Raw genomic sequence first — 115343 nt, 5'->3', positions numbered from 1 at the left:
GCTGTACATGGCGGCTGGGGAATACCTGGTAAACCACGAGCCCATCATAAATATCTCTCTCTAGGGATACTTGCCCTTACCGCTGGAATGATGCTACTGAATAAATCTAAACGTTAAACAATGCCTGTAATGTTATTTTTTGGCGATAGCTTAACTGCTGGATATGGCTTAAAAGATCCGCTACGGGAATCTTTACCTGCACGGATCAGCGAGAAAATTGCAGCAGAGAACTGGAACTTTCAGGTCATCAATGCCGGAATAAGTGGCGATACTTCCACCACCGGTTTAAACCGTATTGACGCCGTAGTGAATCAAGAAATAGACATTTTTGTATTAGAGCTTGGTGCCAACGATTTGCTCAGAGGCCACCAAGCCCATATACTGAAAGCCAATATGCAGCAAATCCTAACTAAAGTAAATACTAAATATCCCAAAGCAGACATTTTAATTTTAGGCATGAGGCTTCCAGCATGGATTCCGGAGAACCGGGCGCCGGGTTACCGCACCATCTATCAGGAACTTGCACAGGAAAATAATTGCGAACTGGTCCCATTTTTATTGGAAGGCGTAGAAGGGAAAAAACACCTCAATATGTTTGACGGGGTTCATCCCCTGGCAGCAGGTTATCAAATCATAGCCGATAACATTTGGCCAAAACTAAAATCAATGATCGCCAGACACAGTGCGGTTAAAACATTATAGTTTTATTCCAGCTTTCTCCGTAATTGCGGGTTCAAATCACATTTTGAATTAAGTGTTACTCCAAGTTTTACCGATCGATGCTACCGACATTGATCTCCTCAAAAAAATCCGATAAAACTTTTTTTTATTTGACCATGTTGAATTAATATCAACAATCGAGACATGGAAAACACAAAACTTTTCACACTAATTACCGGAGCCAGTAGCGGCATCGGTTTAGAATTGGCAAAACTATTTGCTCAGAATGGCCACAACTTGATTATCGTAGCAAGAGAGGAGGAAAAATTAGCCGAAGCCGAAAGCCTACTAAAACAAAATGGTATCGAAGTCTGCAGCATCAGTAAAGACCTTTTTCAGCCAGATGGAGCAACTGATCTATACGAAGAAATTAAACAAAAAGGATATGAGGTAGATGTATTGGTCAATGATGCCGGCCAGGGAGTTTATGGAAAGTTCATTGAGAATGATCTGCAACGCGAATTGGACATTGTACAGCTCAACATTTCATCGCTGGTTACCCTTACCAAATATTATGCAAAAGACATGGTTGCTCGTGGAACTGGCAAAATCTTGAACGTAGCCTCCATTGCCAGTAAAGCGCCGGGGCCATATCAAGCGGTTTATCACGGTACAAAAGCTTTTGTGCACTCTTTTAGTGAATCCATAAGAAGAGAATTGAAAGATACCGGAGTAACTGTTACTTCACTGCTGCCTGGCCCAACTGATACAGATTTCTTCAACAAAGCTGACATGCTTGAATCCAAAATTGTGCAAGAAGGTAATCTAGATGATGCTGCAAAAGTAGCAAAAGATGGTTACGAAGCCCTGCTCGCTGGCCAGGATATGGTGGTTTCAGGTTTCAAAAACAAAATGACGGTAGCCATGGGTAACATCACTCCTGACAGTATGCAGGCAGCGCAAATGGAAAAAATGCAGGAACCTGTAAATGAAAAGAAGAACGAATAAATGTGGCAGGGCGAAGTAAAGCTGCGGAAGAAAGAAAGGATTTAGGCGGTTTATTTGATGCGAAAGTGCATTAAATTGATAAACGGGTAATATTCTATAAAATCAGAATAATAAATAATGCATCTTTTTAATGTATTATTCACAATAGGAAACGCTACACCTGCTGATATTATAATTTTGTGTAGCATCAAGCATCATCTCCACAATACCGTCAAAATTTCGATCAAATGGACTTAAGCCACCTATCCCAATTCCTAATCTTCATGCAATAGAAGATCTCACTTGGTCATGGTCTAGCTTTTCCCCTTCAATCTCACTAGTTTTGACTACATCCTTGGTTAATGTTTGCAACACGGCTTAATTTTGCAGATCGAAACCTAACTGTTCCATTTCACCCAATAACTTACCTTACTTAAGGTGTACTTCGCTAAGCAACAGTGCTAAAGTCGACATATCCCAAGTAAAGTTAGGCCACTGATTAAGCTATTCTCCGCATAAAACAATTTATTCTCCGCATAATTTGCGGAGAATATAGAATGAATCTCCGCAAAATAATTTAACTAGAGAATAAGAAGAAATAAACGTAGGCTTGAAAAGGAAGGCAGTAATTTTAAGGGTTACTTTCCGATACAAAACTTCGTAAAAATATTCTCCAGCAAATCGTCCGTAGTAACCGTACCCGTAATTTCTCCTAAATAATGTAAAGCCTGTTTAATATCCATGGCTAAGAAGTCAGAGGTAACAGGATTATCTACATTATTTAGCACACGTTGCAAAGCATTTTCGGTTTGTTTTAAAGCTTCTACATGGCGGATATTAGTCACTAAAGTTTCACTCGTGTTGATATGATGAAGATTAACCTGTTCCAGCAAAGTATCTTTCAACTCTTCTATCCCTTGCTTCTCTTTAGCTGAAAGGAAAACGACATTCATATTTCCATAGGCTTTTCGCTGATCGTCGCTGATTAAATCGGCCTTATTAACCAGAACCAGATAGGGAATTTCCAATTGGGTAAGTCCCCGCACCTGCTCTTCAATTTCAGGGAAGGTTTGGGCAGCATCGGCCATATAAATAATGAGCTTGGCCTGCTTCATTTTCTCCAGCGTCCTTTCTACGCCTAAAGCCTCAATAATGTCAGCTGTATCCCGGATGCCGGCAGTATCAATAAAGCGGAAAACAATCCCACCTATCGTCAGTTCATCTTCAATAGTATCTCGGGTAGTACCTGCAATGTCTGAAACAATGGCCCGCTCTTCATTCAATAAGGCATTCAAAAGGGTCGATTTGCCCACATTAGGCTTGCCGGCAATAACAATTGGAACACCATTTTTGATTACATTCCCCATCTCGAACGAAGAAATCAAACGCCTCAAAACATGGTTGATTTTATTGACCAACGTGGTGAGCTGTTCCCGGTTGGCAAATTCTACATCCTCTTCAGCAAAATCCAGCTCAAGCTCAATCATCGAAGCAAAATGAATCAATTGTTCCCGCAAGGCTTTCAACTCATTGGCAAAACCTCCACGCATCTGTTGCATGGCCACATCATGAGAAGCTTTCGAGTTCGAGGCGATCAAATCGGCTACGGCCTCTGCCTGACTGAGATCAAAAGCGCCGTTTAAAAAGGCCCGCAAAGTGAATTCGCCAGGTTTGGCTGCTCTTGCGCCTTTGGCAATCAACAGGTTGATAATTTGCTGAATAATATAATTGGAACCATGGCAGGATATTTCCACCACATTTTCCTTCGTATACGATTTCGGCGCAACAAATAACCCAGCTACCACCTCATCAACAATATGATCCCCATCCTTAATTAAACCAAAATGCAAAGTATGCGAAGGCTGTTCCGCAAGGTTTTTACCAGCAAAAACAGCATTAGTAAGGTTAATTGCATCCGGTCCTGATAAGCGGATCACGCCAATGGCGCCCGATCCTGATGGGGTAGATAAAGCAATAATGGTATCTTGATTGTTCATGTTTCCTTTTCGAACCGCAAAAATAAGGCTATTTAAACAGGATAAAGTGGGTAGAGGGTAATTTTTTCGCTTTTCTCCTGCGCTTTCGCTCAACCAACCTATTGCATTCTTCAGATGAGATTAAACAGATCCAGGTTTGCAAAACCAGATCAGAAGCATAAATACATGCTGCATTAAATTGGGATTGATCTTCACATCACATTTTTTTTTAGTTAAGAAGCATTTATTTTTAGCCCTTTCGTTAAATTTGAAGATGAAAAACATTGGTGATGCACCGGATGAGGCGCAAAAATTCCCCGAAAACTTCAATCCAAATGGGGACGACCTCACCTCACTGCTGCTCCTGAATGCGCTTCCGCAACAGGTTTGGACGGCAGACGCCAAGGGTATCATCAATTATGTAAATGATACCATTTGCCGGGATTTTGGTCATGCACAATCCACCATCATCGAAAGCGGTTGGGAATCATTTTTACATCCCGAAGATCTTCCCGAAAGCTTACACATCTGGCACGAATCGCTCAATACAGAAAAAGAATACACCACAGAGTTCCGTTTGCGATTTGCCGATGGCCACTATTATTGGCACCTGGCCAGGGCCGTACTGGTAAAACGCGAAGGTAAACCCAACATTTGGGTGGGTACGAACACCAATATACAAGACCATAAAAACATCGAATTCCGTAAGGATGAATTTATTTCTATTGCTAGCCACGAAGTCAAAACGCCGCTCACTTCCATAAAAGGTTATAACCAGATGTTGCTTCGCAAAGTGGAAGACGAAGCCATTAAACCCTATCTTTTGCGTACCGAAGGCCAGCTGAGCAGGCTCGAAAAATTGATTAAAGATCTGCTGGATGTGAGTAAAATCAATGCAGGAAAAATGCTCTTGAACATCGAAAGTTTCAATTTTTCGCTCATGTTGCAGGAAGCTATCACCGCCATGCAGCAACTCTCGCCAAATCACGAGATTATTCTGGATAACCAGCTCGAGCTTCAATTTGAGGGCGATCATTACCGCTTAGAACAAGTGGTGCAGAATTTCTTATCCAACGCGGTAAAATATTCGCCTAATGCAGATCGCGTACTGGTCACCACAGCTTTAAGAGACGGAAATGTGATCGTTTCCGTAACCGATTTCGGGATAGGCATCGAAACAGCGCACCTGGGAAAATTATTCGATCGCTATTATCGGGCCGACAATTCTTCTGCCCGTTTCGATGGTTTGGGTTTAGGCCTTTTTATTTCTGCAGAAATCATCAAACGCCATGGTGGAAGTTTTTGGATAGAAAGCGAGCTAGGAAAAGGTTCCGTTTTCTCCTTTAAATTACCTTTAGACCCTGGCCGACCGATTGTGCCCGAAATCAAAACTACAAATCATTATAAAGACCGATACCTGACCATCTCCTGCCCCGAAAATGATGACATCATGTACGTCGAATGGGTGGGCCATCAAGACATGCGTTCGGTTAAACACGGAGGCGCATTGATGATTGAATACTTAAAAGCGAATCCCCGTTCAAAAGTATTTAACGACAATCGCCTGGTTTTAGGAACCTGGTCTGAAGCATCTGATTGGGCCGCAGAAACCTGGTTGCCACTAATGGAACTTGCAGGCTTAAAATTCTTCGCCTGGATCTTCTCAGCGAGTGTGTTTAGTCAACTATCAGCACAAAAAAGTGTTGATAACGAAGAAAAAACCGCAGACATTAATTTTTTTCATTCCGCAGATCAAGCAATGATTTGGTTAAGGAAATGTGAGCCAATTTAAAATATTAGAGACACGTGAAACTTAGTTTTATACAAAAAGCACAGAGAAACTGATTATAATAATCAGCATTCGCTGTGCTTTTAATCGTTATTGCTAATTTAAAAAATGGAGTGCTTACGTTTCTTAAGGGATTATAAGTAACATCAACTTAAAATCCAGTCAGCTCACTGTTCTAAATCATGCTATTCTTCTCCTTTCAGGGAGAAGGTGCCCGCAGGGCGGATGGGGACTAATTCCAACCCCCGCCTAAACTTCTGTACAAACCAACTACGGCATTTAACTGCTCTGTTTTAATGGTGGTTAGCTCTAGTTCACTTTGCAACAAATTTCCCTGTGCGGTAATCACCTCCAGGTAGTTGGCCATACCGCTTTTAAACAATAAGCTTGCATTTTTCGAAGCTTGTTGAAGCGTTTGTGCTCTTTTCGCTGCAATGCTGTATTGTGCTTTCAGCTTTTCTACTTTTGTTAACTCATCAGAAACCTCACCTACCGCATTAATTACCGACTGGCGGAACTGAATAACCGTTTTTTCGCGGTCAATCTTTGCCAGTGCCAGATTAGATTTCAGCTGTCCCCGTTGGAAAATCGGCTGTGTAATTCCTCCGGAAACCAAACCGAACAACGATGCCGGCATACTAAACCAGTTGCTTGCTTTGAAAGAATTCACCCCACCACTTGCGCTGATCACTAAAGAAGGATATAAACTCGCAGTAGCCACCCCAACCTTGGCATTGGCCAAATTTAGGGCCAGCTCAGCAGATTTAATATCTGGCCTGCGACTTAACAAAGAAGAAGGAAAGCCTGCATTTAAATCCTGTGGAATAGCCATTTTATCCAAACGGCTTGTACGGTCTATCGCCTTTGGCAAGGTGCCGATTAAAACGCTCAAAGCATTTTCCTGTAAAGTAACATTTTGCTCCAATCTTGGAATCAGCTGCGCTGCATTTAACTGCTGCGCCTCTGCTTGCTGAATCGCCAGTGAAGTCACTTGCCCGGCATCAAACTGTAAATTAATAATCCGCAAAGTGCTATCATTTAGCTTTAAATTTTTCTTGGCGATTTCCAGTTGCGCATCCAACATCAACAAATTATAATAGCCTTGTGCAACATTGGCTACCAATCTAGTTTGAACTGCTTTACGGGCTTCTTCGGTTTGCAAAAAACTGGCTAAAGCACCAGCTTTTTGATTGCGGATTTTACCCCAGATATCGGCTTCCCAAAGTACGGCAAGGTTGGCCGTGTAGTCTTCAATATGGGTTGAGCCGGTAAACTGATTCAAACTTAATCCATTCAAACTATTATCAGATGGGCGGCTGGAACTCGCCGCAACCTGCAACTTCAATTCAGGTAAATAACCCAGCTTCGACTGTTTGAACAAAACTTCAGCAGCATCGATGTTTTTCAAAGCAAGTTGCATATCAACATTTTTAACCAAAGCAGTATCAATTAAGTTTTGAACCGTAAGATCGTTGATGAAGCTTTTTAAAGGCAAATCTCCAACACTGGAAGAGTCTTTTTGTATGGCGTTTCTAAATAACCCCGGCACAACATTTGGCAAGGATACATCTTTGGAAACTGAACACCCGCTCCAGATTAAAGCAAGGAGCAGGATGGTAAGAATATTAAACCGTTTCATATAATTCATGATTTATAGGAGCTTCTTCATAATAATGTGGAACCTCCTCTTGTGATTTTTTTGAAAATTTTTCCTGGATGGCCTGGAAGATGACAAAGAGTACAGGAATGATGAACAAACCTAAGATTACGCCCGAAACCATACCTCCGGCAGCGCCGATACTAATCGAATGGTTACCTTGCGCCGATGGGCCAGTTGCCCCCATCATCGGTATTAAACCAACAATAAAAGCCAGTGAAGTCATAATAATCGGACGTAGCCGCGATTTTGCAGCCTCTAAAGCCGCAGCCACTAATGGCTGTCCTGCCCTCCTTCGTTGCACACCAAACTCCACAATTAAAATGGCATTTTTGGCGAGCAATCCGATTAGCATAATCAATGCTACCTGTACATAAATGTTATTTTGGATTCCTGTTAAACCAATGGCAACAAATACCCCGAATATTCCGGCAGGAATAGATAAAATTACCGCCAATGGTAAGATATAACTCTCATACTGTGCCGAAAGTAAGAAGTAAATAAACACCAGACACAACAGGAATATCACGGTAGATTGTCCGCCTGAAGAAATCTCTTCACGTGTTTGTCCTGAAAATTCATAGCTGTAACCGGCAGGCAATTGTTTCTCTGCAACTTCTTCAATGGCTTTAATCGCTTGTCCTGAACTAAAGCCTGGTTTTGGAATGGCGTTGATAGAGATAGAGTTAAACAAATTATATCTCGAAGCAGTTTCAGAACCATAAATGCGGCTCAATTTCACCAGCGTGTTAATCGGTACCATTTCGCCTCGGTTACTTTTCACAAATACCCTGTCAATAGTGGATGGGTCTGCCCTATCCTGAACATCAGCCTGAACCACTACACGATAATATTTACCAAAGCGGTTAAAGTCTGAAGCCTGTGCACTCCCGAAATAGGTTTGCATCGTTTGCAGAATATCTTTCACATTCACGCCCAACTGATCAGCTTTTTCATCATTAATATCCAGTTGTAATTGTGGATAATCTGCTTTAAAACTGGTAAAAGCTACCGCAATCTCCGGACGTTTCATCAACTCGCCAATAAACTCTTGCGAAATGCCACTAAACTTATCCAGTTTACCACCTGTTTTATCCTGAAGCACCATATCCAGCGCTTCCACATTACTAAATCCTGGTACCGTTGGGAAACTGAATACAAAGAAACTTCCTCCAGAGATGGCACCTAACTGACCACGCACCTGGTTCATAATCTCTTCAATATTTTTTACAGCACCCCGTTCTTCATTTGGTTTCAAGAGTACAAACACTACAGCCGATGATGGACTGGTAGAATTGGTTAAAAGGTTGAAGCCGGAAATCGCGGTAACATCTCTTGATGCATCAAGTTTGCTCAACAAATCCTCGGCTTGTGTCATTACTTTCTGCGTTCCATCCAACGATGTTCCCGAAGGCGTGTTTACTGCAATGGCAATGAAGCCTTGATCTTCTGTTGGAATAAAGCCTGCAGGAGTAGTTTTAACCATGAGAACCGTTGCAAGTGTTATTAACGCTAAACCGCCCATGCTCAACCATTTGTGTCGAACCAAAAACTTCAATCCGCCAACATAACGGTTAGTTAAGGAGTTAAAACTGTGGTTAAACCCATTGAAAAACCTTTGCTTAAAGTTTGGTTTAACAGCTGGCTTGTCACTAGGTGTAGAATGATTATCTTTTAGAAACAGAGCCGCTAATGCCGGACTTAAAGTCAACGCATTTACCGCCGAAATTACAATGGCAATGGCCATGGTAAAGGCAAATTGCCTGTAAAATACACCTGTTGAGCCCTCCATAAAACCGACCGGCAAAAATACCGCTGCCATAACCAAAGTAATGGAAATGATGGCGCCAGTAATTTCATGCATCGCTTCATGGGTTGCCGCTTTCGGACCCAAAGGCTTATGTTCCATCTTCGCATGCACCGCTTCCACCACCACAATCGCATCATCAACCACAATACCAATAGCCAGAATGAGAGCGAAAAGTGTTAACAGATTGATGGAGAATCCAAACAACTGCATAAAAAAGAAAGTACCTAAAATGGCCACCGGAACGGCAATAGCTGGGATCAGGGTTGAGCGGAAATCTTGCAGAAACAGGAATACCACGATAAATACCAATATAAAGGCTTCAACAAGGGTGTGCTCTACCTGCTCAATAGATTGATCTAAAGAAACTTTTGTACTGTAGAAAATATTCTTTTTAATTCCGGCTGGAAAACTTTTTTCCTGTTTATCCATCAGCTTGTTAATCGCAACCTGAATATCGTTCGAGTTGGACCCCGCCAACTGGATAATGCCCATTACGATCGCTTTTTTACCGTTGATGCGGGTAATACTATTGTAAGAATAAGCCCCAAGTTCTATCCTCGCTACATCTTTCAGATGTAAAATAGAACCATCGGCATTGGCACGTATAGCTATATTTTCATATTCTTCGGGTTTGGTTAGTTTACCTTTATACTTGATTACATATTCGAAAACTTCTTTACTTTTTTCGCCGAATTTCCCTGGAGCTGCCTCTAAACTTTTATCCTGAATGGCTTTCATGATTTCGTTTGGCGTAACTTGATAAGTAGCCATTTGGGTTGGGTTTAACCAAACTCGCATCGAATAATCTTTTACTCCACCAAAAATAGCGGCCGAACCTACGCCAGGGATACGTTTGATCTCCGGAATGATGTTGATTTGGGCATAGTTGGCAATGAAAGTCTGATCATATTTCTTCTCGTCATCGGTGTATAAACCAATGGCCATGATAAAACTGTTTTGCTGTTTTGCCGTGGTTACCCCTTGTTGTACCACTTCGGAAGGCAACTGGCTGGTAGCCTGGGCCACACGGTTTTGAACATTTACCGCAGCCTGATCTGCATTAGTACCTAATTTAAAGAAAACGGTAATGGCTAACGAACCATCGTTACTTGCAGTAGAACTCATATAAGTCATGTTTTCTACCCCATTGATGGATTCTTCTAACGATGGTGCAACCGAACGTAAAACCGTTTCGGCATTCGCACCTGGATATACAGCCGTAACCAAAACCGATGGCGGCGCAATATCAGGGAATTGTTGCAAAGGCAACTTCGTAAGACCAAGTACACCTAATATCACCAATAAAATGGAGATTACGGTTGCCAGTACCGGCCTTTGTATAAATATCTTGAACATTGTTTTTTTTTTATTTTTTTGTTCTTATGGTATGCTTTAAGTTTTTTAGTTCGAAATCAAGGAATTTTAATCCAAACTCCCGACTCAAGACTTTCGACTTAAGACTATTTTTTTAAGCTCGCTGCTTTGTCAGTAGCTTTTTCAGGGCTAATCACCTGTCCTTCCTGCAAACGATCTAAGCCACTTAATACGATCTGGTCGCCAGATTTTACGCCGTCTTTGATCAGGTAGTTATTTCCACTTTTACCGATAACAGTAATAGGCATTTTGCTCACCTTGTTGCCTTTGTTCAAAGCGAACACGAAAACTTTATCCTGCATTTCTACAGTAGCCGACTGAGGGATTAAAATGGCATCATCGTGTTTCAAACCAAGGCGAAGTTTGCCTGTATTGCCCGAACGTAAAGTTCCGCTGGCATTTGGAAAACTTGCTCTTAATGTAATTGCACCAGTATTTTTATCAAATTGACCATCAATCATATCAATCTTTCCTTTGATTGGATAGATAGAATTATCAGCAAGAACCAACTCAACTGCTGGCAGATGTTTAATTCTGTCCGCAGGAGATTTACCCGGATAATTCGTATTGAAACTGTTGAAATCATTTTCTGCAAGGGCGAAGTAAACATGTACTTCATGGATATCAGATAATTGAGTTAAAGCAGTTTGATCAGTTGGCGATACCAAACTTCCTTGCTTTTTAGGTATGCGGCCGATGTAGCCACTAACCGTTGCCTTAACATTGGTATAGCCCAGGTTAATTTTGGCTGAAGCGACACTTGCTCTAGCTTGCTCGGCATTTGCCTGGGCAATTTTATAGGCTGTTTTAGCCGTTTTCAACTGAAATTCAGAAACAACCTTATTCTGAACAAGTGGCGTTAGCTTATCAACTTCCAATTGGGCGTTGAGAATCGCAGCTTCAGCAGCATGCAAGCTTGCTTTTGCATTGTTCAGTGCTTCACGGTAAGGGTTTTCATTGATTTTGAAAAGCGTTTGCCCAGCTGAAACAAAGGCTCCTTCGTTAACCAACACATTTTGTAAATAACCGCTAACTTGTGGTCTGACATCAATATCAACAGCTCCCTGAATAGATGCTGGGTATTCAATGAAAGTAGTTTCTGTGCTTTCATTAACCATACTAACAGGCAAAACAGGCGGTGGTGGTGCAGCTGCAGCTTGGTCAGGCGATGACTTGCAACTTACTAAAGCTACAGAGAGTGTAAATAAAATTAACACTGACTTAACATTATTAAACTGTTTAACAGTGTTAAGTAAAATAAATAGGCGATGGATAGCATTCATATGAAATATAATTTATTATGGATTTAAAGTGTATAAATAATCTAACAGTGTTAAATGATAGATTAAAAAATTTTTAACTGTTAATGGATAGCGTAATGCCTTTAATGGCGTCTTTTAAAATTTGTTGATTAAGTTCGTCTGTGGTTCTACCATTTGGGCGCACAAGGTTAATAGAGATCAGCCCGTGAATGATTGACCAATAGGTGTAGTACTTCATGCAAATATCATCTTCAGATACCGGCTTTTTTGTAAATAAAGATTCAATCACATCGCCTAGCATGGCAGAAACTTGTTCAGCTTCTTGCATAGAATTTTTTACCGTACAACAAACCATATCAACACCGTACATTAACTGATAAAATTCCTTGTGAGAAAAAGCGAAGTTCCAATAGGCTACCCACATGGCTTCCATTTTATCTTCAGGCTTTTCGTGAACATCACGGGCTTCGCGGATTGCTTTACCCAAGATCTGATAACCTCTTCTAGTTAATTCAAGTAAGATACCTTCCTTGTTGGGAAAATATTCATAAATGATCGGCGCTGTATATTCAATCTGGTCGGCAATTTTACGCATACTCAAAGCCTGCCACCCTTCCGTTTGAACGATATTCAAGGCTGCATCCAGAATACTGGTTCTGGTTTCTTCTTTTAAACGTAGAATTCTTTCTTTGCTTCCCATGACTGGAATTTATTAAGTGTAAATAATCTAACACCGTTAAGCAAATGTAGAACCATTTCAGAAATTGACAATCATTGAATTGTCAAATGAAATTTGGATATGGTAACTATTACCTGCAGATAGTTTAAACAAGGATTTTAACAGTAATTAATTTTATAGACAGATTTTGGCCGCTCACAAAAATCGTGACAAGCAGACGTTTTTCTTTTTTGGAAAGCAACTTGTAGTCATTTCGAATGAAGCGCAACTCAATTGAGAAATCTTTGAATCATGCCAAACTCGCTTTAGAGTTCCTTTTTTCTATCGGTTGGTGTCTCACCAACCGAAACGATCATTACCACGTGGTTGGGAAGTTACCGATCACTAAGACAAAGATTTCTCCACTGCGGTCGAAATGACGATTTATGAAAAAAAATCAATATTTTAGTTTTTATGATTTACCGCCAGGCAGAAATATCTGATATCCCTCAAATCCAAATCGTTCGACATTCCGTTAAGGAGAACACCTTGTCTAACCCTTTACTAGTTACCGATGCAGATTGTGAGGAATTTTTAACTCAACGTGGCCGAGGATGGGTGTGCGAAATTGATGGAAATATAATAGGCTTCTCTATCGTTGATCTGAAGGAGAACAATATTTGGGCTTTATTTTTAATGCCAGAATTTGAAGAAAAGGGAATCGGCAAAGCGCTACATCGATTGATGATGGATTGGTACTTCAATCAAACAAAAAAAATGGTTTGGCTAGGAACTGTACCGAACACCAGAGCCGAAAAATTTTACGAAAAGCAAGGATGGAAAAATGTAGGGATGGTAAATAAAGGCGAAGTAAAGTTTGAAATGAGTTATGAAGATTGGATAAGATAAAAACCCAAAAAGCTGTCATTTCAAATGAAGCGCAGCACAATGGAGAAATCTTTGAATCTTCCACCAACTCATTGAAAAGATTTCTCCATTGTGGTCGAAATGACTATTTATCAAAATCTGCTTATACAACTTATCCTTCCATCAAGCTAAGCCTTACCACATCATCCCCGTTCTGCTTCAATCCGGCCTAACAAATTTTTCGGGTTAGCATATCCAAGCCAAACCACCAACTTTAAAAGAAAAATTTTCAGCCGGGAGTTTTGTTTCTTTTGCGGTCAAAAGAAAAAAGCCAGTCTGGCCAGGACACAGAAAAACGAGTTCCAGAATTTATCACTCCGTTTAGTCTTTCCACCCAACTAAGCCTTACCACATCATCCCCGTTCTGCTTCAATCCGGCCTAACAAATTTTTCGGGTTAGCTTATCCAAGCCAAACCACTAACGTTGAAAGAAAAATTTTCAGCCGGGAGTTTTGTTTCTTTTGCGGTCAAAAGAAAAAAGCCAGTTCGGTCAGGACAAAAAACAAAAGATCGTAGCGAGACGCTACGACCACAATTGGTCAAAAACGTTAACCTTTAAACTTCTTCATAAACTCACTTACATTCTCTTCGATATCCCCATTCTCGATAGCTTTTACGAAAGCAGTACCAATTATTGCTCCATTTGCATAAGAACAAGCCTTATCAAAAGTTTGTTTATCGCTAATACCAAATCCAATCATGGTTGGGTTTTTTAAATTCATATTCTTAATTCTGCTAAAGTAGTTTTCCGTGGTATCGCCTACTTCAAGGTTTTTACCAGTTGTTGCTGAAGAAGAAAGCAGATAAATAAATCCGTTAGTCAATCCGTCAATTTTATGAATACGCTCGTCAGCGGTTTGTGGAGTAATCAAAAACACATTACTCAGATTGTGTTCTTCGAAACAGCCCTTGTAAAATTCTTCGTATTCTACCATGGGCAAATCGGGTACAATGCAGCCATCTACGCCGACTTCAGCACAAGCCTTACAAAAATTCTCTACACCGAATTGCAAAACAGGATTTACATATCCCATCAGTAAAACAGGAATAGTCAGGTTCTTACGCAAATCCTTAAGTTGCTCAAACAGTAGCTTCAAGTTCATCCCTTGATCTAGCGACTTTTTACTACTGGCCTGAATTACCGGACCATCAGCAACAGGATCTGAATACGGGAATCCAATCTCTAGCATATCAGCACCAGATTTTTCTAAAGCTTCAGCAATTTTAATCGTATCGCCAATATTTGGGAAACCAGCGGTATAATAAATTGACAATATATTTTTTTTCTCTTCGAAGAGTTGTTTGATTCTGTTCATTGTTTTCTACTTTTCGTCATTGCGAGGTACGAAGCAATCCTAAAACGATAGCAAGGTTAATAAAACCAAAGCAATAAGATTGCTTCGTACCTCGCAATGACGACTTATCTTTATAATTTAAAATATTTAATGTAAGTATCTAAATCCTTATCGCCCCGGCCTGATAAGCAAACCACAACATTTTCGCCACCTTTAAATTCCATTTTCTCTAAATAGGCCAATGCGTGTGCGCTTTCAATTGCGGGTATTATTCCCTCTAATTGTGTTAACAACAAGCCGGCATCCAAACTTTCCTCATCGGTAATGGAAACGTATTTCCCGCGACCAGTTTTAAATAAATGAGCGTGTTGAGGGCCTATACCTGGATAATCCAAACCAGCAGAAACTGAATGTGGCTCTACCACCTGTCCATCATCTGTCTGCATTAAAATACTTCTGCTTCCATGTAAAACTCCTTCTTTCCCAAGATAAGTTGTTGCTGCAGAAAAACCACTTGAAACACCTTTACCAGCCGCTTCAACAGCAATAAGCTTCACATTTTCATCATCCATAAAATGATAAAACATCCCCATTGCATTACTTCCACCACCAACACAAGCCAAAACATAATCTGGTTGATCGTTGCCGGTTTGCTCAATTAGCTGTTTTTTAGTTTCCTCAGAGATAATGGACTGGAAAATGGCAACCATATCTGGGTAAGGATGTGGGCCAACCACCGAGCCGATGATGTAATGGGTATCAACCGGATTATTGATCCAGTCTCGCATGGCTTCATTAGTAGCATCTTTAAGTGTCTTACTTCCAGAACTTGCCGGTACTACCTTAGCGCCCAACATTTTCATCCGGGCAACGTTTGGCGCCTGGCGCTCAATGTCTACTTCGCCCATATAAATTACACATTCCAAATTGCGCAGGGCACATACAGTAGCCGTTGCCACACCATGCTGACCAGCACCTGTTTCGGCGATGATTCGCTTCTTTCCAAGCTTTTCTGCCAAAAGAATTTGACCAATAGTGTTGTTGATTTTGTGTGCACCAGTGTGATTCAGGTCCTCTCTTTTTAAGAAAATATTCGCTCCATATCTTTCTGATAAACGATTTGCCAAATACAATGGCGAAGGGCGACCTACATAATCCTTCATAAGTTGATGAAATTCTTTTTGAAAATCGGCATCATCAATAATTTTCAAGTAGTTTTGGCGTAATTCTTCCACGTTCGGATAGAGCATTTCCGGAATGTATGCTCCACCAAAATCTCCGTAATATCCTTTTTCGTTTACTTTGTATTTCATAATATCTTTAATCAATATTGTGTCGCTTAAAACCGACGGCAATGAATCATTTTTCATTTACTCTGTATTCGTTAATAATGGCGAATTATGCCATTTGTCATTCTGAGGAACGAAGAATCTGTTAATATTAGCAATAGCTTTTCACCGCTTGCAGATACTTAGTGCCTCCGTATTACATTTTCCCCTATTCTATTGCTATCATAAACGCTTTAACCTTGTCTACATCCTTAACGCCTGGCTCAATCTCGAATCTACTATTGATGTCCAAAGCATATAATCGCTCATCTTCAATTTTCTTTATTGATGCTGCATGGTCTAAATAAATTCCGCCACTTAAAAAGTAAGGCTTGTTTAATTTATAATCCTCCAAAATCTTCCAGTCGAAAGTTTTACCTGATCCGCCATGTGCTTTTGTTTTTGTATCGAACAAAAAGTAATCGACGTTACTCTGGTATTCAGTTAAAACACTGAAATCAAAATCTTCGTCTACTCCGAATGCTTTAATTACCTCTAAATTTTCAAAGTGTGTTTTCAGAGCCTCACAGTATTCAGCCGATTCTTTGCCATGTAACTGAACAGCTTTTAACTGATAAAGATTTACTTTTTTCTTAACAACCTCCAAATCTTCGTTTACGAAAACGCCAACAGTTTTAATTTGAGGAGGCACATACTTTATCAATTCGGCAGATACATCAGAAATAAATCTCTGCGACTGCTCATAAAATATGAAGCCCAAATAATCTGGTTGTAGTGCAGCGACAGAAGCAATGTTCGCTGCAAACTTCATCCCGCAAACCTTTAGCTTTAAACTTCTCATTAGGCTACTAGTTTTTTAAAACTTTCTAACGCCTTTTTGCTTACTAATGATTCTTCGGCTTCGTAAAAACAATCTGCAAAGCTGGCGGTTGGTTTGATTGTTTTGATGGCTAACGCTGAATTGCAGAGCACCACATTGTTTTGTACATCAGTAGCTTCACCGTTAAGTACATCCATAAATATTTTTGCAGATGATTCTACCGTGTCTCCACCCTTGATATCATTTACTGCAACCTTTTCAAAACCCATATCGTTTAAGGTCAAAATACTTTCACCTTTGTTATTGAAAGTTTTCACATCGCAAGTGAGCGAGATCTCGTCGTACCCCTCAAGCGCATGCACAATGGTGTAATTTTTGGTAGTATCTTGATATAAATAATTATACAAACGGGCAAGTTCTAAACTAAATACCCCAACCATTTGATATTTGGGTTGTGATGGATTAACCATTGGCCCCAGCATATTAAAGAAGGTTTTGATGCCCAAATCTTTCCGTATCGGTGCCACAATTTTCATTGCCGGGTTAAATAAAGGAGCGTGTAAAAAACATATTCCAGCGGCATCAAGGTTCCGTTTCAAAATATCCTGATCGTTGGTAAAATTATAACCCAAATATTCCATTACGTTTGATGAACCACAACCTGAAGAAACGCCATAATTACCATGCTTTGCTACTTTATGTCCTGCACCAGCCACCACGAAAGAGGAAAGCGTGGAAATATTAAAAGTGTCTTTTCCATCTCCACCGGTACCGCAAAGATCAATTAATTCATAATCAGAAAAATCTGTTTTAATACCTAAATCCAGCATGGCATCGCGGAAACCCTGAAGTTCATCAACCGTGATATTACGCATGGCGTAAGCAGTAATAAAAGCCGCAATTTGCGAAGAATTAAATTCGCCCTGTGTAATGGAAATGAGTATATTTTTTGCCTCTTCCCTACTGAAACTTTTATTTTCGAATAAATGATTTAAGATTTTTTTCATTTTTATTGTTTCCCTGATTAGTCATTCTAAACTGGGTTCAAAATTTTTTTTTTACCAGATGCTGAAATAAACTCAGCATGACGACAGCCCATAAAAAAAGGATTGCTTTTTGGGCAATCCTTTTCATCGTTTATAAAATATTTTAAAATATATAACAACAGAATTTGCCTAACGAATTTCGTTATGCCACCACCAATTGTTATTTAAGTTTTTAATTATCATGTTTATATAGAACAAATATTGATATACTTTTTTATATTTCCAAAACCTTTTTAACAATCTATGGCATTTTTTAAGCGAAAAGTACAGTTTAATGATGATTTGGGTTTTGGCTCAAGCCCCGTAATCAAAAATCAACGCGTTCTAAACACCGATGGTACGCCAAATATTGAACGTACTGGTTTGCCCTGGTTTAAATTTGATGATACGTATACTCGATTAGTTACCATGAGTTGGCCACGTTTTTTTCTGGTGATACTCATTGCCTATCTTATTGTAAATACTTTATTCGCTGTTGCTTACAACGTTATTGGAATCGAAAATTTGAATGGAGCAAATGGCAAAACCCTCCGCGATCAATTCTTCGATGCCTTTTTCTTTTCCGCACAAACCATTTCTACGGTTGGTTATGGCCACATTTCACCTCAGGGTTTTATTACCAGTGTTCTCGCTGCTTTCGAAAGTATGTTGGGCTTGTTGGCTTTCGCACTGGCTACCGGATTGCTCTACGGGCGTTTTAGTAGGCCTACTTCGAAAGTAACTTTTAGTAAAAAAATGGTTGTAGCACCTTACCAAGACGGCTTTGGATTAATGTGTAGGCTAGCAAATTTGAGGAAAAATTCTTTAATAGATGTTGAGGTGGAAATGTTTATGACTTTTAACGAAACCGTTAACGGCAAACTCAAACGTAGCTTTTATCCATTAGAATTGGAGCGTAGTAAGATTGGTTTTCTTTCTTTAAACTGGACTTTAGTACACCCCATAAATGAGGATAGCCCGATTTTTGAAAAAAAATTAGATGAACTAAAGTTAGCCGAAGTGGAGATTTTCGTGATTTTAAGAGCATTCGACGATACTTTTGCACAGACAATCCATACCCGTACCAGCTATCAGGATGAGGATATTGAATGGAATGCAAAATTTAAGATTATGCATTACCACAATGAGGCCGGCAAAACGGTTATGGATTACAGCTTATTTGATCACACAGAAAAGGTAATGGCTGATTGATTATTACCACACCGGCGGGGCATAAAAATTTTGCAAGTTTTCGCAATCATAACCAAATTTGGTGAGTAGAGATACCGCATCTCCAATTTTATCAACGCTTGAATCTATTCTAAGTATTTTATCAGCGTCTGAAAGATCAACACTCCACGTTGCTCCGGAGAGTAGGTTGTTTAAATGTTGGGCGATTTTATTGAGTTCAACTCCTGTTTGAATATTCGTTTTAAAAATCGAGATCATAGGGCAATTTCTTAATTACAATGTTAGGTTATCAGCATTTAAGACGGGTAGAAAAGAGAATTACTTTAAAAAAAATGAAAATAATTTCAATTTATTGATTTTCTGATACTTAAAATTATTGTTGAAGAAAATGTAGCATCTCAACGACAGCTGTCGTTTTGATTGTAAACTTAAACCTAAAATCATGAAATTTAAATTTTTCTCATCTACTACATTACCTATTACAGTTGTTATTCTATCGTTATTTCTATTTCTCTACGGCTGCAAAAAGGATCAATTAACAATAAATGAAGAGAAGCAGTTTTCGGAAGTGGGTTTCAAACCTAATCCTTCAAATCCTTATGATGGAGGTTGGAATCTAACATTAAAACCTGATGGTGTAGTTGATATTACGCCAGGTGGGGATGTTATTTACCGGGGAACTTATAAGATTAGCAGCAAAAACTTAAAGGTTAGCACTGATCAGATGAAGTTCAATTTTGAAATTTTATCTGATACTGAAATAAAAGAAAAACAATATGGTACCATTCTCAGACTGAATCCATAACTTTCCCTAGTAAGCTACCTTTGAACGTTAATAGATCTACAAACGGAACGGTGCTAAACCCAATTGAAGTGAACACGAAACCCGATTTTTCATCGGGTAAGTAAAACGAGCGGAAATGACGTTAAAATTGAACCCAGGTTTTGCTTTCCAAATCGAAAAAAGCTTTCTCCCGCAGATTTAAAATAATTATCGCAAAATAAATGACTTAAAATCTGCGTAAATCCACTTGATCTGCGGAAAAATATTAGCTCTTATGAACAATAACCGAACACATTTTTTAAAATCATATTTTAGAAACTCACTCCCGAAATATGGTGTGTAAAACTAAAGCGTTTCTCTACAGTAAAAATATTTTTAATAAGGATTAATTCTCGATTTAAAATTACATTTTTGCAAAAATTATTTAAAAGTAAATGCAGAGTTACTCAGAATTTCTCGATCTAAGCGTTGGCTTTCCACAAGAAGGCTTTGATGTGATAGATGATGAATTATATTTTCAGGATTTGAACCTGATGGAAATGATTGAAACTTACGGTACTCCCCTACGTTTCACCTACTTACCAATGGTAACTAAGAAGATTCAGCAAGCGAAAATTCTTTTCCAAACTGCCATTTTAAAAAACAATTACCGCGGTGATTACAAGTATTGCTACTGTACTAAAAGTTCGCATTTCCGACACATTGTAGAGGAGGCATTGAAGAATAATATTCACCTTGAAACTTCATCTGCATTTGATATGCCAATGGTTGATGCTTTGGAGAAAAAAGGTCATTTAACTAAGGATACTACCATTATTTGCAATGGTTTTAAAACCTACCAGTACAAGCAATATATTATTGATATGTTGCATGACGGTTATACCAATATCATCCCCGTTTTAGATAATAAGGAGGAATTTAACCTTTTTGATGATGAGGTTGACATTGATACGCCATGTAATCTTGGTATCCGGATTGCAGCTGAAGAGCAGCCTGATTCGCAGTTTTATACTTCTCGTTTAGGGGTGCGGATGGAAGATATTATCGACTTTTACAACAACAAAATCGTTCATAATCCTAATTTCCGTGTGAAGTTGTTGCACTTCTTCATTAATTCTGGTATCACGGATTCTCCGTATTATTGGAACGAATTAGAAAAGTATGTAACGCTTTACTGCAAGTTTAAAAAGATTAATCCTGATTTAGATACCCTGGATATTGGTGGCGGTATGCCATTTAAAGATTCATTGGTTTTCGATTTCGATTACGAGTACATGGTAAACGAAATTGTAAAAAGGATTAAAGAAATTTGTGCCATTCATGATGTAATGGAACCAGATATTATTACTGAATTTGGTAAATACACGGTTGCAGAAGCATCAGGAATTTTATACAAAGTTTTAGGCAGAAAACAACAAAATGATCGTGAGCGCTGGTTGATGTTGGATGGTTCTTTCATTACCAATTTACCGGATGTTTGGGCATTGAATCAAAAATACATTTTGCTTCCAATTAATAACTGGGATGCTGAATATGAGCGTGTTAACTTGGGAGGCATCACTTGCGACGGACAGGATTATTATAATCAGGAGGCGCACATGAACAGTGTATTTATGCCGAAAACACGTAAAGTTCAATACCTTGGTTTCTTTCACACCGGAGCTTATCAAGAGGTATTAAGCGGTTACGGCGGTATACATCATTGTTTGTTGCCCAGTCCGAAACATGTGCTTATTCGCAGAAACCGCGATGAAAGCTTCAACTTCGAAGTTTTTGGTGAAGAACAGAATAGCAAGCAGGTTTTGAAGATACTGGGTTATTAAATTAACCGCAAAGAACAAAAGTTTCTGTAAATGGCACCGAGTTTATACTCGGTGCTTTTTTTGTGTCCTAATATTTTGTATATTTATTTATGAAAAGTGAGGAAAGTAAATTATTGGAAAGAATTACATTCATCCCTGGACTAATGGGCGGAAAGCCAACAATTAGAGGTAATCGATTTACAGTTATCGATATTATCGAACTTTTATCGTCAGGAATGACACACGAACAAATTTTAGAGGAGCATCCCATCCTCGAAGTTGATGACATAAAGGCGGCGTTGCTTTTTAGTGCGAAACAACTTAGGGATGAATACATCTGCGAATGATTGGGAATTCTGGCTAGATGAAAATATATCTCCCATAATTTCAAAATGGCTAATGGATGAAATCAAAATCAAATGTATTTCATTTCACTTTCTTAAGCTTGCCAATACATCAGATCTCGAAATCTACCATCTAGCTCAAAATAGAAGTAAGGTAATAATTATTTCAAAGGATATTGATTTTCGTGAACTAGTTGCATGGAAAGGCACTCCACCCAAGTTGATTTTCTTAGCTTTTGGGAATTGTTCCAATAAGGTTCTTTACCAAAAATTAAGAGCTAAAATTTTTGATGCTATCCCTCAACTTATCTATGGAGATTTAGATATATTTGAAATAAATAAAGATTAATATGCAATTCGGTAAAGTAGACGACCCTTCGATTATAGATTTCACCCTCCCCGCAGATGCCCCTGAAACAGCAGGAATCTTGGCAGCAAATAAACCTCAACAAAATTTTCAGGCTTATGTGGGTTGCGCTAAATGGAATAAAGCAGATTTAAAAGGATTTTATCCGAAGGGAACAAAAGATGAGTTAACCTATTATGCTACACAGTTTAACTCGATTGAGCTTAACGCTACATTCTATGGAATGCCAAGCAGTGAACAAGTGATTACCTGGAAGGAAAAAACACCTGCTGACTTTAAATTCTTCCCTAAATTAACCAACACGGTGAGTCATTTTAAAAGGCTAATTAACGTTAAAGAACCTGTTGAGCAATTTGCTGATGCGATCAGTAACTTTGAAGACAAACTTGGCATGGCTTTTCTTCAACTACATGATAATTTCAAGCCGAAAGATTTTGAGCGACTGAAAATTGTGGTGAAAGAGTTTCCGAAAGTGATTCCGTTAGGCGTTGAAGTAAGAAATGCAGAGTGGTTTTCTAACCCGACTATTGCCAGCGAGTTTGCTACACTTTTCGAAGATAATAAAGTAGCCAATATCATTGTTGATACTGCTGGTAGAAGAGACATGCTGCACATGAGGTTGACGACACCAACCGCTTTTGTACGTTTTGTTGGTGCAAATGACGATGTAATCGACAAAAAACGTTTAGACAATTGGATAGACAGAATTGTGGAATGGAAAAAGCAGGGCCTTGAAAATCTTTATTTTTTCGTACACCAAAATGTTGAGCTTTCATCCCCATTATTTTCAGCTTATTTTACAGAAAAGTTGAATGAAGCTGTAGGAACAGTATTAAAAATTCCGGTAATGGCTAATTCAAATCCTCCATCACTGTTTTAAATGAAAAAACCTCGCTGATTTTAAAAACCTGCGAGGTTAAACTCGTTTGTAAACGGCCTCAATTGCTTTCGCCTCTTCTTCTCCTGGCATAATATTATACGCTGAAAAAACAATTTCATCTTTACTAACAATTTCGAGTTCTGTACGCCAGCCAAAAAGTTGGTCACCATATTCCGGGTTTCCCCATGAACCTAAAATAGAAAAACCTTTTTCAGTTGCTTCGCCCGTTGCTTGCATAATCTGCGTACCCATGTGAAAACTATCTATCCAACTGAAGGTAAATTTCTGGTATGGGATATCGAAACCAATAATCATCTTACCCTCCAAAGGCTTTCCGTTTAAACTACTTTGATAGTCGTATGAAATGAAACGCCCATCCAAAATCGAAGTTATTTCAGCTTCGGCAGGAGACTCATCTGCTAATACATCTCTTTCAAACCAAGTTTTGGCTGTTCCTTTCCAACTGCCAACAATGTTTTTTAGTTTCTGGTGAGCACCATCTTCTAGAGATTGCTCAAATTTACCTTTTGCCATACTCAAACTTAAAAAAATATTATCGGATTGTTAGATTGATTAATTGAAGATTGTTCCCATTGAAAATTCGGTATTGCTTTTTGGTTATTCATAAAATTAGTATCTTGTTTCATGCTAAAAAAGCTCGATTTAAGTCAGGTTGTAGTATTAGATATTGAAACAGTACCTCAATATCCATCCTTCAGTGATGTTCCGCCTCATTTACAACAGCTTTGGGAGCAGAAAACGCATTTTCAAAGGACAGCCGATCAAGGTGCAGACGAATTTTACGAGCGAGCCGGCATCTTAGCCGAATTTGGAAAGATCATCTGTATCAGTTTAGGGATTTTCAGCTATCAAAACAAATCGTATTCCTTACGTCTGAAATCATTTTATGGCCACGACGAAAAAGAAATTTTAACAGAATTTTCTAACCTGATTAACAGGCAAGTGCCTACATTGGCATTTTGCGCCCATAACGGAAAAGAATTTGATTATCCTTACATCTGCAGACGGTTGCTGATCAACGGCTTAAAAATTCCAACTCAATTAGATATTTCTGGTAAGAAACCTTGGGAAATCAACCACCTGGATACCATGGAGATGTGGAAGTTTGGCGATCATAAACACTTTACTTCGTTGAATTTATTAGCGGCAATTTTGAATATTCCAACGCCAAAAGACGACATCGATGGAAGCCAGGTTAGGCAGGTTTATTACGAAGAGCAAAATCTGGATAGAATTGTAACCTATTGTCAAAAAGATGTTGTGACTACTGCTCAAGTGTTACTAAAGTTTAAAGGAATGGATATTATTTCAGCAGAAAACATTACCATCGTATCCTGATGCTAAACGTTGAGAATTTAAATATCGACTTCTACAATCAAGAAGAAAAAACCTGGTTTAAAGCAGTTAAAACAATCAGTTTTAATGTTAAAAAAGGAACTGTTTTGGGGATTGTTGGAGAATCTGGATCGGGCAAATCCGTAACTTCTTTTTCCATCATGCGCTTGCACGACGAACGCTCAGCTAAAATTACTGGCGATATTGATTTTGAAGACATCAGTTTGCTCAACTTAAGTTCAAATGAAATCCGTCAGATTAGGGGAAATCAGATTTCGATGATCTTCCAGGAACCAATGACTTCGTTGAATCCTGTTTTTACCTGTGGCGAGCAAGTGGCAGAAGCCATAATACTTCACCAAAAAGTTGATAAACAAACAGCGAAAGAAAAAACCATTGACCTTTTTAATGAGGTTCAATTGCCGCGACCAGAAAAAATATTTGATAGTTACCCGCATCAAATTTCTGGTGGACAAAAACAACGGGTAATGATTGCAATGGCTTTAAGCTGCAACCCGAAACTGTTAATTGCCGATGAACCTACAACTGCCCTCGATGTTACGGTTCAAAAAACCATTCTTCAACTACTTTTAAAACTGAAAGAAGAGCGGCACATGGCCATGATTTTTATCTCGCATGATTTAGGCGTGGTAAATGAAATTGCAGATGAGGTTGCAGTAATGTACAAAGGCGAAATTGTAGAGCAAGGGCCTGCAAAGTCAATATTTGAAAATCCCCAACACCCTTATACCAAAGGCTTGCTGGCTTGTCGCCCCTCTCCTAGTTTACAATTGAAGAAACTGCCGGTTGTAGCCGATTTTTTAACTGGAGAAATTGCTGATGCAAATGCACACCTAAATGCATCTAACCAGATAACAGAAGAAGAAATCGCCTCACGTAGAGCATTGCTTTACGCTAAAAAACCTTTGCTTCAGGTTAAAGAACTTTGCACCTGGTATCCGATCCACAATGGTCTATTTGGAAAAACTACCGATTACGTGAAAGCAGTAGACCAGATTAATTTTGAGGTTTTTCCCGGGGAAACCTTAGGCTTGGTCGGCGAATCTGGTTGTGGTAAAACAACTCTTGGCAGAACAATTTTACGATTGATTCAACCTACATCAGGAACTATCATGTTTAACGGTCAAGATATCACAAACATCAGCAGATCTGAATTGAGGAAATTAAGAAAAGATATTCAGATTATTTTCCAAGATCCTTATGCCTCCTTAAACCCAAAACTTAGCATTGGCCAATCAATTTTAGAGCCCCTGCAAGTACATCGTTTATACAAAAATGATGCAGAAAGAAAGCAAAAAGTGCTGGAACTATTGAACAAAGTAGGTTTAAAAGAGGAGCATTTTAACCGTTATCCCCATGAATTTAGCGGCGGGCAGCGGCAGCGGGTGGTCATTGCCAGAGCTTTGGCTTTAGAACCAAAATTCATCATTTGTGATGAATCCGTTTCAGCATTGGACGTGTCTGTACAAGCACAGGTATTAAATTTAATTAGAGATCTTCAACGCGAATTCGGTCTGACATACATTTTCATTTCACATGATTTAGCGGTCGTGAAACATATATCAGATCGTATTTTAGTAATGAATAAAGGTAAAATTGAAGAAGAAGGTTTTCCGGAACAAATCTTCTATGCACCAAAGGCAGCTTACACCAAAAAACTAATTGAGGCGATACCGGGTAGTTAATCTAAATAACTAAATATGTTGAATGATGCATTTTTCCATATTTAACTACTCATTTACCTATATATGTCATCAATCCTTTTTACGTCATTCGTCATCCATTTTACACCACACATTAACCATCGTTTATATCTTTTCTGTATCTTCGGTAAATTCAGTTTTAGCGTATGGCAAAGAAGAAATCGGCAAATATAAAATTGGTTCTAAATCAATTGGTTAGTGATGTATTTGAAAAAAACAACAATCAGGTTCTTAACTATAAACAGGTTTCAGCTAAATTAAATCTGAATGATCAGGAATCAAGAGAAACCATCCTGGAAATATTAAAAGAAGGTAAAGGTGCCGGTATTTTCCTTGAACCAGAAAAAGGAAAATTCAAGCTTAAAGATCTTCAGAATTTTATAATCGGAACTGTTGATATGACTGCTGATGGTTCTGCCTATATCGTTCCGGAAGACGAATTTGAGAAAGACGTATTCGTAGCTCCTAGAAAATTGAAAAATGCGTTGCATGGCGATACCGTCAAAGCCTATGTTTTTGCCAAGAAAAGTGGACGAAAAAATGAAGGCGAGGTAGTAGAAATCCTCAAACGAGCCAAGTCAGATTTTACGGGTGTAATTAAAATATCCGATCGATTTGCATTTGTTATCGCTGATGATAAAAAGATGATGCATGACATTTTCGTACCATTGGCTGATACGTTGGATGCAAAAAACGGTCAACGGGTTTTAGTAACCCTATCAGATTGGCCCGAAAGCGCTAAGAATCCTATTGGTATTGTAAAACATGTATTAGGAAACCAGGGTGAAAACAATACCGAAATGAACGCCATTTTGGCTCAGTATGGTTTTCCTTTAGAATTTCCACCGCAGGTAGAAAAAGAGGCTAATGCAATCCCCGAAGAAATTCCTGCGGATGAAATTGCAAAGCGTAAAGATTTTAGAAATATACTTACTTTCACCATCGATCCTGCAGATGCTAAAGATTTCGATGACGCCATTTCCTATCAGAAACTTCCGAATGGAAACCATGAAATTGGGGTGCATATTGCTGATGTTTCTCATTATGTTATTCAAGGAACCGATTTAGATAAAGAGGCTTACAGTCGTGCAACGTCGGTATATCTGGTTGATCGTGTCATCCCGATGTTGCCAGAACGTTTAAGTAATGGTGTTTGCTCGCTTCGTCCAAATGAAGACAAATTGTGTTTTGCTGCAGTGTTTGAACTCGATGAGCAGGCCAATATTCAAGCTGAATGGTACGGGCGGACTATCATTCATTCTGATAGACGTTTTAGCTATGAAGAAGCGCAGGAAGTAATAGAAAATAAAGCTGGTGATTACGCCACAGAAATTCTAAAACTTAATGAGCTCGCCTATATTTTACGTGATCGTAAATTTAAAAATGGTGCCATCAGTTTCGAAAGTACCGAAGTAAAGTTTAAGCTTGATGAATCCGGCAAACCAATCGGAGTTTATGTAAAAGAGAGAAAGGATGCGCACAAATTAATTGAAGATTATATGCTTCTGGCCAACCGCAAGGTGGCAGAATTTGTAGCGAAAAAGCAAAAGGGCGAAAAGAAACTAACTTTCGTTTATCGGGTTCACGATTCGCCAAATATGGAAAACCTCACTTCTTTCGCCACATTTGCTTCCCGTTTCGGTTATAAAATCAATACTAAATCGGATAAGGAAATAGCCAAATCACTGAACCATTTAATGGCTGATGTAGAAGGCAAAAAAGAACAGAATATATTAACATCATTGGCCATCCGGTCAATGGCTAAGGCTATTTATTCTACTAAAAAGACGAATCATTACGGCTTGGCCTTCGAATACTACACCCACTTTACTTCGCCAATTCGTCGTTATCCCGATGTAATGGCACACAGGCTGCTCCAAACCTATTTAGATGGTGGTAAATCTGCTGATGCAGAATTTTACGAAGTAGCATGTGCTCATTCTTCTGCAATGGAAAAACGTGCCGCTGATGCAGAAAGAGCATCAATTAAATACAAACAAGCAGAATACCTCGAAAATAACATTGGTACTGAATACAAAGGGATTATTTCTGGAGTTACCGAATGGGGCATGTATGTTGAGATCGAAGAAAATAAATGTGAGGGTATGATTCGTTTGCGTGATATTTCTGACGATTTTTATGTACTCGACGAAAAAAATTATTGCATTGTTGGCCAAAGAAAAAAGAAAAAATATCAACTTGGTGATGAAGTGATGATTAGGGTAAAGAAAGTCGACCTTTCTAAACGCCAAATTGATTTCACCCTTATTCCTGATTAAAAATTTAAGACATTCGTGCCCAAAGACACCGTGTTTACGTAAAAGATGCATACAACAGAACAACTACAACAAATCTTAGATACAGCAATAAAAAATTTAAAGTTTCCTGATCAGCCTAAACAGCTTTATGATCCGATTACTTATATCATTAACCTGGGCGGAAAACGTGTTAGGCCACTTCTGGTTTTAATGGCAACCGAACTATTTGGTAAGGATGCTCACGACTCCATCCATGCAGCCATGGCAATTGAAGTTTTTCACAACTTTACTTTGGTGCATGATGACATAATGGATAATGCACCTCTGCGCCGGGGTAAAGCAACCGTACACGAGAAATGGAGCACCAATACCGCTATTTTAAGTGGAGATGTGATGATGGTTGAGGCAAATAAAAACCTAGCCAAGGTTAATCCAATCTTCCTGAAAGATGTTCTAGATACCTTCAACTCAACGGCTCAAGGTGTTTGCGAAGGACAGCAACTCGATATGGAATTTGAAAGCCGTGATGATGTAAGTATTGAAGAATACATTAATATGATCAGGTTAAAAACGGCAGTTCTGTTGGGTGGCGCTTTAAAGTTAGGTGCTATCATCGCAGGGGCTTCAGAAAAAGATGCTGATTTGATTTACCAGTTTGGAGAAAACATCGGAATTGCTTTTCAATTACAGGATGATATTCTGGATGTTTATGCTGATCCTGAAAAATTTGGAAAGCAGGTTGGCGGCGATATCATCGCAAACAAGAAGACATTCTTACTACTAAAAGCATTTGAACTGGCAGAAGGCGATATAAAGGAGTCTTTAGATACCTGGACGGCTTATAAAGATTTCGATATCAAGGAAAAAGTCGCAACAGTAACTTCAGTTTACAATACTTTGGATATTCAAAATATTGCTAAAGAAACGATGAATAACTACCTGGACAAGGCATTAAACTTTTTTGAGCAAATTAATGCGAGCACAGAGCAAAAAAACAACCTGCTCACATTAACTAATCAGTTAATGGCTAGAGAATATTAGCATTCATTGAAATGCTAATGATATTGATTGCTGAAATCACTTTATTTCAGCAATTAATTTAGATTGCTTTTTCAAAGAGATCGTTATTCCCCTACAGGAGCAATCTTGTGCTAATAAATCGTATTCTGATATCTATAAAAAAGACACCATAAAAAAAGTCCTGATTTTCATCAGGACTCTCCAAATATCGATTAATACTAATTATTCTGCAACAGCAGCTTCTTCAGTAGCTTCGTCTTTTTTAACTTTTTTAGCAGGTGCTTTTTTAGCAGCAGCTTCAGCAGGAACTTCTACAGCAGCAGCTTCTTTTTTAACAGCTGGTTTTTTAGTTAATGCTTCTTCGATTTCAGCATCAGAGATAGGAAGAACAGATACATAAGATTTGTTATCTTGTTTCTTTCTAAAAACTACAGTACCATCAATCAAAGCGAATAATGTATGGTCTTTTCCTAAACCAACATTTTTATCTGGATGGTGTTTTGTACCACGTTGACGTACTAAAATGTTTCCAGCGATAGCTAACTGACCACCGAAAATTTTAATACCTAAACGCTTACTATGCGATTCACGTCCGTTTTTCGAACTACCGGCTCCTTTTTTGTGTGCCATGATTTTATATTTTTTAACTCGCTAAAAGCGAATTATTGGTTAACTAATGAATTTATAACGTGATATCAGAAATCTGAATCTTTGTGAAAAACTGGCGGTGACCATTTTTCTTTTTGTAACCTTTTCTACGTTTTTTGTGGAAAACGATTACTTTATCACCTTTTAAATGAGATACGATAGTAGCTGAAACTTTAGCACCTTTAACCGCAGGAGCTCCTACAGTGATTGCACCACCATTATCAACCAACAATACATTATCAAATTCAATACTAGCGCCTTCATCTCCTTGCAATCTGTGTACAAAAAGGTGCTGGTCTTTAGCAACTTTAAATTGCTGCCCTGCTATATTTACTATTGCGTACATTGTTTAAATATTAGTTTTTTAATTTTTATTTAACGAGGTGCAAATATAGAACAAATTCAATTAACACACAAACACATATCGAAAATATTTTTAACTATAATCCTTCGGAACCAAGATTTATAGGATTACCAGATTTTAAGATCGAATTGTGTTATGTTTTTCACTCGATTTTGGAAAGCAAAATCTGAATATATTATGTTACTCCTGCCCTGCTGTTTATTACAAGTCCTCGCTGCGCTTCGGGCTTTTCATTACCATCAGGTTTATTTTACGCAGGCCGGTATTTCAAACTGTCGTTCCGTCCCCTCAAACTTTACAACAATTTTATTAAATGCGCTGCTATAGAAAACATGCCTTCGTTTATAAACCCGTATTCTATGGTTTTTGCAAATAAATTTTAAAATATTTAGGCAGCATTATAAAGATCTTTCTTATAGGGTCTGTCTTTCAATACTGCTGCAAAAGCTCTGCTGACCAGTTTGTTTCTCAATACGTTTAGAACAGCTGAATGATGCTTTCCTTCTTGTATCTTTCTGTCATAATACCTTTTGAACTCATTATCCTTTTTGATTGTGTTGAGCGCACACATGGTAAGTAGTGTTTTTATTCTTTTATTTGCCAGGTGGCTAACCTTTGGTTTCCCCTTTAGTGTTGTTCCAGAGGTATTTCCGAAAGGGGCAATACCACAATAACAGGCAAACTTCCTGGGATCCTCGAACAGACTGAATCCTTGCGTAAGGACCACGATAAACATCGCTGTCTGAGGCCCTATACAGTATACGGAGTTGACCAGACGATATTGCTTTTCAAGTAGTTTGTCCGCTTTTACACATCTTATAAGTTCCGCTTCAATCATGTCAATTTTCTTGTCATATTCTTTGATCAGTGACTTCCTGATCTCCAATGTAAAATCCGCTGAATCTCCATCGAAAGCTTCCAGCTCTCCACTTGCGTTTTTTAATGCCGTCTGTTGCTTCACAAGCTGCTTTCTACAGCTCAATAAATGCTTTAGCTTGCTTATGGTTTTGCTCGGAAGTTTAAAAAGAACAGCTTTGCGCCTATGTAAAAAACCATAGTTGGCTATTTCGGCAGCATCTGCCTTATCAGATTTGCCACGTTTTAGACCAAGGGAGCGCTTAAGCCTCAGGGCGTTCTCAACCCAGAGATTTCCGCCCTGTCCGTCAAAATAGGTGCAGATAGGAAGTGTGTAGAGTCCGGTATCCTCTGCGCAAAAAAGCATCTCAGCAATCGAAAGGCCGGTAAGCTCCTGCATCCAGGCCACCATTTCCTTACAGCCTTCCTCATTGTTGCTAAAGGTGCCATGAAACTGCTCATCAGGATTTTCAGTAAGAAAAAACACTACATCTGTTTTCATTTTTGAAACATCGATGCCCGCAAATAATCTGTAATTCATAACTTTGGGTTGTTAAGTGGAAAAAACAAACCTTAATGTTGAATAAAACTAAATCCCTTAACGGTCCAGCGAAGACTAAAATTCTATATGGTTCTTGTTCAACAAACGGCAGTGCTCTGATACGGGTTTTAGGTCTTTAACCTAGATCGAGCCAAAGTGCAGCACTGCCGTTAAGGTTTTATTCAAATCTCAAATATTTCTAAGAATATTCAAACCTAAGGGATTGAAGTGAAAGCCTCCGCTATTCAGCGGCGCTTATAACGTAAAGCGGGACTGCGTTCTGCCAAGCGAAGCTAAACATTCATTTTCAAAAAGCATCTATCAGGAAAAAGTCGTTAAAAAAAAAGAAAAAATCTTAACGAAATCATCCTAAAAAGAAAAGGCTTAATTGTAAACCGAAAATTTAGGTTCACAATTAAGCCTTACAATATCTTTTGTAATGAAACTATTTTCCGGATCTTATCTCGGCCTGGTTTAAAGTTTCCTGAATAACTTTACGCATTTGAACGGCAGCATCCAACAACTTTGGGTTTCCATCGAAATCGCCATATATCACTACATGTTTCGATTTTTCTTTGTAATTGAAGGTGATATCGTAACGTGGAACTGCTTTCGATTTAGCACTTTTTTGGCCAATCGTATCAGGAAAATTCCAAAGACCAATCTCATTCGCCTTTCTGTGCATGTACAAAATATCGTCGCTTTTTAAGAAAACTTTCTTGGTAATCACCGAGTCTCTATTGTTTACATATTGATAAACACCCGTTTTTGAATCATATTTATTTTCTAAGGTATCTTTTAATCCGTAGCTAAATTGCATGGAAACAAAATCAGCCTTGCGAAATGGTGCATTCTGAATAATGGGCTTGTAATAGATATAGCAGTAAATAATCATCGGTACGATGATGGTAATGGCTAAGAATATTTTTTTTCCTCTACTTGACACTTGAGTTAATTATTGAATTTTGAATGACTGAATTATTGGACTATCAAATTTTGAGTGAATCCAAAACGATGCAAAGTTTAAAAAATTTTGTGAACATCGAAACATCCCAAAATCATTTATTAAATACATACTAAACTTAAAACTTCAGCTGGCTGACTAGAACTTGCAATTACGAATCTTTCAACTCCCCTTCCCACTTACTTACTACTGCAGTTGCGATACTGTTACCAACAACATTAGTTGCCGAGCGGCCCATATCCAATAGCGGATCGATACCAATTAAAAGAGCCAAACCTGCCTCTGGAATATTGAAACTGGCAATGGTACCTGCAATTACTACCAATGAAGCTCTAGGTACACCCGCAATACCTTTACTGGTTAACATTAAAATCAATAACATTGAAATTTGCTGTTCGAAACCCAAATGAATGCCATAAGCTTGCGCTATAAAAAGCGATGCAAAAGTCATATACATCATGGAGCCATCTAAATTGAACGAATAGCCCAACGGCAATACGAAACTCACAATTTTATCTTTGCAGCCGAAACGTTCTAACAACATCATGGTTTTGGGATAAGCAGCCTCGCTACTGGCTGTACTGAAAGCCAAAATTGCCGGCTCTTTCATATCGCTTACTAGCTTGAAAACTCGTTTTTTAAGGATTAAAAAGCCGATGAAAATCAGCATTGCCCATAAAATACCTAACCCCAGGTAAAACTCTCCAATAAAAATAGCGTAAGTATTAAGCACATTTAGTCCTTGCTTGGCTACTATGGCTGTCATCGCACCAAAAACTGCTAATGGAGCGAAGTTCATCACATAACCTGTCATTTTCAAAATCACATGAGCAATGGCGTCGAACGCTTTAATTACTACCTGGCCTAAGTCGCCAATGGCAGCTGTGGCTACACCAAAAAACAAAGAAAATACAACGATTTGAAGAATCTCATTGGTGGCCATAGATTCGGCAATACTTTTAGGAAAAACGTGGGCGATAAAATCTTTTACGCTCATCGCAGCCTTCTGGATCCCGGTATTTACCATTTGATCTGGCAAGGTTAACTGCATGTGTTTTCCAGGTTCGAACAGGTTGACTAGAATTAATCCAAGTACTAAAGACATTAGCGACATCGCCATGAACCACCCTAAAGTTTTACCGCCAATCCGGCCTACGGCTTTAATATCGCCAACTTTAGCCACACCAACCACCAAAGTTGTAAAAACCAAGGGCGCCACAATCATTTTTATCAAGCGAAGAAAAATATCACTCAAAAGCGTAAAATACTCAAGCTTCTTTTCCCGGATATCTTCATTCTCCTTTTTAATTTGAGCATTCGCTTTTCTTTCGGCTTTAAGCTGGGTAAAAGTTGCAGATGTTGTATCGGTAGCTTTTTTAATGGCTACCTCTATGCTTTTTACCTGCGCATCGGCGTTTAGGATTTTCTGATTGTAAACATCAATCGAATTAACGTTCAGAATATAGCCTAATGCAACTCCGGCAATCAGCGCTATAAAAATGAACAGCGTGAGTTTGTTTTTCTTCATGAATATAAAAAGTTTGTGGCTCTGTTAATTTGGTAAAACTACGATATTTACTGTGGCTAACAAATTTTGATCGCCAGGGTGTTTAAAAATTATTTAATTTTCTAATTTCGCTGTAACAAAAAACGCTAACCTCCATCTAAAAAACACCTACAAACCCATAAATGGAACAAAAAGACAAGCTATTTAAAGAAATCTTCGATTCGAATTCCAAAAAGATCTTCCATTTATGTTATGGTTACACGGGCGATACCGATGCTGCTAATGATCTTTTACAGGAAACCTTTTTAAAGGTTTGGCAGAATCTGGACAAGTTTAGAAACAAATCATTAATATCAACCTGGATTTATAGAATTGCCGTCAACACTTGCCTTACCTATCTCAGATCGGAAAAAAGGCAGGCAAAAGACGAGTTGACAGATAACATTATCGAAAACAAAATTGAAGAGTTTTCAGAAAAAAATGAACAGGTAGCCCTGCTTTATAAATGTATATCGAAGCTTGAAGAAAACGACCGTTTAATTATTACCATGGTGCTTGATGAGCTTCCATACCACGAAATTGCCGACATCTCAGGAATAAGTGAGGGAAATTTGAGGGTTAAAATTCATCGTATTAAACAAAAATTAACAGAACTATATAACCAGTATGCAAGCGTTTGATCAAATACAAGAGTTGTGGCAAAAACACGATGTAGAAGTTAAGGTTTCTGCTGATGAAATGTTACAGCAAGTAAAGAAAGAAGTGAATGGTTTGAAGTTAAAGTCTGCTTTAAATATCCTTGGCATGCTTGCATCATTTATTGCAATCGCTGTTTTATGGGTGTTCTTTCATTTCGAATCGTGGACCACACATGTCGGAATTAGCATCACTTTGCTAGCGATAGGTGTATATATCTTAATTCTATACCGGGATCATCGTTTGATTTCAAAAAGCGATTACACCCGTCACCCAAATGAATATCTCAGTGATTTAAGAGTATACCAGTTAAATCGGTATAAGCTATACAATTCCCTTTATTGGTTTTATACTGTAGCACTTTCACTTGGACTAATTTTCTATTTCATCGAGATACTTGCACACTTAAGTATCACCATGACGATTGTAGCGGTTAGCTTCACATTTCTGTGGATTCTGTTCTGCTCTACAATCCTTAGAAATGCGGTTATAAAACGCGAAAAGGAGCGTATATCTCTACTAATTGAAAAATTTGAAAGAATAAGTGCACAAATTTCAATGCCATAAAATTTTAGGCACGGTTTTTTCAATCCAATTTTGTGATGAAAACACCTCTTGCAATTTTACTGCTTACACTCGTACTGCCGTTTACTTTCGGTTTTAAGCAAGATTTTACTCAGCCCGTTCAGCTGGATTGGGAAACTTATTTTAAAGGAAAGCCTGATACGCGTTCACCCTTTTTTGCATTAACGGCAATGACATGGAAGTACAGTTACGAATCTACCATCTATAGAAATCGAGTGGCTATCAACCTTAAAAATGAAATAAGCATCGATAAAGACCGCTCATGGGTAAAATGGGATAAAATTAAAGATCCGAATGTGAGTGCCAGCTTGCTTCACCATGAACAAGGACATGTGAACATCCAATATATTTTACTTTCGGAGGCGGAGCGTGTTCTAAAAAACAGAAACTATTCAATTAAAAATTATAAGGCTCAGATTTCTCAGTTAGCGAATGAACTAAGCAATTATTTCGACACCATGCAGCGCAATTATGATGAGGAAACCGAACACGGAAGCAATCATAAAATGCAGGCACGTTGGGATAAAATTATTGAAGATAAAATGGCCGAATCTCGAGCTGCTACCCTAGCCAATGATTCGCGATAATTTTGGGAGGAAGATGATTAATCCCACAACAACTGCCAACAAAGCAGCCATTAACACCGCGGCAGCGGCTAAATCTTTAACAACTTTAATTTTAGGATGATATTCTGGAGAAACAACATTGGCTAATTTTTCTATCGATGCATTGATTATTTCGGCTACAATTACCGAAGTAATGACAGCCAAAATTGCGATCCACTCCGATGCAGAAAGCTGTAGGTAAAACGATAAGCCAATAGCGATTAACGCTGCAAATAGATGAATTCTGCCATTATGATCATTAATAAAAAATAACCGCAATCCATTAAAAGCATATTTAAAGCTTTTAATTCTATCTATTACTGAGAATTTGCGATTTTCCTGCATTTCGCAATTTACTAAATAGCATATCAAAACAAAGCAGCATCTCTGCAAATAGCGAGAGATGCTGCTTTAAAGGCTTCTATAATGATATGTTTTAAAATTTTAACCCTTTATCAATTCGCAGATTCTTATTTCTTTGCTTCAGTTTTTTCAGCTGGAGCGCCATTATCTAAAATTGTTTTTGTAGTAACACTTCTTTTTCCGCTCGGCGCAACAACTATTGTTGTTAAAACCCGTTTTTCGCCTTGTGGAACAGTTACTTTAATTGGCGAAGTGTACAAAAATGCATTTTCTGACGGTCTTGACCCGTCTAATGAATAGTAAATTTTTCCGCCAGTAATCGGAACTTTTAAATCAATTGTAAAATCGCCGCCTGTTAAAGGTTTATCACTTTGACCGATTGGTGTTGGCACCCAAAGGTTGATATTCATTTTATCTAAACGAGCTAAATGCTTCGGTAAACGTTCCTCCGAAAAATTCTTTAAGTCCTTGCGTTCAACTGGGCTCCAGGCAATTTCAGATAGCGCTAATAAACGTGGAAAAGCATGGTTTTCTGCTTTCTCAGGCGTTTTGATGTATTCAGTCCACATGTTAGCCTGCACTCCTTTAATGTATTTTCGCTGATCGGCTGTTAAAACTTTCGGAATCGGATCGTAAGCATAAATTTTTTGGTAAGGTGCAAAACCACCGATGGTAACAGGTTCGTCAGGAGAATTTGATTGTTTATGGTCGATGTATAGCCCCATGGAACCTGGAGTCATAATTACATCGTGATTTTGTTGAGCAGCTGCAATTCCCCCTGCTTCACCTCTCCAACTCATAACCGTTGCATTTGGCGCTAAACCACCCTCTAAAATTTCATCCCAGCCAATAATCGAACGTCCTTTGCCATTTACATGTTTTTCAATCCTTTGAATGAAATAGCTTTGTAATTCATGTTCATCTTTCAAGCCTTTTTCTTTCATCAAAGCCTGGCAAAATGGCGATTCTTTCCAATACGTTTTCGGCGCTTCATCTCCTCCAATGTGGATATATTTAGAAGGGAAAATTGCAATTACCTCATCCAGCACATTTTCTAAAAAGGTAAACGTATTATCTGTTGGAGTGAAAATATCATCAAAAACTCCCCAGGTTTGCTGAACTAACTTTCCTTTTCTTGCTCCTGCCCAAGGTGTTTTATCACTTATAAATGTATCACGGTTAGGAAATGTACTTAATTCTGGATAAGCCGCTATTGCTGCTGATGCATGGCCAGGCAATTCAATTTCTGGTATCACGGTGATGTACCGCTCTGCGGCATATTTTACAATATCTTTAGCTTCATCTTGTGTGTAAAAACCCTTTACTTCGGTCAAATAATTGCCATTGCCAGGATAATTGCCAATGATTGTACCAGGTCTGGTAGAACCGATCTGAGTAAGCTTTGGATATTTTTTAATTTCCAACCGCCATCCCTGATCATCAGTTAAATGCCAGTGAAAAGTGTTTATTTTATAGTAAGCCAACTGATCGATGTATTTTTTGATAAATGAAACTGGAAAATAGTGGCGGCAAACATCCAGCATTGCGCCACGATAACCAAAACGAGGATAATCATTGATCATCACCGCCGGAATAGTTATTTTGTCTCCAATTTTCTCTGGTATCATTTGCATGGCAGACTCTACCCCGTAAAATAAACCCGCACCTTTTCCTGTAATTACAATCTGAGTTGGGCTGACCTTGATTGTATATCCTTCTGCTGGCAGTTTATCTGCACCAGCTGATGTTAGCAAAATACTTTTTTGGTTTGGTTGAGGCAATTTACTTTCTCGCAATGCGAAACCAGCTTTGTTTACAATGAAGGCATTTAATAAATCGGCCGATTTTGCGCCATCGACACTTTGATTAATTAATAAAGTTGTTTTGTCGAGGATGAAATTACCACTCGCTCGGGTAATGGATACGGGTGCAGGAATTATCCCGAGGTTTGGATCGCCCTGCGCAAATGCACTTGTGCTGATTAATACTCCAATAAAAATCGATAATGCTTTGTTCATGATTGGTTTTGGTTTAGAAAAATAGTTTATTAAATCTTACCTAAGATATAGATTACGAAAAGAATGTATAGCTCACTTTTTTGTTACACTCTTAATCAAACGTTTGTTTTGCGAAATTTAAGACAAAAAAAATCTCCTCAAAAAGTTGAGGAGATTTAAAATATTGTCAAGTGAGGTTATGCCTCAACCGGATGTTCTTTAGCAGCAAGATAACGCTCAGCATCTAGGGCAGCCATACAGCCTGAACCCGCAGCGGTTACTGCCTGGCGATAATACATATCCTGAACATCGCCACAAGCGAAAACACCTTCAATATTCGTTAATGTAGAACCTGGTTTAGTTAATAAATAACCTGTCTCGTCCATTTCCAACTGGCCTTTAAAAATATCGGTATTTGGTTTGTGCCCAATGGCCACGAAGAAACCTTCAACTGGAATTTCTGAAGTTACGCTGGTTTGATTATTAAGCACTTTTACAGCGGTTACATTTTTACCATTACCCAAAATCTCTTGTGTTTCGGTATTATAATGTACTACGATATTTGGAGTTGCTAAAACACGACTCACCATTGTTTTTGAAGCTCTAAACTCATCGCGACGCACCAATAAATGGACAGTTTTACAAAGTTTAGCTAAGTATGTAGCTTCTTCAGCAGCCGTATCTCCGGCGCCTACAATTGCAACATCCTGGCCTTTGAAAAAGAAACCATCGCAAACGGCACAAGCTGAAACTCCAAATCCATTATATTGTTGCTCGCTTGGTAAACCCAACCATTTTGCAGTTGCACCTGTAGCAATAATTACGGTATCGGCAGTGATGGTTTTGATTTCATCAATTACGACCTTGTGTGGAGCAGAAGAAAAATCAACAGAACTTACATAACCGAAACGGATATCAGTACCGAAACGCTCCGCCTGCTTGCGAAAATCTTCCATCATTTCTGGCCCCATAATTCCTTGCGGATAGCCAGGGAAGTTTTCTACATCAGTGGTTTGCGTTAATTGACCGCCGGCTTGCATACCGGTATACATAATTGGTTTTAAATCTGCTCTAGCTGCGTAAATCGCTGCTGTATATCCTGCCGGACCAGAACCTATAATTAAACACTGAACGTGTTCGTTTTCTTGTGACATTATATGGTGTGTTTGAAATTCATTAATTGTAATGCAAATTTAACGCATTAAATAATCGTTAGCAAATGCGCATTGTCAACATAGTTTACTTATTAACATTGAAAATACCATGTTTCACCCCTCATAAAAATTATCTTGGAGATAAAAAATTGTATCGATAAAATATACTATTCCATTATTCGAGAGCACATTTTCATCGTGTAAATCTTCGAAAATAATTCCTAAATCTTTATTGATATAATCGTGATTTCTGTTATTTACGAAATTATTGAATAAAAGAAATTTTTTAACAGATGTTAAGTTTGTAAGTTCGTTCGCAATTATAAATTCTTGCTTTACTACTGCGAAAAGCTTTTCATTTATTAATTTAAAACCTAAAAAATTGTAAGCTGTCGCTTGAAAGAAATAATTGTGAATAAGTAAACTGTTGAAGTAATCTAACCAATGTTCATAAAAAACAGAGTCGTTCAGTTTAACGACATTGCAGTCGTCATATCTATAAACTCTTTGTTCAGCTCCGGCGCTTATGAATTCATCTTCTGAAATTTCGTTCGAATAGATGAGATTTTCTTTAATAGCGAAATCAATTAATCTGATTTCTTCTTCACTTTTGAGATACTTTTGTTTTTTAGCTCTGAAGCCTGTCTGCGCATATCTTCTAAGGAACTTTTGCGTTTTTTTGAGTTGGCTTGTTTCGCTAACTGATCCATCGCCGACAATGATATTTCGTAATTCATCCTTAATATTTTTCATTAAAATATGATTTAAAGATACGAAATTTCCCACATATGTAAGATGTTCGTTCAACTAACTTCCCTTGTTCTCCCTAATTAATCGAATCACATTTCCACCAAGGATTTTCTTAATTTCACTTTCCGAATAACCATTTTTAATCAGCTCTGCAGTAATTTTAGGATAGTCAGCAACACTATTCATCCTTGAAGGAAAGGATTCTGCCCCATCAAAATCAGCACCTAAACCCACATGATCTACTCCAATTAGTTTCACAATATGGTTGATGTGTTTCACCACTAAAGCAATTGGCGGCCGGATTGCTTCGGCATCAGCCCCATGGTTCGAAATTAGCGTATCGATAGCACTGCTCCTTCCATATTTAGCGGAAAGAATTTTTAATTCCTGATCGTATTTTGCTAACAATAGCTTTTGGTTTTTATTAAATGTAGAATCTAAAAATCCGCTGTAGAAATTAATGCAGATCACGCCTTTATTTTTTCCGACAGCCTTAATTTGTTCATCTTTCAAATTTCGTGGAACAGGATTCAAACTGTAGGCACAACTGTGGGAAACAATTACAGGTCTGGAACTGGCTTCGATGGCATCATAAAAAGTTTTTTCGCCAACGTGAGATAGGTCAACCATTACCCCTAGTTTATTTAGTCTTTTCACCACTTGCTTGCCAAAAGCATTCAAGCCAGCATTTTTTGGTTTCACTTTTCCAGAAGTTTCTTCGGCTGCTGAGCTTGCCCATGGCGTACTATTGTTCCATGTTAAGGTTAAATAAGCCATTCCACGTTTGGCCAGGCTATCGATATAATCTAAACGGTTTTCAATCATGTGTCCGCCTTCCACACCAATCATCGCAGCCATTTTTTGTTGCTTCACCGATGCTTCTAAATCAGTGGCGGTATTAACCAACTGAATTTTCTCTGGATATCTTTTAATTAAACTGTAAAGAGAATCTAACTCTTGATTAGCGAGTGCATAACCCCCGGTTTCATCACACCAAATAGAAAAAAACTGAACATCCAAACCACCGTCTTTTGCACGGATAAGATCGAAATTCCCTTTCGACTGGAGTTTACCAATATCAATTCCTGATTTAATTTGATTGAAGAGAATATCACCATGGGTATCAATTACGATGGCTTCCTGGTGGATTTGATTTGAAACTTGTGCCAGGATTTTGCTTTGAAGCAGCACAAAAAAGAGAAAGAAATAAAGGGTTTTCATAAATTAAAATTAAGCATTTGAACTTTTAATCATTCAAATGCCTAATCTTAATTTTGCTATTTAATTTTAGTGACGTAAGCATCAGCCCCGGTTACACTTGAAATTGCCTTTCCATTTTTATTTGGACTTGATTTATATGCCACGCCCGAATCTGCACCTTGAACCCTAATGGTTCTTACACTTTGCGCCCTTACTTTGATGGCTGCACCAGTAACCGTAATGGTATTACATGCCCCAATGATGGTTACATTGATATCACTACCGGAAATATTGATATTTTCATTTCCTGTAGCTTCAACTGTTTTGGTGATACCGCTACCGACAACATTTATCGTTTCCGATGTTTCCTTATTGGTCGTCTGTGCTTGCGAAATTAGAGGCATTGTACATAAAAACGTAAGCACAAATAGCCAGGCAATCTTCCTTAGATTTTTCATATTTGGTTGGATTAATTTCCTTTATCCTCACCAAATATCATACCATACGAATATTATGTTTGGATCACACCAACATTAAAACGCTTGGTTATTGGCGACTGATTTGCAGCTTCAATGCCCATTGATATCACTTTCCTGGTTTCTAAAGGATCGATAATCCCATCTACCCAAAGTCGGGATGCTGCATAATATGGCGTAGTCTGACTATCATATTTGTCAGTAATTTCTTTCAACATCTCCGCTTCTCGTTCTGGCGTTATCACTTCTCCTTTTGCTTTTAACGAAGCCTCTTGAATTTGCAACAACGTTTTAGCCGCCTGTGCACCGCCCATTACCGCAATTTTGGCCGTCGGCCAGGCATAAATTAATCTTGGATCGTAGGCTTTTCCACACATAGCATAATTGCCAGCTCCATAAGAATTTCCCATTACGATAGTGAATTTTGGCACAACTGAATTGGCCACTGCATTTACCATTTTAGCACCGTCTTTGATAATTCCGCCATGCTCTGATCGACTGCCAACCATGAAACCGGTTACATCCTGTAAAAACACCAATGGAATTTTCTTTTGGTTACAATTCATGATAAAGCGGCTTGCCTTATCTGCACTGTCAGAATAAATTACGCCCCCAAACTGCATCTCTCCCTTTTTAGATTTAACAACCTTGCGCTGATTGGCCACTATTCCAACTGCCCAACCATCGATACGGCCCAAACCACAAACGATACTTTGTCCGTAGCCCTGCTTATATTCCTCAAATTCAGAATCATCAACCAAACGGTTGATGATATCCATTATCTCATATTGTTTATCTCTGTTTTCAGGAATAATCCCGTACAACTCTTCTTCTTTGGCTTTCGGTTTAGCAGGCTTAATCCTATCGAAACCGGCATTTTGAGGTGCACCCAACATGCTCATGATGTTTCGGATACTATCCAAACAGGCCTGATCATTGGGATGTTTGTAATCCGTAACCCCAGAAATTTCGCAGTGTGTGGTCGCACCGCCTAAGGTTTCATTGTCGACTTCTTCTCCTATCGCAGATTTAACCAAATAAGATCCGGCCAAAAATACCGATCCTGTTTTATCAACAATCATGGCTTCATCACTCATAATAGGTAGGTATGCACCACCGGCAACACAAGCGCCCATAATGGCGGAGATTTGTACAATCCCTTCGGCCGACATCATTGCATTATTTCGGAACATTCTGCCGAAGTGTTCTTTATCAGGAAAAATTTCATCTTGCATGGGCAAATACACACCCGCACTATCAACTAAATAAATTACAGGCAAACGATTTTCCATGGCAATTTCCTGAGCCCGAAGATTTTTTTTAGCTGTCATCGGAAACCAGGCGCCGGCTTTCACCGTGGCATCGTTAGCAACAATCATACATTGGCGACCGCTCACATAACCAATACCACAAACAACCCCTGCAGATGGACAACCGCCTTGCTCTTGATACATTCCATCAGCGGTGAAGGCACCAATTTCCAGGAAATCAGAATCTTTATCAATAAGATAAGCAATGCGCTCCCGGGCCAATAACTTCCCTTTCTCTTTTTGTTTAGCCGCGTTTTTTTCGCCACCACCTTGATAAATCTTTTTGAGTTTGGTTTTAAGCTCGTAAACCAGCTGTTTATTTACATCCTCGTTTTTGTTGAATTCGATATCCATGGTGGCAATTTAAATTTATTTTCAGAAATATAGAGAAGACTGAAATGGTTTCTAGTCTATAGGGGCGAATATTAAATACCGAGTACGCAAAGAAGGCATAGAATGGTACGAAGAAAATATTGACCTCGAAATATAAAACCTCACCCTATCAAAGTTAGTAGTAATTGTTCTGGTGTAGCAATCCCTCTCCTTGAAGAGAGGGAAACAATGGCCTGTAGCAATTGGGCTTGTGTTCTTTGCGAAAACTTGTGCCCTTTGCGGTCAAACAAACAGAAAAAAAAGAATAGAGAAATAGGCGAAGGGAAATATAAAACCTCACCCTATCAAAGTCAGTAATAATTGTTCTGGTGTAGCAATCCCTCTCCTTTAAGAAAGGGAAACAATGGCCTTTGGCAATTGGGCTTGTGTTCTTCGCGAAAAACCTTGTGTCCTTTGCGGTTAAACAAACAGATATCCAATTAAAATAATATTTTTGGATAAATCTCAATAAATGGAACTCACCGTAAATATCCCGGCATTATTATTTCCTGCCATTAGCTTAATCATGTTGGCCTATACCAATCGCTTTTTAGCACTGGCTGCCCTGGTGAGAAGTTTAAAAGCAAAATACGAAGAAAGTGAGAAAAATATCGGTTTGCAAAACCAAATCAAAAATTTGCGCTACCGGTTAAAGCTTATTAAAAACATGCAGGCTTTTGGCGTTTTAAGTTTTTGTCTTTGCCTTTTTTGCATGTTCTTTATTTATCTCGAATGGAATATTGTTGCAGAAATTCTTTTTGCTTTAAGCTTGATATTCTTCATGATATCGCTGATTATTTCTTTAATCGAAATTCAGATCAGTACAAAAGCACTAGAACTCGAACTGAGTACCTTGGAAGATTTAGAAGGTGAATCTCTAGGTGGATTGATCAAAAAGAAATTTAAGAAAGATTGAAACTAAAGTCAGATGTAAAAAGTAAGGCAATTTTAAAATTTACCCGAAATACAATAATTACAAATACCAGAATGGATATAGCTACAGACCTTATAAATTTCAAAAAAAAAATACTTTTTATTATCATTTAATTGCTGATAACTAGACGAAAATCAAATCTGATTAATGAATTAGCATTACGAATGCTATTCTAAAATGAAATAAATTTTGCTATTTTCGTCTATATTTTCAGTAAAGTTCGCCTTCCCTATTTGGCTAAGCCTAAATTTTCATCCTAGATAATTTACTTATATACATTTGATGAAAAATCTTTTTACTTCAGCTTTTTTACTTTTTTGCTTATATGCAAACGCACAAACTTTTTCTTGCGAAGAAAAGGTTCAAACACTTTTAGTTGATAAAATAAAAAAATACAATTCTAAAGATTTAATTCCGTATATGGATAAAAAAGAAGGCCGTTGGGGTTATTTTCATAGAACGACTAAGAAAATTTTAACTGCGCCCATAATGAATGAAGCATATTTTTTCCATCCACATATTAATTTCAGCTATAGTTTTGAGCAAAAAGGTGAAGATGGCTGTAATGGAAAAATTTATGGTAGTGGAATTGAGTACCGCATTTTAAATTTAGAAAAAAGTGTTTATATCCCAACAATGGCGATGGCACCAAACCAAGTAAAGCCAGCATTTAAAAAATTTATTAAACCAGAAATTTCGGGTTTCGAAGTAGATGATAAAGGAAGTTTAACCTACTTTAATCCGAAATTTTACAATGAACAAAAAAGTGAACCACGAATTATAGATATTTTTAAAGCTAATGGTGAAAATTATGCAATTACCTATTTTAATGAGGATACAGGCCAATATTACTCCGTGATAAATCAACACGGGGTAGCAATTAAAAATTTTGAAAAATTAAAAGGATATCCAACAAAAAAGCAGAGTTACAACAATGAAAAGGATGTATGGTTTTGGGTTAGCACAAATGAAAATGAATATATTTTCAGGTCGCTTTTAAGCGGACAAAGATTGAATGAAACTTTTAATAACTCTTCAACATGGGAATACTACGCTCAAGAATTTGGTTATGCAATTTTAGAAATTGGGAAACAGAAAGGATTAATGGACTTAACTACCATGAAGTGGAAAATAAAACCATCAATAAAAAATGATTTCGATTTTTTAGTTTATGCTAGCTCAGAACATTTAGACTACAATTACAATAAGGATGAGTATTCCCACAATCCAAACATTATTGCCTCTATTGAAATAATTAATACAAATAGGAAAAAATCCTATATCTATATTCAAAACAGCAAAAACCAATTTATGGATTTAGATTTAAAATTATACAGGCCAATTAAATAACTTATAGCTTTTATTTATTTCTAACAAAGCCATAAAATTTTGGTCGAAAGGTAATTTGAACTAACAGCAATAAAACAGCTATAAAATATTAGTACTCAGAACGCAGATAAAAAACAAAAAAGGATAAGCTTTCTAACTTATCCTTTGTATAACTAATATTCTTTAACCGATAAAATGATATAAGAAAACAACTTCGCCAGTAAAAGCAGGTTTTTTTTGCCCTTCTATTTCCATCTCTATTCCCATATGCACTTTTGTAACTCCTCGCAAATTTACAATTGAAGCTAATTTAGCTTTTAACCGGATTTTACTGTTCACCAATACAGGTTGTGCAAATTTCAAACTTTCGATGCCATAGTTAATTTCCATTTTTAAATTTTGAATATCAACAATCTCTTTCCATAGAAATGGGATTAATGAAAGTGTTAAATATCCATGTGCAATGGTACCTCCAAACGGACCTTCGTTTTTTGCTTTCTCCTCATCAGTATGAATCCATTGATAATCTAAAGTAGCATCGGCAAACTTGTTAATTTGGTCCTGAGTAATGGTATGCCAAGATGATACACCAAGCTCTTTACCTAAATGTTGTTCAAACTCTGCGTGTGAAGTAATGATCTGCATTGGAAAATATTTTAGCCCTGCGTTTTAGCGAGAGCGGTTCAAAATTGTTTAATGTATGTTATAATCTTCTTAAGTTAAGTTTCTGTCTTTAAACCAAACTTCATCCGGAATAGCAGAAAACTCGTCCATTTTATTAACCAAAGTTTCTGCATCTGCTTCGTTAAAAACCAAATCACGGTTTGCTGGTTTTAAAAATCTGCTTTTCACCATCATTTCCATTTGCGCAAATAATGGATCGTAAAAACCACCTACATTTAAAACGCCAATGGGTTTATTGTGCAAGCCTAGCTGTAACCAGGTTAAAACTTCAAAAAATTCTTCAAGCGTACCAAATCCACCTGGTAAAATGATAAATCCATCACTTAAATCAGCCATTTTTTGTTTACGCTGATGCATATTTTCGGTGATAATCATTTCCGTTACGCCTTTATGTCCAACTTCTTTATCCATCAAAAATTGAGGAATAACTCCAGTAACCGAACCACCTGATTGTAACACATCATCTGCTATTACACCCATTACGCCTACGCTCCCACCACCGTAAACCATCTTAATGTCTTGTTTCACCAAAACATCCGCCAGTTGTTTTATCGCATTCCGCAATTCCGGATCGCCATTAAAGTTTGAGCCACAATACACGCAAACTGCTTTAAGCTTATTCATTTGGATTAAAATTTTTCGAAGTTAAGATTTTATCGGCTTTCTGTAAATTTTAATTCTGCACAAGATGGTTAACATTCATTTTTTAAAAGATTTGGAAAGCAGTTGCAGAAGTTTATTTTAAAGTTTGCCCTTCTATCACTTCAAGTCCTCGCCCCGAAAAAAAATCGGGGCTGTGGGCTTTCCGCTTTATAAGGTTTAGGCACTTTGGCTGGCAAAAGGAACACTGACCAACGTAAAATAGACCTGATGGAAGTGAAATACTTTTTGTTAGCAGCAACCCTGAATTTTCTGTCATGCTGAGGCACGAAGCATCTGCAACCGATGAAACACTTGCCTGCTGCAAGCAGGGATACTTCGTACCTCAGTATGACAGCAATCACAAAAAGATTGAACGTACAGCAGGATTGCCGTAACCGAATAGTACCAAAGCCTGCTCTCCAAAACAAAAAAAAGCGCCGGACAATGCCGACGCCTTCAACCAAATATAACAGAGAACGTTAAAAGCTATAACGAAAGGTTGCGCCATAAGTTCTTGGGTCGCCGAGCACCCCAGCGTATAAACCAGAGTTACCTGCCGCAGCCTGCAATTGCTCGAAATAGTTTATATTGGCAATGTTTCTGCTCCACACAAAAACAGAAAACTTTTCTGATCTAAACCCTAACCTGGCATTAAGCAATGAATATCCCTGAACATTTAACACACTTGAAGGTGTTGGATTTGAAGAATAAGTGGAGCGGTAGCTTGCATCTCCAGCAATAAAATAGCGACCAGGTTTGGTAGCCAAATTACCTGGCGTACTCAATTCTGCACCACCAGAAACATTCCATTTGGAGATTCCTGGCAACCTGCCACCAGATGCATCTTTAAATGCAACCTGTGTAGCAACACCATTTATAGTTTCGGTGTGGCCGGTTTCTTCTAAAGGTAGTGGCGCATTAGTGAAACTTACATATTTACCATCCAGGTACGCCAATGCAGCGTTTAAAGTTAAAAATCGCTCTAACTGATAGGTTCCATCAATCTCCAAACCCTTAACATTTACCTTTTCAGCATTCGCTAAATATCCTCTGTTTACGCCTAACTGCGGTGATTGGACATTGGTTTGATAATCTTTTATATCGGTGTTGAAAGCGGTTACATTTAAAATTGCACCTTTAAATGGCTTTGTTTTCAGACCCAGTTCGTAGTGTTCTACATATTCAGGTTTAACAACTGCCAAACTCAAATCGGCCTGACCGTTGGAAGCTGTTGGCAAGCCACCCACATTTACCCCAACTGGTTTATAAGCGGTAGAAAAAGTTCCGTAAACATTTAATTTTGGTGTAGGACGATAGGAAACTGTAATATTTCCAGACAAATTGTTGTTATTGGTACTGGTATTAAATTGCTGATTGCTGTAAACTGCTGATTTCAGCGATAACAAAGCGGCATCAGTTGTTTGCAAACCACCGTAAGTGTTTCTGTCATAATCAACATCTTTTTTATCATAAGTAAACCTAAGGCCTGGTAAAACATGCAGATTTTTAAGCACTTCCCAATCCACCTGACCGAAAACCGCTGCACTTAACGATTTGATGGTGGAGTTTGTTCTGATTCCAAAACCATCTAACAATCCAGGTGTAGAATAGAGTGCCTGTGCGCCTGTACTGGCAGTTTGTACAAATCTCCATTGGTCTTTGCCAACTTCTTCTGTTTGGCCCAACCCCTGTAAGTTTTGACCCAATAAAAATACGCCAACCACTCCACTTAGTTTTTCGCTGATGTTACCGGCATATCTAATTTCTTGTGAATACTGATCGTGACGCGAATTTCCTTGTGATTTTGTCAAGGCTGATAATTCAGAAAAATCTCTATCGTTTGTTGGATCCCAGTTCCAGAATCTCCATGCTGTGGTGGAAGTTAAGGTTCCGCCGCCAATTTTATAATCTACGTTTAAGGAGATTCCACCTATTGATTGATTATGTCTCCATGGCGTATTGGTATTGATTTCTCTTGAAAATGGATCTATTTTAGGTTGTTGGTAGCCCAAATCAGAAACTATTCGGGCGTACTGACGGTAAGCACTTCTTTCGGTTGGCGTAACACCAACAATTACCAATGGATAGCCTGCCGGATGCTGAACGCTCACATCTCCACTTAAAAGAATTTTCAACCGATCTGATGGCGTAAAGTAAAGCTGCCCTTTAAAACCGAGGTTATTTTGTCCGCTGTAACGGCGTTCTTCCCTGGAATTCCAAATGGTACCATCGCGTTGCGTTCCAGAAATGGAGATTTTTGCAGCAAGATTTTTTGCCACACCACCGGAAACTGATGTTTTGGCCTGGATAAAATTATAATTACCCACACTCATTTCTACTTTAGCTGTTGGGGTTTGTGTGGGTTTTGTTGTGGTAATATTAAAAGCGCCAGCAGTGGTGTTCTTTCCAAAGAGCGTTCCCTGCGGACCGCGGATTACTTCAATTTGTTCAATGTCAAGAAAATCGGTTGAGGTTGCAGCTGGTCGGGCATGGTAAACACCATCAACATAAAAGCCTACACCGGGGTCGATACCATCGTTAGTTAAGCCAAAAGTTGAACCTAAACCACGAATATTTAATGTGGTATTACGGGCATTTGAGGCATACAATTGAACTGATGGAACCAACTCTTTTAAGCGGTTGACGTTGAAAGCACCAGCATTTTCTGCTGCCTGACCGCCAATAACGGTAATTGGAATCGGCACATCCTGTAAAACTTCCGAGCGCCGTCTGGAGGTTACTACGATTTCGTCAAGCTGGGTATCTTCAACCAAAATCAGCTCAATTGGCGTTTCCTGCAGCTGCAAAACCTGAAAATCCTGAGGCTTGTAACCCACATAGCTTACCCGGATGTAAAATGGAGGTTGTTGTTTGGCATCGATCGTAAAAGCACCATTTGTATCTGTAACCGTGGCAATTTTAGTACCACGTACGGTGATAGTAGCTCCAGGTATTGTAGTACCGTTGCCCCCTTTTACAATTCCTTTTACTGTATTTTGAGCGAGTACAGCAGAGGCTGAAAGTATTAAAGAAAAAATGAATAGTAAACTTCGTTTCATGATTGTATTAATGTGTTTTGGGTTAGATTTTATCTTTTAGTTATCCTTTCGGAAATAGTTGAATGTGATGGTTTGGTGGCTATAACAACAACTACATTTGACGTTTTTTGCTTGCTTCATATTAAAATATATAAATCCTATAGATTTAGTCGACAAATATATTAAAAAAAAGTATTTGCCAAATTTTATTTTGTTTATTTATTTAAGCAGGAGGATTTTTCACAAAGCGTTTAAAATCTTGTATATTTAGAAAGTCAAATCCTATTGTTTTTCGCATCCCACAAATCATTTAAATTGTGGGAAAATTTAGTTTATTATTTTTTTTGATAATTATATTAGCATTTGCAAATAATTATTGCTTTGCTCAAGGATCAGCTGCTGGTTGCTTAATTGAATCTCGCAATATTGTATATACGAATGTTCCTAAAACTATCTACGACAAAAATTCAGGTGTTTCATTATCAAATAATTATTGTTCATGGGCTCCAACATCGGGACTTCCCTGCGAAGTTTGTAATGGAAATTTAGTTGGTAATGGTAATTGTCCGGGAAACAGTACCACGCCAGGAATAATTGGAACTTTCACAATGGTTGAATGCCCATTAGATCAAAGCTTTTTCTTCCTTGGTTTTGGAATATTAATTTCGATTATTTCGGTTAGAAAATTAAATTCAAATAAGCCGATGTTATCAAAAATCTGCACTTAATCTTAATATTTAGTGCTTTAAGATTGCTTTCCCGAAAAATCGGGACAAGCAATCTATTTAGCTAATAAAGATGCTTCACCTCGCACAAGCTCGGCTTCGCAATAACGACCGTTCTTGTAAAATGTGCACAGCTATTGTAAAAGGCATTTTAATAAGAAAGATTTCTTAACCGCGAAGCGAAGCCGTTTTTCATGGCTGTGCCAATTTCATTTAACAAATTCATCCCGAAGAAAGATTTCTCAATCGCGAAGGGCGCATTTCGAAATGACGGAATGTGCGAAAAAACTAAGCAACCAACAAACTAATCCTGTTGACGCAAATATGTTTTTATGAAAAATTAACCCTCGCAATGACTAATAATTTTCATATAAGCACCAAAAAAAAGCAGGGCTATCATAAACGACGCCCTGCTTTGTATTATGTCTGTGGATTCTTGACTTCCGACTCCGGACTAAAGACTCCGAACTAAAAATTACCTCGTATAATTCGGTGCTTCCTTAGTAATCGTGATATCATGCGGGTGACTTTCACGCATACCTGCTGCCGTAATTTGAACAAATTGTGCTTCTTGTAAAGCTTCGATACTTGCTGCACCACAGTAACCCATACTGGCACGTAAACCGCCGATGTATTGATACATCACTTCGGCTAAAGTTCCTTTAAATGGTACTCGACCAACAATTCCTTCAGGAACGAGTTTTTTAATATCATCTTCTACATCCTGGAAATAACGATCTTTCGAACCTTGTTCCATTGCTTCGATAGAACCCATTCCACGGTAAGATTTAAACTTACGTCCTTCATAAATAATGGTTTCACCTGGCGATTCTTCTACTCCCGCGAATAAAGAACCCGCCATTACCGTACTTGCGCCAGACGCAATGGCTTTGGCAATATCACCTGTGTGTTTAATACCTCCATCAGCGATAACCGGAACACCTGTACCTTTTAATGCTTTAGCACATTCATAAACCGCGTATAATTGCGGAACACCAACACCGGCAATAATTCTGGTGGTACAAATAGAACCCGGACCAATACCAACTTTAACAGCATCAGCACCAGCATCAGCTAAGAATTTAGCGGCAGCACCCGTTGCAATGTTACCAACGATCACCTGTAAATCTGGATATTTTGCTTTAACTTCTTTTAATTTATCCACTACACCTTTAGAGTGGCCGTGAGCCGTATCAATTGTGATCACATCAACGCCTGCGTGAACCAATGCATCAACACGTTGTAAGGTATCGGCTGTTACGCCAACTGCAGCACCAACACGTAAGCGGCCGCGATCATCTTTACAAGCAGCAGGATAGTTCTTAACTTTAGAAATATCTTTAAAAGTAATTAATCCACTTAAGTAGCCATCGTTCGAAACAACAGGTAATTTTTCAATCTTGTAATTTTGAAGAATTTCTTCCGCTTGAACTAAATTTGTTCCTTCCGGAGCAGTAATTAGATTTTCTTTGGTCATTACCTCGGCAATTGGTCTTGCCATGTCTTTTTGAAAGCGTAAATCGCGATTGGTAATAATGCCTACTAGTTTATTATCGCTACTTACTACCGGAATGCCACCAATTTTATGTTCTTTCATGATCTTGAAAGCATCAGCAACTACCGCAGTTTCCAATAAGGTAACCGGATCCTGAATCATTCCGCTTTCCGATCTTTTAACTTTTCTCACCTCTTCCGCTTGTCTGTCGATCGTCATGTTTTTGTGCAACATACCAATCCCCCCATTTTGCGCAATGGCAATGGCAAGCTCAGCTTCTGTGACCGTATCCATGGCTGCAGAAATCAATGGAACGTTAAGCTTAATTTTTTTGGTTAAGAAAGTGGCTGTATTAACATCACGAGGCAGAATTTCTGAATATGCGGGTACCAAAAGTACGTCGTCATAAGTCAAACCTGTAGCAATAAATTTTGTGGAGTCGAGTTGCATAGCAAATAAATTACGATTTATTATTTGCCAGGCAAAGATACAAAAAAGCCAGGAAAATCAAAGGGCAAATATAGAAATTGGTAAATATTGAGCTGGGGTGACAAATGAAATTTTTTTGGAGATTTACAGTTTGTTCAATTGCTTTGTTATAATTGCATATTATTCTAAAGCCCCAGATATGATAACAGAAAACACCTATTTTGAAGGAAATGTAAAATCTTTAGGTTATGAAACCGGAGAAGGAAAATTAACCGTTGGAGTAATCAACGCTGGTGAATATACATTTGGAACCGCACAGTTAGAAGTAATGTATGTTATTGAGGGAACATTAACTGTACATTTACCCCACGAAATGGAATGGAAAACTTTTGAGAAAGGTTCGCATTTCACTGTTCCGGCCAACTCGTCATTTTCTGTTAAAACACTTGTTCAAACCGCCTACCTTTGTCAATATCGATAAAAAAAGAAAGTCAGGTAACAAGCCTGACTTCCTTTTTTTAATAACTATTTCTTCCCGATTACTACCTCTGTAAACTCGCTGGTGTTCAAATATTTGTTGGCTAAATCTTTTATTTCTTCGGCAGTTATACTTTTTACTTTCGCGATGTAGCGATCATAATAATCGTAATCTAAACCGAAAAAGTAGATATTCTTAAACTTATCAGCATGAGAAAAAATATTCTCTAAACTACCCAGCATGGAGCCCAGCATATAGTTTTTCACTAAATCGAGTTCCTCTTCGCCAATTAACTCATTTTTTAGCAAATCTATCTCTTTATAAATTTCCACCAATGCATCTGCACAAACCTCAGCGCCAACTTCTGTCGCGATGAAAAAGTACCCGGCATCCTGTAAAGATGATATTCCTGATCCGATGCCATAGGTATAACCCTTATCTTCCCTAATGTTGTTCATTAAACGAGAACCAAAATACCCACCCAAAACTGTGTTTAAAATCTGCAACCCAGGGAAATCTTCATGCGTACGGTTAACTGCTATTTTACCAATCCGAATGGCCGACTGTATAGCTTCAGGTCTTTCCCGGTAAACCGATTGATTAATTGAGTTTGCAAATGTTAATTTATTCGTAATTGAATCACTTTTATCCCAGTTATTTCCAAATTGTTGGTTCAGCAAGTCGAAACTCGCTTCATCAAACTTTCCTGATACCACTATCGTACAATTATTTGGCGTATATGCCGCTTTAAAGTATTCAACCAGATCATCCCTTTTCAGCTCGTCGTAATGTTTTGCCTGGATATCGACACCATAAGCAGTGTCTCCAAATAAGGCATGAGCAAATTCCTTCCGAGATAAAATATCGTTCTTCTGCAAGTTTACCTGCATTTTTTGCTTTTGGTTTTGAATATAAATGTCAAGTTCCTTTTGTGGAAATTGACTATCACTCAATACATCTTTAACGATTGGAAGAACCGAAGCCAAGTGCTTGTTTAAGGTATAAAGTGTTACCGTAGATTGATCCTGAGCATATTCGGTTTGGAAAAATGCGCCATAAAAATCAATTTGTTCGGCTATTTCTTTTGATGAAAGTTTGCTGGTTCCGTTATTCAACATTGCACTTACAGCAATAGCCTGCAATGGTTTTTCCACATTCCAATTCACATTGTTAAATATGAATTCAATACGTACTAAATCTTGCTCGCCCGAATATACGATGTAAACGGGAACATCATTCTGCAGCTTTTTCTGCTGTGGCTGGATAATATTTATGGTTGATACCTGCTTAAAATCAGGCGCCTGTTGTCTGTTAAGCATTATTTTCAGTTAAATAGTACAAGGTAGATGATGATTCTTTTTTGAAGGTATTATTTGAAATACGTTGGATATCTTCAGCAGTAACTTTTAAGAATTCGCCAGCTTCTTTATTCAATAAAGCTGCATCGCCAAGCAGTTCATAGTAAGCAAGATTCATCGCTTTATCCAATAAACTCATCTCTGAAAATACAAGAACAGATTCGACCTTATTTTTCACTTTAGTAAGTTCGTTATCAGTTACCAGTTCTGCCTTCAACTGATCGAGCTCTTTCCAAATTGCCTGTTCTGCCTGTTCAGTTGTGATGCCTTCCACCAATTTCCCTTCCACAACAAATAAGCCAGGATCAAGACTGCTTGATATATAAGCATTGATATCGCTGAATAACTTTTGCTCTTTTAATAAGCTATTGTACAATCGTGAAGATTGCCCTCTAGACATAATATCTGATAACAAATCGAAAGCATAATAATCTGGATCTAAACGACCAGGCATTTTAAAACCCATGTAGATAGCATTCAAAGGCACATTGGCTTTAACAGTTTCAGTTCTTTCTTCGATTTGAGGATCTTCCTGAACTAGATCACGCTCGTATTTTTCTCCTGCCGGGATGGGCTCAAACCATTTTTCAGCCAGTTTTTTAACATCTTCGGTTTTCACATTTCCACCTACTACTAAAATGGCGTTCTGTGGCGTATAATGTTTCTTAAAAAATGCCTTAACGTCTTCCATCGTAGCATTTTCGATGTGCGAAAGATCCTTTCCAATCGTTGCCCAACGGTACGAATGTTTTTTATAAGCCAGTGGACGAAGTTTTAACCAAACATCGCCATAAGGCTGATTTAAATAACGCTGTTTAAACTCCTCACTCACTACGTTACGCTGTGTATCTAAGCTCTTTTCTGAAAAAGCCAGGCTTAACATACGGTCGCTTTCCAGCCAAAAAGCTGTTTCAATATTTTCAGCCGGCAAAGTGATGTAATAATTGGTAATGTCGTTACTGGTGAAAGCATTATTTTCACCTCCTACTCTTTGCAAAGGCTCATCATAATTCGGAATATTGATAGAACCGCCGAACATCAAATGCTCAAATAAGTGTGCGAAACCAGTTTTTTCCGGACTTTCATCACGAGCGCCAACATCATATAAAATATTTAGAACTGCCATTGGAGTTGTTGGATCTTCATGAACCAAAACCTTTAACCCATTAGCAAGTGTAAAACGATTAAAATCTACCATATAATTTTTTAGAATCGTAAAGATATACTTTTAGGGTAAAATGTAAGATGGAAAATGTAAGATGGAAGACATAATGTTAAAGGGATTAACGATAGTTTATTTCGACCTTAAAATCTTTGACTAAAGACTGACGACTTTCGACTTTCGACTTAGGACTTTTGACTATCTTTGTGCTATGAATACAGCCGATTTACTGCAAAGGGCCTTGCATTTTGATTTTTTAAGCCAAGAGGAAGGTGTTTTTTTATACCACAATGCAGATACTGCATCGTTGATTTTTGTAGCAAATGAGCTAAGAAAAATTCAAGTTCCGAGTGGTAAAGTTACCTGGCAAATAGACCGAAATGTAAATACTACTAATGTGTGTATTGCTAATTGTAAATTCTGTAATTTCTTTCGCCGACCTGGCCATGAGGAGAGCTACATTACTGACATTGAAACATATAAAGTCAAGATTGAGGAAACTTTCCGTTTAGGTGGCGATCAACTGCTTTTGCAAGGTGGGCATCACCCCGATTTGGGCCTGGCCTTTTACGCTGATCTTTTCAGAAAGTTAAAAGAATTATACCCTGATTTAAAACTTCATGCATTGGGCCCGCCTGAGATTGCACATGTTGCAAAATTAGAAGGGATTTCGCATACCGAGGTTTTGCAAACCTTAAAAGATGCTGGCATGGATTCATTGCCGGGTGCTGGTGCGGAAATTTTAAACGACCGTGTACGCAGGTTAATTTCTAAAGGAAAATGCGGTGGCCAGGAATGGCTTGATGTGATGAGGGCTTGCCATCAGTTGGATATAACCACATCGGCAACGATGATGTTCGGACATGTCGAAACCATTGAAGAGCGCTTTGAACATTTGGTTTGGATTCGCCAGGTACAGAGTGAAAAACCTGCTGATGCCAATGGTTTTCTGGCATTCATTCCATGGCCATTCCAGGATGATGGAACTTTATTGAAACGTTTACGTGGCATAAGCAATAATGTAACTGCCGATGAATATATCCGGATGATTGCTTTAAGCAGAATCATGTTGCCAAACGTTAAAAATATTCAGGCAAGCTGGTTAACAGTGGGTAAAGCAACTGCACAACTTTGTTTACATGCCGGCGCAAACGACTTTGGTTCAATTATGATTGAAGAAAATGTAGTTTCTGCTGCTGGTGCACCGCATCGTTTTACGGCAAATGGTATTCAACAATCAATAAAGGCTGCAGGCTTTGAACCGCAATTACGAGGACAAAAATATAATTACCGCGATTTACCAGAACATTTGGAAGAACAGGTAATCACTTATTAGGATAAATTAGTGAATGTGAAGATTATTGAATGGTTTTTAGATCAGTAATTGCGAAGCTAGACTTTAGGAAACTAAAGCAAATTGATTTTATAGATTGAATAGTGAACTATGCAATCAAATACCAAATTTACTTAAATGACAAACAAAGCTTTCATAAAAATGGAGGCTTTTATTTTGCTCCATGCTGAACAGGTTAAGTGGAAGCGTACTGACGAGAGTTTTTTAAACCTGATTGGAATGGAAATCCTTTTTTGTTGTACTCTGAGCGCAGCGAAGGACAGCCAAAAAGATTGTAATGCAAAGCAGGACTAACTTAAATTGGAAAAACAGAACCCTGATTTTCCAATTTAAAATTTGAGGAAGACTTTGATCTTATCATCCTTAAATCCTCAAGAATCCTGATCAAAAATAAAGGGAAACAGAACTCAGTTCTGCCTCCCTACCTTAAACTAAACATTACCTAATCAATAATGTAAATTCTATTTTGGCTTAGGTTAATTTCGAACCTGTTCTAAGGAACAAGTTTGCAATTGTTTTAACTTCAGCACCTGTTAAAAACTCATCGAAAGATTCTGCTGCTGCAGCTCTAGTAACAGCAGTTCCATTAATACCTGTAATTTCGATGTTAGCTTGAACTGTGTTATTTTCACGAGCATAAACCGGATCTACTTGAGGAACACCAGTATCGTTTGAGACACCGTTAGCACCTAAACCTACCCATGGTTTCAACGGAACATTTAAAAACGCTGCTGTCATCTGGCGTAAGTGAGAAGCGTGACGAGCCTCTACTGAGTGAATTTGTAATGCAGTTGTTAACACTGGCATACCTTTCAAAACCGGCGCCTGACCTTTGTAAGCTCTTACACCTGTATCTTCGAAAGCTGTGGCAACTTTTAAGAATGTTCCATAATTTGTGAAAACATCACCGAAAGTATTTCCAGCTGTAAAATCAAAGTTAGCTTCTGTTAAGGCGATAGGCGTACCTCCAGCCCCTGTAATAGCACTTCTCAATAAGTTTACGTGAGCTAACTCATGAGCACGAATAGTAGTGATTGCTCCTGTTGCAGCACCTGCTGGGATTAACCCTGTGCTTAACAAAGCTCTGTTATAAAAATTATATTCTAAATGCTCTAAAGCCAAAGCAAAGTTTAATACTTCTGTAACATTTGCTGGGTTCGATTGACCATAAGCTTTTTGAAACATAGAACCTAAAGCCAATGGTAAAGCTGCCAAAGAAATTTTCTTTCCAACGTTGAAGAAACTCTTCATTGCTGCTCTACGTGGATTTAATCTTTCATAGATCTCTCCATCAACTTTTTCAATTTCGTCTAATATATTTATGATATTCATGATTTCTGAGTTTAAGATTATAGGTTGATAACGTTAATTTTTGTTTTAATGAATGGAGCAGCTAATGGCAATACTTTATCTGGAGTTAATGCTCCATCTAATCCGTTTGCATCTACAGCGCCGAATGCGGTTAATGTACCTAAATCAGCAAACGTACCGTTAGAAATCTGATCTCTTACGTATGCCGCGTGGCGAGCTTCAACCGAAACAATCTGACCAGCGATTACCAAGAAACCAGTATCTTTTAATCTTACTCCAGCACCGTTATATGCTGCTACGCCTAAATCTTCAAATGTTTTTGCTGTAGCTAAAACGCTAGCACCACTTGTAAAATCTACTGCTGAGAAGTTTACTTCTAAACTACCAATTGCCGCTGTACTTAATGCTTTTTTAAAGAATTCTCTGTGTGCAATTTCATGGAATTGTACATCTTGAAAATATGCTTTCTGTGCTGCAGTAAAACCTGATGGATTTGAGTTAGCAACCTGGATGTAAAACGCAGCCTCTAATTGCTCTAAAGCGTAAGCATAATTTAATACACCAAAATCATCTTTAAAATCAAGGGTTACACCTGCTACAGGATCGGTGTAGTTACGGTCTTTTCTACAGCCAGCAGCTACTAAAGCTAAGGCTGCTGCACTTGCACCAGCATATTGAAGGAAACCTCTCCTACCAACAGTGCTTTTTAATAAACTTTCCTCTTGAAGTTCACTTTTTGTTTCTAGTTCATTGTTTTTCATAGTGACTATGTTTAGGGTTTTTTAAATTCGTTGATGATACATACGTGACAATTCTATCCTCGGTTTTTTGTTTTTACATTTTTTTTTATTGATCGATTTTGATACATTCACAAACCTATAATTATGACAGTACTAAAAGCCATTATTGTTGATGATGAGGAGTTTGCACGTTCTTCACTGTTTTTTTTGCTTCAGCAAAATTGTGCCGAGGTAGAAATTACCGGGATAGCCAGATCTGTAGCCGAAGCACAGGATATTTTGGCAAGTCATAATATCGATCTCATTTTTCTCGATATCGCCATGCCAGGTGGCAACGGTTTCGATTTAATACCCGCTGCACAAAAGCAAAATGCTGCTGTTATTTTTACTACCGCATACGATCAGTATGCTTTAAAAGCTATTAAGGCGAATGCCCTTGATTATTTGTTAAAGCCTATAGATATCGACGAACTTAAGACTGCCGTTGATAAGGTATCGCAACACATTAAGCTTTTTAAAAATCGAAATGAAAATGATGAACGAATTAATAATCTGGCTTCTACCTTAACTTCCAGATCGGACATTAGAAAACTTACCCTCCCTTATGGGCAGGGCTTTAAAATGATAGATGTAGATGATATTATTTACATTGAGGCCGATAGCAATTATTCTATCGTTCATTTAAGCAATCAAGAAAAAATTACTGTTTCGAAGGTATTGAGAGAATTCGAAGAATTGTTACCAACCGAACAATTTGTTAGGGTCCATAAATCGAACATTATCAATTTAAATCACTTAAAAGAATACAATTCGAAAAATGGTTTGCAGGTTTTTTTAAAAAATGGCGAAAGTATTAATATCTCCAGAAGAAGGGCGAGCGATTTTTTTGATAAGATAAAATCATTTACAAAAGCTGGAAGTGATCACTAAATCAACTAAAATAGCATCTAATCTAGTCTCAAAGGCTTTATTTCTTATCTTTAGGAAAGGTTTTTCAATTACCTTTTTACTTCTGATTTTCTTGTTGATCAAAGAATCAAATGCTGTGGCACAAATGACCTATCTGCCACATTATACCTCTAAAAATGGTTTAGCTAGCAACAATTGTTATTATATTTTGCAAGATCAAAAGGGCTTTATCTGGATAGCAACCGATAATGGAATCAGCCGTTTCGATGGTACAAACTTTCAAAATTTTACCATTGAAGATGGTTTGCCCGACACGCAAATCCTTCAAATGAAAGAAGATCAATTTGGAAGAATTTGGTTTTTTGCATTAAATGGGCAATTAAGTTATCTGCAAGACGGCAAATTTTATAACCAGGATAACAGTCAATTATTAAAGCGACTTAGCCTAAACACTGTTATTGTTTCTTTTTTGATGGATAAGCAAGGAAGAATTTGGTTAGGTACAAACTCAAATTTAATTGTTTGTTGGGATGGAAAACGAATTAGAAAATATGTTTCGCCAAATCCGAAAGATAAATTCATCAACGCGTTTATTCACGAAGACGAAAATGGCGACATCTATTCGTATAGCGATTTAAGTGTTCAGAAATTTAATGGCACTACTTTTTCGATCTTGAAATCTAATGTTCAGCCGCTTTCTTACATGACAGCGACCAACACTAAATCAAAGTCGTTAATTTATCTGGATAAAAGTGGGCTAAGAGAATTGAGCAAAGGGAATATCAATAGCTTAATTTCCATTCCCCAAAACCTGATAAAAAACATGTCTGGTTATTTCTACTATGATAGCGCAGCTAAAGAAGTTTGGATTGCCAATGCGAATGGTTCGTTTGCGTTAGATAAAAATGGAAAAACAGTTCAGTATCTTCAGGATATTCCTGTAAACCAGGTAATAAAAGATAGCAACAAGAATATGTGGTTTGCCACCAATGTTGGAATTTATATGTTACCCAATGCAAGCAATCGTTTATCGATTATTGATGCAGAATCGGGTTTGAGCAGTAATGTCATTAAAAGCATTACCAAAGATGGTAAAAACAGACTTTGGCTAGGGACGGATGATGCTGTTATTGATGTTTTGACTATCGATAACTATCAGGTAAATGAAATTGGATTAGATGATTTTAAGAAATACAAAACCATAAAGCAACTAAACTTCGACCCAAAAAATCAATCGATATATTTTTCTTCAGATTATGGAATGGGTGTTTTCAAAAATATCTACAGCACCACAAATGAAGTAAACTATTTAAAGGAAGCTAATAATTCCATGTTTGTAATTAAACATTTTAGCGTTGATGAAAAGAGCAATCGTTTAGCCCTGGCACTTTCTTCTGGGGTTGTTTTTTTATCTGACAGAATAAACAACTTTGAATTCAATTCCCTGAAATATCGAGAGAAGGAAGATTTCTTTAAAGATCGCTCTTACCATGTGTTTTACGATCGGACAGGTAATTTGTGGTTTTCAAATATTAATGGTTTATCTCAGTTTGTAAACGGAAAACTCATTAAGCATTTTGAAAAACACACCTTACTCACTAAAAGAATAAATGATATTCAACAATTAGCTGATGGGACATTGATTTTGGCTACAGACGGATATGGATTGCTTTTTTACAAAAATGACCAAATTGTAAAACAGATCACTCAAAAAGATGGCTTAACCAATAATATCTGTACTAAAATATTCGTTAAAAATAACGAGATATGGGTGCTCACCAACAAGGGCGTTAATAAAATTGCCAATTATCCGCAAAAACTTAGCGTTGCCAATTTCGATTATGGAAAAGATTTATTAAGTGATGATATCAACAGTTTATTTATTGATGACAGCACGGCCTATTTCGCTACCAATAAAGGGCTGATTCTTTTTAAGTACAACAATAAAAACATCAGCAGAAATTTACCGAAGGTTTATGTAACCTCTATCATCAAAGACAAGGATAGATTGCCCGTAAATCAAAAAAACTTCACCTTCGAAACAGGAAATAATACCATCCTATTCACTTTTAGCGCAGTAGATTTTACCACCAGTGACATTACTTATCGTTATCGGCTAAGTGAAAATTCTGCCTGGGTAGAAACCAGAACCCGCCGTTTAGATTTTTCATCGCTTCAATCCGGAGAATATAATTTCGAAGTTTCGGCCAAAAGCCAAAACGGAAATTGGGGACCATCCGCAAAAATTTCATTTACCATTACCAAACATTTTTGGCAAAGCTTATGGTTTTTATCCATCTTAATCCTTTTGGTGGCCTACATTTTTTACAAAGTTGCGGTGTACATCACCAGAAAACAAAAGGATAAGGAACAAGAGCAGCTTTTGCTAAAAAACAAGGTGTTAATGTTAGAGCAGCAGGCTTTACAGGCAATGATGAATCCACATTTTGTATTCAATGTGATGAATTCTATACAGCATTATATTAATACGCAGAACACAGCATCAGCTAATCGGGTATTAACTGGGTTTGCTCGGTTAATAAGAAAAAACCTGGAAATTTGTACCAAAAGCTATATCTCTCTGGAAGAAGAACTTGAATATTTGAATTTGTATTTAAAGCTCGAGAAAAATAGATTCGGAGATAAGTTACAATACTCCTTTTCAATTGATGATCAAATAGATAAGGAAGAAACTTTAATCCCATCGATGTTATTACAGCCTTACGTAGAAAATGCAATTTGGCATGGCATTATGCCGAAAGAAACGGGTGGCGAAATACAAATCAATATTAAAATTGATGTTCCAGAGTATTTAAACATCGAAATAATTGATGATGGTGTTGGTATTGACAATTCTTTGAAGGAGAAAAAGGAAACGCACATTAGCAAAGGCATGCAGCTTACCAAAGAAAGATTGCATTTGTTAGGACAGATTGCAGCAAAACCTATACACCTCAGTGTTAAACAAAAGGGCACAAATGGTACAATCGTATCTATATCTATACCGTTAAAATAGATTTTTTACCGTTTACTCAATTATTAATACCACTCACTAAATAGAACTTACACCGAATCTCGTTTAGCCTTAAACTTGTGTTAGAAATAAACGATAGTGTTTATCAAAACGTTCTTATAGAATTGATATAGATATTTAATAACCTAACCTAAAACTATATCTTAATTCAGGTTTCATTTGTGTGTTGAAAGCGGTCTTGTTTTTAAAAAGCGAGACCGCTTTTTTTATGTCCAAAAATTATATTTTTGTATATGTTCCAAACCAATATTACCAGGCACATAGAAGCGCTCATATTCTCTTCTGTTCAAAGCATTAGCGTTCAAGAAATCATCTTAGCTTTAAATGCGGTTTTCGAAGCAGAGTTTATTGAAACACAAATTTTTGAAAGCTTAGATCTTATTCAAGAAAAGTATAAACATGATGATTTCGCAATCGAATTGGTAAACCTGAATAACGGATATCAGTTTCTAACAAAAAAGGATTACCATGAAACGGTAAATCAACTTCAATTGCATCGCTCAAAGAAAAAGCTGAGTCAGGCTGCTATGGAAACCTTAGCCATTATCGCATACCGCCAGCCGATTACTAAATTAGAAATTGAACAAATTAGAGGTGTAAATTCTGATTATTCTGTTCAGCGATTGCTGGAAAAAGAACTTATAAGTATTGATGGTAAAGCCGAAACTCCAGGCAGACCTATTCTTTACAGCACTAGCAATATTTTTATGGATTATTTTGGTTTAAACAATTTAAACCAGCTTCCACAGCTAAAAGATATTACGAAGGAGGAAAATACGGTAGGTGAAAATGCAGAATAGCAGAAATTAATTTATTTGTTTTCAGGTTGTTATTAGAAAAAGTTTTTTTGTATTTTTAAAGTAGAAAAGCAATTTTTATTTTTGTGATATGAAAGCGCCAAAGAAACTCCCTACTAAGCCGACTACCAAAAAACAGGTAGATGAAGACGATGATCTTGAAGATGACGATATTCAAACCACGAGAAAAAACCCTCGAGATGAAGATGAAGACGATTTTGATTTGCCATTGGATGACCTTGATAATTTCGACAACTTCGACGATGATGATGACGATTACTAATCATTAAAAAACTATATATTTGAAAAAGCATCCTGCCATTAGGCTGGGTGCTTTTTAATTTTAAAATCTGCCCATGCAAATTATATCAGTAAGCAATTCATCACTAAAAAAAGACTTCTTAACGGTTCCAAAAATCCTGTATAAAAACGATAAAAACTTCATTTGTCCTTTAGATAGTGAAGTTGAAAATGTTTTTAACCCAGAGAAGAATAATTTTTTCAGTCATGGAAAATGTAACCGTTGGGTTTTAAAAGATGATGCGGGAAATTTAATTGGTCGGGTTGCTGCTTTTATTAACGAAAAAAAAGCATTTAATTACGATCAACCAACCGGCGGAATGGGCTTTTTTGAATGCATTGAAGATGAAAATGCTGCTTTTTTACTCTTTGATACCGCAAAGGAATGGCTTATCGAAAATGGAATGAAAGCAATGGATGGCCCCATCAACTTTGGCGAAAATGATTCATTTTGGGGTTTGTTAGTGGAAGGTTTCACTCCTCCATCATTTGGAATGAATTACAATTTTCCATACTACCAGAATTTTTTTGATGCTTACGGATTCGTAACCGAATATGAACAGTTAACCAACCATATCAATTTAACCATTCCTTTTCCAGAGCGATTTACCAAGATAGCCAATTGGGTAAGGAACAAGCCTGGCTACACTTTCGAATATTTTAGCAAAGCAAACGCTGAAAAATACATTGCGGATTTGATGGAAATTTACAATGATGGCTGGCAGGATTTCGAAAACTTCGTTCCGATAAAAAAGGAAACTCTCGAAGAAAGCTTTAAAAGTATGGAACCCATTATGGATGAGCATTTGATTCAATTTGCTTATTTTAATGGTGAGCCTGCTTCATTTGTGGTTTTAATTCCTGATGCTAACCAGATGATTAAAGGTTTTAATGGAAAGCTTGGTTTATTAGAGAAGCTTAAATTTGCTTATCGCCGATGGGTGGGTGTTACACGTATGAGAGCAATTGTAATGGGTACAAAACCAAAATTCCAGAAACATGGCTTAGAATCGGTTCTCTTTATCAGGCTAGGTGAATATGTGTTGCCAAAAAATCAATACAAAGAACTGGAATTGAGTTGGGTTGGCGATTTTAACGAGCAAATGATTGCCATACATAAAGCTACTGGCGCTACATTTGGTAAGAAGCATTTAACGATGAGGAAAGTGTTTTAGGAAGATAAGAGAATACTGCGCAAGTAATAAAGCAATCGTCAATGCGAGGCACGAAGCAACCTTAATGCTTAGGGTTGAATTATATAGCGATCGTTGTAGGATTGCTTCGTGCCTCGCAATGACGTGATTAAATTCCCAATTTATCATAAAGATCAATAACCTTCTTTCTAAGTTTATTGATCTCTTCATCTTTTTCCAGAAGTTGTTCTTTAAGTTCAATTAAATCTTCCGATGAATTTGATGACTCCTTTTCTCCGGTTATTAATTTAATTATTGATACCTCAAATACTTTAGAAATTTGCAATAAACGTGAGATATTCAAATCTGTTTGTCCGGTTTCTATTTTACAAAATGCGGGTGTAGAAATATTAAGCATCTTCGCAGCTTCAGCTTGATTTAAACCTAGTGCTACCCTACTCTGCCTAATACGATCTCCTAGAACCTTCATTTAAAGATTAATTATTATTTTGGTAAAGCCGCAGCTAATTCAGGCAAATCAAAGCCTGCATAGTTTCCAGAACTCATCATTAAAAGATTTGCATTCTTATAGTTCAAGCTTAACAAATAGGCTTTCAATTGAGCTGCATCGTTAAAGAATTTTAGCTTCGGGTTAGCAAAAGCCTGTTGAACATCTTCTTCTGAAAATGGCTCCATTCTTTTTTGCTCAAAACTTTTAAGATCGATAAATACGATTGCTTCATCAGCTTTGTCCATTGCGCCAGCGTATTCCTTTAAAAAATCCTTATTCAAGCTGCTAAAAGTGTGCAATTCGATACAAGCGATCAGCTTTCGATCTGTAAACTGTGCTTTAACAGCCTCAATCGTAGCTTTCAGTTTAGATGGAGAATGGGCAAAATCCTTATAAACGTTGGTAGAGTCATCAGCTGAGATTACTTCTAAACGCTTTGCAGCGCCGGTAAATGAGGCAATTGCAGTATCAAAATCTTTTTGACTTATATCTAACTGCTCACAAACTAATTTAGCTGCATTTAAATTCATTAGGTTATGGTCGCCAAATATTTTTAAAGCAGTTCTCTCTGGCAATAAGTAGGTTATACCATTTTTAATGTCGTGTTCAGGAATTGCATAACCTACCTTGTGAATCTTTGCTTTTGATTTTAAAGCAATTTCATTTAAATCTTGGTCTGCTTCACAATATATCAGTGTCCCATTTTCCTCTATGGTATCGATAAACTTATCGAACTGCAAAGTATAATCTGCATAAGTAGGAAAAACATTGATATGATCCCAGGCGATGCCACTGATCACTGCTACATTTGCTTTGTAAAGATGAAATTTTGGCCTTCTATCAATCGGTGACGATAAATACTCATCGCCTTCGATAATCATAACTGGTGCCGCATCTGTAATTTTTACCATGGTTTCGAAACCAGCGAGTTGTGCCCCAACCAAATAATCAAAATCACGATTGTAATGATTGAGCACATGTAAAATCATACTTGTGATGGTAGTTTTACCATGACTGCCGCCAATTACTACACGCAATTTGTTTTTACTTTGCTCATAAACGTATTCTGGATAAGAATAAATTTTAATACCCAGTTCTTGCGCTTTAATTAGCTCAGGATTGTCAATACGAGCATGCATACCCAAAATAACGGCTTCAAGATCAGTAGAAATACGATTTTCATCCCATCCCATTTGTGCCGGCAATAAACCATATTTTTCCAAACGAGATTTTGCTGGTTCAAAAATCACATCATCAGAACCTGAAATTTGATAACCTTTTTTATGAAGTGTAATGGCCAGGTTGTGCATTGCACTTCCGCCAATTGCAATAAAATGTATACGCATATTTTTTTTCGATTAAAGATAAAAGAGCAATGATTAAAGGTTTAGTAGCCTAATGTTAACCATTTTAGCTTTGTTATTTTATTCTTTGCTCTTTTATCCTTGCTCTTTGCTCCATTTATTTTTTCTCAAACTGGGCAGCAACCCAATCACCATTTTGTTTGTGATCGAGGTATTGAATACCATATTTAGCACACTCGGCAGTGATCATTCCTAAATCGGGATCTAAATAAAAACCACTGAAAAAGATTTTTCCACCTGACTTTAGCACCTCTGCATAACGATGAATTTGATCAAGCAAAATATTCCTGTTGATGTTGGCAAAAATCACATCATATTCTTCGTTTGGAATAGCTTCTTTACTTCCACAAAGCGCTTTTAGATTGGAGATGTTATTTAACGCCGCATTTTCGATGGCACTTTCGTAACATACGTTATCATAATCTATCGCTACCAAATTCTTTGCACCAAGTTTAGCGGCAAGAATTGCGAGGATTGCGGTTCCACAACCCATATCTAAAACAGTTTTATCTTTTAAATCTGCGGCTAGAATATACTGCATCATCATTGATGTAGTTTGATGGTGACCTGTTCCGAAAGACATTTTCGGATCGATCACAATCTCATAAGGATAAGATGGTTGCGGCTCATGAAAAGTTGCTCTCACGTAACATACATCATCAATAATCAACGGATTGAAATTCTTTTCCCACTCGGCATTCCAGTTTTCATCGGCAACATCTTCCAAAGTATAATTTGTTGCAAAATCATCGGTATAATGAGCAAGCAAATCTTTCAATGCCTGCTCACTGAAATTATCTTTCATTACAAAAGCAGTGAACCCATTCTCACTATCCTCAAATGTATCGAAACCTAAATCAGCAAGATCACTGATGAGTAGATCCTGCTGAAAGTCTTCGATATTTTCGAATTTAAATATTGCTTTTACGTATTGCATTTAGCTATTTAATGCTTTAATAATATCTGTGAAATCACGAGATTTTAATGATGCGCCACCAATTAAACCACCATCAATATCTTTTTGAGCGAATAAACTTGCCGCATTGCCTGGATTACAACTACCGCCGTAAAGAATTGTAGTATCATCTGCAATATTGAAACCATAGTTAACCTCTATTTCAGAACGGATGAATGCGTGAATATCTTGTGCTTGTTCTGGCGAAGCGGTTAAACCTGTACCAATCGCCCAAACTGGTTCGTAAGCAATTACGATTTTGGAAAAATTAGTATTGCTTAAACTGAAAACACCTTCAACTAATTGCTTCTTCAATACTTCATAATAGCTTCCGTTTTCACGTTCGTCTAATGTTTCGCCGATGCAGAAAATTGGTGTTAATCCATGAGCCAAAGCAGTTTTGGTTTTTGCAGCCAAGAGCTCATCACTTTCAGCCTGATATTGTCTGCGCTCTGAGTGACCTAAAATTACATACTCCACGCCAACAGATTTGATCATCTTTGCAGAAATTTCGCCTGTGTAAGCGCCGCTTTCTTTATCGTGAATGTTTTGAGCTCCTATTTTAACATCATTTCCACCCAACTTGGCCAAACTATTTAAATGAATAAAAGGAGCACAAATAACAGCTAATTGATTACCCTTACGTTCATCCTTAATCATATTTACAATCTCACTGAATAACGAAATACCTTCATTATAATCTAAATTCATTTTCCAGTTACCGGCTACTATTTGTTTTCTCATTGTGTTTTATTTTGTTAATTTCATGATTTCTATTGAAATCATGGTTAAATATTAAAAGTATCTGTGAGGAGCTGTTAATTCAAAAACCTTTGTTAGGATATCTTTTTCTGTATCGTCGAAAATAATATTTTTTCTTGCGAATACTTTCTCCGTTGTTTCGAACATTTTATTCAGTTTGTAATCCAAAAAGCCATCTGCACCGCCCCAGCTAAAATCTGGAATATGATTTGGAGGCAAGCCACCACCAAAAATATTTGCGCTTACGCCTACAATACTGCCTGTATTAAACATCGTGTTAATGCCCGATTTAGCATGATCGGCCATAATTAAGCCACAGAACTGTAAATTGGTATTACGCATTTTTTTAGTTTCGTAATCGTAAAGCTTTACTTCGGCATAATTGTTCTTCAAATTCGAGTTATTGGTATCGGCACCAATGTTAACCCATTCACCAAGTACCGAGTTGCCCAAATATCCATCATGTCCTTTCGCAGAATTGCCCCAAATTACCGAATTATTAATTTCGCCACCTGCACGGCTATTTGGCCCAATGGTAGTACCTGAATAAATCTTCGCCCCCATTTTAATTGATGAATTTTCGCAAAGCGCAAAAGATCCCCGTATTAAACTGCCTTCCCAAATCTCAGCATTTTTCCCAACATAAATTGGTCCGTAGCCAGTATTTAAAACGCTGCATTCGGCTTTCGCACCTTCTTCAAAAAAGATATCATCGCCCAACAATTGATTCGTATTGCTGATTTTTGCAGAAGTACGTCCTTTGGTTAATAATTCGAAATCTTTTCTAATTTCAGCTGGATTATTTGCGAAAATATTCTCCGGATAAGTTATTTTAACGAACTCAAACTCATAATTTATGGGCTTTAATTGCTGTTCAGCTTGCTTATAAGTCAGTTCTTCATTGCAGTTGAAAGCAATAATAACACCTTTGGCTACGAGCAATTCTCCTTCTTTAAGTCCTGAAATTGCATCGAGCAAATTTTGATCAGGACAAATTGAGCCGTTTATAAAAAGACTAGCGTTTTTCTTGACTGCATATTTTATAGAAAGATATTCTTGAGTTTGGAAACCGAAGTCGGCATTTAAGTATTTCGCCCATTTTTCTGCAATTGTTAAAATACCAATTCGCAAATCAGCAACGGGCCTGGTAAACGTAAGCGGACGGAGAGACGCCCAGCAAGCATCATCAAATAAATTGATTGTCATAAGCAACAAAAATAAAAAAAGTCCCGATGCTTTTGGCAAAGGGACTTTAAAAAATGCTTTTTACAGCTAAAATTATTTCTTAGCGTAACGGTTTTTGAATTTATCGATACGTCCTGCAGTATCAACCAATTTCATTTTACCAGTATAAAAAGGGTGTGAAGTATGAGAGATCTCTAATTTATAAAGAGGATACTCATTACCATCTTCCCATTTAATAGTTTCTTTAGTATCTACACAAGATTTTGTTAAGAAAGCATATTCGTTAGACATATCTTTGAAAACAACTGGTCTGTAGCTTGTAGGGTGCAAATCTTTTTTCATTTGAATATTATTTTAAGTTATTTGTGTGAAAGCATCAAGAACATTCTTGCAATTTGCTGGCAACAACGCTTATGATAATTTCTATTAGTCTTTTCTAACCTCTATTTTAGAGGATGCAAATATCCTAATTTTATTTTTGATTTACAAGAGACTTCAAGAAATATTTTAAAACACCGAAATCGATGGCGAAACTTGATCTGTATCAAAAACTACCCTCGCCTCACCTTGTTTAATAAATGTTGTTCCCCCTTTTGAGTTATCAATATTAATTAAGCCATAGCGAATATTTCTGAGTTGTGTTCCATCTTTCTCACCAGAGATAATTATTCCAAATATAGCAGAATCGCTACCACGAACAGATTTAACCTTTCCGTAAACTGTAAAATTGTTTCCATTGCCACTTATTGCCGTAACCAAACTTGTATCTGCACTATTTAATAAAGATTTGCCAATTAGCTTGATGTTATTCTCGCTGTCTTGTGCGAAAAATTTAACTGAGCCATCAACAAACGACATATTGGCGACATCTTGTGTACGGTTACTTTTCAATAGCCGAAGAGGCTTAAACGCATAAGCTCCTTCAAGCATCGGTGGTGTCGTTTCCTGATTAAGTGAAATACCCAGTTTGGTGAGGGTATCCTGGTACTGCACTGGAATAATGTCTGCAATTTTACGCTTCATTTCTTCCTTGTTGATAGTTTCAACTGCATCATCACGCTCTTTCTTTTTACAGGCCACAACGGCTGTGATAAGAAAAATAATTAATAACCACTTTAGGCTTTTCGTAATTGTTTTCATGTTTTCTTAATTTATGTTTAATTCTGATTTGTTAATCAAAATTGAAGCATAAATTATCGCCTGGAAATACCCCAATGAGTGATTTTACTAAAACAATCCCTGTTGTTTAGCCTTTAAAATCGCTTCGGATCTTGAAGCTACATGCAATTTTTTATAGATATGTTTAACATGGGTTCGAACTGTTTCATAACTGATAAAAGCTTTATCAGCGATGCTACGGTAGTGATTTCCTTCCGTCATCAATAAGAGAATTTCCTTTTCACGGGCACTTAAATCAAAGTCGGTTTCTTGTGGCTGCACCAGAATGACGTTCTTACGCACAAAAAATTGCATCACCTTTTGGGCAATTGCTGAAGACATGGAAGCGCCACCATTATAGACCTCCTCAATAGCCTGAAGCTGCTTTGAAGGTGAATCAGTTTTTAAAATGTAGCCTGAAGCCCCAGCGCAAAGTGCATTGAATATCTTATCATTATCATTAAAAACAGTTTGAATTAGCACTTTTACTTCTGGAAATTGTGCTGTGATTATTTTAGTGGCTTCAATGCCTGTCTTTCCAGGCATTTCAATATCCATTAGTACCACATCTGGCCGACTAAAGCGTATATCCGCTTCAATTTGGTTTGCGTTAGGGAATGTGCCCGTGCAAATAAAGCCTGGCGTCCCGTTTATAATAGTCTGTAATGCCTCACGAATGAGTTTATTGTCTTCGAATATCGCTATCTTGATTTCCACAACTTCAGGTTCAGGCATAAATATGAGCAGTTATATATTATAAACGTATCCCCCATTAGGTGATTTTGCAACTTAAATTAATCTCTGTACCCAACCCAATATGACTATAGATATTTAGAACAGCATTGATTTCTTTTGCTCTATTTCTCATATTTGTTAGTCCATTTCCTTTCCGAGCTTCATCAGGTAAAAAACCATTCCCATCATCTTTTAATTGAATATTAATCATTTTATTTTGATGATAAACTTCCACTATAATATGCTTACAGACGCTATATTTCACGGCATTGTTGATACCTTCTTTACATATTAAATAGATATTCTTTCTTTGTTCCATTGATAACTTTAAAACGCCAAGCGATTCTGGAATATTAAAATTTAGCTCAATTTCTTTTACCGCCACCAATTGAGCGGCGAAATCTTTTAGTCTTTCTAAAAGCGAACGAAGGTTATCATCATGTGGATTAACAGCCCAAACAATATCGTTAAGTTTTGAGACCATTTCGCCTGCATTGTCTTTAATAATATCGAGAGAATTGTTAACGGCGACATGCTCCTCGTTTTTAATCTGTTCTTTTGTAATGTAGCTGTACATGGCTATTCCACTTAAGGTAGCACCCACTTCATCGTGTAAATCTTGACTGATTTTGCTTCTCAAATTTGCCAGGCGCAAACGCTGCATTGCATAGTACCGATAAGCAATAAAGGCAATAATGATAGAAAGTAAGGTTAACAACAATACATAAACTCTGGTATTGGCCAAACTCTGCTTATTTTCGACTTTAGCTAGTTCTAAATTGAAAATGAGTTTTTCATTTTTTAACCCTGTTAATAAAAGAGTTTGTATTTGTGTGTTATTTCGGGCGTAAGTAGCCGTTTGTATTTGATTTTTAAGTTCGAGGGTATTAATTAAATCTGCCTGACTATTATATTGTTTGTAAACTTTAATTGCAGTCTCTAAAAACATAAGCGCATAAAAATCATTTAATTGAGGATATCTTTTGAGCAAAGAGAATCCTGTTTTCAAATGATTGAAGGCTATTATTTTTTCATTCGTTCTCGCTGCACAACTCGCTAAACCACTGTAACTATTCAACTCGACATCGAAATCTTGCCCATTCATTGCTGCAATACGTGTTAAATCAAAGTATTTACTTGCACTATCATTGGAATTCTTTTGAATGAAAGCACTACCTAAATTTAGATAGGCTGTGGCGATACCTCGTTTAGCACTTATTTCTTTTGCCTCTTTGAGTGATTCTCGACTGTAATAAACTGCACTATCCAGCTTTTTAAGCTTTTCAAATGCCTCGGCCAAATTGCCATAAACATGGTGAGGTTTCGATAGATCGATATACTTTGATGGATATGGAGGTTGATGAGCAAAATTTAGTGCCCGTTTAAAATATTTAACTGCATTGTTTAGCTTATTGTTATTCATATAAAACAAGCCGATAAAGTTGCAAGCATCGGCCATAAGGATGCTGTCTTTTAATATCGATGCGATGTTTTCGCTCTTAAAAGCTTCTTGCAAGCCTAGTTCATGCAGATTATTGTAATAGTATACTTCTGCTTGCCGGGAAGTTAAGAAATAAGAAAAAAGAGATGGTTTGCGATAGCTAACTTTTAAATAAATTTTATTTAACCATAACTGTGCCGAATCATAATGATCCGAATTCATGTAATTATCAGCATTGTTAAATGCTTTTAAAACGAAATCCTGATCGTTCTTCTCAAGTTCGGAATTCGAATTTCTTTGAGCAAAAACGAAAACAGGAAACAGTAAGATGATCAGGAAACGGCAACTCATTACTTAAAGGTATTAAAATACAAATAATTAGACGATAATAAATTTGTCGGCAACTACTTACTATATTTTTTCCAGGTTTCAATTTTTGCCATTTGCCTGGCGATATAGGCATCTGCAATTACCTCTGCTGAACTTTTTCCCTCGACATTTTCTAACAATTCTTTCAACTTGTACTGATCAACATCTGCTTTATATAAAATTTGAACGAGTTTAGGAAAGTCATTATCTACTAAGTAAGCAAATGCATTCACCAATGTTTCCCGAAGTTGGCTTTCGGAAAGTTCATCAGGAAGATCAAAATCTTTATTGATAATTTTAATTAGCGACATGGAACAGATTTTTGGGATTGAAAGATTTTAGGCTTAGTTTGGTTATTTGTTGGGTTAGAATTACTGCATGACGTTAATTAAACCTGATAAAAGCGGTAGCTCCCGATTCTTCATCGGGACTATAGTGGTTAGCAGGGCTGCCGTAAGCGATAAAATCAGAACCATTCATTTTCAAATAAAACAACTTCGTAGGCATTCTTCAACCTTATCCATTTCCTATTTTCAATTAACATCAGCTATCTTTCTAAACCCATTTAATTTCCTGGCAAAGTTCTATTAAAACTCCATTAGTATCTTTTGGATGTACGAAACATACCATTTTATTATCGGCGCCCTTTTTTGGGACGTCGTTAAGCAGTGTAAAACCATTGGCTTTTAGTCGCTCCATTTCTTCGATAATGTCATCAACCGCAAAGGCAATATGGTGAATCCCCTCTCCTTTTTTCTGCAAAAATTTCGCTATTGCGCTATCGTCGGAAGTTGCTTCTAAAAGTTCAACTTTATTTTCACCTGCTTTTAGAAATGCAGTGTTAACGTGTTCTGATGCAACAATTTCCGTTTTATAACAGGAGGTATTTAATAAGAGTTCGTAAAGTGGAACTGATTTATTGAGGTTGTTTACGGCAATACCGATATGTTCTATCTTGTTCATCGTTTAAAAAGGTTGGGTGAATGTAAAAATGCGTGTTTTATCTATAAGGTCATAGCTATTAATTATAATTGTTCGAAAAGTTTTTTTGTATCTTTGTGATCATAATTAACAGAATAGAGATGAAACAGCCGATATATTTAGATAATAACGCAACAACACCTTTAGACCCTAGAGTGTTGGAAGCGATGCTACCTTACTTTACTGAGAAATTTGGAAATGCCGCAAGCCGTAATCACGCTTTTGGATGGGTGGCTGAAGAGGGAGTAGATTATGCTCGTGAGCAGGTAGCCAAATTAATCGGCTGTACTGAAAAAGAAGTAATTTTTACATCGGGCGCAACCGAAGCTGATAACTTGGCGATAAAAGGTGTGTTCGAAATGTATAAAGATAAAGGTAACCACATTATTACTGCGGTTACAGAGCACAAAGCCGTTTTAGATACTTGCAAACACCTGGAGAAAAACGGTGCAAGAGTAACATACTTAGGCGTTAAAGATGATGGTTTAATTGACTTGGCTGAATTAGAAGCTGCAATGACTCCTGAAACGATCTTAGTATCGATTATGTACGGTAACAACGAAATTGGCGTAATCCAACCTGTTAAAGAAATTTCGGCAATTGCACACAAACATGGTGCTTTATTTATGACTGATGCTACGCAGGCAGTTGGTAAAATTCCAGTTGATGTTAATGCAGACGGAATCGACTTAATGGCGTTTTCAGCACATAAAATGTACGGACCGAAAGGCGTTGGTGCACTTTACGTTCGCCGAAAAAACCCAAGAGTTAAGGTTACTTCACAAATGGATGGCGGTGGCCACGAGCGTGGCATGCGTTCAGGTACATTGAACGTTCCGGGTATTGTTGGTTTGGGTAAAGCATGCGAACTTTGTCGTTTAGAGATGGAAAGCGAAGCAACTCGTTTATCTGGTTTACGTGATAAATTAGAATCGACTTTAAACCAAATGGAAGAAAGTTATGTTAATGGTAATACACAACACCGTTTACCACATGTAGCAAACATTTCTTTTAAATATGTGGAAGGTGAAGGTTTAATGATGGCTATGAGCGATTTAGCGGTATCTTCGGGTTCAGCTTGTACTTCGGCATCTTTAGAGCCATCTTATGTATTAAAGAGCTTAGGTTTATCTGATGATTTAGCACACTCTTCTATCCGTTATGGCTTAGGAAGATTTACTACAGAAGAAGAAATTGACCAGGCGATTGCGGTTACTCAAAAAGCAGTGAATCACTTAAGAGAACTTTCTCCACTTTGGGAAATGTTTAAAGAAGGAATTGACTTGAGTAAAATTGAGTGGGCAGAACATTAATTTGCGAAGCAAATTAATGTGTTAAGAGTTTTAAGTTTTAAGTCTGGGAGCATAAGTAACTTGTTTATAACACCTGACCTGTAACATGCAACTCGAAACGTATAACAAAAATTAAAACCATCCCGCAAGGGATTAAAAGAAATATAAATCATGGCATATTCAGAAAAAGTAATTGACCATTACAATAACCCACGTAACGTAGGTACATTAAATAAAGACAGCAAATTTGTAGGAACTGGTTTGGTTGGCGCACCTGAGTGTGGTGACGTTATGCGTTTACAAATTGAGGTTGGAGAAGATAACGTAATCACCGATGCTAAATTTAAAACATTTGGTTGTGGTTCGGCTATCGCATCTTCGTCTTTAGCTACAGAATGGTTAAAAGGCAAGACAATTGATGAGGCTTTGTCTATCGATAACATGGATATTGTTGAAGAATTGGCTTTACCTCCAGTAAAAATTCACTGCTCGGTGTTGGCAGAAGATGCAATTAAATCTGCCATTAACGATTACCGCGTTAAAAATGGTTTAGAGGCAATTGTACTGGAAAAATCACATCACTAGAAGAGTATATAGTAGAAAGTATTGAGTACTTAGATTGGTACGCTATTTGTCTTTCTACAATGTTATTTAAAAGTAGGTTGATCATGAATTTGATCTAGCTACTTTATACTAAATACTAACTGCTAAAAGAAATGATTACTATAACAGATAAAGCAAAAGAAAAAATCACGCATTTAATGCAGGATTCAGAGATGGGTTCTGACTATTTCTTACGTGTTTCCGTAAAAGGTGGCGGTTGTTCTGGCTTATCGTATAACCTGGATTTTGATAACGAAGAACAAAAAGGCGATCAGTTTTTTGAAGACAGAGGAATTAAAATCGCATTAGATATGAAATCTTTCCTTTACCTGGCGGGTACGGAGTTAGATTTTACAGATGGATTGAATGGAAAAGGTTTCAACTTTATCAATCCAAATGCCAGTCGCAGTTGTGGTTGTGGCGAGAGTTTCTCCGTTTAAAATTTATCACAAATAATATTTAAAGGTCTCGATTTTTTGAGACCTTTTTGCGTTTAAAGCACTTAATATTGCTAATGAAGCAATCTTGTTTTTAAGACTAGAATGAGATTGCTTCGTTTCTTTAAAGCAATGATGATAGTACTATAATCCGCGTAAATCTTTTTAATCTGCGGGATATAAATCTTTATCAACATCATTTAAATCAAGCTTGCAAGTCACTTACATTTTCTCCCGCTGTAACGCAGATCTCGCAGATTAAAAATGATTTCTGAGCTTAGATTTTAAGGAAATAACTAATTTTTAATTCAGAGATTTTTTTGATCTGCGGAACAACATATTCAAATCAATATCAGCGAGCGTACATCAATTTGCTTTTTTAAACCAAAAAGCATTATTATTGTTAATTATATTGACTACCAAATAACGAGCGATGCCATTAATTAACGAATTTTCAACCATCCCTACCCTTTTAAGAAATGTTGTAAAAAACATTCACAAACCCGAAGAAACTTTTTTAATACATAAACAAGGTGCTGAATGGGTGGAGATATCATTTGAAGATACTTTAAAAAGAGCTGACGCTGTTTCCGCTTTCTTTTTAGAAAAAGGAATAAAGAAAGGCGATCGGTTAGGATTAATGATTGAAAACTCGCCCGAATATGTCTATTATGATCAAGGCATTCAGCAAATTGGCGTAATTAATGTTTCTATTTACCCAACGCTATCAGAACAAGAAGTGGCCTACATCATTAATGATTCTGGCATTAAAGGAATATTAGTTGGAAATAATTTTCTCTATAGAAAAGTACTTAAAGTTGCTTCAAACTGTAAAGACCTAAAATATATTATCCCTGCTTTTAAAGATTTTGAGAAAGTAAAAGTGCCATTAGATGTTGATGTAGAAATTATATCTTTTTCTGATATCTTAGCCTTAAAGCATCAAATTACAGCAGCAGAAAAAGCAGAAATAAATCAATGCAGAAGTTTAGTGCTACCAGAAGATGTTTCGTCTTTGATTTATACCTCTGGTACTACAGGAACGCCAAAAGGGGTAATGCTTACGCACCATAATTTTGTTAAAAATGTGGAGGTATGTCTGCAACAAATTCCGGTAATCGATCAAACTGAAACTTTCCTTTCATTTTTACCTCTGTCGCATGTGTTTGAGCGCACAGCCACCTATCACGTCTGCTGCACTCAAGGCTGTAAAATTGCTTTTGCTCAAAGCTTAGAACTCCTGGCGAAAAATATGGGCGAAGTTAGGCCGACAGTAATGAGTTGCGTACCTAGATTGTTAGAGCGCATACATGATAAAGCAATTAAATCTGGCACAGCTGGCGGAGGTACTAAAGCTAAAATTTTTACCTGGGCGCTAGAAACCGGTAAAAAGTATCGTGTAAAAAAAGAGGCAGGTGAAAATCCTGGATTCATTCTATCAACCAAAAAGGCCATTGCCGAGAAATTAGTTTTCAGTAAAATCAAAGAGAAAACGGGTGGCAGATTGAAGTTTATGATTTCAGGAGGTGCTGCCCTACCGAAAAATGTAGGTGAATTTTTTGGCGATTTAGGCATTAAAATTTTGGAAGGATTTGGCTTAACCGAAACTTCGCCGGTAATGTCTGTTACCGAATACCATCGCCAGGTTTACGGCACTGTGGGTCGTGTAATTCCAGGTATTGAAGTAGGCATTCAGGATGTAGAAAGCAAAGAAATTATTAACATCCAAACCCATGATACATTTAATGAAGAGTTTGAGTGTGCTGAGGGTGAAGTAATTGTTCGCGGCCACTGCGTGATGAAAGGATATTTCAATAAGCCCGCAGAAACGGCTGAAGCAATTGATCGGGAAATGTGGTTCCACACGGGTGATATCGGTCGCTTTTATAAAGGCAACTTACAAATTACAGATCGCCTCAAAAATATGATCGTTAATGCGTATGGCAAAAACGTTTACCCAACCCCTGTAGAAAATATCTATCTGAAAAGTCCGAAGATCGATCAGTTATTTTTAATAGGAGATAAACGAGAATTTATTACCGCTATCATCATTCCAAATAGAGAAACATTAGAAGAAACATTTAAACTAAAATCATCTTATTTCGAAGATGCCGATCCATTTATACGCGAACAGGAAATAATTGATTGGATGGAGCAAGACATCAAGAAAATCTCGAACGAACTTGCCAAATTCGAACGCATCAAGAATTTCAAAATTAAACGCAATCCATTCAGTATTGATGAGGGAGAAATTACTCCTACAATGAAAGTTAAACGAAGAATTGTAGAAAAGAAATATAGTGATGCGATCGACGCAATGTATGAAGAAGGGATTGAGGCAGAATTATAAAGAATTACTTGTTACAACTTACTTTCCTCAATTACCCTAATTGTGATCGATTGAAAGCGTTAGATTGATCTAATTTCTTTTATCATATAAAAATTACCTACCTTTCAACTGTCAGAGTAATGTAATCCGCATCACTCTTTTAAACGCGACGGAAGTGAATATGGTTATAATAAATAGTTTTAAAGAGTACGAATCTTTTTTAGGAAAAGAAATTGGTAGCTCTCAGTGGCACAAAATAGATCAGCAACAAATCACAAAATTTGCTGAGGCAACTTTGGATTTTCAGTGGATTCATTGCGACGAGCGGAAAGCTAAAGATGAAGGACCATTCGGTTCTACTATTGCGCATGGCTATTTAACCTTATCTCTTATTCCTTATTTATGGAAACAAATCGCTGATATTCAAAATGTTAAAATGGAAGTGAACTATGGAATTGAAAAATTTAAGTTTAACAAACCTGTTTTAGTAAATGATGAAGTTCAATTAAGGGCGAAACTAATTGCAATATCTGATTTGAGAGGCATTACAAAAGTGGTAATCGAAGCCAATCTTGACATTAAAGGCCAAACGAAAACAGCGTATACCGGCAACGTAATATTTCTTTACCATTTCAATTAAAAGCAACTTCGACAGGATCAATAAAAAAGTATAATTCTTTTCTGCTTGAGGAGAGACAAATACTATTATTAAACATCTTGCAAAATTCTTACTTTTGCAAAAAATACCTGAAATGAGTATAGGATTATCAGAACAAGAAATATTACGACGTGAGTCGCTAAAACAATTACGAGCGTTAGGCATCGAGCCTTATCCTGCAGAATCTTATGATGTAAATGTAAGTGCTGCTGATATATTGAAGAACTACGAAAAGGATAAAACTGCTTATAAGACGGTTAGCTTGGCTGGTCGTATTATGGGGCGTAACATCATGGGCGCTGCTTCTTTTGCCGAAATTCAAGATTCTACTGCCCGTATTCAGGTTTATTTAAAAAGAGACGAACTTTGCCCAGGCGAAGACAAAACATTATACAATACGGTATTCAAAAAACTTTTGGATATTGGCGATTTCATTGGAATTAATGGCTATGTTTTCACTACTCAAACTGGTGAAATTTCTATCCACGTTACCGAATTTAAAGTATTAGCGAAATCGCTTCGCCCCCTTCCTATCGTTAAACGAGATGATGAGGGCAATGTTTACGATGGATTTACAAATCCGGAATTGCGTTATAGAATGCGCTACGTGGATTTAACCGTTAATCCAGATTACAAACAAATTTTCATCAAACGGAGTAAGGTAATTAACTCGATGCGCAACTATTTTGATGAGCAAGGTTGGATGGAAGTAGAAACGCCTATTCTTCAACCAATTCACGGAGGTGCAGCCGCTCGTCCTTTTGCTACGCATCATAATACTCTAGATATGCCGCTTTATTTGCGTATTGCAAATGAGTTGTACCTAAAAAGATTAATTGTTGCTGGTTTCGATGGCGTTTATGAATTCGGTAAAATGTTCCGTAATGAAGGAATGGACCGTACCCATAACCCCGAATTTACTTCAATGGAAATATATGTAGCCTATAAAGATTATATCTGGATGATGGCTATGGTTGAAGAATGTTTGGAGAAAGTAGCGATTGCAACCAACGGCTCAGCGGTGGTTAAAGTGGGCGATAACGATATCAATTTCGAAGGACCGTATGAGAAATTAACCATGTACGAGTCAATTCAGAAATATACAGGAATTGACGTTTCTGCAATGGATGAAGAAGCGTTGCTTCAAACCTGTGCAACTTTGGGAATTCAAACCGATTCTACCATGGGCCGTGGTAAATTGGTAGACGAGATTTTCAGTGAAAAAGTAGAAGCGAATCTCATTCAACCTACTTTTATTACCGATTATCCTATCGAAATGACACCGCTGGCTAAAAAACATCGTTCGGCTCCTGGTTTAGTAGAGCGTTTTGAAATCTTTGTCAATGGTAAAGAAATCGGAAATGCTTATTCAGAATTAAACGATCCTATCGATCAGAAAGAACGTTTTGAAGATCAATTGACACTTGCAGATCGTGGTGATGATGAGGCAATGGCAATGGATGAAGATTTTGTTCGTGCTTTGGAATATGGTATGCCGCCAACATCAGGTTTAGGTTTCGGTATCGACAGAATTGTAATGTTAATGACCAACCAAAGCACCATTCAAGAAGTATTATTCTTCCCGCAAATGCGCCCTGAGAAAAAGAAGATTGAATTATCTCCGGAAGAAACTGAATTATTTGCCTTGGTAAAAGAAGATGAACAAGTTTTATTAACAGATGTTAAGGCTAAACTTACAGATTGGAGCAATAAAAAGTGGGATACTACCCTTAAAGGCCTAACTGGTAAAAGTGTTTTAAAAGTAAGCAAAACCGACGAAGGTTTATTTTTGTCGCATAAATAAAATTTTTAATAGACTAAGTTTACATTTTTAACTTAGTCTATTTCATCCCCCAATAAAATACATCCGATAATATTTTTATCGAGATAATATGGAGATTTTTGAAGAATTAGAATCTTTGAAAGAAAATAATTATACTTCTAAAGAGGCTAAAGTTTATTTAGAAAAAAAGGGTTTTTCGAAAAAAGAAATTGCAAATAATATTTCTCATTTCTATAGAAAAAAATCTGAGGTAAGAAACTCATGGCTGTTCAGGTTATGTATTTTAGGGCAAATCTTTTTTTTAGCAAGTATTTATATCCTGTATAGTGAAGGTGCAAATGACTTATTTTATCTTCCCATATTGTTTATAGCAGCTATATTAACAGTATTGTTTTTTAATTTAAACAAAATAGCAGTCCAAATCTGGATTGCATTATTACTTCTTTTCACAGGTATAATACTATTTTTTATATTAGCTGGCAGAAAGGATTTTTGGTTTATTGCAATCATTTTTTCTTTTTTCACTCAAATTAGCTATTCATTTTATACAAACAATAAATCAGATTTTGATTAAAAACCACCGTTCAGAGATTCCAATTGTTTTAATTATAAAATTGCGACATCCCTATTTTCTGCTTAGGATCTTAACATAAACATAACAAAAACTTAAAAGGCTTGCTAACAATTGTTTAGCAAGCCTTCTCTATATTTACAGCAATCAATAGAAAAAGATTGCCTTATGAATACTTCAAGCTTAGAAATCAACGAAAGAGAATACTGCATTAAGCTGAGTAAAGATGCATTTGATTTAACCCTTGTTCGCCAATTAATTAAAAGAATACAAGCCGAAGCATTATTCTTCTCTAAAGTTCAAAATGAAGAAGATGATATCCTAAGCAAGAGATCTCAACGAGAAGAATTGGAAGGATACGACAGTTTGGATGATAAATAGCTGATCATTTACCTGTTACGAGTTACAGGTTATGCGTTATTAATGGCGTCATACACTTTCAACTTTTAACCTTCAATTTTTAACCCTACTAATCAATATCCAACGTACCTTCCACCGAATCATCCATGGTTTTGCCGGTAATAACAGAGGCTGCCATCTTTAAAAATGCAACGGCTGTTCCGTTTTTAGTATCCCAATAATAACCTTCAGATGGGATTACCTTTATCAACGTGATATTTGGATCTTCTTTCCCACCCTGAAACCAGGTTTTAATAAATGGACTCCACAGCTCATCAATCTTGGCTTGATCTCTGCTAATTTCAGAAATGCCGTAAATGTTTACAAAGCCAGAATGTGCACCAGCTTGGAATAGTAAGTGTGTAAAGGGATCGGTAGCTATTTCGTCATTTTTATGACTGTCTTTCATACTCATAAACCAAATATTTCCTTCATCATCAACCTGCTGAATAGCCATTGGCCTTACCGATAATGGAACTCCGGTTTTAATATTGGTACAAAAAAAGCAGCTTTCTGCCTTTTCAGCAAGGCTGCGTAATTTTTCAACCGCTTCTTTGCCACCTAAATCTTTAATGTTATCTTCTTCCTGAGTATTGTTAGTACTTCCTTCTTGTGATGTTGCCATAGTATAGAATTTTCTCTTTACTACAATAAGAATGCGAGTTTAGTTTTAAATTTTGAAAAGCAATGTTATTGCTAGTATCTACGTTCGCCCTGCTATCACTAATATCTTTTTGCTAGCGGCTATCGTTTATTTAAAACTTGTGCAACAAAAAGTATAACCGTTCTATCAGGTTTAGCAAACATCAACCTGAATTTAGTCACTCAAATTTCTGAAAGCAGGCCTTCAAACGTATGCTAAAATTCATCGACTGAAAGTACTTTCTTAGCCAGTTTATCTACTATTAAGCCCTGTACAATAATAAAAAAGAACACAGCAAAGTAAGTTATCCCTACCAATAGCGGCTTGTAAGGGCCTTCATCCATTTGATAATACTCTCTCCAAAATATCAAATAACTTCGACTAACCTAAATTACTTTTTAGATTATGACTTTACATGCTGTATTTTTAAGCACAAAAAAAGCCGATTTGCATCGGCTTTAATTTATTTCAATATCGGGAATTTATCTATAACGAACTTGCTGTTGTTTGTCCATCATCCCCATCTGATCTTTCATTTGTTTTATCTGATCAGCTAATAATTTATTTTTATCGGCTTTCTTAGCCTCTGATAAATACATCGTTGCTTCACGTTTATTGCGTTTAGCCATTGCGATTCCTGCTAAACTTAACTTTGCCAAGGCAACATTATGTTCCATCTGCATACCCAGGTTCAAAGCAGTTTTAAAATATTTTTCTGATTTTAAAGGAGCAGTTCTGCTTTCAATTAAACCAACAAGTAAGTTATAATAACCATGTTGCACCCTAATCAACTGCTTTTCATAATTTGTAATTCTATCTAAGTAAGCTTTTGCCTTTGGCATATTGTCTTTTCTTAAAAACCACTGCGCTAAAAGCATGTTTTCGTTAAAAAAGAAGGTTACTAATATAATTAGCCCTAATAAAATAGCCACAATTCCCCATGGCCAAAAACCGAAAATAAATAAAGCTACTGCGCCACCCAGTAAAGCAACCCCCGCAATTAATCTGATAATATTTGGCATAAAATTTATTCTAATTATTTTTTTTTGCAAATATCGTTTTTAAATGGCATAATTTAGATTTTAAAACAATAATTTCATTAAAAATTTCACAGTCTAAACAATTCATCAAATTAATATGAAAATTCTCTTATCTATAACCCTAATCGTACTTGCCATGAACGTTTCAGCTCAAGATATTAACAAAAAAATTCACGACCAAGCTAGAAATAAAGATGTATTAATAAACGTGTGTACAAGGGAAGGTATTACCACATTCCCAGAATTTAAGGAAATGTACGATCCAATTTATGCGGCTTATGTTCCTGACGCGGCTACACTGATTGAATTAAAAAAGCTGGTTAAAAACGAGAAGATCAAAATTGTTTTTGGTACCTGGTGCGGAGATAGCAAAGTGAATGTTCCTAATTTTTTCAAAGTTTTAGATGCGCTTCACTTCAAGGAAAAGAATGTAGAAATTATTGCTGTTGATGGAAACAAGAAAGCAGAAAACGGCATTATTGACGGCTTAGATATCCAAAGAGTACCTACGTTTATCGTTTTTGATAAAAAAGGAAAAGAATTGGGTAGAATAGTTGAACATCCTAAAGCAACACTTGAAGCAGATTTGCTAGAAATCTATAAAAAGAAATCATAAAACTTTTAGGTGCGGGTTTTGGTTTTATCTCCAACAAAATAACTACTAACTCTTAAAAATATAATAATAAATACATGTCTGCAGCACTCGAACCTGGTTGGTTATCTGTTTTAGAGCAGGAGTTTGAAAAAGATTATATGATCAATCTTAAGTCTTTCCTCAAAGCTGAAAAGGACGAGGGCGTTAACATCTATCCTAAAAACGCAGATATTTTTAATGCGCTGAACACCACTCCGTTCGATAAGGTAAAGGTGGTGATCCTGGGTCAGGATCCGTATCACGGAGCAGGCCAGGCTCATGGTTTATCATTTTCTGTTCAGCGTGGCGTGGCTGTTCCTCCATCTTTAAAAAATATTTACAAGGAATTGGAAAGCGATATCGAAGGGTTCAAAGCTCCTAATCATGGTCATTTAACGCACTGGGCCGAACAGGGTGTTTTGTTATTGAATGCGACATTAACTGTCAGAGCATCTACACCTGGATCACACCAGAATCGTGGATGGGAAATTTTTACAGATGAAATTATCAAGGCCATTTCTCAGAAACTAGAACATGTGGTTTTCTTACTCTGGGGGAAATATGCGCAACAAAAGGCAACTCTAATTGATCAAAAAAAACATTATGTTTTAACTTCTGCTCACCCCTCTCCTTTTTCAGCACATACTGGCTTTTTGGGTTCCCGGCCGTTCTCAAAAACAAACCTGCTGTTGATTCAGAATAATCTGAAACCAATCGACTGGAATTTGCCCGCTTAATGAATACTTATTTCATTAGCGGATTAGGTGCCGATAAACGTATATTTTCTCGTTTAAAATTACACAGAAACATTAACATCATCCATGTTGAATGGATCGATCCATTAAGGAAAGAATCGCTGTCTGAATATGCCAAAAGGTTAAGCGAAGTAATAGATACTTCGGAAAAATTTGTGTTGATTGGCGTTTCCTTTGGCGGAATGATTGCGGTTGAGATCGCTAAAATTCTAAATCCGATTCTTACAATTGTAATCTCGAGTACTGTTCAAAGTAATACACTACCTCCGCTTTATCAATTTGCAGGTAAGCTAAAGTTGGTTGAAATAATTCCGTCATGGTTGATGAAGTCGTCAAATAGGCTTACCCAAAACTTCTTTTTTGGTACGCAATCAAATGCTGAAAAAAAACTACTAACAAAGATTATTAACGATACCGATCGACGATTCCTAAAATGGGCAATTGGAAGTATTTTAAGCTGGAGAAACGATTTAATACCTGAACGATTATACCACATTCACGGCACGAAAGATAAAATTTTGTATTCAAAAAAATCTAAACCCGATTTTGTAATTGAAAACGGAACCCAATTCATGGTTTATCAAAATGCAGCCGAGATTTCGGAGATCATTAATAAATTAATCATTAACGCATAAGATTGCCCCGTTCAGACGAAAATCGAAAATAGTGATGGCAATGGCTAGAAAAAATCCTCCAGGTTTTGACATTAATATTCCAAAGGGACAATAGGCTCTTTCTTTGTTGTCGACATAATCATCATGGTTTGAAAAGTTTTAACCACAGAAATTTTGCTGATTTTTTCCATAATCAATCGTTCATAAGATTTAATGTCTTTAACATAAACTTTTAAAAGGAAATCTGCCTGGCCTGTTACGTGGTGACACTCAGTAATTTCTTTAATTTGGTTTACTTCATCAAGAAAAATCTGAATGGTATTGTTTTTATGGAAATCAAGTTGAATTTGAATAAAAGTCTTAATCCCTAAACCCAATTTTTCTTCGTCAACTAAAGCATGGTAGCTTTTAATAAAACCAGCCATTTCCAATTTACGAACACGCTCCAAAGTTGGTGCTGGCGATAAACCAATTTCTTGTGATAAAAGCAAGTTGGTAATTCTACCGTTTTCTTGTAAGATTCTTAAAATTTTAAAATCGATCTTATCTAATTCTGATGCCATATTAGTTCAAAGGTATTGAGAACACAAACATAACCAAATTATATTCTAAATTTTAACAAAATTTATCTAATATATTTTAAACTATTTTTTTTAGATTTACCTAAAAATTTAATTAGATAGATATAAATGCAAAGTTTTACTGAAGAGAATTATCTTAAAATAATTTATCATTTAGCAGAAATTACTAATAACGTACAAACCAATGCCATTGCCGAGCAAATGCAGACTAAACCGGCATCCGTAACGGATATGATTAAGAAACTTGCCGACAAAGGGTTTGTAGATTATGTGAAATATCAAGGCGTTACCATGACCGAAAAAGGAAGGAATGCCGCTATAGATATTGTGCGAAAGCACCGGCTTTGGGAGGTTTTCTTAGTTGATAAACTTAATTTCAAATGGGATGAAGTACACGATGTTGCCGAGGAATTAGAACATATCAAATCAACTGCGTTAATCGAACGGTTAGATGAATTTCTTGGTTTCCCGAAATCAGATCCTCATGGCGACCCTATTCCAGATAAAAATGGAAGGTTTGCAAAAACTCAGTTTACAAAACTGATCGAACTGAAAATTGGCGATTCAGGAACAATCACTGGCGTTAGTCAACACAGTTCAGCATTTCTAAAACACCTTGAAAAACTGGGATTAACGTTAGGCAAACAAATTCAAATTAATGATGTTACCGATTTCGATGGTTCTGTAGAAATTGTGATTTCAGACAAACAAATTAATATTAGTAGAGAAGTGGCAAAGCATATTTTAATTAGCAGTAATGGCAAAAACTGAATCGCTTAGTGAGGTACACCAAAGTGTAAGCACAGACAAAAGAAAAGGTTGGCGTCGCATTTTAGCTTTTATTGGCCCAGCTTATTTAATAAGCGTTGGCTATATGGACCCAGGAAACTGGGCCACAGATTTAGCAGGTGGTAGTAAATTTGGCTATCAACTGATATGGGTATTGCTCATGTCAAACCTAATAGCGCTTTTACTTCAATCGTTAAGTGCACGTTTAGGCATTGTTAGAGGATTAGATTTGGCACAAGCCTCTAAACATGCTTATCCCCGCTGGGCAAATATTCCTTTATTTGGATTAGCGCAGACCGCAATTATTGCCTGCGATCTAGCTGAAATAATTGGAATGGCAATCGGTTTACAGTTACTTTTTGGTTTACCATTAATTTGGGGAATCTCCATTACCATATTTGATACCATATTGCTTCTATTTCTTCTTAACAAAGGAATGCGAGCAATGGAAGGTTTTATAGTTTCAATGGTGTTCATTGTTGGAATATCGTTTCTAGTGGAAATGTTTATTGTTGAACCCTCATTAAAAGAAGTTGTTAGAGGTTTTGAACCTTCTATTTTAGGCGGCGATGCTTTATATATTGCTATTGGCATTATTGGCGCTACGGTAATGCCACACAACTTGTATTTACACTCTTCATTGGTTCAAACCAGAAAAATCGAACGGACAAATAAAGGAATAAAAGAAGCACTGAAATTTAATTTAATCGATACTACAGTTGCACTGAACCTGGCTTTTTTCGTAAATGCGGCGATTCTGATATTGGCTGCAGCTGCTTTTTATAAAAATGGATTACACGAAGTAGCAGAAATTCAAGACGCTCATAAATTATTATCAAATATTTTTGGTGATGTTGCGCCAGCTCTTTTCGCAATAGCTTTAATTGCCGCAGGACAAAGTTCTACTGTTACGGGTACATTGGCTGGTCAGATTATCATGGAGGGACATATTAATCTAAGAATCCAGCCCTGGCTACGAAGATTGATTACCCGATTATTGGCAATCATTCCCGCATTTTTTACTATTCTTCATTATGGTGATGATGCTCTGGGGGGGCTTTTGGTTCTGAGTCAGGTGGTGTTGAGTTTGCAGCTGGGCTTTGCGATTATACCCTTAATCCATTTTACATCAGATAAAAAACTGATGAAAGATTTTGCGATAAAAACATGGGTTAAAGTATTAGCATGGGCCAGTGCATTCGCTATCATCGCCTTAAATGTCAAACTGGTAGTTGAAGAAATAAGCGGATGGACCAAAGAGGCCAATACCTGGTGGATTTATGTAATTATCGTTCCCGCCTTAATATTTATTGTGTTTCTACTACTTTATGTATTCTTTCATCCGATGATTGAAGAAAAAAATAGAAACAGGCAAATGGTTCCGCATGGCAATGCTTTGGACATTGGGAAAATTGATAAGATTAGCTATTCCAGAATTGGTATTGCAGTAGATTTTTCTAAAAATGACCGGAATACCATCCGACACGCACTTATTCAAGGTGGAAAAGATGCTCACTATTACCTCATCCACGTAGTAGAAACTGCAGCCGCCAGATATCACGGCCAAGAAGTTATGGACCATGAAACACAAAGTGACCGCGAAAACCTTGAAAAATACAAAGCTAATTTAGAAGACCTGGGTTATGATTCAACGGCATTTATAGGTTTTGGAAGCACTGCTAAAGAAATTGCAGATATTAGTAATAAAAACGAACTGGAACTTTTAGTAATGGGCGCTCATGGTCACAAAGGACTTAAAGATTTGATTTTTGGAACGACGGTTGATTCGGTGAGGCACAAAGTGAATATTCCAGTATTAATTATTAGATAGCTAATTTTTAACCACTTTCATTAACTTTTTAATTCCTCCATCACCCGAATTATGAATGATAAGTTTTCCTGCTGGAGAATACAAATACATAGCAGGATACATTTTTGGCAAAAACAACGGAATGAAAAGTTTATTTTTATCTTGAAGAATGGTAACGTTTGGTTTTGTATTCAAACCTTTAGCGTAAGTATTAAAAAACTGTGGAATGATATAAGCCTCATCTAAGGTAATCATGTAGATATTTACGTTTTTAAATTGTGCATAATTAGCACCCAGTAGTTTAGTTTCTCGTTGGCAATGCTCGCAGGTAACATCGAAAAGCATAAACAGATTCTGTTTGCCCGGAACAAGATTTTTATTCGAAAATGCTTTACCATCCAATTTAAAAAACGTGAATTGTGGTAAAATTGTAGGTTGCTGCGCTTGCAGATGAGAGAAAAAGAAAAAAGATAATGCTAAAAAAAGGATTCTGAATTTCATAAATAGCTTTTAAAAATCAAACATAAATAATAAATTTCGTTAGCAATAGATATATCCTTCAGCTTTTACAAACAGATGAATATAAAGGAGTGTTATTAATAGCTGAGAACGAAATAAATAAAAACGAAATTATACCCTCAAATTTTAAGATATTTGCAACCCAGCATTTTGCTGTTTTTTTAAATGTAGAAGCAGATCTACCTAGAAATACAAATTAACTTTGAAAAACGATATTAATATAAAAAACAAAAGAGCATACTTTGACTATAATTTACTTGATAAATATGTGGCAGGTATCGCACTTTTGGGAACAGAAATAAAAGCCATTAGACAAGGTAAAGCCAATATGACGGATGCATTTTGTATGTTCATAGGCGGAATTTTGTATGTCCGAAATCTTCATGTTTCTGAATATAGCCATAGCTCCTTTTATCATCATGATATAAAAAGAGATAGAGCATTACTACTTCAGAAAAAAGAAATCAGAAAACTTCGTCTTAAGGGTGAAGAAAAGGGTTATACAATAGTGCCTTTAAGGATTTTTATCAATGAAAGAGGTTTCGCTAAAATGGAAATTGCATTGGCACAAGGTAAAAAAGAATTTGATAAACGTGATAGCATTAAGGATAGAGATACTAAACGTGAATTGGATAGAGCGCTGAAGAGATAACTGAGTTAGGAATTGAGGGTTTGGAGTTTTAGTACTCTCAACTCCCAGCTTGTTTACCATGCCTGATCGCCAACTAAAGGCACAAATCTAAACGTATCTAATATTATTTTATCGTAATCAGTTTCGCTTACTCTAATAACGGTAACCATTTTTTGCGTGCTTTCATCTCCAACTGGAATAACCAAAATACCTCCAATTTTTAATTGTTTCAATAAAATCTCTGGAACAAGCGGGGCACCAGCGGTAACAATTATTTTATCGTAAGGAGCATGTTTTGCAATTCCCTTTGAACCATCTCCACAGTAAAATGTAGGTCTGTAGCCCATACCAGGCAATACTTGAATGGTTCGGTTATAAATGTTCTCTTGTCTTTCGATGGTAAAAACATTTGCACCAAGTTCCATTAAAATACAAGTTTGATATCCGGAACCTGTTCCAATTTCTAAAACTTTATCGCCTTTTTTAATGTGTAATAACTCACTTTGATAGGCAACAGTGTAGGGCTGCGAAATGGTCTGTCCATCACCAATTGGGAAGGCAATATCTTTGTAAGCCTGATTCCAGAAAGTCTCATCAAAAAAGAAATGACGTGGTACTTTGCCAATTGCTTTTAGTACATTTTCATCTTCAATTCCGCGAGATTTTAGGAGTTCAACCAACTTCTTTCTCGCACCACGCTCTCGGTAATTATCAACAAATTTATAGGCCATGAAGTCTCAAAATTAGCTTTTTCAAGCGGTGATACAAGATAAAGAAATCAACATTTATATAACTTACAGTAAATCAAAATAATGGGATTTTCGTTAGTGTAAAACATTAATTGTGTGTATTAAGGAATTATTTCTACTTTTGAAGACTTATATAAATTACCTCAACTGTCTACTCTTACATGAAAAAAGGACTAATAAGCATATTCATATTATGCACTTGCATCACATTTAATATACTTGCACAAACCAGTGCTGATTATAATTATTCAATTGCAGCAAGAGGTTTTAGCATGATGCAACTACCGAAAATATTAAATCAAACAAATACCCAAGATTATACAAAGATGTATGGTAATGGAGTTATTCTGAAGTTCAACGACAATCAGATAAGTTACCGAATCAGTGGAAATTATTTCCGCAATAATGATGTTCGATTTCAAAACACTTGCGAAACCTGTGAAATGGCTAGCGGAAAAGTAACAGATTACTCTTTCAAGATAGGTTTTGAAAAAAACTTCAATTACTCAAGAGTTCAACCTTATTTCGCTTTTGATATTGGATACCGCTCTAATAAATTTACAGGTGTTATATCACCACAAAATGCATTGGTTGGCTCAACAAATCAGTCGGCTGATGCGAGTAAGAATGGTTTGGTAATGTCTCCAACGTTAGGCTTCAAAATCAACATCATTCCCAACTTAGCAATATTTGCTGAAAGCAGCCTGGATTTCAACTATTCGTATGAAAAGCAAGATATTACCCAACCGAATCTTACCGCCAGAACGGTAAATACTTATAACAAATGGGAGTTTTTATTGAACCCCGTTTCTGCAGGTATTCAATTTAATTTTAATAGTAAAAATTAGTACGGATCTACATCAATTTGGGTGAAAACGCCTTTAAAATCTTTAGTGGCATTGAATTGTGTTAGTGTTTCACGAAGTGCATCTTTAACTTTCTGAATGGCAGTATGCTTATCGGCTTTAATGATAATTTGTTTGATATACAGATTACGTACACGGCTGATTAATGGTTGCTCCGGCCCCAATACACGTTTACCGAATTTAGCCTTAAGAATATTTGCCAATGTAAGTGCGGCATGATCTAATACATGAGAATCTTTATGTTTGACATAAAGAAATATCATCCGAGAAAATGGCGGATACAGAAATTTTTCACGCTCTGCTATTTCATCATTGTACATGCCTTCGTAATCGTTATTAACAACTTGTTTAATAATCCGATTATCAGCATCGTAAGTTTGAATGCAAACATTTCCTTGGTCAGCTCGTCTCCCAGCCCTTCCAGCAACCTGCGCTAACAGCTGAAAACTACGTTCATAAGCCCTAAAATCAGGATAACCCAACAAGGTATCTGCGTTAATAACGCCAATCAAATTTAAGTTATCGAAATCTAAGCCTTTAGCAACCATCTGTGTACCGATCAGGATGTCCGTTTTCTTTTCCTGGAAATCGGTTAAAATTTGTTGCAAACCATTTTTTGTCCGGGTGCTGTCCATATCCAAACGGGCAATAGTAATGTCTGGATACAAAAGTTTTAGCTCCTCTTCAATACGCTCCGTTCCAAAGCCTTTCTGCTCTACGTGAACAGAGCCACATGCCGGACAAATATTAACGCTGCTTTGTTGAAAACCGCAATAGTGGCAATGCAGTTTACCACTACTTTTATGATAGGTTAAGCTTACATCGCAATTCACACATTTTGGAGTATAGCCACAAGTAGCGCAAATTAAAATGGTTGCATAGCCTCTTCGATTTTGAAAAAGAACAACTTGCTCCTTTTTTGATAAGGCAAGGTCGATATCTTTAATTAATACGCTAGAGAAATAAGAAACCATGGTTTTCTGTTTGGTTTCCTCAGCAATACTCACAACCTGTTGGTTGGGTAATTGCACACCCCCAAAGCGCTCTTTCATCTCAACTAACCCATACTTTCCTTGCAGCGCATTATAGTAACTTTCTAGTGATGGAGTTGCAGAGCCCAAAATAACTTTAGCCTGATGCAAATGAGCGAGATAAATCGAGGCATCTCTTGCTTGATATCTAGGAGCGGGATCATATTGTTTGTAAGATGGCTCATGTTCTTCATCTACCACAATTAATTTTAAGTGTTGAAATGGTAGAAATACGGCCGACCTTGCCCCAAGTATTACCTTATAAGCGCCTGTTCTTACCTTATTCCAAATTTCAACCCTTTCGTTATTATTAAATTTCGAATGATAAACGCCAATTGCATTTCCAAAATAATGCTTAATACGTTCAACAATTTGAGTAGTTAAGGCAATTTCAGGTAATAAGAATAGAACTTGCCCATCAGTGTTTTGAATAATTTCTTCAATTAATTTAATATAAACCTGTGTTTTACCAGAAGCAGTTACTCCGTGAAGTAAAACAACATCTTTTTCTTCGAACGATTGATTGATCAGATTTAAAGCGGTCTGTTGTCCGGTATTTAATTGAAAATTGATACTAAATTCTTCATCATGATTAGCTAACCTACTTACAGGACGTTTCATCACTATAAAAATCTCTTTATCTGTTAGTGATTTTAGGGCACTTATACCACAGTTGCTCTCTTCTAAAAGCTGTTCTTTAGAAATGGGAAGATTTAATTTTTGCAGTTTTAGATAGACAAGCAAAGCATCAAGTTGTTTTGGTGCTTTCTCCAGAACGTTAAAAAGTTGCTTTAAATTTTCTTCATCGGTGTAAAAATCATTCAAGGTGACGAACGATTTTAAAAGGGGCTTATATTTTTGCACCACTTCTTCTGCCACCAGAATTAGCTCCTTTTCTAATAAATGATTGATGATTGGATAAATTGTTTTTTGACCTAACAATTTTGAAACATCATTTACTGTCAGTTTTTCTTGCTTTTTTAGCGCTGAAATAATGATCTCCTCTTTTTCGGTAAGTACAATCTCATCCGTAAAATCATCACGGAGAACGAGTATGGTTTCGCTGGCAAGTTTCAAACTAGCGGGTAACGCCGCAGACATCACATCTCCTTCATTACACATATAGTAATTCGTCATCCAACTCCAGAACTTTAGTTGCGTGGGGGTTACTACCGGCTCACTGTCAATTATATCGATAATATATTTCGCCTCATAAACTCCAGGAGGATTCTTGGAAATGGCACTAATTAAAGCGGTGTAGATTTTATGCTTGCCAAACTGAACAACAACTCTTTTCCCAATCGCAACCTCATCATTTAAATCAAATGGTACCCTATAGGTATAGTTTATTGCCAAAGACAAAGGCAAGATAACTTCGACAAAAAGTGTTTCTCTTTCTGCAAAAATATCGTTTCCAAAGCTATCCATTATTTATCCTTAAATGCAGCGAAGAACAGCATTATCCAACCTAAAACAAACAAAAGACCACCAATTGGCGTAATTGGACCAATTAGATTGATAAAATCCAACTTTAATATGCTTCGGGTCGCCAACAAGTACAATGATCCCGAGAAGAGAACAATTCCGAATGTAAAGCAGAAATAGGCAATGTTGATTAACTTGTTTCTATATCTGGCAAAAGTTGAAAGGTACAAAAGCGCAAAAGTGTGATAAAATTGATATTCTACCCCTTTCTGCCAAATATCTATTGAGGGTTGATCTATTACGGCCTTTAAACCATGAGCACCGAAAGCGCCAAGTAAAACAGCCACCACGCCAAAAAAAGAAGCAGTAAGTATAATTCGTTTATTCATAGTTATTGCTTGAAGCAATTGCTAAATTAATAAAATGACATAGAACTTCGCTGTAATCAATGTAATAAATTAAATTTGTTGCACGCACATGAAGAAAATTATCATTTTAACTATTGCATTATTTTTGGGTATTGCAGGGATGGCATATCTGTATTTCTCAAAATTGGGCAATGAAAATAACGCAAAAGATTTAGCATTGCAATCTGCAACGAATAATGCTGCAATAGTATTTTCATTTCAAAATGATAAGGGATTTTATGAAATTATTAAAGCGCAAAACCTTATTCAGCAGGTATTAGGCGAAGATAAAATTCAATTACTGATTCAGCTTAAGGATTTAATTATTAACGATAATGCGCTAAATAAATTCATTCAAGATCAATATATTTATATAAGCGTACTTCCAGACACCAATAAAACCCTTAATTTTTTAATCACTGTTCAACTTAAGGCAGATGAAGAGCTGAATAAATTTAATCAGGTAATCAAATCGAAAAACTACATCACCCCTTTAAAGAACGGGCAATATTCTTTAAAGCTCAACGATAGTGTTTCTGCTTACGCAAATCTCAATGATAGAGTAATAACCCTGTCAACATCGCTAAAACTTATTAATGATGCTGCTATTCGATTAGCTGAAAATCCTTTCACTGATTATATAAAAGAGAATAATGCTGTTAGCAGAAGTGCCCTGGCACAAATCTATATCAACTTTAATCATGTACCACCGGTGCTAAAGAACATTTTGGCTGGCAAATTAAATGGAAGTATTGAAGTTTTAAACAAGCAAAATGCATTTGCCTCTTTAAGTTATAATTTTAGCAAAGAGCGTATTCTTTTTAACGGCAGCACAACGTTAAAAGATGATTTTAGCTATCTTAAATTATTTGAACAAAGCGCAGCACAGATTACAAATATTCAAAACATCTTACCTGATAACACAGCAAATTATGCGATCTACGCATTTGATGATTATAAAACCTGGTTTAAAAGCCTGAAGACTCTACAAACTAAAGCCAATCAAATTTCTCAGGCAGACCAAACGATTAGTTCAATTAAAAATGATTATAGAACAGATTTAAATTTAGTATTTCCATTGTATGCTAAAAATCAATTTGCAACATTTCAATTAAGTACTAGCGAAAAACTGGGGGCGATACAACTTACTAATGGAGAGAAAGTGAAACAATTATTATTTGACGTGAGTACAGACTATAGTGATGAGATTAAAGTTTTTAAGTCGGCAAACATTCTCCAAGTATATTTTGGAGAGGCTTTTAAAAATTTTAGCAAACCATTTTATGCCATCATAGATAATTATTTAATTGTGGCTAACAATGCAAGCACAGTAGCATCCTTTTTAAACAGTTATAAAAACAATAGGTTAATGATTCAAAATCCTATTTACATGGATGCCATGAATCAAATCTCTACCACTTCGAATATTAGCTATTATGTAGATCTTCAAAAATCTCAGAATATTTTTAGAGATAATATTTCATCAAAATACTACAAACATTTTAGGGCAGATAGTGGCCTTAAAACTTTCGATACTTTCTGCTACCAACTCATAGCCGATAAAAATAAATTCATCTCTAATGTACTATTAAACAAATATGTACAACAACCAATACCAGATTCACTTAGTATCCGTTAATAAGAAAACCAGCCTGAAAACCAATAGATTTATGAAGAAACTTTTACTTGCTTTACTTATAGTTGCTAGTTTTAAGGCTGCCAACGCTCAGCAATACGCCCTTTTTGGCACGAGAACTATGTTCGATGCTTTCGAGAACCCTTCTCAGAAATCGTTCACATTAGATTCCTCTCGCAAATTCTCCTCTAATTTTTTCTTGCCCTATTTCGGCATTAATGCGGCAAACAAGGGTGAAGCAAATAACGTAATTAGGAGACTTGCTCAAACCGGATATCTTGATACGGAAGGCTTACCCCTATTAAATGGTGATGTAAACCACTTCTACCAAAACAGTAATATTTATGTTGCCACTTTTAGGTTGTTTCATTCATACAAATACCAAAAAGAAATTGGTCTTGCGTGGCAAATTCGTTCTGATGCGCAAATTGATTACACCAATGAAACGCTTGCAATTTTTGATTCTCCCAATAAATTTCCAATCAATACTCCGTTACGTGGAATTTTCAACTCATCCGGATACCAACAATCCTATCATCAATTTAGTATAAGCTACCGCGAAAATTACAATAAGCGATTAGCGTTTGGTTTGAAAGCCAGCTTATTAAGCGGTATTTTGTACAATAAAATCGATATCACTGATTCGTATCTATATTCAGACCCAGAATCAAACACCCTCAGTTTAGGGTTGGCAGCCAACTATAGAAGTAATTTTACAGAGGGAAGAGAACTCAGAAAAAAAACATTACTTCCATTCAAAAATCCTGGACTATCATTGAGCTTTGGAACGAATTATATCACAAAAAAAGGTTTAATGTTGATGGCAAACATTAAAGATTTGGGTTTTATTTGGTGGAGAAAAAGTACTCAAGAAACAATTGTCAACTCATCGAATATTACGATAAATACGTTCGCAAATCGAAACAACATTAATAATAGCATTACCGATATATTTACTGAAGCTCAGGAAAGCAAAAAATTCCTTGCACCAACAAACGCAAAGATTGATCTATATGTTTCAAAATTTTATGGCTTCTACAAACCTTCGTTTATTGTGTCGAAAAATCTTTTTTACAAGGGAGGAGATATTGCTTTGGTTAACACCTTTAATTATAAAAATTTCTCTGGAAGTGTTACTCCGCTTTACAACCTTAACAATATTTTCATGGTTGGTTTACAAGGTAAATATCAAACGCCAAACTTTGAAATTTTCCTTGGATCAGACAATTTAGTTTCTACTGCCTATACTACAAAGGGCATAATATCCAGCAATGGAAGTACCGGATCTTCTACTAACGGAGTCGGCGCTTCAGTATATATGGGTATAGGGATTAAATTTGGAAATGTTGTCAACCACCCCCAGTTTAGCGATGTAATGCCTGGTATAAATGACAATGAGGGGGGCAGTTTCTTTAAAAATCTATTTTCGATCTTTAAACGAAAATAACCTAAACTTTCTTTTTTGGTTGCGTAACTACAAAATCTTTTAAATAAAAAGGTTCGAAATAGGCTACGTCTTCAAAATTTCGCACCTGAAATGCCTGGTATGCTAAACCTGAAATATACTTTGCAGAGTTAAAATTCTTATCGTTGAAAAGCGCATTTTGGTGATTTAGAGTATCCTTACATTTTGCAGCTCCATCTCCTAAAAAAGTGATTTCATTTTTCTGAAGCAATTCTACATAACTATTTTCATCGATTATTTTAGCAGAGGTTGGCTCCAAAACATTCAAATTGCTATCAAAAACAGCGCTGTAAACCTCCATTCTTCGGGCGTCAATCATAGGGCAAATGAGTACAGCGTATGTCGGATTTTCCGTCATAAAACCATTAGCCATCATTTCTAGCGTATCAACAGCAATCAATGGCTTTTCTAGTGCATAACAGAGTCCTTTTGCTGTAGATACGCCTATCCTCAAGCCCGTATAAGATCCTGGTCCTTTGCTAACCGCAATGGCGTCTAAATCATTGTAAGTGAAGTGAGAAGACTTAATCACTTCATCTATAAATAAAGTAAGGTTACTGGCGTGCAAGTTTTGACCGATCTCTTCTTTGGTATAAACTGTTTCCCCATCAATTGATAAAGCTACAGAACAAACCTGTGTAGCTGTTTCTATTTGAAGTATTTTAGCCATTTTACTTGAGTTATAGGTTATGGATTGGGTTTATAATTGTTTTATCCGAAGGTTTAATAAGTTGATTTTTTTGTTTTTTTCTGCATCAAAATCCACGTCTCAATAATTTTTGCATCCAAACTGGTAAGTCGCAGTTGATAACTAAAAGTTACGGAACAGGATCGTGTCCATGTGCGCCCCATGGATGGCAGCGACCTATACGCTTTAATGCCATCCAACCACCTTTAAATGGTCCAAATTTCCGAATAGCTTCGATTCCGTATTGCGAGCAAGTTGGGGTAAACCTACAATTTGCGCCAAGCATAGGCGAAATGGCATATTGGTAAATCTTTATCAACCCTAAAAAAAGCGAACCAAATATCTTATTAATGAACTTCATTTGGCTGAATTAAAGTTTTAAAGCGCTTAAAAGTTGACACCATTTTTTTTTGAATAAAAGTAAATTCATACTTCTCCTTCCCCACAAATTGGATGGAAAAAAGCAATAATCCTCTATCATCAGGTAATTGACTGTAAAACTCTTCTTGTTTATTTAGTCGGTAAGCTTCGCGAATGCGGCGCTTGAGTAGGTTGCGATCTACAGCTCGTTTATATCTCTTTTTAGGAACATTAATTACTACCTGCGCTGGAACATGAGCAGCTTCATCAATAAACAGATAAGAAATACGAAAAGGATATAATAAAAAAGAAGAACCGTTTTTAAACAGCAGATCTAAATGTTTTCTGCTGCATAACCGTTCTTCTTTTCTGAATGTGTACATATATTTTGATTGATAATTGCAGATTTGATCTGCCGATTCCGATTAATCGGAAAAGCAATCAAAAATTATGCTTTATGCTTGCGTTCGTCAGAAACTGTTAATCTTTTTCTTCCTTTAGCACGACGTGATGCTAATACTCGTCTGCCGTTAGCTGTTGCCATTCTTTCGCGGAAGCCGTGTTTGTTTCTTCTCTTTCTTTGCGAAGGTTGGTATGTTCTTTTCATGACTGTATATTATCTTATTATAATTTCAAAATTAAGAGGTGCAAATATAAAGCGATTTCTCTATAAATGCAAGTCTGTTTAGTTTTATTTTTTATTTGAAAAGCAAATGTAGTAATTCTTTTTAAAATTCAGTCCCGCCCCCGCTTCTGCTGGCAAAAAAAGCCAGCATCTCGCTTCAGTCGGGTTTATTTCATAATGGCCACTACAATTAGGTAAGGAAGTCCTGCATGCGAATAATTCATAAAACGTTCCTACGGAACGAAACGATTGCAAAACAATTTTTGCTACCGAGAAGTCGTCCCTACGGGACGGTAGTAAATTAGCTCTCGGTATATGAATATTATTTTTCAAAACACTTCAAGAAAATTATCTCTCATCTCATTGGAACAAATCATCGATAGAAAAAATCTATGAACGGTTTTTCCGTACCATAGGAACGTTTCTATGGAAAATTGACAATCTTAGACGCAACAAAGATCGACCAAATTAAAAAAAATGCATTCGAGGTTTTGTTCTAAAACACGGCCTAGCTTAACGGTAAGAAAAGTTCTTCCCCGTAACGTAGCAACGGCTCACCCCTAGAAAAAATCTATGAAACGTTTTATTTTTCGTTCCTAAGGAAGGTTTTTTGTGCAAAATCGACAATCTTAAGCGCAACAAAAATCAACCAAATTGAAACAAAGCATTCGAGGTTTCATTCTAAAACACAGCCTAGCTCAACACCGCAAGAAAAGTTTTTTACCGTCCCGTAGGGACGACTCACCGGTAGAAAGAATATATGAAGGTTTGTTTTTTCGTTCCATAGGAACGTTTCTTGTATATCGTTCATCTGAAACAACCGTAAATAGAACTATAAGCCATGCCAACTAAACCTGGTTGTAGTGGAAATCCTTTTTGGCGCACCCGAAAACCTATTCTACGCTGCCATTCTCAAAAAAATTGAGACAAAAAACAGGACTAACGATAAGTGTTACGATGTGATTGCTTTCCAAAAACTATTGTTTATCCAGCCTGAAAATTACCACAGCGATAAACACAAAAATATTACTGATTACAAGCCCAACGCTGCTTTCAATTTTATGTATCCTGTTTTACTCACGGGCAGCCAGATATCTGATTTCAGCAGCACCACGTAACTATCTTTCTCTTTTAATTCGATTTTTGTAACCTGAGCAAGGTTAATGATATAAGAGCGATGAATACGGATAAATTGGCCGGGATCAAGAGTTTGCTCAAAGTAAGCCATGGTTTTATTTTTATAGAAAATACCATCTGCTGTACTTAATTTAACATAATCATCATCAGCCTCAAGGTAATTGATATCTCCGGTTGGAATAATTTTAATTACGCCATCCTTTTTAACTACTACCCTATTATTTTGTGCCGGACTCAAAGCAGCGGCATCCAAAACAGCTTCGGTATTTTCTGTTTGATTTAATCTGGAAGGCAGCTTTTTGATGGCAGCATCGAAACGTGCCTTATCTATTGGTTTGAGCAAATAATCAACGGCATTAACTTCAAAAGCTTTAATGGCATACTCATCAAAAGCAGTTGTAAAAATTACAGCGGGCTTATCTTCAACCAATTCCAGCATTTCAAATCCACTAATTTTTGGCATTTGAATATCTAGAAATATCAAATCGGGCTTATGTAAAGTGATGGCTTTTAATCCCTCGAAACCATCGCAACATTCAGCAACAACTTCAATTTCAGGATGATCGGTAAGATAAAATTTAACAATATCTCTCGCTAAAGGTTCATCATCAATTAATATCGTTCTGATCATTTTTCTGTGGGATTTTTAGAGTGGTAATATATAAATTATTTGCCTCAATTTCGGTTTGCAGCAAATGCGGATTTGCAAATAACAAATATAATCTACGTTTAATAGCCGTTAAACCGAATCCGGTTCCTCCCGCGGCTTTCATTTCCGGATCGAAAGGATTTTGCACCCGCAACTCCAGAATATTACGATCAACTGTTACATCAACCTTAATAGTTATACCAGCAGATGTGTTGTACAAGCCAAACTTAATAGCATTTTCTACAATCGGCTGCAATAAAGTTCCTGGCAAACATAAATTCAAAGTATCGTCGGCTACATTTACCTCAATATTTAAGCGATGGCTAAAACGAACCTTTTCAATATCAAGATAAAGCTGGATATATTCCATTTCTTCTTCTACAGAAACCCACAATTCGTCATCGCGTTTTAAGGTTCCGCGAAGAAAGGAAGCCAACTTGGTAATCATTACGCCTGCCTCTTTGGGGTTTACCATTGTAAGCGCAAATACCGAATTTAAGCTATTGAACAAAAAATGGGGTTGCAATTGGTGACGAAGCTTATTTAGCTCCGCTTCTTTTGCCAAACTTTTTGCCGCCGAAAGCCTTTCGTGTGTTTCCGATTGTTCCTCCAGTCTGTACCATAAAATATTGGCCAATGCACACCAAGCCAAGCACATAAAGGAAATTAAACCACGGAAGGCAAAAGAGAAATTATAGAAATCTAAATACTCCTTAAAATCTGAAAATATGTATAGCATCGCATATTTTGCAGCATAAATAATTACGAACGTAAGCGCCAATGTAATGATGAGCACATACAATATTCGTTCGTTTTTTGGCTGATAGTAGCCCAGCATATTACTTATGGCAATGCAGGCCATCACCAGTAAGAAATTACTCAAAAAACTATCTGCAAATGAAATTAGCCAAGAAAAATTCACCACATAATGTAGGCCAACGGCACATAGAATAAACCAAGCAATAGCTATAGCTGCAGAGGTTTTTTGAATTTGCGGAATGGATAGCGGTCTAGTTGTCAAAGCGTTGTTTGTTTAGGTAATGATAAACGAAGTAAACGACCAGAAAATCTCTGATCATTTACTTTTGATTATGGTTTTAAAAACTTTTGATTTCGATTCCCCCGAAAAGTACGGTTCCATCTAAAACTAAGGTTTTCTGCATTTGATCTATCGGCAACATGTGGCCCCTCTTGTCTTCTACACTACCAAATATTGCTGTAACATTAGATTGTATTGCCCAATTTGGTGGCACAATTAATTTGATACCTCCAAAAACTGCAGTAACATCAATCACCGCAGAATCCGTAAAGTCAGCTTGCGTCATTATGATATCCGATCCGCCGAAAACTGCAGTGACATCTCCTCCTTTAAAATTTTTAGAATAAACGGTTTGATTTGATCCCCCAAAAACGGCTGCAACATCAATGATGTCATTTCTATTTGCTTTCTTATCTGCTTCGTCATCAAGGTCTATCTCTTCATTTACACCGAACTCGTTCCTAAGTGCACCTTTAAATGACTTCCTCCTTTTGAAAGTATCCTTTGGTTTAAAAATCAAAAATCCACCAACAATTACAAGACCTATTCCCAGGGCGTATTTAGATATATCAAAATCGAAGCCCATATCATCTATCGTTTGGTATACGCCAAATAAAATAAGAATAAGCCACCAAACGCCTTTAAAATTTTTTCTTACACCAACAAACACCCCAAGCGCAATTAGAAATGTCCAAAAGCTAAATACCCAACCTGGAATATTTAATCCCAAATTATCTAATAAAAATGCTAGCCCAATAATTAATATGATGGAACCACTCCAAACTCTACCCGAGTTTTTGATGTGATTATTTTCATTTACATTTTCCATGTGTTCATTTATTTAATATCCAAAAGTATTTATAAATTAAAAGTTAACAACTGTTGTTTTCTTCAGCATGGGCAGAATGGCGGTAAGTGGTATCATTTCATCGGCGAAAAATATTTTCTTATTTTGAGCACATGAAATATTTATTATTTATATGCTTCGTTGTTTTCAATTTTGATGTATTTGCCCAAGATTTAGCATCACACTATAAAGTTTATGATGTTAAAAAGGACAAAGTAATTTCTTTAGATGAAGTAATTACCGACATGCATAAGGCTGATGTTTTATTTTTTGGAGAAGAGCATAACGATTCTATAGGGCATATTTTGGAATTTACTATTTTCAAAAAATTAACTGAACAATTCCCTAAAAAAACCGCTCTTAGTTTAGAAATGTTCCATACCGATATTCAACCCGTGGTAGATGAATATCTAGCCGACTTGATATCAGAAAAGAATTTTATCAAAGAAGGAAGGGCGTGGTCAAATTACAAGGACTATAAACCCTTAATTGAATATGCTAAAATGAATAAGCTTGCTGTAATTGCTGGCAACGCCGCCACTCGCTATAGCAATGCAGTGACCAAAAATGGGTTGACTGTTTTAAGTGGCTTTCCTAAATCATCACTAAACATTTTGCCACCTCTCCCTATTGATACCGCTACCGGAAGATACCTGGAAAAATTTACCGAACTATTGGGAGGACATAGCATGGGTTCGATGAAAGTCTATCAGACTCAAAATTTTTGGGATGCTACCATGGCTTGGTCAATCGCTAAGTTTGCGAAAGCAAATAAACGAATTAAAATTCTACAACTAAATGGCCGATTTCATAGCGATGAAAAGCTTGGAACATTGGCCAAACTTCAAAAATATGCTCCAACACTAAAAATTCTTAATATTTCATCATTTAGTGATGAAAATTTTGAGAATCCGAACTGGGAAAAACATCGAAACCTTGGTGATTATATTATAATAACAGATCCGAAAGTGAAAAGGAGTTTTTAAAAACAAAGATCTGCCCTTGAGCAGATCTTTGTTTTTTATGCTTTTGCTTTAAGCAAATCTCGTATTTCTGCTAAAAGAACTTCTTCTTTTGTTGGTGGTGCTGGAGCTGCAGGAGCCGCAACTTCCTTTTTCTTAAGGTTATTGGCACCTTTAATAATCACAAATAACACCAAAGCCACAATAATAAATGTAATTACTTGCGATAGAAAATTGCCGTACTTTATTGCTGTTCCCGCAATAGTGAGTTGGCTTAAATCTTCTAATCCGGCTGCTTTTAATGCCGGACCCAGCACTGCTGGCGTAATAATATCCTCCACTAGTGAGCTTACAATTTTTCCAAATGCAGCACCGATGATAACACCGACAGCTAGGTCGAGAACGTTCCCTTTAACCGCGAAGTCTTTAAATTCTTTAACAAAACCCATAATTTTTAAGCTTAGATGATTTATATACGAAAATAGCAAACATTCAACTGAATCCAAATGTTTAGCAGACAATTAAACCAAACATTCAAAAGCATTTACGTTAATTCGAAAGAATATCTGAAATGATTTGTTTATTTTTGCTGCAATCCTGAATACAAAATATGCTAAAGCAACATCTACAACAAAAATTATTACAAAAGTTATCACCCCAACAAATTCAGTTTATAAAGTTGTTACAGGTGCCAACGGTTGCTTTAGATACGCGTGTAAAAGAGGAATTGGAAGATAATCCTGCTTTAGAAGATCCTAGTTTGATGACACAGGATGAGCCTAAAAGCGAATATGATGATTTAAACGATAGCCCTGAAGACTTCGATGGACCATCTGAAGATACCAGCATGGATGAGTTTAATGTAGACGATTATCTGCAAGACGACAATACCAACGATTATAGTACGAATTACAACAATGGTGATGATGACGAAGAGAAAAAAGAAACTCCAATCGCTATTGAAAGCACCTTCTTTGAAAGTTTACAAGAGCAATTAGATCTTATTCCTCTATCAGACCAGGATTTTATTATCGGTAAGCAAATTATCGGAAGTTTGGATGATGATGGCTATTTACGCCGCCCTTTGGGTTCTATGATTGACGATTTGGCTTTTTCTCAAAATGTAATGGTTGAGGAAGAAGATGTATTGGAAATGTTAAAACTGATTCAAAGTTTCGATCCTCCAGGCATTGGCGCAAGAGACTTGAAAGAATGTTTATTGATTCAATTAAAAAGAAAAGACCCCAATAATCCGATAATAGTTAAAGCAATGAATGTTGTAGAAAACTATCTGGATGAATTTACAAGAAAACATTACGACAAACTCGAAAAAAGCTTAGGCCTAGATAGCGAAGAACTTAAAGAGGTAGTCAACGAGATTTTGCGCTTAAATCCAAAACCAGGTGATGCAAATCAGGTAACGACCAAACAAATGCAAATCATTCCGGATTTTCATATTAGTAATAATGATGGGATTTTAATTTTAACACTGAACTCTAAAAATGCACCTGAACTAAAGGTAAGCCGCTCTTACCAGGAAATGTTTGAGCATTACGATAAGGCTTCATCAAAAGATAAAAAGCTTAAAGAAGCTGTTCAGTTTGTGAAGCAAAAATTAGATTCGGCTAAGTGGTTTATCGATGCCATTAAACAAAGGCAACAAACTTTGTTGAAAACAATGAATGCAATTATGCATTATCAGTACGAGTATTTTTTGACGGCGGATGAACGCAAAATGCGTCCAATGATTTTAAAAGATATTGCTGATAAAATCGACATGGATATTTCTACCGTATCTCGTGTAGCCAATTCGAAGTATGTGCAAACTGAATTTGGTACCTTTCTGTTAAAATCTTTCTTCTCAGAAGCCATTCAGACAGAAAATGGAGAAGAGGTATCGAACAAAGAAGTAAAAAAAATACTCGAAGATTGTATTGGAAATGAGGATAAACGCAAGCCTCTTGCCGACGAGAAATTGACCGATATTTTAAAAGAAAGAGGTTATAACATTGCCCGTAGAACTGTTGCTAAATACAGAGAGCAAATGAATATTCCGGTGGCGAGGTTAAGAAAGGAACTTTAGTCCTAGGGCAATTTTTTGTTTTCAGTTGGTATCAAGCCGTATTTTTTGGTTTATTTGGATGTGCGTTTGAACTGAATTAGCCTATCTTTAGTTCGTTACCACATTCGGATATACGAAGGTACTTTATAAATGTTGTTGAGTAGTAATCCCAAAACAATTTCATGGCTACCATTGCTTACCTGATTCAAATCTGAAGTGGTAAAATCGTAAGAGTAGGTTAGATTTAACATCTTACCAATATTGAAACCGGCCATTGCCGAAAATGAATCATCCTTGCGATAACTTCCCCCAAGCCATAACTTATCTCTAAAAGCTATTTTCATATTTAGATCTACCGATACTGGCGCTGGCTGCACATATTTAACCATAACGGAAGGAATTGCTGCAATTTCATCATCAAGAAAAAATTTATATCCCGCTGTACCAAAGAAATGCGGAACTGCTTTTCCTTGATTATAGGCTTCATCTCCCGAAAAACTTAATTTTTGAGATAATATCTGTTGAGCCGATACTCCTGCAAACATTCTTGCACCGTATAACCAAACACCAACGCTTAAATCTGGACGTAATTGGTTGGTAATTGCTCTATTAAGTGATGGTTCATAAGGATTTTCGAATGTCAATGCATTTATATCTAATGAAATACTAGATAAACCTGCTGCAACACCTGCAGATAAATTAAAATTATTGCTCAATTGCAAATGATAGGCGTAAGTTACATTGGCATCCAATCTTTTTATCGGGCCTGTTTTATCCAAAACTGCGGTAACACCCATGCCATGATGTGGTGGTGATGAAGTATAATTCTGCATGTAATTCCGATCCATTGGATTGCCCGTTTCTTCGGGAAATGAAGTGAGCGCATTACTCCACAACTGATTATCGCCCAATGCCCAATGTGCTGACACGAAAGAGGTTTGTGGCGCATCATTAATTCCAGCCCATTGTTTCCGATAACCTGCTTTAAAATCAATATAATTTTCTATCCCAGAAAGCGCCGGGTTAAGCAAATATTGATTAAAAATATACTGGGTGTATTGTGGCTTTTGCTGAGAAAAAGCTTTGATAGAAACAAGTAAGGCAAATATAAGGATATACTTTTTCAAAATTTATCTGATTATTGTGAGCGGTCCGGTAACGTTTTTCCTTCCATTTCGTGGATTTATGATGTAGTAATAAACACCAACCGGAAGTTGTTCATTTTGATAATTCCCATCAAATGGGGTTGTATATCCAGCACTAAAAAATATTCGGCTCCCATTCCGGTTAAAGACTTCTACAGTTGCCTTTGGATAACTTTCCAAATACTTGATATTCCATACATCATTAATTCCATCACCATTTGGAGTGAAACTACTTGGAGGATTAACAGCCTGTAAAACCTTAACCGATACCCGTAGTACTGCAGTACATTGCTCCGGACTGGTAGTTACAGTTAAGGTGTAGTCAGTATCATCTTCCGGTGAGGCAATTGGATTCAAGACTTTGTTATTATCCAACCCTGTAGCCGGTAACCACTCATATTTCAATCCTTCTCCTGTTGCTACAGCAGGAACTTGTATTTCTCCTCCTGCTAAGATATAAATAATTGAGCCGCCATCAACCACTGGTGATTTATTTACAAAAATTGATTTTGTAACCGTAGCACTACAACCATTATCTGCTGTGAAAGTATAGGTGATGTTATGAGGCCCGAGCCCGGCCAGTTTCGGATTAAACGTTCCATCAGGTTTCAAACCGCTTCCATCACTGCTATAAACTCCAACGCCTGAAATTCCGTTGGTTTCATGAAATTGATTGATAACAACATTACCATCATTCTCACACACAGGCAAAATTTCATCAACTGTTATTGTTGGAGATGCGTTCAATGTAATGGTTTTAATGATAAAATCAGAGCATTGGCCTCCTGAATAGGCAACTACTTTAATCTGAACATCTTTAGTTAGCGGGGAACCAAAAGGTGCATAATTCAAATCTATTTGATCTGGTATTGGAAAATTAAAAGTTTCCATGCTCTCCGGCTGGTTATCTAAATCTTTATAGACTTCAATCTTTGTTACCTTTCCAAAATCTACCGTCGATGTATTTTTAATTGAGATTACCGTGTTGCTGCAATAATTATTGGTAGTCAAGGGTTCAAAGTTAGCCTTAGGAACAGATCCGTTGACGGTAAACTGTTGTTTAACAATATCTGTACATCCGTTTGTGTTAGTAATGGTCAGGGTAACATCGTAATTATCGGCTACGGTGTAAGTATGTGAACCATCTTTCGCATTTGATGTGTTTTTTACCAAATCAGCGGCCGATAAATATTTGTCTCCAAAATCCCATTTATAAGTTAATCCGTCAGCCGTACCGTCTACATTTACTGCTGTATTGGTGAAATTAGCAACAGCATCTTTCAAGCAGATATCGGGCATTTCAAAACCTGCTTTTGGTAGCTCTGTAACATTGATTTCCCATTTCTTTGCTTCGCTTACGCAATTATTCGACGACGTGGTTACCAGTGAAATAGTATACTTTCCAGTTTTAGTATAGCTATGTTTTGGATTTTGATCAGTTGAAATTGCTGTTCCGTCATCAAAATTCCAAGCCCAGCTTTTAATGGTATTTACAGATATATCATTGCTTATAGCTGATAAGTCTTGAATTGTAAATTCGGTATTGGTGCAAGTTTCAGCAGGAGCTTTAAAATTTGAAACTGGCTGTGGGTAAATTTCTATTTCTTTTTCAACAGGTTCAGAATAACAGCCTGTTCCAGATTTTACCGTTAATAAAACTTTGTATTTACCTTCTTTTAAAAAAGCATGTTTTGGGTTTTGATCGGCTGATGTCGTGCCATCTCTAAAATCCCAAAGCCAATTTGTAATTGCAAAATCGGTTGTTTTAGAATCACTTTTATCTGTAAACTGAACTTCAGTATTGGCACAACCTGTCAACTTGGCTTCAAAATCGGTAATGGGCAAATCGTAGATATTAAAAACATAGTTGGTTGTAATGTCGCCTGTAATACAATTATTCGCATTCGTTGGCACATGCGCAACCACTTCTAAATGGTATTCACCGGTTTGAGTATAGGTTTTATTTACAGGATATCGGTAGACATAAATAGTTTGTCCGTTTACAATTTTCTTTTCAGGTACCGGGTTTGGAACTGGTTCTGGCACCCCACCTTCCAAAGTCCAGGTGATCCGATCTGGTTCATAAGGCAAATTGACTTTAAAATCAACAGTTTGTCCAATACAACCATTAGGACTTTCCTCGTTTCGGGTTTCATCAATAACCGTTAAATAATTGTTTGATGATAAATTGGTCCCGGCTGAATAGGAATATGATTCGGCATTACCAAATCCGTACGCAATTGCATTAAATCCATCATCAGCTGTCAACGTTAAACTGCTTGCTGTAACAGAAATCTGGGCAAACGAATAAGTAGAATTGCCAATAAGTGTACTCCATGATGCTGTAGGAGCTACCCCATTAATTTTAAAGCTGTTTACTTTATTTGTTCTAATTAGAACGTTGATATACTTATCCACTATTGATTCCAAATCAGATGAAAACACGGTAACGGTTTTAATGCTGAATTCAACTGGATTAAGAATAACCATTTCCGGATCGCCAATAATAGCGTTACCCAAAGCTGAAGAACAATTTTGAGTAAGTGAATATTGTGCAACACTAATTAATTTATCAGCAGAGATAAATGTAGATTGGGTTAAAATGCTGCTTTCATAGAATTCGCCTTTATTTAAAGTAATAGAAGTACCATCTAAAGTGAATTTTGTATTATCTTCTTGAGCCAAAATTCTTAAGATGTACCGCCTATCTTTGAATGGGACAACGCCATAGTTTCTTCCCCAGCTTACTGTTGGATAAAGTTGTTGATATAGTGGATCTTGAGAACCAGTACATGGGCCTATTACAATTACAGATGAGCCAGAAAAAGCAGCAAATCTTTTGCAAGATGATTTTGTTTTATCTGTTTCTACATAAACTCCGGTTAGATCACCAGTACCTGCGATGTATTCGTATACATCGCCTGCTTTGGCCAAAGTAACTGGTAAAGTACTGCCACCTTTCTCATGAATAATAACACTTGTATTATCTTCTGCAGCTACGATGGCCAAGTAATTTCTTCCCCCTGCAGATTGAGTGTAGTTCATGGAATAATAGGTTTGGCCAAGTGTTTCGAATGGAAGTATCAACGAAGCTGCTGATCTTGCTCTTCCGTAAATGTGAGTGTATGCAGAAACTTTGGGTAAACCATCGGTTACGCGGATACGTATTGCCCTATCTAATAAAACTGTATTTGATTCTGATTCTTCTATATACGCCGACGCTCTAGGTACATCAAATCGTATAGCTTGGTTGGCTGGGATTGTTTTTTTTAACGACCATGTTCCGCAACTAACCGTAACCTCTGTATTGAATTTGGAAGTTACAAAAACCGCAATGTTAGCTAAGCTATTTTGGCTAGGTACATGCGTGGGGAAAACTGCCCAAAAGTCTGTCCCTTCGTTGGAAACGTTTTGAGCACGAGAGCGCATTGAAACCAATAAAAATATTAGTAAAGCTAATAATCCAGCTCGCTTCATTGGTATTAGCTAATTAGAAAGGTAATTCATTTGGAAAGTTATAGAGATGCAATATACTATTTATACAATATAAGAAGAATAGGTTATAAAGATTTATAAATTTTTAACTGGGCAAAATAACCATTTCGTGTAATAATTTAAGGGGTTGATGTAAAAAAAACATATAAAAATAACAAATCACGTTCTAAGCCGTTCCAAATAAGTATCCCCTAATACAACAGCATTCATCCCATTTATCAACTTAAGATTGTAAAAGATGGAAAAGCTAATTAATTCCTACCATTACTTAATAAAAAAAATTTATCCTGCGAGAGTGAACGACGGGGCAGATTTGGAACTGTACAAAGAAGTAGAAAAAGCGCATTTTAGACTAGAACATGCTTCCAAAAAAGATGAATCTCTATTTTTGAACTATAGAAATGCATTTTTCTTTTTTAAGAGAAATATTAATAATGCAATAAAAGATGGTTTTGGCTTAATCAAAAATCAGTTAGACGATACCGATAAGAATCAACTGGAAGCAACTATTAAAAAGCTGGATGGCGCTTTATATGATATTAAAGAAATAGAGGAAATTGTGTCTTACAGCAACATGATATTTTCCTCATACGATTTGGACACTCCATTAAATGATGATCACTATGGAAAATTGACTCAAAGTGCTTAAACTATATATATTCATTGATTCGCTTTACCATCAAACTTCTCAGAGTATTCCTTCGCTTTAACGTCGGCGTCAGTATCATTACGATCTTCTGGTTCAAGATTTTTATCTAAACGATCGTTCCAATCATTCAAACCCTTAGAAGAATCTTTCTCAATTATTTCACTCGTATTTTTCTTTGATTTTTCTTGATTCTGATTTTCCATGTTTTCTGCGTTTAAAAGAAAACACAAAAGTTAACTTAAAGTTTGAATCGTGATCTCATTATTGGAAAGGTATTAATGATAAATAAAAATTATTTACTTGAACCTTCCTCCTTTGCACTTTTAAATTCTTTAACGCTTTTTCCAATTCCACGCATTAACTCTGGCAGTTTCTTGCCACCAAAAATTAATACTACAACTACACCTATTAAAATAATTTCTATTACAGACATATCACACAATTTTGTCTAATATACAGCAAAGAAATATCATTGTTTCTATTTTCAATTTAATTAAACAAGCAAAGCTTTCAAGGTTCTGGGCTTTATTTTAGGCAAATCTCCATGTCGAATATATTCTGCAAACCCACGAAGCTGCTTAATGGATTTAATTGCTTCGTAACCTTCATAGGTAGTTCTAATTTTATTTAGCAGTAGCGTATCGGTTTTAAACATATCACTCTCTCTTAAAACACCTTTAATTATGAAACTTCTTATTAACTCGGCCATTTTGCCGTTAGCATATAAGTGTAGCGGAAGCTTAAAAAACTCACTATTCAATTTTTCAAAAACTTCATTTATCCAATTTACCTGAGCATTATCATTCACAGCAATTTTACCTCCATTGATCACTATGGCACTAAGAAACTCACGAGCCCTTTGCCGTGATATGATCCCTCCGTGTACACCATCCCTTAAAGTGTAATCTAATCTATCCGCACAAAGAGATGGCAATGGTTGTTCTAAAATGTTAAACTTTCCGTAAAGAATTTGATTAACATCATAACCATAGTTCAACAGAACATCTGGAATTTCCGACTTATAAATTACCTCAGCAAAAACCTTTTCGTGGTAATCTTCATCCAGGTGCTCAAACACATAATCGCCAACGTGAGAAAAAGCGGTATGCGAAACGTCATGTAATAAACCAGTTATTTGCTCCAGTTCCGAACCTCCTAACTTTTTGATTAGCATGGTTACCCCTATTGCATGCTCCAGTCGTGAATGGCAAATGTCGGGATTTACCAAAAAAATAGCACCGCTTTGGTGAATTCCAGCTAAACGTTTTAAAGCTTCAGTATTTAACAGGTCAGAAAATACTTGTGGAAACTCCATTTTACCATATAAAAAGTCGTTTAGCTGGATCATATTAATAAAGATTAAATTGAGCTCAATATTACTAATATTTTTAGTTTTACAAAACTTTTTATTTCCACAATGATATTGTAATTACTAAATTTACTAGGCAAAAAACCAACTTTCAATTATTTTGAAAGCTATTATTACAATTGCGTGATTAACAATTACTCCCATCAGAAAACAAGGGTTGATATTTAACGTTATCATTGTAAAAAAGGAATAATATGGCCACCGCTCAACAAATAAGAACTGCATATATTGATTTTGTTTTAACCAACAATGAGAAACCAAAAACGGTATATAGTTTTGCTAAAAAATTAAAAATTACTGAGGCAGAATTTTATCAGTTCTATTCCTCATTTGAAAGCATTGAGAAGACCATCTGGTTTGATCTTACCTTTGAAACGATTAGTAAAATTAAAGATCAGGAAGTTTGGCACCAATATACATCCAGAGAGAAAATGTTATCCTTTTTCTACAGCTACCTGGAGAACTTAAAAAGCGAACGTAGCTTTGTAATTTATAGCCTTAAAAATTATCAGGGTAAATTTTCTACACCTAATGTTTTGGCAGGAGTGAAACCTATTTTTGAAAACTTTGCTCAAGAAATTATTGATGAAGGGCTCGATAGCGGTGAATTAGCGGAGCGCAAATTTTTAACTAAAAGATATAAAGATGCGCTCTGGGTTCAATTTGCATTTATAGTTAATTTTTGGATCAATGATGATAGCGATGGCTTTGAAAAAAGTGACGAAGCCATTGAAAAAGGCATTAATGTAACTTTCGATCTCTTTCAACATTCTCCTATAGATAATTTGATTGATTATGGAAAGTTTTTATCGCGTAACGGAAAGTTTAAAGAAAAGATGGGATTTTAGAATTGATGAAGGCACAAGACAGTATTCCGACAACAAAAGTAGAACGTTCAGCAAAATTTGTTAAAACAGGTTTTCAAATTGGAGGTAATTACATCAAACACTATTCGAAAAAATTGTTCAATCCTGATATGGATAAAGAGCAACTTAACGAAGATAATGCCACCGATATTTACAAATCGTTAAGTGAGCTAAAGGGCAGTGCATTGAAAATTGCTCAGATGCTGAGTATGGATAAGAATATCATGCCTAAATCTTACGTAGATAAGTTTACGCAATCACAATATAATGCTCCTCCCCTTTCCGGGCCACTCATTGTAAGAACTTTCACCAAAAACTTCGGCAAAACGCCTGATCAGATTTTCGACACCTTTAACCTTAACTCAAGCAATGCTGCTTCAATCGGCCAAGTGCATCAAGCCACTTTAAATGGCAAAAAACTCGCTGTAAAAATTCAATATCCTGGTGTTGGAGACAGTATCTCATCTGACTTAAAACTGGTTAAACCTTTTGCATTTCGGTTATTGGGCATGTCAGAAAGAGAACTTAACATCTATATTAAAGAAGTTGAGGAAAGGCTATTGGAAGAAACCGATTATGAATTGGAAGTTAAGAGATCTATTCAATTTTCAGAAGATTGCCAGAACTTGGATCATGTTGTTTTCCCAAAGTACTATCCCGAACTTTCCGGTAAGCGTATTATCACGATGGATTGGCTTGAGGGGTTGCATTTAAAAGAGTTTTTAAAAACTAATCCATCACAGGAGCTAAAAAATAAGATTGGGCAGGCTTTGTGGGATTTTTATAATTTCCAACAGCATGAGTTAAGAGCTGTACATGCCGACCCAC

Annotated in this window: 114 protein-coding genes (2 of these 114 cut by a window edge); 51 read left to right on the top strand and 63 right to left on the bottom strand. The window is 36.8% G+C overall.

Annotation, left to right across the window (positions count from 1 at the left end):
- The 3 genes from ACZZZK_RS21485 to ACZZZK_RS21475 form a co-directional block, all read left to right on the top strand.
- Positions 1–117: the 3' portion of an SDR family oxidoreductase gene (locus ACZZZK_RS21485; protein WP_463485914.1), read on the top strand. 852 nt of this gene lie to the left of the window's left edge; only the last 117 of its 969 coding nucleotides appear in the window; its start codon lies off the left edge, out of view; the stop codon is at positions 115–117.
- Between the two features lie 3 nt (positions 118–120).
- A complete protein-coding gene (locus ACZZZK_RS21480) occupies positions 121–702 on the top strand; it encodes an arylesterase (protein WP_463485913.1) in 582 nt (193 codons plus the stop codon).
- Positions 703–864: 162 nt separating this feature from the next.
- Complete coding sequence (locus ACZZZK_RS21475; RefSeq protein WP_463485912.1) at positions 865–1668, top strand: SDR family NAD(P)-dependent oxidoreductase; 804 nt, start codon at positions 865–867, stop codon at positions 1666–1668.
- A gap of 261 nt (positions 1669–1929) precedes the next feature.
- On the opposite strand, the gene ACZZZK_RS21470 is transcribed toward ACZZZK_RS21475, so the two are convergent.
- Together ACZZZK_RS21470 and mnmE are read right to left on the bottom strand one after the other, a co-directional pair.
- Positions 1930–2022, bottom strand: a complete 93-nt coding sequence (locus ACZZZK_RS21470; RefSeq protein WP_463485911.1) for a DUF4172 domain-containing protein — start codon at positions 2020–2022, stop codon at positions 1930–1932.
- Positions 2023–2285: 263 nt separating this feature from the next.
- On the bottom strand, positions 2286–3644 hold the full coding sequence (mnmE, locus tag ACZZZK_RS21465) for a tRNA uridine-5-carboxymethylaminomethyl(34) synthesis GTPase MnmE (protein WP_463485910.1): 1359 nt from the start codon (positions 3642–3644) through the stop codon (positions 2286–2288).
- A gap of 253 nt (positions 3645–3897) precedes the next feature.
- Here mnmE and ACZZZK_RS21460 point away from each other — a divergent pair, with 253 nt between their 5' ends.
- Positions 3898–5415, top strand: a complete 1518-nt coding sequence (locus tag ACZZZK_RS21460) for an ATP-binding protein (RefSeq protein WP_463485909.1) — start codon at positions 3898–3900, stop codon at positions 5413–5415.
- A gap of 229 nt (positions 5416–5644) precedes the next feature.
- Here the strand turns inward: ACZZZK_RS21460 and ACZZZK_RS21455 are convergent, their stop codons facing one another.
- The 4 genes from ACZZZK_RS21455 to ACZZZK_RS21440 all read right to left on the bottom strand — a co-directional run bounded on the left by ACZZZK_RS21455 (position 5645) and on the right by ACZZZK_RS21440 (position 12215).
- Positions 5645–7051: a TolC family protein gene (locus ACZZZK_RS21455; protein ID WP_463485908.1), complete on the bottom strand. Its 1407-nt coding sequence runs from the start codon at positions 7049–7051 to the stop codon at positions 5645–5647.
- Complete coding sequence (locus ACZZZK_RS21450) at positions 7038–10235, bottom strand: efflux RND transporter permease subunit (protein ID WP_463485907.1); 3198 nt, start codon at positions 10233–10235, stop codon at positions 7038–7040. The genes ACZZZK_RS21455 and ACZZZK_RS21450 overlap by 14 nt, the downstream gene beginning before the upstream one ends.
- Positions 10236–10339: 104 nt before the next feature.
- Complete coding sequence (locus ACZZZK_RS21445) at positions 10340–11536, bottom strand: efflux RND transporter periplasmic adaptor subunit (protein WP_463485906.1); 1197 nt, start codon at positions 11534–11536, stop codon at positions 10340–10342.
- A gap of 73 nt (positions 11537–11609) precedes the next feature.
- On the bottom strand, positions 11610–12215 hold the full coding sequence (locus tag ACZZZK_RS21440; protein WP_463485905.1) for a TetR/AcrR family transcriptional regulator: 606 nt from the start codon (positions 12213–12215) through the stop codon (positions 11610–11612).
- 432 nt (positions 12216–12647) lie between these two features.
- On the opposite strand from ACZZZK_RS21440, the gene ACZZZK_RS21435 reads away from it, so the two are divergent.
- Positions 12648–13082 carry an N-acetyltransferase family protein gene (locus ACZZZK_RS21435; RefSeq protein WP_463485904.1) on the top strand — a complete coding sequence of 145 codons (435 nt, stop codon included), beginning with the start codon at positions 12648–12650 and terminating at the stop codon, positions 13080–13082.
- A gap of 566 nt (positions 13083–13648) precedes the next feature.
- On the opposite strand, the gene trpA is transcribed toward ACZZZK_RS21435, so the two are convergent.
- The 4 genes from trpA to trpD form a co-directional block, all read right to left on the bottom strand.
- The gene (gene trpA, locus ACZZZK_RS21430; RefSeq protein ID WP_463485903.1) at positions 13649–14416 is read right to left on the bottom strand and encodes a tryptophan synthase subunit alpha; all 768 of its coding nucleotides are present in this window, start codon (positions 14414–14416) and stop codon (positions 13649–13651) included.
- A 110-nt stretch (positions 14417–14526) separates the two neighbouring features.
- Complete coding sequence (trpB, locus tag ACZZZK_RS21425) at positions 14527–15708, bottom strand: tryptophan synthase subunit beta (RefSeq protein ID WP_463486310.1); 1182 nt, start codon at positions 15706–15708, stop codon at positions 14527–14529.
- A 184-nt stretch (positions 15709–15892) separates the two neighbouring features.
- A complete protein-coding gene (locus ACZZZK_RS21420; protein WP_463485902.1) occupies positions 15893–16525 on the bottom strand; it encodes a phosphoribosylanthranilate isomerase in 633 nt (210 codons plus the stop codon).
- Positions 16525–17511 carry an anthranilate phosphoribosyltransferase gene (gene trpD, locus ACZZZK_RS21415; RefSeq protein WP_463485901.1) on the bottom strand — a complete coding sequence of 329 codons (987 nt, stop codon included), beginning with the start codon at positions 17509–17511 and terminating at the stop codon, positions 16525–16527. The genes ACZZZK_RS21420 and trpD overlap by 1 nt, the downstream gene beginning before the upstream one ends.
- A gap of 282 nt (positions 17512–17793) precedes the next feature.
- Between trpD and ACZZZK_RS21410 the strand changes: the two genes are divergently transcribed.
- Complete coding sequence (locus tag ACZZZK_RS21410) at positions 17794–18741, top strand: ion channel (RefSeq protein WP_463485900.1); 948 nt, start codon at positions 17794–17796, stop codon at positions 18739–18741.
- A gap of 3 nt (positions 18742–18744) precedes the next feature.
- Here the strand turns inward: ACZZZK_RS21410 and ACZZZK_RS21405 are convergent, their stop codons facing one another.
- Entirely contained in the window at positions 18745–18978 is a 234-nt protein-coding gene (locus ACZZZK_RS21405; RefSeq protein ID WP_463485899.1) for a hypothetical protein, read from the bottom strand.
- 184 nt (positions 18979–19162) lie between these two features.
- Between ACZZZK_RS21405 and ACZZZK_RS21400 the strand changes: the two genes are divergently transcribed.
- From ACZZZK_RS21400 to ACZZZK_RS21380, 5 genes are all read left to right on the top strand, one after another.
- Entirely contained in the window at positions 19163–19525 is a 363-nt protein-coding gene (locus ACZZZK_RS21400; RefSeq protein ID WP_463485898.1) for a hypothetical protein, read from the top strand.
- Positions 19526–19938: 413 nt separating this feature from the next.
- On the top strand, positions 19939–21327 hold the full coding sequence (locus ACZZZK_RS21395) for an arginine decarboxylase (protein ID WP_056850254.1): 1389 nt from the start codon (positions 19939–19941) through the stop codon (positions 21325–21327).
- A gap of 89 nt (positions 21328–21416) precedes the next feature.
- Positions 21417–21653 (top strand): DUF433 domain-containing protein, encoded by a 237-nt coding sequence (locus tag ACZZZK_RS21390; protein ID WP_265800341.1) that lies wholly within the window; start codon positions 21417–21419, stop codon positions 21651–21653.
- Complete coding sequence (locus ACZZZK_RS21385; protein WP_463485897.1) at positions 21634–21999, top strand: DUF5615 family PIN-like protein; 366 nt, start codon at positions 21634–21636, stop codon at positions 21997–21999. Before ACZZZK_RS21390 ends, ACZZZK_RS21385 begins: the two co-directional genes overlap by 20 nt.
- A gap of 1 nt (position 22000) precedes the next feature.
- The gene (locus ACZZZK_RS21380) at positions 22001–22897 is read left to right on the top strand and encodes a DUF72 domain-containing protein (protein ID WP_463485896.1); all 897 of its coding nucleotides are present in this window, start codon (positions 22001–22003) and stop codon (positions 22895–22897) included.
- A 36-nt stretch (positions 22898–22933) separates the two neighbouring features.
- On the opposite strand, the gene ACZZZK_RS21375 is transcribed toward ACZZZK_RS21380, so the two are convergent.
- Entirely contained in the window at positions 22934–23431 is a 498-nt protein-coding gene (locus ACZZZK_RS21375) for a DUF1579 domain-containing protein (RefSeq protein WP_463485895.1), read from the bottom strand.
- A gap of 111 nt (positions 23432–23542) precedes the next feature.
- Between ACZZZK_RS21375 and ACZZZK_RS21370 the strand changes: the two genes are divergently transcribed.
- The 4 genes from ACZZZK_RS21370 to ACZZZK_RS21355 all read left to right on the top strand — a co-directional run bounded on the left by ACZZZK_RS21370 (position 23543) and on the right by ACZZZK_RS21355 (position 29276).
- A complete protein-coding gene (locus tag ACZZZK_RS21370; RefSeq protein ID WP_463485894.1) occupies positions 23543–24256 on the top strand; it encodes a 3'-5' exonuclease in 714 nt (237 codons plus the stop codon).
- A complete protein-coding gene (locus tag ACZZZK_RS21365; RefSeq protein ID WP_463485893.1) occupies positions 24256–25959 on the top strand; it encodes an ABC transporter ATP-binding protein in 1704 nt (567 codons plus the stop codon). The genes ACZZZK_RS21370 and ACZZZK_RS21365 overlap by 1 nt, the downstream gene beginning before the upstream one ends.
- Before the next feature lie 164 nt (positions 25960–26123).
- Positions 26124–28256 (top strand): ribonuclease R, encoded by a 2133-nt coding sequence (rnr, locus tag ACZZZK_RS21360; protein ID WP_463485892.1) that lies wholly within the window; start codon positions 26124–26126, stop codon positions 28254–28256.
- A gap of 45 nt (positions 28257–28301) precedes the next feature.
- Entirely contained in the window at positions 28302–29276 is a 975-nt protein-coding gene (locus ACZZZK_RS21355) for a polyprenyl synthetase family protein (RefSeq protein ID WP_463485891.1), read from the top strand.
- Between the two features lie 201 nt (positions 29277–29477).
- Here the strand turns inward: ACZZZK_RS21355 and rpmA are convergent, their stop codons facing one another.
- From rpmA to ACZZZK_RS21330, 5 genes are all read right to left on the bottom strand, one after another.
- Positions 29478–29885, bottom strand: coding sequence for a 50S ribosomal protein L27 (gene rpmA / locus ACZZZK_RS21350; RefSeq protein ID WP_265800329.1), 408 nt, complete (start codon positions 29883–29885; stop codon positions 29478–29480).
- A 52-nt stretch (positions 29886–29937) separates the two neighbouring features.
- Complete coding sequence (gene rplU, locus ACZZZK_RS21345) at positions 29938–30249, bottom strand: 50S ribosomal protein L21 (RefSeq protein ID WP_010601215.1); 312 nt, start codon at positions 30247–30249, stop codon at positions 29938–29940.
- Between the two features lie 406 nt (positions 30250–30655).
- Positions 30656–31663, bottom strand: a complete 1008-nt coding sequence (locus ACZZZK_RS21340) for an IS110 family RNA-guided transposase (protein ID WP_463483753.1) — start codon at positions 31661–31663, stop codon at positions 30656–30658.
- A 445-nt stretch (positions 31664–32108) separates the two neighbouring features.
- Positions 32109–32609 carry a hypothetical protein gene (locus tag ACZZZK_RS21335; RefSeq protein ID WP_463485890.1) on the bottom strand — a complete coding sequence of 167 codons (501 nt, stop codon included), beginning with the start codon at positions 32607–32609 and terminating at the stop codon, positions 32109–32111.
- 169 nt (positions 32610–32778) lie between these two features.
- Positions 32779–34155 carry a dicarboxylate/amino acid:cation symporter gene (locus ACZZZK_RS21330; protein WP_463485889.1) on the bottom strand — a complete coding sequence of 459 codons (1377 nt, stop codon included), beginning with the start codon at positions 34153–34155 and terminating at the stop codon, positions 32779–32781.
- A gap of 161 nt (positions 34156–34316) precedes the next feature.
- On the opposite strand from ACZZZK_RS21330, the gene ACZZZK_RS21325 reads away from it, so the two are divergent.
- The 3 genes from ACZZZK_RS21325 to ACZZZK_RS21315 are packed head-to-tail and all read left to right on the top strand — an operon-like array spanning position 34317 to position 36002.
- Positions 34317–34814, top strand: coding sequence for an RNA polymerase sigma factor (locus ACZZZK_RS21325; RefSeq protein WP_029286005.1), 498 nt, complete (start codon positions 34317–34319; stop codon positions 34812–34814).
- On the top strand, positions 34801–35397 hold the full coding sequence (locus ACZZZK_RS21320) for a hypothetical protein (protein ID WP_463485888.1): 597 nt from the start codon (positions 34801–34803) through the stop codon (positions 35395–35397). Before ACZZZK_RS21325 ends, ACZZZK_RS21320 begins: the two co-directional genes overlap by 14 nt.
- A gap of 35 nt (positions 35398–35432) precedes the next feature.
- Positions 35433–36002: a DUF922 domain-containing protein gene (locus ACZZZK_RS21315; RefSeq protein WP_463485887.1), complete on the top strand. Its 570-nt coding sequence runs from the start codon at positions 35433–35435 to the stop codon at positions 36000–36002.
- On the opposite strand, the gene ACZZZK_RS21310 is transcribed toward ACZZZK_RS21315, so the two are convergent.
- The 7 genes from ACZZZK_RS21310 to ACZZZK_RS21280 form a co-directional block, all read right to left on the bottom strand.
- Positions 35982–36365 carry a diacylglycerol kinase family protein gene (locus ACZZZK_RS21310; protein ID WP_463485886.1) on the bottom strand — a complete coding sequence of 128 codons (384 nt, stop codon included), beginning with the start codon at positions 36363–36365 and terminating at the stop codon, positions 35982–35984. The genes ACZZZK_RS21315 and ACZZZK_RS21310 overlap by 21 nt on opposite strands.
- Before the next feature lie 125 nt (positions 36366–36490).
- Positions 36491–38401, bottom strand: a complete 1911-nt coding sequence (locus ACZZZK_RS21305; RefSeq protein ID WP_463485885.1) for a beta-N-acetylhexosaminidase — start codon at positions 38399–38401, stop codon at positions 36491–36493.
- 176 nt (positions 38402–38577) lie between these two features.
- Entirely contained in the window at positions 38578–39534 is a 957-nt protein-coding gene (gene trxB / locus ACZZZK_RS21300; RefSeq protein WP_265800317.1) for a thioredoxin-disulfide reductase, read from the bottom strand.
- A gap of 114 nt (positions 39535–39648) precedes the next feature.
- Entirely contained in the window at positions 39649–40287 is a 639-nt protein-coding gene (locus tag ACZZZK_RS21295) for a putative polyvalent protein kinase domain-containing protein (protein ID WP_463485884.1), read from the bottom strand.
- A gap of 54 nt (positions 40288–40341) precedes the next feature.
- Entirely contained in the window at positions 40342–41505 is a 1164-nt protein-coding gene (locus tag ACZZZK_RS21290; protein ID WP_463485883.1) for a dipeptidase, read from the bottom strand.
- 56 nt (positions 41506–41561) lie between these two features.
- A complete protein-coding gene (locus ACZZZK_RS21285) occupies positions 41562–41942 on the bottom strand; it encodes a DUF3060 domain-containing protein (RefSeq protein WP_463485882.1) in 381 nt (126 codons plus the stop codon).
- A gap of 53 nt (positions 41943–41995) precedes the next feature.
- On the bottom strand, positions 41996–43624 hold the full coding sequence (locus ACZZZK_RS21280) for an acyl-CoA carboxylase subunit beta (protein WP_463485881.1): 1629 nt from the start codon (positions 43622–43624) through the stop codon (positions 41996–41998).
- Positions 43625–44114: 490 nt separating this feature from the next.
- Here ACZZZK_RS21280 and ACZZZK_RS21275 point away from each other — a divergent pair, with 490 nt between their 5' ends.
- Positions 44115–44558: a DUF2721 domain-containing protein gene (locus ACZZZK_RS21275; RefSeq protein WP_463485880.1), complete on the top strand. Its 444-nt coding sequence runs from the start codon at positions 44115–44117 to the stop codon at positions 44556–44558.
- Between the two features lie 300 nt (positions 44559–44858).
- The gene (locus tag ACZZZK_RS21270; protein ID WP_463485879.1) at positions 44859–45926 is read left to right on the top strand and encodes a hypothetical protein; all 1068 of its coding nucleotides are present in this window, start codon (positions 44859–44861) and stop codon (positions 45924–45926) included.
- A gap of 162 nt (positions 45927–46088) precedes the next feature.
- Here ACZZZK_RS21270 and ACZZZK_RS21265 read toward each other — a convergent pair whose 3' ends face one another.
- The 3 genes from ACZZZK_RS21265 to ACZZZK_RS21255 form a co-directional block, all read right to left on the bottom strand.
- Positions 46089–46550 (bottom strand): MaoC family dehydratase, encoded by a 462-nt coding sequence (locus ACZZZK_RS21265; protein ID WP_463485878.1) that lies wholly within the window; start codon positions 46548–46550, stop codon positions 46089–46091.
- A gap of 69 nt (positions 46551–46619) precedes the next feature.
- On the bottom strand, positions 46620–47213 hold the full coding sequence (locus tag ACZZZK_RS21260) for an LOG family protein (protein ID WP_463485877.1): 594 nt from the start codon (positions 47211–47213) through the stop codon (positions 46620–46622).
- Between the two features lie 497 nt (positions 47214–47710).
- Positions 47711–50290: a TonB-dependent receptor gene (locus tag ACZZZK_RS21255; RefSeq protein WP_463485876.1), complete on the bottom strand. Its 2580-nt coding sequence runs from the start codon at positions 50288–50290 to the stop codon at positions 47711–47713.
- A 296-nt stretch (positions 50291–50586) separates the two neighbouring features.
- On the opposite strand from ACZZZK_RS21255, the gene ACZZZK_RS21250 reads away from it, so the two are divergent.
- On the top strand, positions 50587–50997 hold the full coding sequence (locus ACZZZK_RS21250; protein WP_463485875.1) for a hypothetical protein: 411 nt from the start codon (positions 50587–50589) through the stop codon (positions 50995–50997).
- A gap of 472 nt (positions 50998–51469) precedes the next feature.
- On the opposite strand, the gene guaB is transcribed toward ACZZZK_RS21250, so the two are convergent.
- Positions 51470–52939, bottom strand: coding sequence for an IMP dehydrogenase (gene guaB, locus ACZZZK_RS21245; RefSeq protein WP_463485874.1), 1470 nt, complete (start codon positions 52937–52939; stop codon positions 51470–51472).
- Positions 52940–53117: 178 nt separating this feature from the next.
- Here guaB and ppnP point away from each other — a divergent pair, with 178 nt between their 5' ends.
- Entirely contained in the window at positions 53118–53399 is a 282-nt protein-coding gene (gene ppnP, locus ACZZZK_RS21240; protein WP_463485873.1) for a pyrimidine/purine nucleoside phosphorylase, read from the top strand.
- Between the two features lie 44 nt (positions 53400–53443).
- On the opposite strand, the gene ACZZZK_RS21235 is transcribed toward ppnP, so the two are convergent.
- Entirely contained in the window at positions 53444–54715 is a 1272-nt protein-coding gene (locus tag ACZZZK_RS21235) for a M16 family metallopeptidase (RefSeq protein WP_463485872.1), read from the bottom strand.
- Complete coding sequence (locus tag ACZZZK_RS21230) at positions 54708–55952, bottom strand: M16 family metallopeptidase (protein WP_463485871.1); 1245 nt, start codon at positions 55950–55952, stop codon at positions 54708–54710. Before ACZZZK_RS21230 ends, ACZZZK_RS21235 begins: the two co-directional genes overlap by 8 nt.
- A 175-nt stretch (positions 55953–56127) precedes the next feature.
- Here ACZZZK_RS21230 and ACZZZK_RS21225 point away from each other — a divergent pair, with 175 nt between their 5' ends.
- Both ACZZZK_RS21225 and ACZZZK_RS21220 read left to right on the top strand, forming a co-directional pair.
- Positions 56128–57252, top strand: a complete 1125-nt coding sequence (locus ACZZZK_RS21225) for a CofH family radical SAM protein (protein ID WP_463485870.1) — start codon at positions 56128–56130, stop codon at positions 57250–57252.
- Between the two features lie 135 nt (positions 57253–57387).
- Positions 57388–57564, top strand: coding sequence for a hypothetical protein (locus ACZZZK_RS21220; protein ID WP_463485869.1), 177 nt, complete (start codon positions 57388–57390; stop codon positions 57562–57564).
- Between the two features lie 177 nt (positions 57565–57741).
- Here ACZZZK_RS21220 and ACZZZK_RS21215 read toward each other — a convergent pair whose 3' ends face one another.
- The gene (locus ACZZZK_RS21215) at positions 57742–58602 is read right to left on the bottom strand and encodes a ferritin-like domain-containing protein (RefSeq protein WP_463485868.1); all 861 of its coding nucleotides are present in this window, start codon (positions 58600–58602) and stop codon (positions 57742–57744) included.
- Positions 58603–58619: 17 nt separating this feature from the next.
- Positions 58620–59342 (bottom strand): ferritin-like domain-containing protein, encoded by a 723-nt coding sequence (locus ACZZZK_RS21210; RefSeq protein WP_265800293.1) that lies wholly within the window; start codon positions 59340–59342, stop codon positions 58620–58622.
- 123 nt (positions 59343–59465) lie between these two features.
- Here ACZZZK_RS21210 and ACZZZK_RS21205 point away from each other — a divergent pair, with 123 nt between their 5' ends.
- The 5 genes from ACZZZK_RS21205 to ACZZZK_RS21185 all read left to right on the top strand — a co-directional run bounded on the left by ACZZZK_RS21205 (position 59466) and on the right by ACZZZK_RS21185 (position 65536).
- Entirely contained in the window at positions 59466–60251 is a 786-nt protein-coding gene (locus ACZZZK_RS21205) for a LytR/AlgR family response regulator transcription factor (protein WP_463485867.1), read from the top strand.
- 91 nt (positions 60252–60342) lie between these two features.
- Positions 60343–63246, top strand: a complete 2904-nt coding sequence (locus ACZZZK_RS21200; RefSeq protein ID WP_463485866.1) for a sensor histidine kinase — start codon at positions 60343–60345, stop codon at positions 63244–63246.
- Between the two features lie 251 nt (positions 63247–63497).
- Positions 63498–64064: an SMC-Scp complex subunit ScpB gene (gene scpB / locus ACZZZK_RS21195; protein ID WP_463485865.1), complete on the top strand. Its 567-nt coding sequence runs from the start codon at positions 63498–63500 to the stop codon at positions 64062–64064.
- 88 nt (positions 64065–64152) lie between these two features.
- Complete coding sequence (locus ACZZZK_RS21190) at positions 64153–64344, top strand: hypothetical protein (RefSeq protein WP_463485864.1); 192 nt, start codon at positions 64153–64155, stop codon at positions 64342–64344.
- Positions 64345–64417: 73 nt separating this feature from the next.
- Positions 64418–65536: a GNAT family N-acetyltransferase gene (locus ACZZZK_RS21185; RefSeq protein ID WP_463485863.1), complete on the top strand. Its 1119-nt coding sequence runs from the start codon at positions 64418–64420 to the stop codon at positions 65534–65536.
- Between the two features lie 127 nt (positions 65537–65663).
- On the opposite strand, the gene ACZZZK_RS21180 is transcribed toward ACZZZK_RS21185, so the two are convergent.
- The 11 genes from ACZZZK_RS21180 to mce all read right to left on the bottom strand — a co-directional run bounded on the left by ACZZZK_RS21180 (position 65664) and on the right by mce (position 74937).
- Positions 65664–65984, bottom strand: a complete 321-nt coding sequence (locus tag ACZZZK_RS21180; RefSeq protein ID WP_463485862.1) for a helix-turn-helix domain-containing protein — start codon at positions 65982–65984, stop codon at positions 65664–65666.
- Positions 65985–65998: 14 nt separating this feature from the next.
- Complete coding sequence (locus ACZZZK_RS21175; RefSeq protein WP_463485861.1) at positions 65999–67351, bottom strand: UDP-N-acetylmuramate--L-alanine ligase; 1353 nt, start codon at positions 67349–67351, stop codon at positions 65999–66001.
- 115 nt (positions 67352–67466) lie between these two features.
- The gene (prmA, locus tag ACZZZK_RS21170; protein ID WP_463485860.1) at positions 67467–68306 is read right to left on the bottom strand and encodes a 50S ribosomal protein L11 methyltransferase; all 840 of its coding nucleotides are present in this window, start codon (positions 68304–68306) and stop codon (positions 67467–67469) included.
- Positions 68307–69068: a triose-phosphate isomerase gene (tpiA, locus tag ACZZZK_RS21165; RefSeq protein WP_463485859.1), complete on the bottom strand. Its 762-nt coding sequence runs from the start codon at positions 69066–69068 to the stop codon at positions 68307–68309.
- 51 nt (positions 69069–69119) lie between these two features.
- Entirely contained in the window at positions 69120–70292 is a 1173-nt protein-coding gene (locus ACZZZK_RS21160; RefSeq protein WP_463485858.1) for a putative sugar nucleotidyl transferase, read from the bottom strand.
- A 72-nt stretch (positions 70293–70364) separates the two neighbouring features.
- Positions 70365–70613: a type B 50S ribosomal protein L31 gene (locus ACZZZK_RS21155; protein ID WP_025142617.1), complete on the bottom strand. Its 249-nt coding sequence runs from the start codon at positions 70611–70613 to the stop codon at positions 70365–70367.
- Between the two features lie 165 nt (positions 70614–70778).
- Positions 70779–71411 (bottom strand): hypothetical protein, encoded by a 633-nt coding sequence (locus ACZZZK_RS21150; protein WP_463485857.1) that lies wholly within the window; start codon positions 71409–71411, stop codon positions 70779–70781.
- Between the two features lie 87 nt (positions 71412–71498).
- A complete protein-coding gene (locus tag ACZZZK_RS21145; RefSeq protein ID WP_463485856.1) occupies positions 71499–72164 on the bottom strand; it encodes a response regulator in 666 nt (221 codons plus the stop codon).
- Positions 72165–72201: 37 nt separating this feature from the next.
- Complete coding sequence (locus ACZZZK_RS21140) at positions 72202–73956, bottom strand: tetratricopeptide repeat-containing sensor histidine kinase (protein WP_463485855.1); 1755 nt, start codon at positions 73954–73956, stop codon at positions 72202–72204.
- 53 nt (positions 73957–74009) lie between these two features.
- Complete coding sequence (locus tag ACZZZK_RS21135) at positions 74010–74285, bottom strand: hypothetical protein (protein WP_463485854.1); 276 nt, start codon at positions 74283–74285, stop codon at positions 74010–74012.
- A gap of 244 nt (positions 74286–74529) precedes the next feature.
- A complete protein-coding gene (gene mce, locus ACZZZK_RS21130; RefSeq protein ID WP_463485853.1) occupies positions 74530–74937 on the bottom strand; it encodes a methylmalonyl-CoA epimerase in 408 nt (135 codons plus the stop codon).
- Between the two features lie 119 nt (positions 74938–75056).
- Between mce and ACZZZK_RS21125 the strand changes: the two genes are divergently transcribed.
- The 8 genes from ACZZZK_RS21125 (at position 75057) to ACZZZK_RS21090 (ending at position 83009) form a co-directional block, all read left to right on the top strand.
- Positions 75057–76268, top strand: a complete 1212-nt coding sequence (locus ACZZZK_RS21125) for an IscS subfamily cysteine desulfurase (protein ID WP_463485852.1) — start codon at positions 75057–75059, stop codon at positions 76266–76268.
- Positions 76269–76418: 150 nt separating this feature from the next.
- Positions 76419–76832 (top strand): Fe-S cluster assembly scaffold IscU, encoded by a 414-nt coding sequence (gene iscU, locus ACZZZK_RS21120; RefSeq protein WP_025142622.1) that lies wholly within the window; start codon positions 76419–76421, stop codon positions 76830–76832.
- A gap of 131 nt (positions 76833–76963) precedes the next feature.
- The gene (locus ACZZZK_RS21115) at positions 76964–77290 is read left to right on the top strand and encodes a HesB/IscA family protein (protein ID WP_025142623.1); all 327 of its coding nucleotides are present in this window, start codon (positions 76964–76966) and stop codon (positions 77288–77290) included.
- A 430-nt stretch (positions 77291–77720) separates the two neighbouring features.
- Positions 77721–79637, top strand: coding sequence for an AMP-dependent synthetase/ligase (locus tag ACZZZK_RS21110; protein ID WP_463485851.1), 1917 nt, complete (start codon positions 77721–77723; stop codon positions 79635–79637).
- Positions 79638–79797: 160 nt separating this feature from the next.
- Positions 79798–80256, top strand: a complete 459-nt coding sequence (locus tag ACZZZK_RS21105) for a MaoC family dehydratase (RefSeq protein WP_463486309.1) — start codon at positions 79798–79800, stop codon at positions 80254–80256.
- A gap of 112 nt (positions 80257–80368) precedes the next feature.
- Positions 80369–82078 (top strand): lysine--tRNA ligase, encoded by a 1710-nt coding sequence (lysS, locus tag ACZZZK_RS21100; protein ID WP_463485850.1) that lies wholly within the window; start codon positions 80369–80371, stop codon positions 82076–82078.
- 88 nt (positions 82079–82166) lie between these two features.
- On the top strand, positions 82167–82631 hold the full coding sequence (locus ACZZZK_RS21095) for a hypothetical protein (protein WP_463485849.1): 465 nt from the start codon (positions 82167–82169) through the stop codon (positions 82629–82631).
- Between the two features lie 165 nt (positions 82632–82796).
- Complete coding sequence (locus ACZZZK_RS21090) at positions 82797–83009, top strand: hypothetical protein (RefSeq protein ID WP_463485848.1); 213 nt, start codon at positions 82797–82799, stop codon at positions 83007–83009.
- 88 nt (positions 83010–83097) lie between these two features.
- Here the strand turns inward: ACZZZK_RS21090 and ACZZZK_RS21085 are convergent, their stop codons facing one another.
- Both ACZZZK_RS21085 and ACZZZK_RS21080 read right to left on the bottom strand, forming a co-directional pair.
- Entirely contained in the window at positions 83098–83652 is a 555-nt protein-coding gene (locus tag ACZZZK_RS21085; RefSeq protein WP_056850306.1) for a pyridoxamine 5'-phosphate oxidase family protein, read from the bottom strand.
- A 500-nt stretch (positions 83653–84152) separates the two neighbouring features.
- Positions 84153–84692: a YgaP family membrane protein gene (locus tag ACZZZK_RS21080; RefSeq protein ID WP_463486308.1), complete on the bottom strand. Its 540-nt coding sequence runs from the start codon at positions 84690–84692 to the stop codon at positions 84153–84155.
- A gap of 115 nt (positions 84693–84807) precedes the next feature.
- Here ACZZZK_RS21080 and ACZZZK_RS21075 point away from each other — a divergent pair, with 115 nt between their 5' ends.
- The 3 genes from ACZZZK_RS21075 (at position 84808) to ACZZZK_RS21065 (ending at position 86734) form a co-directional block, all read left to right on the top strand.
- Positions 84808–85326 carry a thioredoxin family protein gene (locus ACZZZK_RS21075; RefSeq protein WP_463485847.1) on the top strand — a complete coding sequence of 173 codons (519 nt, stop codon included), beginning with the start codon at positions 84808–84810 and terminating at the stop codon, positions 85324–85326.
- A gap of 74 nt (positions 85327–85400) precedes the next feature.
- Positions 85401–86081 (top strand): uracil-DNA glycosylase, encoded by a 681-nt coding sequence (gene ung / locus ACZZZK_RS21070; RefSeq protein WP_463485846.1) that lies wholly within the window; start codon positions 85401–85403, stop codon positions 86079–86081.
- The gene (locus ACZZZK_RS21065) at positions 86081–86734 is read left to right on the top strand and encodes an alpha/beta hydrolase (protein WP_463485845.1); all 654 of its coding nucleotides are present in this window, start codon (positions 86081–86083) and stop codon (positions 86732–86734) included. Before ung ends, ACZZZK_RS21065 begins: the two co-directional genes overlap by 1 nt.
- Positions 86735–86805: 71 nt before the next feature.
- On the opposite strand, the gene ACZZZK_RS21060 is transcribed toward ACZZZK_RS21065, so the two are convergent.
- The gene (locus ACZZZK_RS21060; protein ID WP_056850310.1) at positions 86806–87276 is read right to left on the bottom strand and encodes an Lrp/AsnC family transcriptional regulator; all 471 of its coding nucleotides are present in this window, start codon (positions 87274–87276) and stop codon (positions 86806–86808) included.
- 126 nt (positions 87277–87402) lie between these two features.
- Between ACZZZK_RS21060 and ACZZZK_RS21055 the strand changes: the two genes are divergently transcribed.
- The gene (locus ACZZZK_RS21055; RefSeq protein ID WP_463485844.1) at positions 87403–88065 is read left to right on the top strand and encodes a metal-dependent transcriptional regulator; all 663 of its coding nucleotides are present in this window, start codon (positions 87403–87405) and stop codon (positions 88063–88065) included.
- Positions 88052–89914, top strand: a complete 1863-nt coding sequence (locus tag ACZZZK_RS21050) for an Nramp family divalent metal transporter (RefSeq protein ID WP_463485843.1) — start codon at positions 88052–88054, stop codon at positions 89912–89914. The genes ACZZZK_RS21055 and ACZZZK_RS21050 overlap by 14 nt, the downstream gene beginning before the upstream one ends.
- On the opposite strand, the gene ACZZZK_RS21045 is transcribed toward ACZZZK_RS21050, so the two are convergent.
- Positions 89915–90394 carry a TlpA family protein disulfide reductase gene (locus ACZZZK_RS21045; protein ID WP_463485842.1) on the bottom strand — a complete coding sequence of 160 codons (480 nt, stop codon included), beginning with the start codon at positions 90392–90394 and terminating at the stop codon, positions 89915–89917.
- A 220-nt stretch (positions 90395–90614) separates the two neighbouring features.
- Here ACZZZK_RS21045 and smpB point away from each other — a divergent pair, with 220 nt between their 5' ends.
- On the top strand, positions 90615–91064 hold the full coding sequence (gene smpB, locus ACZZZK_RS21040; protein ID WP_056850421.1) for an SsrA-binding protein: 450 nt from the start codon (positions 90615–90617) through the stop codon (positions 91062–91064).
- A 53-nt stretch (positions 91065–91117) separates the two neighbouring features.
- Here smpB and ACZZZK_RS21035 read toward each other — a convergent pair whose 3' ends face one another.
- Positions 91118–91774 carry a protein-L-isoaspartate(D-aspartate) O-methyltransferase gene (locus tag ACZZZK_RS21035; RefSeq protein WP_265800243.1) on the bottom strand — a complete coding sequence of 219 codons (657 nt, stop codon included), beginning with the start codon at positions 91772–91774 and terminating at the stop codon, positions 91118–91120.
- Positions 91775–91953: 179 nt separating this feature from the next.
- Between ACZZZK_RS21035 and ACZZZK_RS21030 the strand changes: the two genes are divergently transcribed.
- The gene (locus ACZZZK_RS21030) at positions 91954–92640 is read left to right on the top strand and encodes a hypothetical protein (protein ID WP_463485841.1); all 687 of its coding nucleotides are present in this window, start codon (positions 91954–91956) and stop codon (positions 92638–92640) included.
- Here ACZZZK_RS21030 and priA read toward each other — a convergent pair.
- Positions 92637–95117 (bottom strand): replication restart helicase PriA, encoded by a 2481-nt coding sequence (priA, locus tag ACZZZK_RS21025; RefSeq protein WP_463485840.1) that lies wholly within the window; start codon positions 95115–95117, stop codon positions 92637–92639. The genes ACZZZK_RS21030 and priA overlap by 4 nt on opposite strands.
- The gene (locus ACZZZK_RS21020; RefSeq protein ID WP_463485839.1) at positions 95117–95503 is read right to left on the bottom strand and encodes a DUF423 domain-containing protein; all 387 of its coding nucleotides are present in this window, start codon (positions 95501–95503) and stop codon (positions 95117–95119) included. The genes priA and ACZZZK_RS21020 overlap by 1 nt, the downstream gene beginning before the upstream one ends.
- Before the next feature lie 88 nt (positions 95504–95591).
- Here ACZZZK_RS21020 and ACZZZK_RS21015 point away from each other — a divergent pair, with 88 nt between their 5' ends.
- Complete coding sequence (locus ACZZZK_RS21015) at positions 95592–97160, top strand: hypothetical protein (RefSeq protein ID WP_463485838.1); 1569 nt, start codon at positions 95592–95594, stop codon at positions 97158–97160.
- Positions 97161–97191: 31 nt separating this feature from the next.
- On the top strand, positions 97192–98604 hold the full coding sequence (locus ACZZZK_RS21010; RefSeq protein WP_463485837.1) for a DUF5723 family protein: 1413 nt from the start codon (positions 97192–97194) through the stop codon (positions 98602–98604).
- 1 nt (position 98605) lies between these two features.
- Here the strand turns inward: ACZZZK_RS21010 and tsaB are convergent, their stop codons facing one another.
- From tsaB to ACZZZK_RS20975, 7 genes are all read right to left on the bottom strand, one after another.
- Positions 98606–99292 carry a tRNA (adenosine(37)-N6)-threonylcarbamoyltransferase complex dimerization subunit type 1 TsaB gene (gene tsaB, locus ACZZZK_RS21005; RefSeq protein ID WP_463485836.1) on the bottom strand — a complete coding sequence of 229 codons (687 nt, stop codon included), beginning with the start codon at positions 99290–99292 and terminating at the stop codon, positions 98606–98608.
- 148 nt (positions 99293–99440) lie between these two features.
- Positions 99441–99671, bottom strand: a complete 231-nt coding sequence (yidD, locus tag ACZZZK_RS21000; RefSeq protein ID WP_463485835.1) for a membrane protein insertion efficiency factor YidD — start codon at positions 99669–99671, stop codon at positions 99441–99443.
- Entirely contained in the window at positions 99658–100053 is a 396-nt protein-coding gene (locus tag ACZZZK_RS20995; RefSeq protein WP_463485834.1) for a ribonuclease P protein component, read from the bottom strand. Before ACZZZK_RS20995 ends, yidD begins: the two co-directional genes overlap by 14 nt.
- 65 nt (positions 100054–100118) lie before the next feature.
- Positions 100119–100277: a 50S ribosomal protein L34 gene (gene rpmH, locus ACZZZK_RS20990; RefSeq protein WP_010601723.1), complete on the bottom strand. Its 159-nt coding sequence runs from the start codon at positions 100275–100277 to the stop codon at positions 100119–100121.
- Positions 100278–101328: 1051 nt separating this feature from the next.
- Positions 101329–102063, bottom strand: coding sequence for a LytR/AlgR family response regulator transcription factor (locus ACZZZK_RS20985; protein ID WP_463485833.1), 735 nt, complete (start codon positions 102061–102063; stop codon positions 101329–101331).
- The gene (locus ACZZZK_RS20980) at positions 102041–103102 is read right to left on the bottom strand and encodes a sensor histidine kinase (RefSeq protein WP_463485832.1); all 1062 of its coding nucleotides are present in this window, start codon (positions 103100–103102) and stop codon (positions 102041–102043) included. Before ACZZZK_RS20980 ends, ACZZZK_RS20985 begins: the two co-directional genes overlap by 23 nt.
- 76 nt (positions 103103–103178) lie before the next feature.
- On the bottom strand, positions 103179–103949 hold the full coding sequence (locus ACZZZK_RS20975) for a LiaF transmembrane domain-containing protein (protein WP_463485831.1): 771 nt from the start codon (positions 103947–103949) through the stop codon (positions 103179–103181).
- A 131-nt stretch (positions 103950–104080) separates the two neighbouring features.
- Here ACZZZK_RS20975 and ACZZZK_RS20970 point away from each other — a divergent pair, with 131 nt between their 5' ends.
- Positions 104081–104953 carry a ChaN family lipoprotein gene (locus ACZZZK_RS20970; protein ID WP_463485830.1) on the top strand — a complete coding sequence of 291 codons (873 nt, stop codon included), beginning with the start codon at positions 104081–104083 and terminating at the stop codon, positions 104951–104953.
- 35 nt (positions 104954–104988) lie between these two features.
- On the opposite strand, the gene mscL is transcribed toward ACZZZK_RS20970, so the two are convergent.
- Positions 104989–105378, bottom strand: a complete 390-nt coding sequence (mscL, locus tag ACZZZK_RS20965; RefSeq protein ID WP_463485829.1) for a large-conductance mechanosensitive channel protein MscL — start codon at positions 105376–105378, stop codon at positions 104989–104991.
- Positions 105379–105539: 161 nt separating this feature from the next.
- On the opposite strand from mscL, the gene rpoN reads away from it, so the two are divergent.
- Positions 105540–107012: an RNA polymerase factor sigma-54 gene (gene rpoN, locus ACZZZK_RS20960; RefSeq protein WP_056850328.1), complete on the top strand. Its 1473-nt coding sequence runs from the start codon at positions 105540–105542 to the stop codon at positions 107010–107012.
- Between the two features lie 95 nt (positions 107013–107107).
- Here the strand turns inward: rpoN and ACZZZK_RS20955 are convergent, their stop codons facing one another.
- Positions 107108–108118: a PorP/SprF family type IX secretion system membrane protein gene (locus ACZZZK_RS20955; protein WP_463485828.1), complete on the bottom strand. Its 1011-nt coding sequence runs from the start codon at positions 108116–108118 to the stop codon at positions 107108–107110.
- Between the two features lie 3 nt (positions 108119–108121).
- On the bottom strand, positions 108122–111613 hold the full coding sequence (locus ACZZZK_RS20950) for a PKD domain-containing protein (protein WP_463485827.1): 3492 nt from the start codon (positions 111611–111613) through the stop codon (positions 108122–108124).
- A gap of 256 nt (positions 111614–111869) precedes the next feature.
- Here ACZZZK_RS20950 and ACZZZK_RS20945 point away from each other — a divergent pair, with 256 nt between their 5' ends.
- Complete coding sequence (locus ACZZZK_RS20945; protein ID WP_463485826.1) at positions 111870–112280, top strand: hypothetical protein; 411 nt, start codon at positions 111870–111872, stop codon at positions 112278–112280.
- Between the two features lie 11 nt (positions 112281–112291).
- Here ACZZZK_RS20945 and ACZZZK_RS20940 read toward each other — a convergent pair whose 3' ends face one another.
- The 3 genes from ACZZZK_RS20940 to ACZZZK_RS20930 form a co-directional block, all read right to left on the bottom strand.
- Complete coding sequence (locus tag ACZZZK_RS20940; RefSeq protein ID WP_463485825.1) at positions 112292–112483, bottom strand: hypothetical protein; 192 nt, start codon at positions 112481–112483, stop codon at positions 112292–112294.
- 89 nt (positions 112484–112572) lie between these two features.
- Complete coding sequence (gene tatA / locus ACZZZK_RS20935; protein ID WP_463485824.1) at positions 112573–112713, bottom strand: twin-arginine translocase TatA/TatE family subunit; 141 nt, start codon at positions 112711–112713, stop codon at positions 112573–112575.
- 60 nt (positions 112714–112773) lie between these two features.
- Positions 112774–113628: an HD domain-containing protein gene (locus tag ACZZZK_RS20930; RefSeq protein ID WP_463485823.1), complete on the bottom strand. Its 855-nt coding sequence runs from the start codon at positions 113626–113628 to the stop codon at positions 112774–112776.
- Positions 113629–113843: 215 nt separating this feature from the next.
- Here ACZZZK_RS20930 and ACZZZK_RS20925 point away from each other — a divergent pair, with 215 nt between their 5' ends.
- Both ACZZZK_RS20925 and ACZZZK_RS20920 read left to right on the top strand, forming a co-directional pair.
- Positions 113844–114497 carry a TetR/AcrR family transcriptional regulator gene (locus ACZZZK_RS20925; protein ID WP_463485822.1) on the top strand — a complete coding sequence of 218 codons (654 nt, stop codon included), beginning with the start codon at positions 113844–113846 and terminating at the stop codon, positions 114495–114497.
- A gap of 5 nt (positions 114498–114502) precedes the next feature.
- Positions 114503–115343, top strand: the 5' portion of a protein-coding gene (locus tag ACZZZK_RS20920; protein WP_463485821.1) for an ABC1 kinase family protein. The gene runs 464 nt beyond the window's last position; 841 of the gene's 1305 nt are visible here — the first part of the coding sequence; it begins with the start codon at positions 114503–114505; its stop codon lies beyond the right edge, outside the window.

It is taken from the genome of Pedobacter sp. AC163 (assembly GCF_979258665.1).
Note: the sequence above shows the minus strand (reverse complement) of the source record. Positions and strands in the feature narration are given on the sequence as shown.

Excerpts from the sequence above, each read along its gene's own strand:
- ACZZZK_RS21480 (WP_463485913.1), top strand. The coding sequence starts at position 121 with ATGCCTGTAATGTTATTTTTTGGCGATAGCTTAACTGCTGGATATGGC.
- ACZZZK_RS21475 (WP_463485912.1), top strand. The coding sequence starts at position 865 with ATGGAAAACACAAAACTTTTCACACTAATTACCGGAGCCAGTAGCGGC.
- mnmE (WP_463485910.1), bottom strand. The coding sequence starts at position 3,644 with ATGAACAATCAAGATACCATTATTGCTTTATCTACCCCATCAGGATCG.
- ACZZZK_RS21460 (WP_463485909.1), top strand. The coding sequence starts at position 3,898 with ATGAAAAACATTGGTGATGCACCGGATGAGGCGCAAAAATTCCCCGAA.
- ACZZZK_RS21455 (WP_463485908.1), bottom strand. The coding sequence starts at position 7,051 with ATGAAACGGTTTAATATTCTTACCATCCTGCTCCTTGCTTTAATCTGG.
- ACZZZK_RS21450 (WP_463485907.1), bottom strand. The coding sequence starts at position 10,235 with ATGTTCAAGATATTTATACAAAGGCCGGTACTGGCAACCGTAATCTCC.
- ACZZZK_RS21445 (WP_463485906.1), bottom strand. The coding sequence starts at position 11,536 with ATGAATGCTATCCATCGCCTATTTATTTTACTTAACACTGTTAAACAG.
- ACZZZK_RS21440 (WP_463485905.1), bottom strand. The coding sequence starts at position 12,215 with ATGGGAAGCAAAGAAAGAATTCTACGTTTAAAAGAAGAAACCAGAACC.
- ACZZZK_RS21435 (WP_463485904.1), top strand. The coding sequence starts at position 12,648 with ATGATTTACCGCCAGGCAGAAATATCTGATATCCCTCAAATCCAAATC.
- trpA (WP_463485903.1), bottom strand. The coding sequence starts at position 14,416 with ATGAACAGAATCAAACAACTCTTCGAAGAGAAAAAAAATATATTGTCA.
- trpB (WP_463486310.1), bottom strand. The coding sequence starts at position 15,708 with ATGAAATACAAAGTAAACGAAAAAGGATATTACGGAGATTTTGGTGGA.
- ACZZZK_RS21420 (WP_463485902.1), bottom strand. The coding sequence starts at position 16,525 with ATGAGAAGTTTAAAGCTAAAGGTTTGCGGGATGAAGTTTGCAGCGAAC.
- trpD (WP_463485901.1), bottom strand. The coding sequence starts at position 17,511 with ATGAAAAAAATCTTAAATCATTTATTCGAAAATAAAAGTTTCAGTAGG.
- ACZZZK_RS21410 (WP_463485900.1), top strand. The coding sequence starts at position 17,794 with ATGGCATTTTTTAAGCGAAAAGTACAGTTTAATGATGATTTGGGTTTT.
- ACZZZK_RS21405 (WP_463485899.1), bottom strand. The coding sequence starts at position 18,978 with ATGATCTCGATTTTTAAAACGAATATTCAAACAGGAGTTGAACTCAAT.
- ACZZZK_RS21400 (WP_463485898.1), top strand. The coding sequence starts at position 19,163 with ATGAAATTTAAATTTTTCTCATCTACTACATTACCTATTACAGTTGTT.
- ACZZZK_RS21395 (WP_056850254.1), top strand. The coding sequence starts at position 19,939 with ATGCAGAGTTACTCAGAATTTCTCGATCTAAGCGTTGGCTTTCCACAA.
- ACZZZK_RS21390 (WP_265800341.1), top strand. The coding sequence starts at position 21,417 with ATGAAAAGTGAGGAAAGTAAATTATTGGAAAGAATTACATTCATCCCT.
- ACZZZK_RS21385 (WP_463485897.1), top strand. The coding sequence starts at position 21,634 with ATGAATACATCTGCGAATGATTGGGAATTCTGGCTAGATGAAAATATA.
- ACZZZK_RS21380 (WP_463485896.1), top strand. The coding sequence starts at position 22,001 with ATGCAATTCGGTAAAGTAGACGACCCTTCGATTATAGATTTCACCCTC.
- ACZZZK_RS21375 (WP_463485895.1), bottom strand. The coding sequence starts at position 23,431 with ATGGCAAAAGGTAAATTTGAGCAATCTCTAGAAGATGGTGCTCACCAG.
- ACZZZK_RS21370 (WP_463485894.1), top strand. The coding sequence starts at position 23,543 with ATGCTAAAAAAGCTCGATTTAAGTCAGGTTGTAGTATTAGATATTGAA.
- ACZZZK_RS21365 (WP_463485893.1), top strand. The coding sequence starts at position 24,256 with ATGCTAAACGTTGAGAATTTAAATATCGACTTCTACAATCAAGAAGAA.
- rnr (WP_463485892.1), top strand. The coding sequence starts at position 26,124 with ATGGCAAAGAAGAAATCGGCAAATATAAAATTGGTTCTAAATCAATTG.
- ACZZZK_RS21355 (WP_463485891.1), top strand. The coding sequence starts at position 28,302 with ATGCATACAACAGAACAACTACAACAAATCTTAGATACAGCAATAAAA.
- rpmA (WP_265800329.1), bottom strand. The coding sequence starts at position 29,885 with ATGGCACACAAAAAAGGAGCCGGTAGTTCGAAAAACGGACGTGAATCG.
- rplU (WP_010601215.1), bottom strand. The coding sequence starts at position 30,249 with ATGTACGCAATAGTAAATATAGCAGGGCAGCAATTTAAAGTTGCTAAA.
- ACZZZK_RS21340 (WP_463483753.1), bottom strand. The coding sequence starts at position 31,663 with ATGAATTACAGATTATTTGCGGGCATCGATGTTTCAAAAATGAAAACA.
- ACZZZK_RS21330 (WP_463485889.1), bottom strand. The coding sequence starts at position 34,155 with ATGAAGAAAAACAAACTCACGCTGTTCATTTTTATAGCGCTGATTGCC.
- ACZZZK_RS21325 (WP_029286005.1), top strand. The coding sequence starts at position 34,317 with ATGGAACAAAAAGACAAGCTATTTAAAGAAATCTTCGATTCGAATTCC.
- ACZZZK_RS21320 (WP_463485888.1), top strand. The coding sequence starts at position 34,801 with ATGCAAGCGTTTGATCAAATACAAGAGTTGTGGCAAAAACACGATGTA.
- ACZZZK_RS21315 (WP_463485887.1), top strand. The coding sequence starts at position 35,433 with ATGAAAACACCTCTTGCAATTTTACTGCTTACACTCGTACTGCCGTTT.
- ACZZZK_RS21310 (WP_463485886.1), bottom strand. The coding sequence starts at position 36,365 with ATGCAGGAAAATCGCAAATTCTCAGTAATAGATAGAATTAAAAGCTTT.
- ACZZZK_RS21305 (WP_463485885.1), bottom strand. The coding sequence starts at position 38,401 with ATGAACAAAGCATTATCGATTTTTATTGGAGTATTAATCAGCACAAGT.
- trxB (WP_265800317.1), bottom strand. The coding sequence starts at position 39,534 with ATGTCACAAGAAAACGAACACGTTCAGTGTTTAATTATAGGTTCTGGT.
- ACZZZK_RS21295 (WP_463485884.1), bottom strand. The coding sequence starts at position 40,287 with ATGAAAAATATTAAGGATGAATTACGAAATATCATTGTCGGCGATGGA.
- ACZZZK_RS21290 (WP_463485883.1), bottom strand. The coding sequence starts at position 41,505 with ATGAAAACCCTTTATTTCTTTCTCTTTTTTGTGCTGCTTCAAAGCAAA.
- ACZZZK_RS21285 (WP_463485882.1), bottom strand. The coding sequence starts at position 41,942 with ATGAAAAATCTAAGGAAGATTGCCTGGCTATTTGTGCTTACGTTTTTA.
- ACZZZK_RS21280 (WP_463485881.1), bottom strand. The coding sequence starts at position 43,624 with ATGGATATCGAATTCAACAAAAACGAGGATGTAAATAAACAGCTGGTT.
- ACZZZK_RS21275 (WP_463485880.1), top strand. The coding sequence starts at position 44,115 with ATGGAACTCACCGTAAATATCCCGGCATTATTATTTCCTGCCATTAGC.
- ACZZZK_RS21270 (WP_463485879.1), top strand. The coding sequence starts at position 44,859 with ATGAAAAATCTTTTTACTTCAGCTTTTTTACTTTTTTGCTTATATGCA.
- ACZZZK_RS21265 (WP_463485878.1), bottom strand. The coding sequence starts at position 46,550 with ATGCAGATCATTACTTCACACGCAGAGTTTGAACAACATTTAGGTAAA.
- ACZZZK_RS21260 (WP_463485877.1), bottom strand. The coding sequence starts at position 47,213 with ATGAATAAGCTTAAAGCAGTTTGCGTGTATTGTGGCTCAAACTTTAAT.
- ACZZZK_RS21255 (WP_463485876.1), bottom strand. The coding sequence starts at position 50,290 with ATGAAACGAAGTTTACTATTCATTTTTTCTTTAATACTTTCAGCCTCT.
- guaB (WP_463485874.1), bottom strand. The coding sequence starts at position 52,939 with ATGCAACTCGACTCCACAAAATTTATTGCTACAGGTTTGACTTATGAC.
- ppnP (WP_463485873.1), top strand. The coding sequence starts at position 53,118 with ATGATAACAGAAAACACCTATTTTGAAGGAAATGTAAAATCTTTAGGT.
- ACZZZK_RS21235 (WP_463485872.1), bottom strand. The coding sequence starts at position 54,715 with ATGCTTAACAGACAACAGGCGCCTGATTTTAAGCAGGTATCAACCATA.
- ACZZZK_RS21230 (WP_463485871.1), bottom strand. The coding sequence starts at position 55,952 with ATGGTAGATTTTAATCGTTTTACACTTGCTAATGGGTTAAAGGTTTTG.
- ACZZZK_RS21225 (WP_463485870.1), top strand. The coding sequence starts at position 56,128 with ATGAATACAGCCGATTTACTGCAAAGGGCCTTGCATTTTGATTTTTTA.
- ACZZZK_RS21220 (WP_463485869.1), top strand. The coding sequence starts at position 57,388 with ATGACAAACAAAGCTTTCATAAAAATGGAGGCTTTTATTTTGCTCCAT.
- ACZZZK_RS21215 (WP_463485868.1), bottom strand. The coding sequence starts at position 58,602 with ATGAATATCATAAATATATTAGACGAAATTGAAAAAGTTGATGGAGAG.
- ACZZZK_RS21210 (WP_265800293.1), bottom strand. The coding sequence starts at position 59,342 with ATGAAAAACAATGAACTAGAAACAAAAAGTGAACTTCAAGAGGAAAGT.
- ACZZZK_RS21205 (WP_463485867.1), top strand. The coding sequence starts at position 59,466 with ATGACAGTACTAAAAGCCATTATTGTTGATGATGAGGAGTTTGCACGT.
- scpB (WP_463485865.1), top strand. The coding sequence starts at position 63,498 with ATGTTCCAAACCAATATTACCAGGCACATAGAAGCGCTCATATTCTCT.
- ACZZZK_RS21190 (WP_463485864.1), top strand. The coding sequence starts at position 64,153 with ATGAAAGCGCCAAAGAAACTCCCTACTAAGCCGACTACCAAAAAACAG.
- ACZZZK_RS21185 (WP_463485863.1), top strand. The coding sequence starts at position 64,418 with ATGCAAATTATATCAGTAAGCAATTCATCACTAAAAAAAGACTTCTTA.
- ACZZZK_RS21180 (WP_463485862.1), bottom strand. The coding sequence starts at position 65,984 with ATGAAGGTTCTAGGAGATCGTATTAGGCAGAGTAGGGTAGCACTAGGT.
- ACZZZK_RS21175 (WP_463485861.1), bottom strand. The coding sequence starts at position 67,351 with ATGCGTATACATTTTATTGCAATTGGCGGAAGTGCAATGCACAACCTG.
- prmA (WP_463485860.1), bottom strand. The coding sequence starts at position 68,306 with ATGCAATACGTAAAAGCAATATTTAAATTCGAAAATATCGAAGACTTT.
- tpiA (WP_463485859.1), bottom strand. The coding sequence starts at position 69,068 with ATGAGAAAACAAATAGTAGCCGGTAACTGGAAAATGAATTTAGATTAT.
- ACZZZK_RS21160 (WP_463485858.1), bottom strand. The coding sequence starts at position 70,292 with ATGACAATCAATTTATTTGATGATGCTTGCTGGGCGTCTCTCCGTCCG.
- ACZZZK_RS21155 (WP_025142617.1), bottom strand. The coding sequence starts at position 70,613 with ATGAAAAAAGATTTGCACCCTACAAGCTACAGACCAGTTGTTTTCAAA.
- ACZZZK_RS21150 (WP_463485857.1), bottom strand. The coding sequence starts at position 71,411 with ATGAAAACAATTACGAAAAGCCTAAAGTGGTTATTAATTATTTTTCTT.
- ACZZZK_RS21145 (WP_463485856.1), bottom strand. The coding sequence starts at position 72,164 with ATGCCTGAACCTGAAGTTGTGGAAATCAAGATAGCGATATTCGAAGAC.
- ACZZZK_RS21140 (WP_463485855.1), bottom strand. The coding sequence starts at position 73,956 with ATGAGTTGCCGTTTCCTGATCATCTTACTGTTTCCTGTTTTCGTTTTT.
- ACZZZK_RS21135 (WP_463485854.1), bottom strand. The coding sequence starts at position 74,285 with ATGTCGCTAATTAAAATTATCAATAAAGATTTTGATCTTCCTGATGAA.
- mce (WP_463485853.1), bottom strand. The coding sequence starts at position 74,937 with ATGAACAAGATAGAACATATCGGTATTGCCGTAAACAACCTCAATAAA.
- ACZZZK_RS21125 (WP_463485852.1), top strand. The coding sequence starts at position 75,057 with ATGAAACAGCCGATATATTTAGATAATAACGCAACAACACCTTTAGAC.
- iscU (WP_025142622.1), top strand. The coding sequence starts at position 76,419 with ATGGCATATTCAGAAAAAGTAATTGACCATTACAATAACCCACGTAAC.
- ACZZZK_RS21115 (WP_025142623.1), top strand. The coding sequence starts at position 76,964 with ATGATTACTATAACAGATAAAGCAAAAGAAAAAATCACGCATTTAATG.
- ACZZZK_RS21110 (WP_463485851.1), top strand. The coding sequence starts at position 77,721 with ATGCCATTAATTAACGAATTTTCAACCATCCCTACCCTTTTAAGAAAT.
- ACZZZK_RS21105 (WP_463486309.1), top strand. The coding sequence starts at position 79,798 with ATGGTTATAATAAATAGTTTTAAAGAGTACGAATCTTTTTTAGGAAAA.
- lysS (WP_463485850.1), top strand. The coding sequence starts at position 80,369 with ATGAGTATAGGATTATCAGAACAAGAAATATTACGACGTGAGTCGCTA.
- ACZZZK_RS21095 (WP_463485849.1), top strand. The coding sequence starts at position 82,167 with ATGGAGATTTTTGAAGAATTAGAATCTTTGAAAGAAAATAATTATACT.
- ACZZZK_RS21090 (WP_463485848.1), top strand. The coding sequence starts at position 82,797 with ATGAATACTTCAAGCTTAGAAATCAACGAAAGAGAATACTGCATTAAG.
- ACZZZK_RS21085 (WP_056850306.1), bottom strand. The coding sequence starts at position 83,652 with ATGGCAACATCACAAGAAGGAAGTACTAACAATACTCAGGAAGAAGAT.
- ACZZZK_RS21080 (WP_463486308.1), bottom strand. The coding sequence starts at position 84,692 with ATGCCAAATATTATCAGATTAATTGCGGGGGTTGCTTTACTGGGTGGC.
- ACZZZK_RS21075 (WP_463485847.1), top strand. The coding sequence starts at position 84,808 with ATGAAAATTCTCTTATCTATAACCCTAATCGTACTTGCCATGAACGTT.
- ung (WP_463485846.1), top strand. The coding sequence starts at position 85,401 with ATGTCTGCAGCACTCGAACCTGGTTGGTTATCTGTTTTAGAGCAGGAG.
- ACZZZK_RS21065 (WP_463485845.1), top strand. The coding sequence starts at position 86,081 with ATGAATACTTATTTCATTAGCGGATTAGGTGCCGATAAACGTATATTT.
- ACZZZK_RS21060 (WP_056850310.1), bottom strand. The coding sequence starts at position 87,276 with ATGGCATCAGAATTAGATAAGATCGATTTTAAAATTTTAAGAATCTTA.
- ACZZZK_RS21055 (WP_463485844.1), top strand. The coding sequence starts at position 87,403 with ATGCAAAGTTTTACTGAAGAGAATTATCTTAAAATAATTTATCATTTA.
- ACZZZK_RS21050 (WP_463485843.1), top strand. The coding sequence starts at position 88,052 with ATGGCAAAAACTGAATCGCTTAGTGAGGTACACCAAAGTGTAAGCACA.
- ACZZZK_RS21045 (WP_463485842.1), bottom strand. The coding sequence starts at position 90,394 with ATGAAATTCAGAATCCTTTTTTTAGCATTATCTTTTTTCTTTTTCTCT.
- ACZZZK_RS21035 (WP_265800243.1), bottom strand. The coding sequence starts at position 91,774 with ATGGCCTATAAATTTGTTGATAATTACCGAGAGCGTGGTGCGAGAAAG.
- ACZZZK_RS21030 (WP_463485841.1), top strand. The coding sequence starts at position 91,954 with ATGAAAAAAGGACTAATAAGCATATTCATATTATGCACTTGCATCACA.
- priA (WP_463485840.1), bottom strand. The coding sequence starts at position 95,117 with ATGGATAGCTTTGGAAACGATATTTTTGCAGAAAGAGAAACACTTTTT.
- ACZZZK_RS21020 (WP_463485839.1), bottom strand. The coding sequence starts at position 95,503 with ATGAATAAACGAATTATACTTACTGCTTCTTTTTTTGGCGTGGTGGCT.
- ACZZZK_RS21015 (WP_463485838.1), top strand. The coding sequence starts at position 95,592 with ATGAAGAAAATTATCATTTTAACTATTGCATTATTTTTGGGTATTGCA.
- ACZZZK_RS21010 (WP_463485837.1), top strand. The coding sequence starts at position 97,192 with ATGAAGAAACTTTTACTTGCTTTACTTATAGTTGCTAGTTTTAAGGCT.
- tsaB (WP_463485836.1), bottom strand. The coding sequence starts at position 99,292 with ATGGCTAAAATACTTCAAATAGAAACAGCTACACAGGTTTGTTCTGTA.
- yidD (WP_463485835.1), bottom strand. The coding sequence starts at position 99,671 with ATGAAGTTCATTAATAAGATATTTGGTTCGCTTTTTTTAGGGTTGATA.
- ACZZZK_RS20995 (WP_463485834.1), bottom strand. The coding sequence starts at position 100,053 with ATGTACACATTCAGAAAAGAAGAACGGTTATGCAGCAGAAAACATTTA.
- rpmH (WP_010601723.1), bottom strand. The coding sequence starts at position 100,277 with ATGAAAAGAACATACCAACCTTCGCAAAGAAAGAGAAGAAACAAACAC.
- ACZZZK_RS20985 (WP_463485833.1), bottom strand. The coding sequence starts at position 102,063 with ATGATCAGAACGATATTAATTGATGATGAACCTTTAGCGAGAGATATT.
- ACZZZK_RS20975 (WP_463485831.1), bottom strand. The coding sequence starts at position 103,949 with ATGGAAAATGTAAATGAAAATAATCACATCAAAAACTCGGGTAGAGTT.
- ACZZZK_RS20970 (WP_463485830.1), top strand. The coding sequence starts at position 104,081 with ATGAAATATTTATTATTTATATGCTTCGTTGTTTTCAATTTTGATGTA.
- mscL (WP_463485829.1), bottom strand. The coding sequence starts at position 105,378 with ATGGGTTTTGTTAAAGAATTTAAAGACTTCGCGGTTAAAGGGAACGTT.
- rpoN (WP_056850328.1), top strand. The coding sequence starts at position 105,540 with ATGCTAAAGCAACATCTACAACAAAAATTATTACAAAAGTTATCACCC.
- ACZZZK_RS20950 (WP_463485827.1), bottom strand. The coding sequence starts at position 111,613 with ATGAAGCGAGCTGGATTATTAGCTTTACTAATATTTTTATTGGTTTCA.
- ACZZZK_RS20945 (WP_463485826.1), top strand. The coding sequence starts at position 111,870 with ATGGAAAAGCTAATTAATTCCTACCATTACTTAATAAAAAAAATTTAT.
- ACZZZK_RS20940 (WP_463485825.1), bottom strand. The coding sequence starts at position 112,483 with ATGGAAAATCAGAATCAAGAAAAATCAAAGAAAAATACGAGTGAAATA.
- tatA (WP_463485824.1), bottom strand. The coding sequence starts at position 112,713 with ATGTCTGTAATAGAAATTATTTTAATAGGTGTAGTTGTAGTATTAATT.
- ACZZZK_RS20930 (WP_463485823.1), bottom strand. The coding sequence starts at position 113,628 with ATGATCCAGCTAAACGACTTTTTATATGGTAAAATGGAGTTTCCACAA.
- ACZZZK_RS20925 (WP_463485822.1), top strand. The coding sequence starts at position 113,844 with ATGGCCACCGCTCAACAAATAAGAACTGCATATATTGATTTTGTTTTA.